Source organism: Pantoea sp. Sc1 (assembly GCF_000255315.1).
Lineage (GTDB): Bacteria > Pseudomonadota > Gammaproteobacteria > Enterobacterales > Enterobacteriaceae > Pantoea > Pantoea anthophila.
On the sequence record NZ_AJFP01000001.1, the window covers coordinates 3,560,057 to 3,675,399 of the forward strand.

Consider the following 115,343-nt stretch of genomic DNA (forward strand, 5'->3'; position numbering starts at 1 on the left):
CGGCAGGCCCAGCTTCGCCATCGCCTGTTTAATCAGCAACTGCGCCTGCTCCAGCGAGACGCCCTCATTGAGGTTGAATGCTACGGTACTGGTGGCGGACTGGCCCTGATGCGCCACCGACAGCGGCGCATTGCCGCCGCTGAAGCGGGCAAAAGCGGAGAGCGGCACGCGGTCACCGCTGTCGTTAATCACATAGAGTTGCTGCAGCGTCTCCGGATTGGCGGTGTCGCTATCCTGCAGCGACATCACCACGTGATACTGATTCAGGGTGTGGTAGAGCGTGGCGATCTGTCGCTGACTGAACGCATTGTTCAGCAGCGTATCGAGCATTTTCACATTGACGCCCAGCCGTGTGGCGCGGTCACGATCAATGGTCAGCTCCACCTCCTGACCGCCAGTCTGCGAGTCCGAGTCCACACTGTTGAGCTGGGGGATCGCCGCCAGCGCCGCCTGTACTTTCGGCGTCCAGACCCGCAGCAGATCAAGATCGTCCGCCTGCAGGCTGTACTGATAAGTCGCGTTAGCACTGCGTCCGCCAATGTGCAGATCCTGCGCCGCCATCAGGAACATCTGTGCCCCGGCGATGTGGCTGGTTTTGCGCGTCAGCCGGTTGGCCACTTCGCTGGCCGTGGCATCACGCTGGTCAAAGTCCTTCAGCCGCACAAAGAAGTTGGCGCTGTTACGGGAGCCAAACATCCCGCTGCCCATCGACGACATTACGCTCTCAACCGCCGGATCTTCCTGAATGATTTTGGTGAACATCAGCATTTTTGGCTTCATCGCCTGAAACGAAATGTTCTGATCGGCACGCAGCGCGCCCATCAGCAGCCCGGTGTCCTGATTCGGGAAAAAGCCCTTCTGCACAACGGTGAACAGGAAAACATTGAGCAGCACGGTCAGCAGCAGGCTGAGCATGGTCAGTTTCTGATGGCGCATCACCCAGGCCAGCCCGCGTCCGTAGGCGGCCAGCAGGCGGCTCAGCTGGTTCTCAATAAACTGATAAAGCGGATGCGGCCGCTGGCTGACGGGCGGCTTCGGTTTCAGCAGGCGTGCGCAGAGCATCGGCGTCAGGCTGAGCGAGACAAACAGCGAGATCAGCAGCGACACCGTGAGTGTGACAGCAAATTCGCGGAACAGTCGCCCGACAATGCTGCCCATCAGCAGAATCGGGATAAACACCGCGATCAGCGATACGGTCATCGACAGCACGGTAAAACTCACCTCCTGCGCCCCGCGCAGCGCCGCCCGCAGCGGACTCAGCCCGCGCTCAATGTGACGGGTGATGTTCTCCAGCACCACAATCGCATCATCCACCACGAAGCCGGTGGCGATAATCAGCGCCATCAGCGACAGGTTATCCAGGCTGTATCCCAGCAGGTACATCACCGCACAGGTGCCGATCAGCGACACTGGCAGCGCCAGTGCCGGAATGATCACCGCCTGCAGATTGCGCAGGAAAATAAACACCACCGCGATGACCAGCAACACCGCGATCAGCAGCGTCTCTTCGGTGTCATACAGCGAGGCGCGCACGCCCGGTGAGCGGTCAACGACCACCTTCAGCTGGCTGTCAGCGGGCAGGCTCTTTTCCAGCCGCGGCAGTTGCGCTTTTATTGCGTCGATGGTTTCGAGCATGTTGGCGCCCGCCTGACGTTTAATGCCGATCATCACCGCAGGCGTGGCATTAAGGAATCCCGCCTGATAGCGATCTTCCACCGAGTCATAGACCGTGGCGACGTCACGCAGCCGCACCGCTTTGCCCTGCTGCCAGGTGATGATCAGATCGCGGTAGCTGGCGGCCTTCTCCAGCTGGCCGTTGCTGTCCACCAGCCACGACTGGTCACTGCCCTGTAAGATCCCTTTGGGCAGATTGGTGGTGCTGTCGGCGACGGCGGCACGCACCGTCTCCAGCGAGATGCCGTAGTGGGTCAGCTTCAGCGGCTGCAGATCAATCCGCACCGCGGGTAAGGCGCTGCCCATCAGCGACACTTCGCCGACGCCCTGTACCTGCCCCATCGCCTGTTCGATTTTGCTCTCCGCCAGATCGTAAAGCTCGCCGGGCGTGCGGGTCGCAGAGGTCAGCGCCAGCATCACAATCGGCGCGTCTGAGGGGTTAGCTTTGCGATAAGTCGGCAGCGAGGCCATGGCGCTCGGCAGCAGGCTGCGCGCCGCGTTGATCGCCGCCTGCACGTCGCGCGCCGCGCCATTGATATCGCGGTCCAGCTCAAACTGCAGGATGATGCTGCTGGAGCCCTGCGAGCTGCTGGAGGTCATCTCGCTGATACCGGCAATCTGCCCGAGTGAACGCTCCAGCGGGGTCGCGACGGTGGCCGCCATGGTCTCCGGGCTGGCCCCCGCCAGGCTGGCGCTGACCATGATAGTCGGGAAATCGACCTGCGGCAGCGGTGCCACCGGCAGCAGCCGGTAACCCAGCGCACCGAGCAGCAGGATCGCCAGCGTCAGCAGCAGCGTCGCCACGGGACGAAAGATAAATAGCCGTGTCAGGTTCATTGCCCGCTCCGCGCCTGCTGCTGACGGCGTTTCACCCAGGCGTTGCCGCGCTGCGCCAGCCCGTCAAACCAGAGGTAGATGACCGGCGTAGAGAAAAGCGTCAGCACCTGACTGACAATCAGCCCGCCGACAATCACCAGCCCCAGCGGCTGTCGCAGCTCGGCACCCGAGCCGGAGGCGAGCATCAGCGGCAGCGCGCCGAGCAGCGCCGCCATCGTCGTCATCAGAATCGGGCGGAAGCGCAGCAGGCAGGCCTGATGAATCGCCTCACGCGCGCTGAGGTGCTGCTGATGTTCCGCCTCCAGCGCGAAATCGATCATCATAATGGCGTTCTTTTTCACGATGCCGATCAGCAGGATGACGCCAATCAGCGCAATCAGGCTGAACTCCGTGCCCGCCAGCAACAGTGTCAGCAGCGCGCCCACCGCCGCCGACGGCAGAGTAGAGAGAATCGTGACCGGATGGATAAAGCTTTCGTAGAGGATGCCGAGCACCACATACATGGTGATCAGCGCCGCCAGAATCAGCCACAGCGTGTTGCCGGTGGCGCTCTGGAATGCCGACGTTTCGCCCTGGTAACGCAGCGTGGTGCTCTCCGGCAGCTGCAGCTGCTGCCGCATGTCGGCGATTGCCCGCTGGCCATCCTCCAGCGAGTAGCCTGGATTCAGGTTGAAGGAGATCATCACCGCCGGGAACTGATTCAGCCGCATGTGCATCAGTGATCCGGTACGCTGATGAATTGTGGCGATAGCGGTGAGTTTTACCATGCCGCTGCCGGACGTGGTGCTCTCCGTGGCTGAGGATGAGGATGTGGTGGTTGATGACGTCGTGCTGCTGGATGACGACGTGGAACTGCTGCTGGTGGACGGCTGCAGATAAACATCATCAAACGACGCCGGCCCTTGCTGGAAGGCCGGCGCCACTTCCAGCACTACCCGATACTGATTCGACTGGGTAAAAATGGTCGAAACCAGACGCTGACCAAAGGCGTTATAGAGCGCCGTGTCCACGTCCGATGCGGTAATGCCGAAGCGCGCCGCTTTGTCCCGGTTCAGCTCCACGTAAGAGACGCGCCCCTGATCCTGCAGGTTACTTACCACGCCATTAAACTCGGGCCGCTGCTGCAATGCCGCCACCAGTTTCGGCGAGGCGCTGACCAGATTTTCACTGTCAGCGTCGTCCAGGGTGAACTGATACTGACTCGGCGAGACCTGGTCGTTGACGGTGAGATCCTGCGCGGGCTGCAGATAGAGCCGGATACCCGGCACGCTGGCGGTCGCCTGGTTCAGCTGGCTGATCACCTCGCTGGCGCTGAAATCGCGGGAGCCAAATGGCTTAAGGTTGATCTGCAACCGGCCGCTGTTGAGGCTGGTGTTGGTACCGTCGATACCGATGGTCGATGAGACACTCTCTACCGCCGGATTTTTCAGGATCAGTGCTGAGAGCGCCTGCTGCCGCTCAGCCATCGCGTTAAATGAGACATCCTGTGAGGCGACGGTGACGCCCTGAATCAGCCCGGTATCCTGGGTCGGGAAGAAACCCTTCGGCACCATCAGATAGAGCAGCGCCGTCAGCCCGAAGGTCGCCAGCGCCACCAGCAGCGTCAGTTTCTGGTGATTGAGCACCACGGTCAGCAGCCGGTCATAGCCGCGCACCAGCCGGTCGAACAGCGCGCCGCCCTTGCGGGCAAAGGTAGACTGCTGCTCTGGCGGAATGTGGCGCAGCAGATACGCGCACAGCATCGGGGTCAGCGTCAGCGACACCCCCATTGACACCAGGATGGCCACCGCCAGCGTAATCGCAAACTCCCGGAACAGCCGCCCAACCACATCGCCCATAAACAGCAGCGGGATCAGCACCGCAATCAGTGAAAAGGTCAGCGAGATGATGGTGAAGCCAATCTGCTGTGAGCCTTTCAGCGCCGCCTCCATCGGCGACTCGCCCTGCTCCAGCCTGCGCGAAATGTTCTCCACCACCACGATGGCGTCATCAATGACAAAACCGGTAGCAATGGTCAGCGCCATCAGCGACAGATTATTCAGGCTGAAGCCCGCCAGATACATCACGCCAAAGGTGCCGACCAGCGACAGCGGCACCGCCACGCTGGGGATCAGCGTGGCGGCCACGTTGCGCAGGAACAGGAAGGTCACCATCACCACCAGCGCAATCGACAGCATCAGCTCAAACTGTACGTCGCTGATTGAGGCGCGAATGGTCTGAGTGCGGTCGGAGAGAATCGTCATCTTCACCCCGTCCGGCAGCGCGGCCTGCAGTGCGGGGAGCTGTGCCTTGATGTTGTCCACCACCTGAATCACGTTCGCACCCGGCTGGCGCTGCACGCTGATGACAATCGCAGGCTGGTTGTTAGCCCATGCGGACTGGAAGCTGTTCTCTGGCCCCTGTTCGATATGGGCGATATCTTTCAGGCGCAGCGCCGCACCGTTCTCATAAGTGAGGATCAGGTTGCCGTACTCTTCGGCGGTACGCAGCTGATCGTTAGCGTCGATGGTGACCGAATGATATTTGCCATCAAAGCCGCCTTTAGAGCCATTGACGTTGCTGTTGCCGATCAGCGTATTCACCGCCTCCAGTGTCAGATGATGCGCCGCCAGCGCCTGCGGATTCATCTGCACCCGAATGGCGGGCTGATGACCGCCCGCCAGCGTCACCATTCCGACGCCGGAAATCTGCGACAGTTTCAGCGCCACCCGGGTATTCACCAGGTCCTGCACCTCGGTCAGCGGCAGCGTGCCGGAGCTGGCTGCCAGCGTCACCACCGCGCTGTCCGCCGGGTTAACCTTTTTGTAGGTCGGCGGATTGGGCAGATCGTCGGGCAGCAGGTTATTTGCCGCGTTGATGGCCGCCTGTACCTCCTGCTCGGCGACATCCAGCGACAGATCCAGGCTGAACTTCAGGGTAATGATCGACGAGCCGCTGGCGCTGGTGGAGCTCATCTGGCTCAGACCCGCCATCTGTCCTAACTGGCGCTCCAGCGGTGAGGTGACCGATGACGCCATCACATCCGGGCTGGCACCCGGATAGAGCGTAGTGACCTGAATAGTCGGATAGTCGACCTGCGGCAGCGCCGAGGTCGACAGGAATTTATAGGCAAAGATGCCCGCAATCAGCACGCCGACCATCAGCAGAATGGTGGCGACCGGACGCAGAATAAACAGGCGAGACGGGTTCATTTTGACACAGCACCGGCAGCAGGCGTCTCATCGGCCAGCGTGACCTTGCTGCCGCTGGTCAGACGATCGATCCCTTCAGTCACCAGCCGATCCCCCGGCGAGACACCGCTGAGGATCGCCTGCTGGTCGTCGCCGAACGCGGGGCCGGTGGTGACCGCTTTGCGCGTGACGGTGTGATCCTGATTGATCACAAAGACAAAGCTGCCGTCGCTGCTCAACTGCAGCGCCTGCGCCGGGATCACCGTCGCGCCTTTGAGCATCCGGGTCTGCAGCCTGATATTCACAAACTGGTTAGCAAACAGCGCTTCATCCTGGTTGGCAAACACCGCTTTCAGCGCCACGGTGCCGGTAGCCGTGTCGATCTGGTTGCTGATGAACTTTACTTCGCCGCTGGCGAGCTGGTGCTGGTTGTCCTGATCGAACAGCGTGGCGGGCAGGCTCTGCCCCTGATGCAGCACGCTGACCAGCGCCGGGAGGTTGCTTTGTGGCACGCTGAAGGTGACGGCGGCGGGCTGCATCTGAGTGATGGTCACCAGACCGGTGCTGCTGGAGCTCTGCACCATGTTGCCGGGATCGACCTGACGCAGACCGACGCGCCCGCTAATCGGGGCGGTAATCCGGGCATATTCAATGCTCAGCCTGGCGCTGGCGATCTGTGCCTGATCGGCGGCGACCGCGCCGCGATACTGTCCGACGGTGGCAATCTGACTGTCGAGATCCTGGCGCGCCAGCGCATCCTGTGCCGCCAGTTTGCGGTAGCGCGCGAGCGTCAGCTCGGCGCTTTTCAGCAGCGCCTGGTTTTCGCTGAGTTCACCCTGATACTGGTTAAGCGTTGCCTGAAAGCTGCGTGGGTCGATCTGGGCCAGCAGCTGTCCGGCGCTGACCTTCTGCCCTTCGGTAAAGAAAATCTGCTCAAGCTGGCCATCAACGCGGCTGGTGACCGTCACGCTGGCGCTGGGGATCACCGTGCCCAGCGCATCCAGCCACACGGGCACATCGGCCTTACTGGCAACCCCGCTGTGGACCAGGGTTGCACCTCCCCCCATCGTGCCGTGCGCACCCGGTTTATTCCCGGAACCCGATAAGAGCAGACGCCAGAGAATGCCAGCCACTATCGTGGCCACCAGCAACAAAAGCAGCCACTTAAGCCCGGAAGTACGCGCCGGGCGAGAAAAGTGAGTCATCGTTAAACTCTTCAGCTAAGCAAAAAAGAAATCCCGGAATGTGCGGAATGCGGCATGGAGAAACGGCAGTTAAGCGTGAACTGCCCGATTTCAGGGGAGCTATTATCCGTGAAAGGTGACGCGCCTTTCCATTGGCAAACTGTCAGGGTTTCGTTAAGAACGATGAGGATTAGCAGGCGTTTTTACGCTCTCCCTGGCCGCATGCAGGCAAAAAAAACCCACGCTTCTGCGTGGGTTGGTGTAATAACAGGGTCTCACCGCCGAAGCGGTGTTGTTTTCACACCCATCAATACCTCTGGGATCGCTATCGTCGCACTGATTTGCCCTGCGGTGACAGCGTGAAAACGCAACCGAATTCGGGGAAGTGCAACGAGGTGTGAAAATTAGCCACCCCGCGCTTACACTCTGATTTTTCTAGGATTTATCTGAAGCGCCGGTGACCGGCTTGCTGTAGATTGCGTCCGGCGCGATGTTCATGTGCTTCAGCACCGGCCCCATGATGTTGCCGAACACCGGAGCGGCCACTGAGCCACCGAAGTGATCGCCCGCCGTCGGATGGTTAATCATCACTACCAGCGCCACTTCAGGATGACTGGCGGGCGCGAGACCGGCGGTGTAGTTGACGTAGCCGCCATCATATTTGCCGCTGGTGCCCATCTTTTCCGCCGTACCGGTTTTGGTTGCCAGCCGGTAGCCCGGCACCGCCGCCTTCACCCCGGTGCCGCCCGGCAGCACGTCGCTCTCCAGCATATGGACCACCTCTTTGACCGTTTCCGGATTCGCGACCTGTTTGCCCAGAACCGGCGGCGTCACGCGGGTGATCGACAGCGGACGGTAGACACCATAGGAGCCGAGCGTGGCATATTCACGGGCAATCTGCAGCGGCGTGACGCGCAGACCATACCCGAACGAGAAGGTGGCGCGTTCGATATCGGCCCAGCGGGCGCGATGCAGCGGGAAGTAGCCCACACTTTCGCCGGTCAGGCCTAAGCCGGTCGGTTTACCCAGTCCGAACGCATGGTAGGTGTTGACCAGCGCTTCGGCGGGCATCGCCAGCGCCATATGCGAGACGCCGATGTCACTCGACTTCTGCAGGATGCCGGTCATGGTCAGGCGCGGCCAGTGGCCGACGTCGCGGATCAGGTGCCCGTTAACCCGATAAGGCGTGGTGTCGATCACCGAGTCGGGCCGCACCAGATGGCGCTCCAGCGCCTCCATGACCACTAACGGTTTGACGGTCGACCCCGGTTCGTAGCTGTCGTTGATAGCCGAGTTACGCATCTGCGCCGGCGTGGCCCCTTCATAGTTGTTGGGGTTGAACGACGGATAGGAGGCCATCGCCAGAATCTCGCCGGTGTCGATCTTCACCAGCACGGCGGCGCCGGAATCCGCCTTGTTGAGCAGCACGCCGTCGCGCAGTTTGCTGTAGAGGGTGTACTGATCGTATTTGTCGATGCTGAGCTGCACCGTTGGCGGCTGCGTTGGCGGCTGATAGTTAATCATCGAGATAATGTTGCCCGCCGCATCCTGGCGATAGACCTCTTTGCCCGGCTCGCCCTGCAGCACCTTATCAAAGCCTTTTTCCAGCCCGTTCAGACCGACGTTATCGGCCCCGACGATGCCGATGAGCGGCGCAGAGGCTTCGCTCATCGGATAGAAGCGGCTGTCATCATAGACTTCGCTGATCCCCTTCAGCTTCAGCTCTTTAATATCTTTGGCGATCCCCAGTTCGATTTTGCGCCCCAGGTAGAGAAAGCGGCGTTTCGGGTTGGCGGTGATCTGCGCGGCCAGCACTTCGGGACGGGTGTTGAGCGCCGCGGCAAGGTAGGCCCATTTGGCACTGGTAAAATCGGGGTTGCTCTCCAGCACGCGCTGCGGATCGGCGATCACATCACGCGACGGCACGCTGAGCGCCAGGGCTTCGCCGTTACGATCCAGCAGGGTGCCGCGACTGGTAGGCAGCGTGACGGTTCGCAGCGATCGCTGATCCGCTTCGTGCTCCAGCATCGGCTGATTCAGGAACTGCAGGTCCGCGACGCGCGCCAGCAGCACCACCAGACAGGTCATCACACCCAGGCAGATCAGCCGGAATCGGAAAGGGTTAAAGGGGGCTTTTATCTGGTCTTTTCCCAGTAGTTTTTTAATCCGGGGCATGGCGTTCCGCTGCGCAAAATAAAGAAAAGGGGCTAAGCCAGCAGTTATAAAGAAAGCGCGGTCCGGATAACAGGAAAACTGTGTATCAGTTCGTTATCGGACACCGGTTGGCGGCAAAAAAAAACCTGCGCATCTGCGCAGGTTGGTGTAATCAAGAAAATCTATTGATGTTCACCCATCAATACCTCTGGGACCCTGACTGTAGCAAGGGTGATTGATCGGCTGCCATCACTCAAACGCAACAGTTACCGGCAAAATGTAACCAGCCATGAGATCTTTACGCTATTCTGCAATCCTGATGTTTTTTGATTTCCACCAGGCAACTCATGGCGTTTGGCCCCTGGGTCAGCGACGAGGTGCCGATGTCGAGCGTAAGAACGTTAGGGTTCCCTGCGCGATCGTAAGGCTGCCACGCCTGGCCAAAGCCAGGATCAAACCAGGCTCCGGTGGCGATGATCACCACGCCCGGCGTGACCCCGTCGGTGATCCGCACACCCGCCAGCATCACCCCGCGAGCGTTGCTCACCTCGATCTCATCGCCCTCTGCCAGCCCGCGTGCCGCCGCATCCTGCGGATGCATGTAAAGCGTTTCGTGGCCGGCGGTTTTATTCCCCTGCACCGTATCGGTGGCGTCCAGCTGACTGTGCAGCCGGTCGGCAGGCTGAATGGAGATCATGTGCAGCGGATAGTCGCGGCTGACCGGCGATCCCAGCCACTCCTGCGGCTCACGCCACTCCGGATGCCCGGCGAAATCGTCCAGCTCATAATCCGCAATGGTCTGGCTGAACAGCTCGATTTTGCCGCTGGCCGTTTTAATCGGATTCGCCTGCGGATCGGCCCGGAAATCCTCCATAAACTGATAAGGCTTGCCGCCTTCGGGGATTTCCACAAATCCGCGCTGCCAGAACTCATCAAATTCCGGAAAATCGATCCCTTTACGCTGATGTGCCGTGGCGCACTGCTGATAGAGATGCGCAATCCACTGCATCTCGTTGCGCCCTTCGGTGAAGGTGTCGCGGTAGCCCAGGCGCTCCGCCAGGTCAGCAAAGATATCGAAGTCGTTACGCGCCTGATGCTGCGGTTTAATCGCCTGATGCATTGCCAGCACAAAGCGGTCGCGTGAAGAGCCGCCGATGTCGTTGCGCTCCAGCGTGGTGGTCGCGGGCAGGACGATATCCGCCATCCGGGCGGCAGGCGTCCAGACGATATCCTGCACCACCACCGTATCGGGCCGCTGCCAGCCCGCCACCAGCCGGTTCAGCTGCTGATGATGATGGAAAGGATTGCCGCCCGCCCAGTGCACCATGTGAATGTCGGGATAGTGCAGCGTCTCGCCCTGAAAACGGTAAGGCTGACCGGGATTGAGCAGCATATCGCTGATCCGGGCCACCGGAATCGACAGCCCGGCGGGGTTAGGACCGGTGCTCATCATCGGGGCAGGCCCCTCCTGACGCGGGTTACCGACGCTGTTCATCGAGCCGTGACCAAATGAGAAACCGGCCCCCGGCAGACCCGGCTGACCGAGCATCGACGACAGCGCAATCATCATCCAGTAAGGCTGCTCGCCGCGATGGGCGCGCTGAACCGAATAGGAGCAGGTCATAAAGCTGCGCTTGCCGATCAGCTGCTGCGCCAGCTGCACAATACGATCGGCCGGAATGCCGGTAATGCGGCTGGCCCAGCCGGCGGTTTTCGCCACGCCATCCGTCTCGCCCAGCAGATAGGCACGCAGCTGCGGCCAGCCGGTGCAGTGACTGGCGAGAAACGCCTCATCCACTGCGCCACGCTGGTTGATCTCATACCCCAGCGCCAGCATCAGTGCCACGTCGGTATTAGGGCGAATCGGAATCCACTCGGCGTTTACAAATTCCGGGCAGTCATCGCGCATCGGACTGATGTTAATCACCGGCGTGCCTCTGGCCGCCAGCTGCTGCAGCGCCGGTTTCAGGCTGTGCTGCCCCGCTCCGCCGGAGGCGACCTGAGCGTTTTTCAGCGCCAGTCCCCCGAACGCGACAAAAATCTCAGCATGTTCGACCACCTGCGGCCATTCGGTCACGCGGCCGGTCAGTGGCATGTAGGTGCCAATCACATAGGGCAGGAAGAACTGCGCGGCTCCCCAGCTGTAGTTGCCCTGCTGATCGACGCCGCCGCCGCCCTGAAAATAGAAGCGGCGCACCAGGGTGCGGGCGTGGTTAACGCGACCGGCCGATGACCAGCCGTAGGAACCGTTGAAAATGCCTGAGGCACCGTAGCGCTCACGGACGCGGCGATTCTCTTCCGCCACCAGGTCCAGCGCGGTCTCCCAGTCAACGGCAACAAAGTCTTCGCGGCCACGCAGCGTGCGGTCGCTGTTTTCGCGTGACTTCAGCCACGAGCGCCGCACCATCGGCTGACGGATGCGTTTGTCGGAATAGACCAGTTCTGGAATGGTGTGGATCATCGGTGACGGATCGGCATCGGCGAAGAAAGGTTCGCAGCCCGTCAGGCGATCGTTTTCAGTGACGGCGGTAAAGGCGCCCCAGTGCGCCAGGTGTGGCACTTTGGTTTTCATCGTTGTTTTTCACGGTAGCCAGGGGGGACAGGGAGCATAACATGGGGCGGCCTCTCAGCAGAAGATGTGCCTGCGGGTCCGATTTTGCCCCTTTTTGCGACGACGCTGGCATTCTGTCGGGTTGATGTGTCTGCCCTTTTCCGTAACACTGATGCGATGTGTAAACGTTTTCCCCCGGACAGGTCAACGCATGGCTACCATAAAGGATGTTGCGCGACTGGCTGGCGTTTCTGTCGCCACAGTCTCCCGTGTAATCAATAATTCTCCCAAAGCCAGCGACAGCTCCCGACAGGCCGTAGGCCAGGCGATGGAGCAGCTTCAGTATCACCCGAATGCCAACGCACGCGCGCTGGCGCAGCAATCGACCGAAACGCTGGGTCTGATTGTGGGCGACGTCTCCGACCCCTTTTTTGGCGCCATGGTGAAAGCCGTGGATGAGGTCGCAGGCGACACCGGTAACTTTCTGCTGATTGGTAACGGTTACCATAATGAGCAAAAAGAGCGGCAGGCAATTGAACAGCTGATGCGCCACCGCTGTGCGGCGCTGGTGGTTCACGCCAAGAAAATTCCCGATGCGGAGCTGGAAGTGCTGATGAAGCAGGTGCCCGGTATGGTGCTGCTGAACCGGCTGATAAAAGGTTTTGAAAAGCGCTGTATTGCGCTCGACGACCGCTACGGCGCCTGGCTGGCGACCCGCCATCTCATCCAGCTTGGCCACCAGAATATCGCTTTTATCTGTTCGACCCACACCATCTCTGATGCCGAAGATCGCCTGCAGGGCTACTACGATGCGCTGAAGGAGCATGGCCTGCCCTGCAGCGATCGGCTGGTCACCTGGGGCGAACCGGATGAGGTGGGCGGTGAGCAGGCGATGACGGAACTGTTAGGGCGCGGCAGGAACTTTACCGCCGTCGCCTGCTACAACGACTCCATGGCGGCAGGCGCGCTGGCGGTGCTGAGCGACAACGGCGTGCGCGTGCCGGAAGAGATGTCGCTGATTGGCTTCGATGATGTGCTGGTGTCGCGCTATGTGCGTCCGCGCCTCACTACCGTGCGCTATCCGATTGTCACCATGGCGCAGCAGGCGGCTCAGCTGGCGCTGGCGCTGGCCAACGACCAGCCGCTGCCGGAAGTCACCCATATGTTCAGCCCGACGCTGGTGCGCCGCCATTCGGTAAGCGGCCCCGCCTGACGTCACGGCGGCGGGTCCGGCGCATCCGCGCTCCCCGCCGCTCCCCCGCACCAGACGATAACCTGCCCTCTCTTTTTATACCCGCCAGCACGATCCACTATGTAGAGCCTTCTTTGTTTCAGGTCAAAACCGCGCGCATTAATTTCCGGAAATCACTACATGTAGGGAATAGAATTCTCAGAACCCCAATATGTGGTTCATGGAGAGAAAAATGGCGACGGTGGTAATCAAACGTGATGGGTGCCGGACAGGCTTCGATGCGCAGCGTATTGAGCATGCGGTGTTGGCGGCGGCACGGGCCGTAAAGGTCGATGACAGCGCCTGGTGCGCGCAGGTCGCTGAGCGCGTCGCGGCGCAGCTGGCCAATCGTCCGGAAGTGGATATCGGTGAGATTCAGTGCGCGGTCGAAGAGACGCTGATGGCGGGCCCCTGGCCGCAACTGGCTCGCGCCTATATTGAATACCGTCACGATCGCGATGTGGCCCGCGATCGGCAGAGCCAGTTGCATCACGCCATTCGCGGGCTGGTCGATCAGACCAACGCCGCGCTGCTGAATGAGAATGCCAACAAAGACAGCAAAGTGATCCCGACGCAGCGCGACCTGCTGGCCGGGATCGTGGCGAAGCACTATGCGCAGCAGCAGATCCTGCCGCGCGATGTGGTGCTGGCGCACGAGCGCGGCGAGATCCACTACCACGATCTCGACTACTCGCCCTTCTTTCCCATGTTCAACTGCATGCTGATCGATCTTAAAGGCATGCTGACCAACGGTTTCAAAATGGGCAATGCCGAGATCGAGCCGCCCAAATCGATCGCCACCGCCACCGCCGTGACGGCCCAGATCATCGCGCAGGTCGCCAGCCACATTTACGGCGGCACCACCATCAATCGCATCGATGAGGTGCTGGCGCCGTTTGTTAAGCAGAGCTATGCCCGGCATCTGGCGATCGCGGAACAGTGGCAGATCCCGCAGGCAGAAGCGTATGCGCGCCAGCGCACCGACAAAGAGTGCTATGACGCCTTTCAGTCGCTGGAGTATGAGGTGAATACCCTGCACACCGCCAACGGACAGACTCCGTTTGTCACCTTTGGTTTTGGTCTGGGAACGGACTGGGCAGCCCGCCTGATCCAGCAGTCGATTCTGCGCAACCGCCTGGCCGGACTCGGTAAAAACCGTAAAACCGCCGTCTTTCCCAAACTGGTGTTCACCATTCGCGAAGGCGTTAACCGGCGTGCAGGCGACGTTAACTATGACATCAAACAGCTGGCGCTGGAGTGTGCCAGCAAGCGGATGTATCCCGACATCCTCAACTACGATCAGGTGGTGAAAGTCACCGGCTCGTTTAAAACCCCGATGGGCTGCCGCAGTTTTCTTGGCGTCTACGAAGAGAACGGCGAACAGATCCATGAGGGCCGCAACAATATCGGGGTGATCAGCCTCAATCTGCCGCGCATCGCGCTGGAAGCGGGCGGCGATGAAGCGCGCTTCTGGCAACTGCTGGATGCGCGTCTGCTGCTGGCGAAGCGGGCGCTGATGACGCGGGTGGCGCGGCTGGAGAAAACCAAAGCGCGCGTGGCCCCCATCCTCTACATGGAAGGGGCCTGCGGTGTCCGGCTCAACGCCGATGATGAGGTGGGGCCGATTTTCCGCAATGGCCGCGCCTCCCTGTCGCTGGGCTATATCGGCCTGCATGAAACCCTGAATGCCCTCAGCGGCGGCCAGAAGCACCCCTATGATGACGCGGCGCTGCGCGCGAAAGGGGTGGAGATCATCGCCTATCTGCGCGCTGCCACCGATCGCTGGAAAGCCGAAACCCATTACGGCTTCAGCCTCTACAGCACGCCGAGTGAGAATCTCTGTGACCGCTTCTGCCGTCTGGACGCGGCGCAGTTTGGTCTGGTGGCGGGCGTGACGGACAAGGGCTACTACACCAACAGCTTCCATCTCGACGTTGAGAAGAAGGTGAATCCCTACGATAAAATCGACTTTGAAGCGCCCTATCCACCGCTGGCGAATGGCGGATTCATCTGTTACGGCGAATACCCGAACGTGCAGCACAACCTCAGGGCGCTGGAGGATGTCTGGGACTACAGCTACGACCGCGTGCCCTACTACGGCACCAACACCCCGATTGATGAGTGCTACGACTGCGGCTTCAACGGTGAGTTTACCTGTACCAGCCGCGGCTTTACCTGTCCGCAGTGCGGCAACCACGATCCGGCGCGCGTCTCCGTCACCCGGCGGGTCTGCGGTTATCTTGGCAGCCCGGATGCGCGGCCCTTTAACGCCGGAAAACAGCAGGAAGTTCAGCGCCGGGTGAAACATCTGGCAGAAGGACCGCTGGGATGATGCATATCCATCGCTACTACGATGTGGATATCGTTAATGGCCCCGGCACCCGCTGCACGCTGTTTGTCGCCGGTTGTGAACATCAGTGTCGTGGCTGCTACAACCAGAGTACCTGGCGAACCGACTCGGGCGTGCCTTTCACGCTGGCGATGGAGGAGCAGCTGCTGGCGGATTTGCAGGACACGCGCATTCCGCGTCAGGGATTGTCGCTGAGCGGCGGCGATCCGCTGCATCCGCACAACGTGCCGCACATTCGCCGTCTGGTGAGGCGGGTGCGCCAGAGCTGTCCCGGTAAAGATATCTGGCTCTGGACCGGTTACCGGATGCAGGAACTGAATGCCGCGCAGCGCGCCGTGCTGATCTATCTCGACGTGCTGATTGATGGCCGTTTTGTCGAAGAGGAGAAGGATGCCTCGCTGCCCTGGCGCGGCAGCCGCAATCAGATCCTCTGGCAGCTACGCTGAGTGACGCGGGATGTCGCCCGACTCAATGATAGTGACGCTTTCGCCCGCCGGCGTGAACGCCTGCTGATGCAGACAGCGGGCCACGTCACGTGCGCTCACCGCCCGCCAGTGACCCGGCAGCAGAGAAAAGAGCGGGGCCATCAGGCGTTCCCCCGGACGCGTCTGCGCCCGATCGCCCAGCAGTAACGAAGGCCGTACCAGCGTCAGGTGCGGCCAGCCCTGATGGCGCAATGCGTTTTCCATTTCGCCTTTCACGCGACTGTACAGGAAAGGTGAGTGACGGCTGGCACCATGGGCACTCACCACCAGCATCTGTTTTGCCCCCAGCCGCAGTCCGCTCAATCCGCTGTCCACCACCAGGGTGTAATCGACGTGAATAAACGCCGCTTTGCTGCCCGCCTGCCGGCGCGTGGTGCCCAGACAGCAGAACACCGTATCCAGCGAAGAGTGCAACGGCCCGAGTACATCGGTCAGGTCGGCCTCCACCGGGTTGACGACCTTACGCAGGACAGGCAGCGGACGACGGGTTGGCGCGATGATCTCATCGACGCGCGGATCCTCAATCAGTAAGCGCAGCAGATGCGACCCGACTAAGCCGGTGGCTCCGGTCAGTAATACGCGATTCATCTCAGATTCATCCTTATTTCACTGCTGACAGCTTAAAAGATAGCTGATCTTAACGGTCTGGCTTGCGTTCTCGCCCATAGCGACCAGGCTTAAATCCTGATCCGGAAAGCGCGCCTCGCGCTCCACTGCTTTAAGGAGGAAACAAAATGAGCAAGAAAGTTGCGGTTTTGATTACCGATGAATTTGAAGACTCAGAATTTACGTCACCTGCTGAGGTCTACAAACGCGCCGGGTTTGAGGTAGTGACCATTGAGAACCAGGCCGGAAATGTCGTAAAAGGCAAAAAAGGCGAAGCCGAAGTGACCATCGATCGCAGCATTGACGACGTCAGCCCGGCTGAGTTTGATGCGCTGCTGCTGCCAGGCGGTCACTCGCCGGATTCGCTGCGTGGCGATGACCGCTTTGTCGCCTTCACCAAAGAGTTCGTCGCCAGCGGTAAGCCTATCTTTGCTATCTGCCACGGCCCCCAGCTGCTGATCAGCGCCAACGGCGTGCGTGGTCGCAAGATGACCACCGTAAAAGCCGTTGCCATCGACCTGATCAACGCCGGTGCCGACTTCCATGATAAGGAAGTGGTGGTTGACGGCGATAAGCTGGTGACCAGCCGCACCCCGGCCGATTTACCCGCCTTCAATCGCGAATCTCTGCGTATCCTCGAAGCGCTGTAAATCCGTTGCGCCCTTTTCGCTGAAAAGGGCGTTTCAGCTTTCCCGCAGCCAGCTGATCTTCTTACCAAATCCCAGCGCATTGTCGGTCATCTTCACCTCATCAAGCTGAATCTCCCACAGCGGTGCTGAGACTTTGCGCGACACCGGAAACCGTTTCTGATAGGCGGCTCTGGCGGCATTCTCCGTTTCCTCCTCCAGCCGCACAATCCGGCCCCGATACTGCACCCCTTTTATCAGCAGCACGCTTCTGGGCTGGCCATTGACGGTGCCCGCGACCTGCGGATTCTTCAGCATCAACGCCCCGTGACGGGTGTCGGGCTCGGTCATAATCCAGAACACCATGCGCGCTTCATCGAAGACGTAGTAGCAGTTGGCGCACCAGAGTTGATCGTCGTCGGCAGAGCAGAGAGAAAGCACATGTTGCTTTCGGAGATAGCGAACCAGATGGGCGTGATCGGACAAGGTAAACTCCTGGCGATGCACCGGAGCGTGAAGCGCGCTACACTGCCCGGCACCTTTTTTTGGGAAATGATTGCGAATGAGTCAGCAGTGGCAACTCTACATCGTCCGTACGGCGAAAGGGAGCCTGTACACCGGCATCACCACGGATGTGATGCGCCGGTTTGATCAGCACCAGACCGGACGCGGCGCCCGCGCGTTGCGCGGCAAAGGTCCACTGGCGCTGGTGTTTCACTGTGATGCAGGTGACCGTGCCAGCGCCTCCAGACTGGAGTATCAGGTCAAGCAGCTGACCCGTCAGCAGAAACTCCAGTTAGTGGCAGGTCAGCCGGTCAGCCTGGAGAGCTGGCTGGGTATTACAGCAGGCGATTAAAGGGCTCGGCGAAGTCGATCTCTCCGTCTGCGCCCTCAAACGCCGTCTCTGCCAGGCGATAGACCTGGAACGTCGCCTCGCTGTCCGGCCAGCGGCTGTGCAGGCCGACGCGGGCTGCCGGTTCAAAGCCAAAGCGGCTGAAGAATGCCGGATCGCCCAGCACGACCACCGCGCTGTAACCGAACTCGTTGAGGGTATCCAGTCCTTCATAAATCAGTTTGCTGGCAATGCCCTGCCCGCGTAGCGTCTCATCCACCGCCAGCGGGGCCAGCGCCACCCAGCCACGATCTTCACCTTTAACGCTGACCGGACTGAATGCAGCATAACCCAGCACCTGTCCCTCATCGTCAGTGGCGACCACGCCTAAGGTTAACAGGCCATCTTCGCGCAGCGACTGCGTCAGTTCCGCCTCGGCGGGCGACGTGAAACAGCGTCTGAGCAGCGTGTCGATGCCTGCGGCATCCACGCCAATTTCGCTACGGATCAGCATAGGGCACCTGCGCGTGCCTGTCCGGCCTTCGCGTCCTGTTTCATCCCGGCGTCGACAAAGGCCGCCATCTGCTGAATTGCCGTGCGTAACGCGGTGGGCATAGCCTCGGGTTCAATAGCATCCATTACGTTCTTCACCTCAAGTCCCAGTTCAGTGTCCCCTTCAATCACCAGACGGCGTTGAAAGAAGAGCATGTCGGGATCTGCTTTACGTGCTGCCACCAGCAACAAATCATTGGCATTGCCCCGAAACCAGACATCCGCTTCGGACTGTTGCAATACCACCAGCCGGCCGTCCTGCAGCGTGGTAATCCATTGCAGATTGAGATCGGCAATCCCGATACCCAGCAGGCGACCTTCCAGAAAGTCTAACTCACCTTCAGCTAAAGCATGACGAAATTGCCAGTTTAAGAGTTGTTGCAGAAGCCGCTTTTTGACCGGGAATGGGGTAAGCGCTGCGGGTAAGCCTAAGATTTCCGGAGCCTTTTTCACAAAATGGGCATGAATCCGCTTTAACACTTTTGTCCCTCCCTTCAGAAAATTTTACGTATATTGCCATATCCGTTTCGACACACCTCATCCGGGATCAATAAAAATCGCGCTCCCGGCAGGAAAAAAAGCCGCGCCGGTGGGGAGGAACGAAAAATTCACTGCCCCAAATCAATACGCCTCCCGGCGCAGATGCCTAGACTCGACGCCCATCTGCATGTTGAGAGGAACACCTATGGAACTGCTCTGCCCGGCAGGCAACCTGCCCGCAGTGCGCACCGCCGTCGAGAATGGCGCGGATGCGGTCTATGTGGGGCTGAAAGATGACACCAACGCCCGCCACTTCGCGGGCCTGAACTTCACCGACAAAAAGCTGGCCGAAGCGGCTCGCTATCTGCATCAGCATCGCCGCAAACTGCATGTGGCAATCAATACCTTCGCCCATCCTGACGGCATGGGACGCTGGCAGCGGGCCATTGATGTGGCGGCGCAGAACGGGGCCGACGCGCTGATCCTCGCCGATATCGCCACGCTGGAGTATGCGGCGACGCACTATCCCCAGGTGGAGCGCCATCTCTCCGTGCAGGCGTCAGCCACCAATCTGGAGGCGATTCGCTTTTATCATCGCCATTTTAATCTGCAGCGTGTGGTGCTGCCGCGGGTGCTCTCTCTGCATCAGGTAAAGCAGCTGGCGCGCAGCACGCCGGTGCCGCTGGAGGTGTTCGCGTTTGGCAGCCTGTGCATTATGGCGGAAGGCCGCTGCTACCTCTCCTCGTGGCTGACCGGTGAGTCGCCTAACAGCGCCGGTGCCTGTTCTCCGGCGAAATTTGTGCGCTGGCAGCAGACGCCGCAGGGTATGGAATCCCGCCTGAACGAAGTGCTGATCGATCGCTACGCGGCGGATGAAAGCGCGGGTTACCCGACACTGTGCAAAGGACGGTATGAGGTCAGCGGCCAGCGTTATCACGTGCTGGAAGAGCCCACCAGCCTGAACACGCTGGAGCTGCTGCCGGAACTGCTGCGGGTCGGGGTCGCCTCGGTCAAGATCGAGGGTCGCCAGCGCAGTCCCGCCTATGTTGCTGATGTCGCGCGCGTCTGGCGTCAGGCGATCGACCGCTGTCAGGCCCGGCCGGAACAATTTGAGGTGGCGCCCCGGTGGATGCAGACGCTGGGCGATCTCTCTGAAGGCACGCAAACCACGCTGGGTGCTTATCACCGTGAATGGCAATAAGGAGTCATGATGCAATATGCCGTCGGGCCGGTGCTCTGGTACTGGCCAACCCCCACGCTGGAGGAGTTTTACCAGCAGGCTGCCCGCAGTAGCGCGGAGATTATTTACCTCGGCGAAGCGGTGTGCAGTAAACGCCGCGCGACGCCTTATGGCCGCTGGATAGAGATGGCCCGTGACGTCGCGGCCAGCGGCAAACAGGTCGTGCTGAGCACACTGGCGCTGCTGCAGTCCCCCTCTGAACTGAAAGAGCTGCAGCGTTATGTCGAAAACGGCGAGTTCCTGATTGAAGCGAATGATATCGGCACGGTTAACATGGCCGCTGAGCGCCGCCTGCCCTTTGTGGCAGGCCCGACGCTGAACGTCTACAACGCTGACACCCTGCAACTGCTGGTCAGGGAGGGAATGACGCGCTGGTGTATGCCGGTTGAGATGTCACGCGACTGGCTGCTGCAGCTGCTGGAACAGTGCGAAACGCGCGGTATCCGGCAGCAGTTTGAGGTGGAGGTGATGGGCTACGGTCATCTGCCGCTGGCGCTCTCGGCGCGCTGCTTTACCGCCCGCTCGGAAAACCGCGCGAAGGACGATTGCGAAACCTGCTGCATCAACTATCCGACAGGCCGCCGCGTCAGCTCGCAGGAGGGGCAGCCGGTGTTCGTGCTCAACGGCATTCAGACCATGAGCGGCTACTGTTACAACCTGGGGAACGATCTGGCGGGGATGCGGGAGTGGGTCGACTGCGTCCGGCTCTCTCCGCAGGACACCACCACGCTGGCAGAGATAGATCGTTTCCGGGCCAATGAGAATGGTCAGGCTCCGTTAATGGTCGCGAAAGGCTGCGATTGCAATGGTTACTGGCGCAAACTGGCGGGTATGACGCTGGCATCCTGAGTAAAAGCACATACCGGCTATATTCCTGCTGAGGTTAGCAGTTTTAATATAAGGAATGATGCGTAATACTAAATGATGCAGACTTTAATGCCTGCGCCATACAACGGGAGTAGTCATGTCTGATAAAAAACCTCTTCGCCTGTCCGTGCTGGATCTCGCGCCGATCCCTCAGGGTGCGACCGCGCGGGATGCGTTCCACAATTCGCTGGCGCTGGCGCGCCAGGCTGAAAAACTGGGCTACCAACGCTACTGGCTGGCTGAACATCACAACATGACGGGGATTGCCAGTGCTGCGACGTCGGTGCTGATCGGCTATCTGGCGTCCAATACCGAGACGCTGCAGCTGGGATCGGGCGGCATCATGCTGCCTAACCATGCGCCGCTGGTGATTGCCGAGCAGTTTGGCACACTGGCTTCTCTCTATCCCGGCCGTATCGATCTCGGCCTGGGTCGTGCGCCCGGCTCTGACCAGCGTACGATGATGGCGCTGCGTCGTCATCAGGCCAGCATGCACGCCGACACCTTTCCTGAAGATGTGGCTGAACTGATTAACTGGTTTGATGCAGAAGCGGATGCACAGCCGCCGGTGCAACCGGTGCCGGGCCTCGGCCTGAAGATCCCGGTCTGGCTGCTCGGCTCCAGCCTCTACAGTGCACAACTGTCAGCCCGGATGGGTCTGCCGTTTGCCTTTGCCTCACATTTTGCGCCGGATCAGCTGTTCCAGGCGCTGCACGTCTACCGCGAAAACTTCCAGCCCTCGGCGCGACTCGACAAGCCGTATGCCATGGTCTGCATCAACGTGGTCGCCGCTGACAGCGAGCGTGAGGCACGCTTCCTGTTTACCTCGCAGCAGCAGCAGTTTATCAACCTGCGCCGCGGCAAACCGGGCCCGTTACCGGCGCCGGTTGAGAACATGGATAACCTCTGGTCACCGTCAGAGCAGTATGGGGTTCAGCAGGCGCTCAGCATGTCGCTGGTCGGCGATGGAGATAAGGTGCGTCACGGGCTGGCGTCACTGATGCGTGAAACTCAGGCGGATGAGATCATGGTCAACGGCCAGATTTTTGACTCCGCAGCGCGCCTGCGCTCCTTCGCCATTGCGATGGAAGCCGCCAGCAGCCTGTAGTCAGTTCTGCGGTGGGGGCACAGTCTCTGCGCTCACCGCCAGCTGACGACTGTCCCTGGCCGGGGACTGCCCGTAGAGGCGGCGATACTCCCGGCTGAACTGTGACGCACTCTGATACCCTACCCGATAGCCTGCCGTCCCGGCATCCAGCTTTTCCACCATCATCAGCCGTCGCGCCTCATTCAGCCGCAGCTGTTTCTGATACTGCATCGGCGTCATTGCCGTGACCGCTTTGAAGTGATGATGCAGCGAAGAGATGCTCATGCCGACACTGCTGGCGAGCTGGTCAATCTTCAGCGGCTGATGAAAATTCTCCCGCAGCCAGCGGGCCGCCTGCGCCACCCGGTTACCCGGCCGCTCAGCCAGCGCCATATTCAGAATGCGCGATCCTTCCGGTCCGGTCAGCAGCCGGTAGAAAATCTCCTGCTCGATCAGCGGGGCGAGCGCCGGGATATCCTCAGGATGGTAAAGCAGCCGCACCAGCCGCGTTACCGCCTCCACCAGCCACGGCGACATCTTGTGCACGGTAATGCCGCGTTCGTTGCGGGCCGTGGCGGGTGACAACGTCGGGGGAAACTGGTCGAGATAGCGCATCAGCCGGGATTCATTGATGGCGATGCCAATCCCCAGGTTAGGTTTTTCCGGCGTGGCGACCGTGACGCAGGCGCGCACCGGCATATCCAGCGTCACCAGCAGCAGATCGCCCGGGCCATAATGCAGCACCTCATCACCGATGTGCAGCGCCTTGCTGCCCTGTGCGACCAGCGCGAAACTGGCCCATTGGGCAAAGTGCACGGGCTTCGTTGGTGCAGAGCTGCGCCCAAAGAACAGGTAGTCAATGGCACTCGCGTGCCGTCCATCCTCCGGCGCATGCCGCGCAATCAACCGGGCCAGCGCCTGCCACGTATCATTCTCTGTCACCGGGTCATCTCCCTTTATCATCTCAGCCGATATTACCTGAGCCGGTGCGCCATGCCTGTGTCACAGCGACACTTTTGCAGGATCGGGCAAAAAGCTTGCAGGATTGCGCTACCCGGATGGGTCAGCGGCGCGCATAGTCTGTCAACGCAATCATTACGGCGGAGATCAGGATAATGAAGGCACTACAGAATAAAATCGCGCTGGTAACGGGAGCATCAAAAGGCATTGGTGCTGCTATTGCCATCGCCTTTGCGGCGGCGGGCGCACGGGTAATCGTCAATTATCAACAGGACGAGGTGGGTGCGGCTGACGTGGTCAGCGACATTCTTGCCCTGGGCAGTGACGCGGTGGCGGTGCAGGCGGATATCTCTGTGCAGCAGGACGTGGAGCGGCTGTTTGCAACCACCGTTGCCTGTTTCGGCGCGCCAGACATCGTGGTGAATAACGCGGGCCGCTTTCATCACGGCGCCTTTGAGGCGCTGACCCAGGAGGAGATACAGCAGCAGATCAACGTTAACCTGCTTGGCACGCTGCGGGTCTGTCAGCAGGCGATTCATCACTTTCCTGCCCACGGCGGTACCCTTATCAACCTCAGCGCCCTGAGCAGCCAGAACAGCACGCCGGGTTCCGTGCTCTGGGCGGCGACCAAGGGCGCGGTGGATACGCTGACACAGGGGCTGGCGCGCGAACTGGGTGCCAGAAACATTCGGGTTAACGCCCTGGCACCGGGAATGATTCTGACAGAGGGATTGCTGGCGGCGAAGAGGATGAGCCCGCAGCTTAAAGCGCAACTGCTGGCCGCCACGCCGCTGGGGCGTTTTGGTCTGCCGGAAGATGTGGCACAGGTGGCGCTGTTTCTGGCCTCGGAGGAGTCCGCCTGGGTCAGCGGCGAGCGCGTCATCATCAGCGGCGGAGCCTGATCGACATAAAAAAAGGGAAGCCAGTGGCTTCCCTTTTTGTTACGACATGAGGTCGTTATGCGTCACGACGACGTGGTGCGGCTGCGCCATCTTCACGACGTGGACCACGGCCGCCTTCACGGTTAAAGCTGCGACCGCCTTCACGACCACCGTCACGGCGCTCAGAAGAGAAGCGACGACCACCTTCACGGTTGCCAGCGCCTGGGCCATTGCGACGATCGCCACCGGCCGGACGACGGTCACCACGACCTTCGTTTGGCTGAGCGTCACCCAGTAACTGCATATTCATCGGCTTGTTCAGAATACGTGTACGGGTGAAGTGCTGCAGCACATCGCCTGGCATGCCTTTCGGCAGCTCGATAGTCGAGTGGTTACCGAACAGCTTGATGTTACCGATGTAACGGCTGCTGATGTCGCCTTCGTTAGCGATCGCGCCAACGATGTGACGAACTTCAACACCATCATCGCGACCCACTTCGATGCGGTAGAGCTGCATCTCGCCAACGTCACGACGTTCGCGACGTGGACGGTCGCCATCACGGCTGTCACGTGGACCACGCGCTTCGCGGCTGTCACGACGGCCATCACGATCGTCACGATCGCGGTATTCACGACGTGGCGGACGTGGCGCTTCCGGTGGCAGAATCAGAGGACGTTCGCCCTGTGCCATCTTCAGCAGTGCCGCGGCCAGCGTTTCCAGATCCAGTTCGTCTTCTGGCTGCATTTTAGTCAGCAGAGCACGGTACTGATCCAGATCGCTGCTTTCCAGCTGCTGCTGAACTTTCGCGGCAAACTTCGCCAGACGACGCTGACCCAGCAGTTCTGCGTTTGGCAGTTCAACTTCCGGAATAGTCAGCTTCATCGTACGTTCGATGTTGCGCAGCAGACGACGCTCGCGGTTCTCAACGAACAGCAGCGCGCGGCCAGCACGACCGGCACGACCGGTACGGCCGATACGGTGAACGTAAGATTCTGCATCCATCGGGATGTCGTAGTTAACAACCAGGCTGATACGCTCAACGTCCAGGCCACGGGCCGCAACGTCAGTCGCAATCAGGATGTCGAGACGACCATCTTTCAGGCGCTCCAGCGTCTGCTCACGCAGTGCCTGGTTCATATCACCGTTCAGCGCGGCGCTGTTGTAGCCACTGCGCTCCAGCGCTTCTGCAACTTCCAGGGTCGCGTTTTTGGTACGTACGAAGATAATCGCCGCATCAAAATCTTCCGCTTCTAGGAAGCGAACCAGTGCGTCAGTTTTACGACCGTAAGCGGTCCAGTAGCTCTGGCTGATGTCAGGACGCGTGGTCAGGCTTGACTGAATACGCACTTCCTGTGGATCTTTCATGAAGCGTTTCGTGATACGACGAATTGCTTCTGGCATGGTGGCAGAGAACAGAGCGGTCTGATGACCTTCCGGGATCTGCGCCATGATGGTTTCAACGTCTTCGATGAAGCCCATACGCAGCATTTCGTCTGCTTCGTCCAGCACCAGGCCGCGCAGGTTAGAAAGGTCTAACGTGCCGCGTTTCAGGTGGTCCAGCAGACGGCCAGGCGTACCCACAACAACCTGTGGTCCCTGACGCAGTGCACGCAGCTGCACGTCATAACGCTGGCCGCCGTACAGGGCAACCACGTTCAGGCCACGCATGTGTTTAGAGAATTCGGTGACAGCTTCAGCAACCTGAACCGCCAGTTCGCGGGTCGGTGCCAGCACCAGGATCTGAGGTGCTTTGACAGAAGGGTCAATGTTGTTTAACAGCGGCAGAGAGAACGCCGCAGTTTTACCACTCCCGGTCTGCGCCATACCTAACACGTCACGGCCCGCCAGCAGGTGAGGAATACACTCAGCCTGGATTGGGGAAGGCTTTACGTAGCCCATGCCATTCAGTGATTCAAGGATGTCGGCGTTCAGGCCAAGGTCAGCAAAAGTGGTTTGAATATCAGTCATGTAGTACACGTGCCTCTTAGATTGCGGCGGCCAGTCTACATAACTCGTCGTGAAAACTTTCAGTCATTTTCATCAAAAAGTGTGAACCGGCTCAAATTAGAAGTTTTGACGAACAGAAAAGCCCTCATCCCTGAAGATGATGACTTTACAGGTGTTACGGGCAAATTTAGTTCGTCAGCTATTGCTGGTCAGATTCTGATAAATCGTCTTGTGCCTGGCCGAGTTGCGCCAGTTCCAACAATGCGTATCGGTGTTCAACAAAGTTATTGACGTTGTTGGCCACCGCCAGTTTGAACAACGCTTTCGCGTCGTCCTTCTCCCCCAGACTTAGGTAGTACTTACCTAAATAGAAGTTGGTTTCACTGAGATGTTCAGCGAGCGAGGTGTTATCCGTTGCGTCCGCCTTGAGACTTTCCATCAACGTTTTCTCGTTGATATCTCCAAGGTAGAACTCGACAATATTCCATCCCCATTGGTCTCTGACCGCTTTGTCATGACGCTGTTGAAGCGCGACTTTTGCCTTGTCGGCATCCATCTCACGTTCAGCCAGATAGAGCCACAGACTGCGGAAAGGATCGTTAGGATCGTCTTGATAAAACGCCAGCAGATCATCTTGCGCTAACTTGTATCGACCGCCGTAATAGAGGGCGATACCACGGTTTAAATGCGCATAGTTGTAAGTTGGATCAAGCTCAAGTACAGAATCGAACGCTTCATAGGCGGCATCAAAGTTGCCCGCCTGCGTTAAATATATGCCTAAGTAGTTAAACACTTCAGGCATATCTGGTCTTATAGACAGCGCTTGCGAAAAATCGTTCCGCGCTAATGCCCGCAGACCTAAACTATCATACAACACTCCGCGCTCATATAACAGCTGTGCGCGTTCATCATCGGTGAGAGCGCGACTGGCAAGTATTTGTTCCATGCGCGCCAGTATCACTTCCTGCTGCAGTGTGGGCTGTAACGGCACTGCAAGAACTTCGTTCTTACGCCAATTGGAGTTGCTGCATCCTGCCAGCGTTAAAGCTGTCGCAACAAAACACCAGCGCAGAAAAGGCTTCATTTCCCACTCCCGAATACAAACATTGGGATAACCATCCTGTCATCCGCCTGCTGTGCACAAGGATTCCCGCCCTCGCGATGACACAAACGCCCCTCTCTGCCAGGCAAAGAGGGGCAAATCAGCAATGACTTATTCAGCGGCAGGTGTGGTCACCGCTGCAGCTTCTTCAGCCTGCGGCTTAGATTCTGTCGCTTCTTTGATGCTCAGACGTACGCGGCCCTGGCGATCGACTTCCATCACCTTCACCGGCACTTCCTGACCCATCTGCAGATAGTCAGTCACTTTCTCAACGCGCTTATCGGCGATTTGCGAAATGTGAACCAGACCTTCTTTACCACCGCCGATGGCGACGAAGGCACCGAAGTCAACGATACGGGTCACTTTACCACTGTAAATGCGGCCCACTTCGATCTCTGCGGTAATCTCTTCGATACGACGGATCGCTTCTTTCGCTTTCAGACCATCGGTCGCAGCGATTTTCACGGTGCCGTCATCTTCGATTTCGATCGTTGTGCCGGTCTCTTCGGTCAGTGCACGGATCACTGAGCCGCCTTTACCAATCACATCTTTGATCTTGTCAGAGCTGATCTTGATGGTGTAAATGCGCGGTGCGAATTCAGAAATCTCAGTACGTGGCGTGCTGATAGCCTGTTCCATAACGCCCAGGATGTGCAGACGCGCACCCTTAGCCTGGTTCAGCGCTTCCTGCATGATTTCACGCGTGATGCCTTCGATTTTGATGTCCATCTGCAGCGCGGTGATACCTTCACGGCTACCGGCTACTTTGAAGTCCATGTCGCCCAGGTGATCTTCGTCGCCCAGGATGTCAGACAGAACCACAAACTTCTCATCTTCTTTCACCAGACCCATTGCAATACCTGCAACAGCGGCTTTGATTGGCACACCCGCATCCATCAGCGCCAGTGAGGCACCGCAGACAGAGGCCATTGAAGAGGAGCCGTTAGATTCGGTGATTTCAGACACCACACGCACGGTGTAAGGGAAATCTTCCGCTTTCGGCATAACCGCTAACACACCGCGTTTCGCCAGACGACCGTGACCAATTTCACGACGCTTCGGCGAACCGACCATGCCGGTTTCACCGACAGAGTACGGAGGGAAGTTGTAGTGGAACAGGAAGCTGTCAGTGCGCTCGCCCATCAGCTCATCCAGGTTCTGCGCATCGCGGGTGGTACCCAGCGTTGCTGTTACCAGCGCCTGCGTCTCACCACGGGTGAACAGGGATGAACCGTGAGTACGTGGCAGCACGCCAGTACGCACGTCCAGACCACGGATCATATCCTTTTCGCGGCCATCGATACGCGGCTCGCCGTTCAGAATACGGGTACGAACAACGTTCTTTTCCAGGCTATGGACGATGTCGCTGATTTCAGCGCTATCCAGCGTCTCATCTTCAGCCAGCAGCGCAGCAATGGTTTCGTCTTTGATGACGCCAACCTGCGAGTAACGCTCCTGCTTGTCGGTGATGCGGTAAGCATCGCTGATGCGCGCTTCTGCCAGTGCAGCAACGCGTGAAATCAGTGGGGTGTTGGCGGCTTCTGGCTGCCAGTCCCAGCGTGGTTTGCCCGCTTCAGCAACCAGCGCATTGATGTTTTCAATTACCACCTGCTGCTGATCGTGGCCAAAGACCACGGCGCCCAGCATCTGCTCTTCTGACAGGATCTCAGCTTCAGATTCCACCATCAGAACGGCATTCTGCGTACCGGCAACCACCAGGTCCAGACGAGACTGTTTCAGCTCATCTGCTGTCGGGTTCAGAACGTATTGATCGTTGATGTAACCAACACGCGCAGAACCGATTGGGCCATTGAACGGCAGACCCGAGAGTGACAGCGCGGCAGAAGCACCGATCATAGCAACGATGTCAGGATGAACCTGTGGGTTTACAGAAACCACGGTCGCAATGACCTGAACTTCGTTAACGAAACCTTCCGGGAACAGCGGACGAATCGGGCGGTCAATCAGACGCGCAATCAGCGTTTCGCCTTCGCTTGGGCGGCCTTCACGACGGAAGAAGCTGCCTGGGATACGACCAGCAGCGTAGGTACGCTCCTGGTAGTTCACGGTCAGTGGGAAGAAGTCCTGACCGGGTTTAGTTTTTTTCTGGCCGACGACAGTGACGAACACCGCGGTATCGTCCATGCTCACCATAACAGCAGCAGTCGCCTGGCGCGCCATCATGCCGGTTTCCAGCGTGACGGTATGTTGACCATATTGGAATTTGCGTACGATCGGATTCAGCAAAATCAAAGTCCTTAACTTCGGGGCAAGGCTATCTGTAGCCCGCCATTGATTACCAATCTCCAGCTGCATCCTCGCGACTAATGACAACCCTCGACCGCCCCTGCGGTAAAGCCTCTCATTAGCCGCGCGAAATTCTGCAAACTAAAGATCACACTAAGCAACAATACATCAGTTTGGCCCGGATTGCTGCCGATTGCTCAAAAAAAGGGGCCATAAAGGCCCCCTTTTCATGAAACTCGCACAAATCTGATCGTCTGCTGCACGCCGCGTTAATCGCTGCATGACGCCCTGACGACCCGATTTTTCAGACTTAGCGACGCAGACCGAGGCTTTCGATCAGGCTGCTGTAGCGCGCAACGTCTTTACGCTTCAGGTAGTCCAGCAGCTTACGACGCTGAGATACCATGCGCAGCAGACCGCGACGGCTGTGGTGGTCTTTTTTGTGCTCAGAGAAGTGACCCTGCAGATGGGTGATCTGCGCGGTCAGCAGGGCAACCTGAACTTCAGTTGAACCGCTGTCGTTAGCACCACGGCCATATTTAGCAACGATCTCTGCTTTAGCTTCTACGCTTAGAGACATAATAAACTCCGGTATAAAATGAATGTATGGGTGCCGATCTCTAATTCAGCATCCCGCTTTTAAAGCCGCGCTATTCTACTCTGCGCCCGATAGCAACGCAAATGCCCCATCAGCGAAAAGTGAGTGCGCGACTTAATCCTGATACTCCACTACTAAGCGACGTGGCGCCAGACGACCATCGTCGGCAATTTCAGCCATCCCGATGAACTTGCGGGCCTCACCTTCCGACACCCTGACCAGCCCCTGCGCGGGCGCCTGGCTGGCCTGTACCGGCTGACCCTGGCGGAAAAACGCAGCCACGGCAGGCGGGATATTTACTTCCGGGAAATCGGATGCAGGACTGTCCATCGGCAACAGCAGCGGATCGAGCTGCGTTTCCAGAGGAATGCCGGCTTCTGTCGCTTCCGCCAGCAGGCTGTTGAGCTGTTCCAGCGTCACCATCCTTTCATACGGATAACGGGCAACCTGAACGCGACGCAGCATGATGACATGCGCTCCGCAGCCCAGCTTCTCACCGAGATCGTCGATGATGCTGCGGATATAGGTGCCTTTCGAGCAGTGAATTTCCAGCTCCAGCTCGTTATCCTGCCAGCGAATAAACTGCAGTTCGTAGACCGTGATTGGACGTGGTTCACGCGCAATCTCAATGCCCTGACGCGCATATTCATACAGGGGACGTCCCTGATGCTTCAGCGCCGAAAACATTGAGGGAACCTGCAGGGTCTCACCGCGGAAGCTCTCCAGCGCGCTGTCGAGGTCGGCCTGACTGAAGGTGACCGGACGCGTCTGCACGAGGTTGCCATCGGCATCTGACGTGTCGGTCCGCTCACCCAGCCGGGCAATCACGCGGTAGCGCTTGTCGGAATCCAGCAGATACTGTGAAAACTTGGTCGCTTCACCCAGACAGATCGGCAGCATGCCGGTTGCCAGCGGATCAAGCGCGCCGGTATGGCCTGCGCGGTTAGCGTTAAAGATACGCTTCACCTTCTGCAGGACATCATTCGACGAGACGCCTTGCGGCTTATCCAGCAGCAACACGCCATGGACGTCGCGGCCGCGACGACGCGGACGACTCATTAGGCCTCCTCGTCATCGCCGGTGGCATCAGAGCCACGGCGCTCGGCATCGTTTTTCACGACGCTTGTGACGAGATTGGACATGCGCATCCCTTCAACCAGGGAGTTGTCGTAGAAGAACGTCAGCTCCGGCACGATACGCAGACGCATCGCTTTACCCAGCAGAATGCGGATGTAGCCTGACGCTTCTTTCAGCGCTTTCAGACCCTGTTTTACCGCGTCCTCATCCTGGTCATTCAGGAAAGTGACGAACACTTTTGCGTAGGCGAGATCGCGTGACACTTCAACGCCTGATACGGTGACCATCATGCCCAGACGCGGATCTTTGATCTCACGCTGCAGGATCATCGCAATCTCTTTTTGCAGCTCTTGTGATACGCGCTGCGGGCGACCAAATTCTTTCGCCATCATTATTTCTCCCAAATAATTCGGGAGGCCAGAGGCCTCCCAAATTGCAACACATCAGCAGTCGATTACTCGATGGTGCGTTTAATTTCGATGATTTCAAACACTTCGATCATATCGCCAACGCGAACGTCGTTGTAGTTCTTCACGCCGATACCGCACTCCATGCCGTTACGCACTTCGTTAACGTCATCTTTAAAGCGACGCAGGGATTCCAGCTCGCCTTCGTAAATCACCACGTTATCACGCAGGACACGGATTGGGTTGTGACGCTTGATGTTACCTTCCGTCACCATACAACCGGCAATCGCGCCAAACTTCGGTGATTTGAACACGTCGCGGACCGCAGCCAGACCAATGATCTGCTGTTTGTACTCTGGTGCCAGCATGCCGCTCATCGCCGCTTTTACTTCGTCAATCAGGTTATAGATGACGGAGTAGTAGCGCAGATCCAGGCTTTCTGCGTCAATGACGCGACGCGCAGAGGCATCGGCACGCACGTTGAAGCCCAGGATGATGGCGTTAGAAGCAGCCGCCAGGGTCGCATCGGTCTCGGTGATCCCGCCCACGCCTGAACCGACAATCTTCACCTTCACTTCGTCGGTAGAGAGTTTCTGCAGGGAGTCGGAGATCGCTTCCACAGAACCCTGAACGTCCGCTTTCAGAACGATGTTCAGTTCAGACACTTCGCCTTCGGTCATGTTGGCAAACATGTTCTCAAGCTTAGATTTCTGCTGGCGAGCCAGTTTAACTTCGCGGAATTTGCCCTGACGATAGAGCGCCACTTCGCGTGCTTTCTTCTCGTCACGTACCACGGTCGCTTCATCACCCGCAGCCGGCACGCCGGAGAGGCCCAGAATCTCAACCGGGATAGACGGACCCGCTTCCATGACTTCGCGACCCAGTTCATCGCGCATTGCACGAACACGGCCATATTCGAAGCCACACAGGACGATGTCGCCTTTGTTCAGCGTACCTTCACGAACCAGCACGGTTGCAACCGGACCACGACCTTTGTCGAGGAACGATTCGATAACCACGCCGCTCGCCATACCGGCACGGATAGCCGTCAGCTCCAGGACTTCCGCCTGCAGCAGGATAGCGTTAAGCAGGTCATCAATGCCGGTACCCGCTTTCGCAGAGACATTAACGAACATGTTTTCGCCGCCCCACTCTTCCGGAATGATTCCGTACTGGGTCAGTTCGTTTTTAACGCGATCCGGATCCGCTTCTGGCTTATCGCACTTGTTCACCGCAACCACAACCGGCACTTTGGCCGCTTTGGCGTGCTGGATAGCTTCGATGGTCTGAGGCATCACGCCATCGTCTGCGGCAACGACCAGGATAACGATATCGGTCGCCTGCGCACCACGTGCACGCATCGCGGTAAACGCGGCGTGGCCCGGGGTGTCCAGGAAGGTGATCATACCGTTGTCGGTTTCAACGTGGTAAGCACCGATGTGCTGCGTAATGCCGCCCGCTTCGCCAGAGGCGATTTTGGTCGAGCGGATATAGTCCAGCAGTGAGGTTTTACCGTGGTCAACGTGACCCATGATGGTAACCACCGGCGCGCGAGCTTCCTGCGCGGCATCGGTGTCACGATCGTCCATTACCGCCTCTTCCAGCTCGTTTTCACGACGCAGGGTCACTTTGTGGCCCATCTCTTCTGCGACGAGCTGTGCGGTTTCCTGGTCGATGACCTGGTTAATGGTCGCCATCGCGCCCATCTTCATCATCGCTTTAATGACCAGAGAACCTTTCACCGCCATTTTGTTCGCCAGTTCGGCTACGGTGATGGTTTCGCCAATCACAACATCGCGGTTCACGGCCTGAGCGGGTTTGTTGAAGCCCTGCTGCAGTGCGCTTGGTTTACGATGTTTGCCACCTTTACCGCCACGAACCTGTGCACGCGCTTCTTCGCGGTCAGTTTTCGCTTCGGAATGTTTGTTGCCTTTTTTCGCCGGACGCGTTGCTTTCGCCGTGGTACGCGCACGCGCACGGCCAGCTTCTACCTGACGGTCGTTTTCATCTTCCGCCTGACGGGCATGGGTTGAAGTGGTGACGTGATAGTCGCCTTTATCCTCTTCTTCCGGCTTTTCCCACTCGGCTGATTTCTCTTCAGCCAGACGGCGGGCTTCTTCGGCTACGAGGCGGGCCGCCTCTTCGAGCTTACGGCGAGCTTCTTCTTCCGCTTTACGCTTCAGTTCAGCTGCTTCAGCTTCGCGACGGGCTTTGTCAGACTGCGCAGCCCTGGTCACTTCGTCGGTAGGTTGATTTGTCACTTTGTCATTTTCCGCTGCTGCACGTTTGGCCTTCTCAGCGGCTTCGCGCCTGGCTTTATCTTCGGCTTCACGTTGCGCTTTCTGTTCAGCTTCGCGACGGGCTTTCTCTTCAGCCTCGCGTTGCGCCTGCTCTTCCGCTTCACGCTGCGCCTCGGCTTCAGCTTCTGCCTGAGCTTGCTCAGCCTCTGCATCACCCTTCACATAGGTACGCTTTTTGCGGACTTCAATTTGCACCGATTTACTTTTACCCCCGGTGCCTGGAATATTCAAGGTGCTGCGCGTTTTACGCTGCAGCGTCAGCTTAGCTGAACCGACCTGACCGTGTTCACGGTTCAGATGAGATAGTAAGGTTTCTTTCTCTTGCTGGGTCACGGCGTCATTTTCAGACTTAGGGATCCCCGCATCAGCAAATTGCTGTACCAGGCGATCGACCGGAGTCTGAATTTCTGCGGCCAGCGATTTTACGGTTACATCTGTCATGCTGTTCCTTCCTGTTATTACGCGTCATCGCCGAACCAGCAGATATTACGTGCGGCCATAATCAGCGCGCCGGCTTGTTCATCAGACAGGCCTTCAATATCCGTCAGATCGTCAACACCTTGCTCAGCGAGATCTTCCAGCGTGCAAACGCCTTTCGACGCCAGGCGGAACGCCAGCGCACGATCGAGACCTTCAAGGTTCAGCAGGTCCTCAGCAGGATCCTGATTACCAAGGCTCTCTTCTTTCGCCAGTGCCAGGGTGGTTAACGCATTTTTTGCTCGTTCACGCAGGGCTTCAATGGTCTCTTCGTCGAGGCCGTCGACTTCCAGCAGCTCGTTGATAGGCACATAGGCCAGCTCTTCCAGCGAGGAGAAGCCCTCTTCCACCAGTACGGTGGCGAACTCTTCGTCGATGTCGAGATGTTTCGTGAACATATCGATCGCTGCATGTGCTTCAGCCTGATGCTTAGCCTGCAGATCATCGACGGTCATCACGTTCAGCTCCCAGCCACTCAGCTGTGATGCCAGACGCACGTTTTGGCCGTTACGGCCGATCGCCTGAGCCAGATTGCCAGCTTCGACGGCGATATCCATGGTGTGGTTATCTTCATCAACCACGATTGATGCCACATCGGCCGGGGCCATGGCGTTGATAACAAACTGCGCCGGGTTATCGTCCCAGAGCACGATATCGATACGCTCGCCGCCCAGTTCGCTGGAAACAGCCTGAACACGCGCGCCGCGCATGCCCACACAGGCACCCACCGGATCGATACGTTTGTCGTTGGTTTTGACTGCAATTTTCGCACGCGAACCCGGATCGCGGGCAGCGGCTTTAATTTCAATCAGTTCTTCGCCAATTTCTGGCACCTCAATGCGGAACAGTTCGATCAGCATTTCCGGTTTGGAACGCGTTACGAACAGCTGCGCGCCACGCGCTTCCGGGCGAACGGAGTAGAGCACGCCACGGATACGGTCGCCTGGACGGAAGTTTTCACGCGGCAGCATGTCTTCGCGCAGAATGACCGCTTCAGCATTGTTGCCTAAGTCGAGGGAGATGTTGTCGCGGTTAACTTTCTTCACCACGCCCGTGATAATTTCGCCTTCCTGCTCACGGAACTGATCAACCACCATTGCGCGCTCAGCTTCGCGCACTTTCTGCACGATAACCTGCTTAGCGGTCTGGGTGGTGATACGGTCAAAGGTGACCGATTCAATCTGATCTTCGACATAATCGCCCAGATTGAATGCTTCATCTTCGAAGCGGGCCGCATCCAGCGTGATCTCGCGCGTCGGCTGAGTCACCTCTTCTACGATTTCCCAGCGGCGGAAAGTATCGAAGTCGCCACTGCGGCGATCAATGCTGACGCGTACCTCAATTTCCTGCTCGTACTTTTTCTTGGTCGCAGTCGCCAGCGCGCTCTCCAGCGCTTCGAAGATTTTCTCACGCGGCAGGGCTTTTTCGTTAGAAACGGCTTCTACAACAGCTAAGATCTCTTTGTTCATCCTGGTTAGCCTCAATCCGGACTTTTAAAAGTGGGGGACCAGGTTCGCTTTCTGAATATTACTCAGCGCGAACACTACATCGTTACCCTCAACATGCACCGTGATCATCTCGCCATCAACTGACTTGATGATTCCCTGCCATTTACGGCGGTTCTGAACGGCCATACGCAGCACCAGAGTCACTTCCTCACCCATAAAGCGGGTGTAGTGTTCTGCGGTAAACAGAGGACGATCGAGTCCCGGTGAAGAGACTTCAAGGTTGTAAGGAACGGTAATGGGATCTTCTACATCCATTACGGCGCTTACCTGGTGGCTGACATCGGCGCAATCATCGACATTGATGCCATCTTCACTATCAATATAGATGCGCAGAATAGATGTGCGACTACGAACGAATTCAATACCAACCAGTTCGTAACCCAGCGCTTCTACCGGAGCCGATACCAACTCTGTCAATTTTTGCTCTAATGTGGACAAGCCCACCCCCAAGACATAAAAAAAGGGCCTATAGCCCAGTATTACGATTCGCTAATAACAAAAAACCCCGAATATTCGGGGCTTTTAGTCACTGGACCCTGTCTGCCGCAATGCGGCCCGGACTCCATCCAAAGAATTTTCTTTCAAAAATCAGCCGTGAATGCGTCCGTCGATGCACACAGTATATTTGAAAAATAACTCAAAGGGAAAGTGGTTGCGGGGGCCGGATTTGAACCGACGACCTTCGGGTTATGAGCCCGACGAGCTACCAGGCTGCTCCACCCCGCGTCCGAAAACGTGGCGAATATTACGCCAGACCTGCATAAAATGCAAGTGATACTACGATTTGGTACCGAGGACGGGACTTGAACCCGTAAGCCCAATCGGGCACTACCACCTCAAGGTAGCGTGTCTACCAATTCCACCACCACGGCACTACACTGACCACAACGATGCGTTGTGTTGACGACCTTACTTAGGAATATCGCTGCCCGGTGTAACCGGTTGAGCTGGCTTTTCAGTCTGTTGAGAAGACTGCGCCGGCGCAGAAAGATTTTCCCACTCGCTTCCTTTCGAGGCTTTATTGCTGTTCAGATTACCCAGAACCAGGCTGATGATGAAGAACAGAGCCGCTAAGATGCCAGTTGTGCGCGTCAGGAAGTTACCTGAACCCGAAGAACCAAACACCGTACCGGATGCGCCTGCACCGAATGAGGCTCCCATATCAGCGCCTTTGCCTTGCTGCAGCATGATCATGCCTACGAGGGCGATCGCTACAATAAGGAAAACAACTAAAAGAGCTTCGTACATATTCAACCTGTTCCTTGCACGATAATCGTACAGTTAAAGCTTCAGCCAGTATTGATGGGGAGTCTCGTCATCACCCATCAGAAGCGGGTGTGAATACTAACCAAAGGCGCATAGCTCTGCAAGTGCAATTTTCACCACCTAAACTGATTGCAGAAAAAAGCGCCATCCCGGTGATTTTACAGGCAGTTCAGCCTGCTGCGAACTGCCTGCAGGCGTTTTAAACCGCCTTGACCTGGTCGGCGATCAGATTAGCCAGCTCTGTTACCTTCGCCTCATCTTCGCCCTCAACCATCACCCGAATCAACGGCTCAGTGCCTGACTTACGCAGTAACACGCGTCCGCGCCCCGCCAGGGCTTTTTCCGCCTCTGCCGTTGCGGCTTTGACCGCCTCGCTTTGCAGCGGATCGTGCTCACCGGCAAAGCGGACGTTAACCAGCACCTGTGGCAGCATCTTCATGCCGCTGCAGAGGTCGTGCAGGCTCATGTGATTACGTACCATCGCAGTAAGTACTTGCAAACTTGCAACGATACCGTCGCCGGTGGTGGTTTTATCCAGCAGGATAACGTGACCGGAGTTCTCCGCGCCGAGACGCCAGCCCTTCTCCTGCATCTTCTCCAGCACATAGCGGTCGCCCACTTTGGCGCGGGTAAACGGGATGCCGAGCTGCTTCAGCGCCAGCTCCAGGCCCATATTACTCATCAGGGTGCCGACCACGCCACCGCGCAACTGCCCCTGACGCAGGGCTTCACGCGCGATGATATAGAGGATCTGGTCACCGTCGACTTTGTCACCCAGATGGTCAATCATCATGATGCGATCGCCGTCGCCATCATAGGCCAGGCCGATATCCGCCTTCTCTGCCAGAACACGCTGCTGCAGCAGTTTGAGGTCGGTAGCCCCACACTCTTTGTTGATGTTCATGCCGTCCGGCTGAACACCGATGGCAATCACGGTCGCCCCCAGCTCACGCAGCACGTTCGGCGCGATGTGGTAGGTGGCCCCGTTGGCACAGTCGACCACAATTTTCAGGCCATTCAGGTTCAGTTCGCTGGGGAAAGTGCCCTTACAGAATTCGATGTAACGTCCCGCGGCATCGACGATGCGGCTGGCACGGCCTAACTGCGCAGACTCTACGCAGGTAATCGGCTTCTCCATCTCCAGCTCGATCGCTTCCTCGACATCATCCGGCAGCTTTGTCCCTTCGGAAGAGAAGAACTTAATGCCGTTGTCATCAAACGGGTTGTGCGAGGCAGAGATCACAATGCCCGCCTCAGCGCGGAAGGTGCGGGTCAGGTAGGCAATGGCCGGGGTCGGCATCGGGCCGGTAAAGGCCGCCGTCAGGCCCGCCGCGGCGAGCCCCGCTTCCAGCGCTGATTCCAGCATGTAGCCTGAGATACGCGTATCTTTTCCGATGATGATCTTCTTTGAACCGTGGCGCGCCAGCACTTTCCCGGCGGCCCAGCCCAGCTTCAGGACGAAATCGGGGGTAATAGGGGCTTCACCGACTTTGCCGCGAATGCCATCTGTACCGAAATATTTGCGATTACTCATGTTTATCCTTTTGCTCTTCGGGTCGCTTCGACCACGCGCATTGCTTCAGCCGTCTCTTTCACATCATGCACGCGAATAATCTGCGCGCCCTGCATGGCTGCAATCACCGCGCAACTCAGGCTGCCGGTTAAACGCTGTGACGGGCCGACATTTAACAGCTGGCCAATCATCGATTTACGGGACATTCCCACCAGCAGCGGCAGACCGAAGTGGTGAAAATCGCCCAGATGGGCCAGCAGTTCATAATTGTGGCTGAGATTCTTACCGAAACCGAAGCCCGGGTCGAGTATCAGCCGTTCTTTTTTGATACCCGCCGCTTCACAGCGCGCAATCTGCTGAGCGAAGTAAGTGTCCACTTCGCTTAAAATGTTGTCGTAAGCGGGAGCCTGCTGCATGGTGCGGGGTTCGCCCTGCATGTGCATCAGACAGACGGGCAGGTCGGTCGCCGCGGCCGCCTCCAGCGCGCCGGGTTCAGAGAGCGAACGCACGTCATTAATGATGTGAGCACCCACTCGCGCGGCTTCGCGGATAACCTCTGCTTTAGAGGTATCCACGGAAATCCAGACTTCGAACCGCTGGGCAATGGCATCAATGACGGGAATGACACGCTCCAGCTCCTCTTCCACACTCACCTCATCCGCGCCCGGACGGGTGGATTCCCCGCCGACATCGATAATGGTGGCACCTGCGTTGACCATCTCATTGGTATGGGTCAGTGCATCGACCAGCGCGTTATGTTTACCCCCGTCAGAAAAAGAGTCCGGCGTGACATTCAGAATGCCCATCACATGAGGAAAAGATAAATCGAGATGGGAATCACGGGCGAACAACTTCATGGCGGAAACTCCTTACGGGTCACTATCCGGATGTAAAAAACCCCGGACCAGCCGGGGTTTTGTCTGACGAGATAACGTCTTATTTATTGTACTGCTCTGACATGGTGTTGCCTGGGTTTGGCGTACGCGGTTCATCGACCGGACGCGGCGCCTTCGGCGTACCGTTGCTGTCTGAGTTGCTGCCGGGATCTTCCCAGCCCGCTGGCGGACGCACTTCGCGGCGCGCCATCAGGTCGTCGATCTGCGGTGCGTCGATGGTTTCATACTTCATCAGCGCGTCTTTCATTGCGTGAAGGATGTCCATGTTCTCACCCAGGATGCGACGGGCACGCTGGTAGTTGCTGTCGATCAGGTGCTTCACTTCCTGGTCGATGATACGGGCCGTTTCATCAGACATGTGTTTCGCTTTGGCAACAGAACGGCCAAGGAACACTTCACCCTCTTCTTCTGCATAGAGCAGCGGACCCAGTTTGTCCGAGAAGCCCCACTGCGTGACCATGTTGCGTGCCAGGTTGGTCGCGACTTTAATGTCGTTCGACGCACCGGTAGAAACATGTTCTGCACCGTAGATGATCTCTTCTGCCAGACGACCGCCGTAGAGGGTCGAGATCTGGCTTTCCAGTTTCTGACGGCTGGCGCTGATCGCGTCGCCTTCAGGCAGGAAGAAGGTCACACCCAGCGCACGGCCGCGTGGGATAATCGTCACTTTGTGCACCGGATCGTGCTCTGGTACCAGGCGACCGATGATCGCGTGGCCCGCTTCGTGATACGCCGTCGACTCTTTCTGCGATTCGGTCATGACCATAGAGCGACGTTCCGCACCCATCATGATCTTGTCTTTGGCTTTTTCGAACTCAACCATCGACACCACACGCTTGTTGGAACGGGCTGCAAACAGTGCGGCTTCGTTGACCAGGTTGGCAAGGTCAGCACCGGAGAAGCCAGGCGTACCACGTGCAATGATGGCGGCATCGATGTCGGTTGCCAGCGGCACACGACGCATATGCACTTTCAGAATCTGCTCACGACCACGGACATCAGGCAGACCCACCACAACCTGGCGGTCAAAACGACCTGGACGCAGCAGCGCCGGGTCCAGTACGTCAGGACGGTTCGTCGCGGCGATAACGATAATACCTTCGTTACCTTCGAAACCATCCATCTCCACCAGCATCTGGTTCAGCGTCTGTTCACGTTCATCATGACCCCCGCCTAAACCGGCACCACGCTGACGACCGACGGCGTCGATCTCATCGATAAAGATGATGCAGGGCGCGGCTTTCTTGGCCTGTTCGAACATGTCGCGCACACGGGATGCACCGACACCGACAAACATTTCCACAAAGTCAGAACCGGAGATAGTAAAGAATGGCACCTTCGCTTCACCGGCAATCGCTTTTGCCAGCAGGGTTTTACCGGTTCCCGGTGGCCCCACCATCAGCACACCTTTAGGAATTTTACCGCCCAGCTTCTGGAAACGGCTCGGCTCACGCAGGTACTCAACCAGCTCACCCACTTCTTCTTTCGCTTCATCACAACCGGCTACGTCAGCAAAAGTGGTTTTAATCTGGTCTTCCGTCAGCATGCGGGCTTTGCTTTTGCCGAAGGACATCGCGCCCTTCCCGCCGCCGCCCTGCATCTGACGCATAAAGAAGATCCACACACCGATCAGCAGCAGCATCGGGAACCACGAAATGAAGATGGAAGCCAGCAGGCTCGGCTCTTCCGGCGGTTCGCCAACCACTTTGACGTTTTTGGTCAAGAGGTTATCGAGCAACTTAGGATCGTTGACAGGAATGTAGGTGGTGTATTTATTGCTGTCTTTTTTAATAACGTTAATTTCACGCCCGTTAATACGTGCCTCGCGGACCTGATCCTGGTTCACTTCCGACAGGAAGGTTGAATAATCAACCCGACGGCCATTCGACTCGCTGGGCCCAAAGCTCTGGAATACTGACATCAGCACGACCGCGATGACTAACCAGAGAATCAGGTTTTTCGCCATGTCACTCAAGGGATTAACCTCATATTACAACGGTGTTAACAGATAGCGTAGGGTACTATAGATCCTGCATACATGGAATCGCAGCTCAGCTGCGGACAACTCCAGCAATTTGGTTATAGTTTGCGCCCAGTCGCCACAATGTACACTTCACGTGAACGTGACCGTGAAGCGTCCGGCTTACGAATTTTCACTTTCGTAAACAGGGAGCGAATTTCCCGCAGGTATTCATCGAAGCCATCTCCCTGAAACACTTTCACTACAAAACTTCCGCCGGGTGCCAGGATATCCCGACACATCTCCAGCGCCAGCTCGACCAAATACATCGACCGGGGAATATCTACGGCAGGTGTACCACTCATATTCGGCGCCATATCGGACATGACAACCTGAACTTTCTCTTCGCCAACGCGCTCAAGCAGCGCATTGATCACCGATTCTTCACGAAAATCGCCCTGAAGGAAATCGACACCGACTATCGGATCCATTGGCAGGATATCACAGGCAATGATGCGCCCTTTGTTCCCGATTTGCTGTACAACATACTGCGACCAGCCACCGGGTGCAGCACCCAGATCTACCACGGTCATACCGGGTTTGAAAAGCTTGTCACCCTGTTGTATTTCATCAAGTTTAAACCAGGCACGCGAACGCAACCCTTTTTTCTGCGCCTGAAGTACATATTTATCGCTAAAGTGTTCCTGAAGCCAGCGGCTCGAGCTGGCCGAACGCTTTTTACCCGTCATAATATTTCCAGTTAAATCGTCATCGTAGCGATAAACCTGCACGCGGTGGGTTGCGCCGATTTGGTGATATACCCGAGATGGCGGTAGAATGAACCGTTTTCAATCCCTGAGTAAGTAAAAAACTACGATGAATCTAAGTACCAAACAAAAACAGCACCTCAAGGGCCTCGCCCATCCGCTCAAGCCGGTCGTTATGCTGGGTGGCAATGGCCTGACTGAAGGCGTGCTGGCCGAAATCGAGCAGGCTCTGTCGCATCACGAACTGATCAAGGTGAAAATCGCCTCGGAAGATCGTGAAACGAAACAGCTGATCGTTGACGCAATCGTGCGTGAGACCGGTGCCAGCAACGTACAGGTGATCGGCAAAACGCTGGTGCTGTATCGCCCCTCTAAGGAGAGCAAAATTTCTCTGCCACGCTAAGTGGGCAAAGAAAGTGCCATGCTCCCACCTCAGATAAAAGGCCGCATTGCGGCCTTTTTCCTTTCTTTACATTGTGCTTTAGCGCTTTTCAAAGCGTAGCAACACTTTAAAGGTATTCCACCTTCAGGATCTCATACTCAACGTCGCCGCCTGGGGTTTTAATGATGGCGACATCATCCGCCTCTTTACCCACCAGGCCACGCGCCATTGGCGAATTGACAGAAATCAGATTTTGCTTAAAGTCCGCTTCGTCATCGCCGACGATGCGATAAGTCGCCTCTTCGTCGGTTTCGATATTCAGTACGGTTACCGTTGCGCCAAAGATTACGCGTCCGGTTTTAGGCATCTGCGTTACGTCGATAACCTGCGCATTAGAGAGTTTGGCTTCAATCTCCTGGATGCGGCCTTCGCAGAACCCCTGCTCTTCACGCGCAGCGTGATATTCCGCATTCTCTTTTAAATCGCCATGTTCGCGTGCTTCAGCGATAGAGGCGATAATGCGCGGGCGCTTCACGGTTTTCAGCTCGTTCAGCTCTTCGCGCAATCTTTCAGCGCCTCTCAACGTCATCGGAATCTGATTCATTTAAGCTCCTCGCCATCTTTCCTGTTTAACGGTGTCATCCTGACTGGTGACTGCAGAAAAAAGCGTTCTGCGGCGCATTAGCCCGTTTTTTGCAAATAAAAGAATCCTGACCCGGAGATGCTTCCAGGCCAGAAAAGAGTTTTGCAATTTGATACGTATTTTACCCCAGAGTTCCCTGCGGGTCATCGTTTACTTTGCACCGCCCAGCGACGTAGTATTGACGCCCTCACCTGCCAGTTACCGCGAGATTATGCGATTTTCACGACTTGTTACCGGATTAAGCTGCGCATTTATGCTGCAGGCACACGCAGCGCCAGTTGATGAATACATGCAGTACCTGCCAGACGGCGCCAATCTGGCGCTGATGGTGCAGAAAGTGGGCGCATCAACCCCGATCATCGATTACCACGGCAAACAGATGGCCCTGCCCGCCAGTACCATGAAAGTGGTGACGGCGCTCGCGGCGTTGCTGGAACTGGGCGGCGATTACCGTTTTCAGACCACCTTTGAGACGCGTGGCTCTATCGTGGATGGCACGCTGAACGGCGATTTAGTCGCCCGTTTCGCCGGCGATCCCACCTTAAGCCGCCAGGATCTGCGCAATATGGTGGCGGCGATAAAGAAGCAGGGCATTAACCATATCAAAGGCAACCTGGTGATTGATACCTCCGTGTTTGCCAGTCACGACATGGCTCCGGGCTGGCCGTGGAACGATATGACCCAGTGCTTCAGCGCCCCGCCAGGGGCCGCCATTGTGGATAAGAACTGCTTCTCGGTGTCGCTTTACAGCGCCAGTTCGCCGGGCGAAAACGCGTTTGTCCGCATCGCCTCCTACTATCCGGCACACATGTACAGTCAGGTTCGCACCCTGGGCCGCAACAGCGGCGAAGGGCAATATTGCGAACTGGATGTGGTACCGGGTGAACTGAACCGTTATACCCTGACCGGCTGTATGCGTCAGCGTGCAGAGCCGCTGCCGCTGGCCTTTGCCGTGCAGGATGGCGCGGCCTGGGCGGGCGAGATCCTCAAGGCGGAACTGCGCGCGTCAGAGATCGACTACAGTGGTCATCTGGTTCGTCAGACACAGGTCACCGAGCCGGGCACCGTGCTCGCCTCCACCCAGTCTGCGCCGCTGCATACCCTGCTGCACACCATGCTGAAGAAGTCAGACAACATGATTGCTGATACGGTGTTCCGCACCATCGGCCACCACTACTTCAATGTGCCTGGCACGTTCCGCGCCGGTCAGGACGCCGTGCGCCGCATCCTGAAAGCCAAAGCCAACATCGATATGGGCAACAGCATTCAGGTGGATGGTTCCGGTCTGTCACGCCATGACCTGATCTCGCCGCAGACCATGATGCAGGTTTTGCAATTCATTGCGAAGAATGACAATACGCTGGATTACATTTCAATGCTGCCGCTGGCGGGTTATGACGGCACGCTGCAGTATCGCGGCGGGCTGCATGAAGCGGGGCTGGATGGCAAAGTCTCGGCGAAAACCGGTTCTCTGCAGGGAGTCTATAACCTGGCGGGCTTTATCACCACCTCCAGCGGTGCGCGGGTTGCCTTTGTGCAGTTCCTCTCCGGCTATGCGGTTCCGCCAGAGGATCAGCGTACCCGCCGTATTCCGCTGGTGCGTTTTGAGAGCCGGCTCTACCGCGATATCAATCAGAACAACTGATCCGCGCGTAACAAAAAACGCAGCGGGTCATCGACCTACTGCGTTTTAATCGTCTTCTCCGGACGGCGTTGCGACAGCCTCTCCCCCGTTCAGTCACGGCGGCCAGCCTTCTCCCGACCCGGTTATCACTGCATCAATCAGAAGCGGGTGTTCACACTCATGTACCAGGTGCGGCCCGACTCATTGAAGGTGTTGGCCCCTGCCCCGTAGAGGTAAGCGCCGGTTCGCGTATTACCCGTAGTCTGTGCATTGCCCTGACGGAAGTGACGCTTGTCGAACAGGTTATCGACGCCTGCGGTAACGCTGACAGAGGCGTTAATGTCATAGGTGCCACTCATGCCGAGCACCGAATAGGGGCTGACCTGATCGGTTGCACTGCCGGTGACGGCGTTACCTTTATAGTCATACTTCTTCGGCACCTGCTTGCCATACCAGGTCAGGGTGGTCTGCAGGGAGAGATCCGCCATCGCCTGCCAGCTGAGCGTAGAGTTTAGCGTATATTCCGGAATCACTGACAGGCGGTCCCCGGTCTCTTTGTTCTTACTCTGCAGCATGTAAGTGAAGTTGTTGTTCCACGTCACGCTGTCGGAGAAGGGAACGTTGATCGTGCCTTCCACGCCTTCGACCAGGGCTTTCGGCACGTTTTCCCATTTGTAGATGTCCGTTTTGCCGTTAGAGGCGGTGCCGGTCGGCACCCTGCCCGCGTCGATCTTGTTGCGGTAGTCGTTACGGAACCAGGTCAGTCCGGCCTGATAGCCGTCACGCTTCCACTCCAGCCCAATCTCCTTGTTGATGCTGTTTTCTGCTTTCAGATCATCATTCCCCATCAGGTAGCAGGCTCCGGTACTGGCGGCGCAGCCCTGGCCGTTGCTGTAGAGCAGATAGTTGGGGTTGGTCTGATAGAGGCTCGGCGCTTTATAAGCACGGGCGATACCCATTTTCAGGGTCAGCTCATCGCCCAGCCCCTGAGACAGGTTGAGCGACGGACTCCAGTTATCGCCCACGATCGAGTGATGATCAAAACGCACTCCCGGCGTCAGCATGGTGCTGTCGGTCAGCTCAATGTTGTCTTCGGCAAACAGCGAGAAAATCTCCGCCTGAGAATAGGGAGAGCGGCCGGTTGTGGCGATCCCCGGAATGGAACCGTAGCTGGCAGCCTGCGTGGTTGACGACGGATCTTTCATCCGCTGCTGATTCCACTCGGTGCCAAAGGTCGCCGTCTGATTCACCAGCCACTCAAACGGCACGCTGATCTCACTGTGCAGCAGCAGATCATCCAGCTGGATGGTGTTGAAATGGCTGTCGGAGAAGATGCCCTCCGTCCCGCCCGCCAGCCCCTCGTTCAGCCGGGAGTTGCGGGTATTCTCATACTGTGCATACGTATTGGTACTGACGCCATTGTCCCAGGCACCGGTCCACCTGACAGAGACATTCTGCCGATAGAGCCGGTTAGTCTCATCACCATATTTACTTTTCACCAGATCACTGGTGTTGGTGTTCTGCGTATCCCCGGCGTAGAGGTTGCCCTGACGGCTGAAACCGGCTCCCACTTCCAGCGCCTGCATCGGCGCAAAAGCCCAGCGCAGCAGACCATGAATGTCTTTGTTGACTGCGCCTTCCCGGCCCGCCGGATACGATCCGGCGTAGCTTCCGGTACGGGCGGCGGCGTGCCCTTCATTGATGTCATACGCATCTGCCTGCGTTTTTGCCAGCCCGCCATAGAGGCGGAAGCTGACATCATCCCCCAGCGGCCCCTCAAGGCTGAAGTTAGTGCGTCGGGAGGCCCCCTCATCCTTATGCTCCGGCACGTTGTAGTAGGCGCTCCACGAGCCGTGCCACTGATGATCCATCTCTTTTCGGGTAATGATGTTGACCACGCCGCCCGCCGCCCCGTTACCGTAACGGGCCGCTGCCGGGCCGCGGATCACCTCGATGTGATCGATGATCTCTGGCGGCACCCAGTTGCTGTCGCCGCGCGTGTCACGCTCGCCACGCCAGCCCAGCCGGACGGCATTACGGCTGGTCACCGGCAGACCATCAATCAGGATCAGGGTATTTTCCGGGCCCATGCCGCGGATGTCGATCTGACGATTGTTGCCGCGCTGACCGCTGGTGGAGTTACCGGTCAGATTGACGCCCGGCATGGTGCGGATGATTTCGGCGACATCGCGCGCCGGCGGGTGCTTTTTGATTTCGTCGGCGGTAATGGTCGAGACACCCGGCGCCTGCAGCGTCTGCTCGGCGGCGGTCACCATCATGGTGCTGTCGTTAAGGCTGTCTGACGCGGTGTTGTTAAGCGCCGGATCGCTGCTGCTGGCCGCCACGGCACCGGCAGAGATGAGAGAGGCGGTGAAACCCAGTTCAATCATAATGGCCAGTGAAAGCCGCGATAACTTTTTCATTTTTCAGTTCCTGGACGACCAGCAGGGATGCCACTGCCAGTGCGCCGGTAAAAAGGTAATGTCCCTAATCCCCTTCCTGCCCGGCTGATTTCAGCACCGCGAGACACCCCGCTGAAAGCCGGTGCGGCAGAGAAAATGCACACACGCCCTGACGAGCGGAAACACCCTATTGCAAATGCAAATAATTATCAATACTATTATTTATATCATTTATGTCACAGATTTCGTCTGTTCGAACGATGGCGCGTATGACCTGGTTAAACGAAGAAACCGGCAGTGAACGCTGGTGGCAACAGCAGCAGCAGCGGGGGATTCCGCTGATTGAACCGGGTGACGCGGGCACCTGTCAGGTCACCTTTTTCTGGCGCGATCCGCAGGGCGACACACAGAGATCGGACACCCGCCGCGTCTGGATCAACATTACCGGCGTGACCGATCATCATCATGCCGCCGCCCCTGTTTCACTCTCTCCGTTGCCCCACACCGATGTCTGGTGGTGGCAAACCACCCTGCCCGCTGACTGGCGTGGCAGCTACTTTCTCATCCCGGATGCGCAGGCCGAGCCGTTTACCGGCCAGAGCAATGTGCAGGCGTTACGGCAATGGTGGGGGCAGAAATTTCCGCAGGCGCAAAACGATCCGCTCAATCCGCTGCGAGGCTGGGCGGGCGGACGCGGCATGTCACACTCGCCGCTGCACCTGCCTCATGCGCCCGATCAGCAGGTCTGGCGGGCGGTCGATGAAGGCCGCGCAGCCGCAGTACCGCTGCAACACTTTCTGTGGCGCAGCAAACGGCTGGGAAACCAGCGTCAGATCTGGATCTGTGTAACCGGCGAGGCCGATGCTGGCGCGCGTCCGCTGGCACTGCTGCTGGATGGACAGTTCTGGGCGCACAGCATGCCGGTTGCCGGTCCGCTTCAGCAGCTCACCGCGGCAGGCGAACTGCCCCCGGCGGTCTATGTCATGATCGACATCATCGATCGTGAACACCGTACGCGCGAGCTGACCTGCAACCCTGACTTCTGGCTGGCCGTTCAGCATGAGCTGCTGCCGCAGGTTGCGCACCAGGCGCCCTGTCGTATCGACAGCGACCGCACGCTGGTGATCGGCCAGAGTTTTGGCGGCCTCGCTGCCGCTTACGCCACGCTGACCTGGCCCGACACCTTTGCCGGTGCCGTCAGCCTTTCCGGCTCTTTCTGGTGGCCCGGGCGCGACGATCCCAGCGGCTGGCTGCCGCAGCAGTTACAGCAGGGTCTGCTGCAGGCACCGCCACGGCGCTTTTATCTGGAAGCGGGTCGGCGCGAGCGGCTGATTCTGGCCGCAAATCAGCAGTTTCAGCGCGATCTGACCGATGCCGGACATCAGGTCAGCTATCACCCGGTGGAAGGCGGTCACGATGCACTCTGCTGGCGCGGCGGGCTGCTGACCGGCCTGAAAACCCTGTGGCCATCATCCTCATTCGCTTAACATCCGCCGCCTGCCCGCCACTACAGGGTGCCACGGGCAGAATCGGGGCGTCAGCGCGCTCCGCGATGGTGGTCAGGAGACTGATATGCAACAACCACACCCTTTTGACGACCCGCAGCAGGCGTGTCTGGTACTGAAGAACGATCGGCAGCAATACAGCTTATGGCCCACCTTTTGTGCGATCCCGGCCGGGTGGCAGCCGGTATGGGGCCCCGCGCCACAGGCACACTGCCTGACCTGGCTGAATGAACACTGGCACGATATCCGCCCCGTCACCGCAGAAGCCAGCCGGAGCGATCATGTCTGAATTCTCCCTGATACCACAGAAAACGCTGCCGCTGGTAGCTGCCCAGCCCGGTATCTGGATCGCTGACCAGCTCTCGCCCTATAGCAATGCCTACGCCGTAGCGCATTTTGTGGAACTGCGGGGCGCACTGGACAGTGCGCTGCTCTCCCGCGCTATCGTGGCGGGCATGCAGGAGGCGGACACCCTGAACATGGCCTTTGGCGAGCGGGACGGCGAGCCGCTGCAGTGGCCTGTCGCGCAGCATTTCCGCTTACCCGAGGTGATCGATCTGCGCGGCGCCGTCGATCCGCACGCCGCCGCGCGGGCGCGGATGCAGGAGGATTTGTCGGGCGATCTGCGGGTGCTGAGCGGTGCGCCGCTCTGCCATCACAGCCTGCTGCGACTGGGTGAGGAGCAGTGGTACTGGTATCAGCGCTACCATCATCTGGTCGTGGATGGTTTCAGCTTTACCGCCCTGACCCGCCGTATCGCCGAACTCTACAGCGCCTGGCAGCGCGGCGACACGCCGCCGCCGACGCCGTTTGTGCCGTTCAGCGAGGTGGTTGAGGAGTATCAGCGCTATCAGCAATCGGCAGCCTGGCAGCGCGACCGCCACTTCTGGCTGGAGAAAGGCGCAGCGTTACCTGCCCCCGCCTCCCTCTCCCCGCTGCCGCTGGCCGGTCAGAGCGCCAGCACGGATCTGCGGCGTCACAGCATCACGGTGGATCGAAGCGCCTTTCAGAAGCTGCTTGAGCACACCGGCCAGCAGAACCTCAGCGCGGCAGATACGGCCGTGGCGCTGGTGGCGCTGTGGCTGGCGCGTCTGACCGGTCAGAACGATTTTGCCGCCGGTTTCATCTTTATGCGCCGCATCGGCTCGGCGGCGCTCTGCGCCACCGGTCCGGTGATCAACGTGCTGCCCCTTGCAGTGCATTACGACCCGGCCCAGCCGCTGGCAGCTCTGGCGGCCCGGCTGGCGGGTGAAGTCAGAAAAATGCGTCGTCATCAGCGCTATGACGCAGAGCAGGTGCAGCGCGATCTGGGTCGTCACGGCGACAGCGATCCGCTTTATGGGCCGGTGATTAACCTGAAGATGTTCGACTACCAGCTCGATTTCGCCGGTACAGCGGGCATCACCCATCAGCTGGCGTCCGGCCCGGTTCGCGATCTGGAGATGGCTATCTATCTGAACGATCAGGGCGATCTGACGCTGGCGCTGCTGGCAAACGCGCAGCGCTACAGTGACGCCCTGGTGCAGCAGCATGCCCGCCGTTTTGATCGGCTGCTCTCCCAGCTTGCCAGCCAGCCCGCGCGTGCCTGTGGCGAGCTGGATATGCTGATGCCGGACGAGCACCGGCAGCTGGCGGCGATCAATCAGACCGCCGTGACGCTTCCCCCGGCCACGCTGAGCAGCCTGCTGCTGCTGCAGGCTGAACGAACGCCGCAGGCACCGGCGCTGGCCGATGCGTCGCATCAGCTCAGCTATCAGCAGATGCAGCAGCAGGTCGCCGCGCTGGGGCAGCAGCTGATCGCCCGGGGTGTGGCGCGCGGGGATATTGTCGCCGTGGCGCTGCCGCGCTCCGTGTTTTTATCGCTGGCGCTGCAGGCGATCGTCAGCGTGGGGGCCACCTGGCTGCCGCTCGACACCGGGTATCCCGACGACCGATTAAAAATGATGCTGGCAGACGCCACGCCGAAAGCGCTGATCACTCGCCGTGAACTGGCTGACCGGCTGGCGGCGCTCTCGCCGGTCACACCGCTGTTTTACGACACGCTGTTAACCCCCGCTGAGGCGATGCCGTCGCAGGTGCCCTCCCCGCAGGATGGCGCGTACCTCATCTACACCTCCGGCTCAACCGGGCGGCCAAAGGGCGTGCTGGTCAGTCACGCCGCGATCGTCAACCGCCTGTTATGGATGCAGGATCGCTATCCGCTGGGTCAGGAGGATGTGGTGTTACAGAAGACGCCGGGCAGCTTTGATGTCTCCGTCTGGGAGTTCTTCTGGCCCCTGATCGCCGGTGCGCAGCTGGTGATGGCGCCGACCGATGCGCACCGCGACCCGGAGGCGCTGAGGCAGCTGTTTGCCCGCTACCGCGTGACCACCACCCACTTTGTTCCGTCGATGCTGGCCGCCTTTGTCGCTGCGCTGCAGGACGAGGCGGCGGCAGCCTGCTGCGCCACCCTGCGTCGGGTCTTCTGCAGCGGTGAAGCACTGCCCGCCGCGCTGTCGCGTCAGTGGCAGACGCTGACCGGGGTGCCGCTGCATAACCTCTATGGCCCGACCGAAGCGGCGGTGGATGTCAGCTACTATCCGGCCTCCGGCGCAGAGCTGGCCGCCGTTGAAGGCGCCAGCGTACCGATTGGCTTCCCGGTCTGGAACACCGGCCTGCGGATCCTGGATGCCCGTCTGCAGCCGGTGCCGCCGGGCATTGCCGGCGATCTCTGGCTGACCGGCGTCCAGCTGGCGCACGGCTATCTGGATCGTCCCGACCTCACGGCCAGCCGCTTTGTGGCCGATCCCTGGGGTGACGGCACCCGGATGTACCGCACCGGCGACGTGGCACGCTGGCTGCCGGATGGCGCAGTGGAGTATCTGGGCCGCAGTGACGATCAGCTTAAAATTCGCGGACAGCGCATTGAGCTGAATGAGATCGATCTGGCGATGGCCGCCCTGCCGGGCATTGAGCAGGCGGTGACGCACGCGGCCGTGCTGGGCGGCGGCGGCGATCAGCAGGGTGATGCCCGACAGCTGGTCGGTTATGTCGTCGCCGATGAGACGATTGACGCGGACGCCCTGCGCCAGCGGCTGGCCACCCGGCTGCCCGCACACATGGTGCCGGTGGCGATTGTTCAGCTGGCGAGCCTGCCGCTCAGCAGCAACGGCAAGCTCGATCGAAAAGCCCTGCCGCTGCCACAGACCCAGGCCAGGATAGCCGGGCGCGCGCCCTGCCCCGGACTGGAAAGCACGCTGGCTCAGGCGTTTGCTTCGCTGCTGGAGCGCGAGTCGGTCAGCGCACAGGATGACTTTTTCTTGCTGGGAGGGCATTCGCTGCTGGCGATGCGTCTGGCGGCGCAGCTGCGCCGGACGCTGGATCAGCCGGTGTCGGTGGGGCAGATTATGGTGGCCCCTACGGTGGAACAGCTGGCGGCTCTGCTCAGCGGCCCCTCTGCCGGGGCGACCCGCGCCGGGTTTGAGACGGTATTGCCGCTGCGGCGCAGCACAGGCCCGACGCTGTTCTGTTTCCATCCCGCCTCCGGTTTTGCCTGGCAGTTCAGCGCATTAACGCGTTATCTGGACCCGCGCTGGTCCCTGCTGGGCATTCAGTCACCCGACCTCACCAGCCCGCTCAGCCAGGCGCAGCATCTTGATGCGGTGTGTGATGCTCATCTGGCGACGGTGCGACAGCAGCAGCCTCAGGGGCCTTACTATTTCCTGGGCTACTCGCTGGGCGGCACGCTGGCACAGGGGATTGCCGCGCGGCTGGAAGCGGAAGGCGAAACCGTTGCCTTCCTCGGGCTGCTCGACACCTGGCCGCCGGAAACGCAAAACTGGGATGCACGGCGCGGCGAGAACGTGCTGGATCCGGCGGTGCTGGAGGAGGTTAACCGCGAGCGCGAGCAGTTTATCGCGACGCAGCGTCAGCAGGCGGGTGAAGGTATGGAGGCGCTGTTCACCACCATTGAGCGCAATTACGCCCGTTCCGTGCGGCTGCTGGCCACGGCGCGCAGTGCCCGTTTCAGCGGACAGGCGACGCTGTTTCTGGCGCAACAGACGCAGCAGCCCGGTCAGGATGCACGTCGCGCCTGGGCACCTTACCTCGGCGGGCTGACGATCTGCCCGCTGGACTGTGCCCACGTAGAGATCGTCTCACCCCGCCTGTTTGAACAGATTGGTCCCCGCCTGCAGCAGATGCTGGCGTCGCTGAATCCGTAGCCGCCTTCTCCGGCGGAGAGGGTGCCGGTCAGCCTCTTCCGCACGGCACAATCATCGGGGTGCCGGCTACCGGATCGCGGATGATGACGCAGCGCAGGCCGTAGATCGCTTCAATCAGCGCTGGCGTCACAATCTCCGCCGGTTTCCCTTCAGCGATGATTTTTCCGTCACGCATCGCAATCAGGTGGCTGGCGTAACGGCACGCCTGATTAAGATCGTGCAGCACCACCACCAGCGTGCGGCCATGCTGCTGATTGAGATCCTGCATCAGCTCCAGCAGCTCAATCTGATGTGTAATATCCAGCCAGGTGGTGGGTTCGTCGAGCAGCAGTAACGGAGTTTCCTGCGCCAGCACCATCGCGATCCAGACCCGCTGCCGCTGACCGCCAGAGAGCGTATCTACCGGCTGGGCGGCCAGATCGGCCACCCCGGTGGCCTGCATCGCCTGTTGCACCGCCGCCTCATCTTCCTGTCGCCAGCGTCCGAACAGCGTCTGGTGCGGATAACGTCCGCGTGCCACCAGTTCACTGACGCTGATGCCCGCGGGCGCACTGGAACTTTGCGGCAGCAGCCCCAGCCGCCGCGCCACCTCTTTGGTGGCATACCGGGCGATCGTCTGACCATCCAGCAGCACCTCGCCCTGCAGCGGCGTCACCAGCCGGCTCAGGGTGCGCAGCAGCGTCGATTTCCCGCAGGCGTTAGGCCCGATAATGACGGTCAGTTCACCGTCGGGGATCGCGACCGAGAGATGCTCCGCCACGATCTTTTTGTCGTAACCCAGCGTCAGCGCCTTACCCTGCAAACGTATTTTCTCTCTCACTGGCGTCGCGCCTCCCGTATCAGCAGAGCAATCAGATAGAGTCCGCCCAGGCTGACGGTAATGACACCGACCGGCAGCTGATAAGGCAGGAAAAGGTGCTGTGCGGCGTAGTCTGCGGCGATTAACAGCAGCGCACCGCACAGCGCAGCCAGCGGCAGTGCGCCTTTGACTCCCCCGCAAAGACGCCGTGCAATCTGCGGCGCCAGCAGCGCAATAAAAGAGAGAGGCCCGGCCAGCGCGGTTGAGGCCGCGGTCAGGATCACGCCTGTCAGCATCAGCATGACGCGGCTGCGTTCCACCGGAACCCCTAAGGCGCAGGCGGTGTCATCACCCATCTCCAGCAGACGCATGCGCCGGGCCAGCATTCCCGTTGCCAGCAGCGCCAGCAGTAGCACAACCGTCACGGGAAGCGTCTTCGCCCAGGTGATGCCGTTAAGTGAACCGGCGCTCCAGAGCCCGGCGCTCAGTGCCGCCTCCAGGGAGGCGCTGATAATCAGCCAGCTGTTGAGCGCCATCAGCAGCGCCCGCACGCTGATGCCGACGATAATCAGACGAAAGGTCTCCACGCCGTTGCGCCAGCTGAACAGCCAGACCACCGCCGCCGTAAGCAGCCCGCCTGCCAGTGCCGCCAGCGTCAGGCCCGCCATGTTTTGCTGAAACAGCACCAGCGCGACCAGCACCCCGCTGTATGCTCCGGTGTTGAAACCGAGAATATCCGGGCTGCCCAGCGGGTTACGCAGCAGTGACTGAAAAATCGCGCCACTGACGCCCAGCGCGGCCCCCAGCAGCAGCGCCATCGTGACGCGCGGCAGACGCCACTCCAGCACAATCAGCTGAACATTGCGCGCCGCCTCCCCGCTGAAGAGCGTCCACAACTGCTGCACAGAGAGGGAGGGGGTGCCGCGTGTCAGCCCCATAAACGCCAGGATGCCGCAGGCCACCAGCAGTAAAAGCGCATTGATTATGATGCGTTTCATCACAGCCCTCTTCCCGGCCGGCGGCGAACCAGCACAATCAGCATCGGCGCACCGAGAATGGCGGTCACAATCGACACGCGCAGCTCGCCCGGCACCAGCAGCCGTCCCAGAATGTCGGCGGCCAGCAGCAGGCAGGGGGTCATCACAAGGGTTCCCGGCAGCAGCCAGCGATGGTCGCTGCCCAGCAGCCAGCGTGCCAGGTGTGGCGTCATTAAGCCGACAAAGGCGATGGGGCCGACAGCGGCCGTCGCCGCGCCGCTCAGCAGCGCAATCGCCAGCAGGCCCGTCAGCTGCGTTCGCACCACGCGGGTGCCCAGTGCGGTCGCCATATCACCGCCCATGCTCAGGCTGTTCAGTGAACGTGCCAGCAGCAGTGCCAGCACGCTGCCGACAGCGACGGCCGGCAAGGTAGCGCGCAGAATGGCGAAACTGCGGATATCCAGCGAGCCGCTATGCCAGAAACGCAGGTGATCGTAGATATCAGGGTTGAGCAGCGACAGCCCGGACGTTAATCCCTCCAGCACCGCACCCAGCGCTACCCCCGCCAGGGTCAGGCGCACCGGACTGACCCGACCGCCGCCCACGGCGCCGGTCAGCGCCACCAGCAGAGAGGCCAGCAGTGCACCGGCAAAGGCGAAGCCCAGCCAGTCAGCCGGGGAGTCTGCGCCGGCCAGGGCGATTCCCAGTACGACCGCAAAACCCGCACCGGCGTTAACCCCCAGAATGCCGGGATCGGCCAGAGGATTTCGCGTCAGGCTCTGCATCAGCGCCCCCGCCAGCCCCAGGCTGCATCCGGCCAGCACACCCGCCAGGGTGCGCGGCAGCCGGGCGTCACGCACGATGACACAATCGACGCGGGTGCAGTCGGTGAACAGGGCCTGAGTGACCTCATGGAGGGGAATGGATTTGGCGCCCAGCATCAGACTGAGCGCGAAAAGTAGCAACAGCAGCATCCCTGAACCTGCTATTGCGCGACATTGACGCATAACGTTTAAGCCTTCATCAGAAGAGTCACAGAGAAACCCATGCGATTAAGCGACCGATAAGCCTCATCATTTCTGCAGGTTATCCCGTCTCTCAGACGCCACGACCGTTAACAAACAGCGTCTCCAGCCGCGTCAGCAGATTGCTGGCGCTGTAGTAGTCAAGGCGGAAGCTATCCAGCCCCAGTGCATAGACCGCCCTGCTTTTTACTGCCGGGGTCTGCGCCAGGAAAGGGTTGCTCATCACCTGTGCAGTGGTGTTATCGTCGGCGGCAAACAGCAGGTAAGTCTGACCATTCAGGCCCGCCGCCAGATTTTCACCTGACAGCTGAAGAATATCTTTGCGCGTTCCCATACTGTGCCCGGCGTGAAGGCTGGCGGGCGGCGTCGCCAGCGTGAAGCCCAGCTGCTGCAGTAACCTGGCCTGCGCTGACGCTGCCGTCCACAGGTTCACGGCCCGCCCGTCGCCGTTCCAGACCATCGCGGAAACCGGCTGCGGCGGCAGCGTCAGCTTCGCCTTCAGCGCCTTTTCGCGTGCCTCAAAAGCGTTTATCCGTGCGGCCGCTTCCGCCTCATGCCCCGTCGCCTTGCCCAGCAGCGTCACCAGCTGCTGCCAGCTTTTATCGTCATAATTGACCACCAGCACCGGCGCAATTGCCGCAAGCTGATCGACCAGCCTGATGGCTGAATCGTTGCCGGTGGCGCTGACCACAATCAGATCCGGCGCTTCGGCAGCAATCGCTTCTGCACGGGGTTCGCCAATGTAGAGACGCTTCACGCCGCGCTGTTTCGCCACCGCGCCCCACTGCCGGAAATAGCCCTGCTCATCCGCCAGGCGACTGCCGGGGGCGGTGGCCCCGCTGGCGACCACCGGCGCATTAATGGCCAGCAGCGATCCGGTCAGGGTCACGCTGGTTGAGACGATTCGGATCGGTGCCTGCGTCAGGGTAAGATCGCCACTGGCCCCGGTAATGGTGCGCGGCCAGCCCGTCCCGGCCACCGCGCTGACACTGAGCAGGCTGCTCAGAAAAAACAGCACGATCGCTCTGCTAACCCTCTGTTTATTCATACGTTCTTTTCCACACTCGTTCAGATAAGGTCGGCGGCTGTTTATGCTGATCTGACCCGGAGCAGCAGCCGAAGCGCCGCATATGGATTGACAGATCCAGCCAATCCACGTAGCTTAACGCCTAATAATACAAATGATAATCATTATTAGTTATCTTATCATTTCCGGGTGAAAAGTATGGCCGAATCACGCGCATTTGAACATCCCCTGTTGCACGATTTTGCGGCACTCTGCCAGGGTTTCCTGTTTACCTCTCCCTGGCAAAGCCTCACCACACAGGGCTGCTTTACGACGCTGACCACGCCAGTCAGCCAGGGTGAACAGCTGACAGGGGATTTTCAGCAGCAGCTTCAGCACCACTTTACCTCGGCCAGAAAGCAGGGCATTGCGCACCCCATCGTGGCAGGCGCCATCCCCTTTGACGTGACGCAGCCCGCCGCACTGTTTATCCCGGAGTCCTGGCAGCGCTTTAACCGTGACGATCTGATCGCCCGGGCCTCACTGGCAGACGCCGATCTGCCTGTGATTCGCCGCCGTACGGCGTTGCCGGATCAGGCGCGCTTTACCGACATGGTGGCGCAGGCAGTTGCCGCCACGCGCCGGGGCGACCTGGAGAAAGTGGTGCTGTCGCGGCTGATGGAGATCGTGGCTGAACAGCCGGTTGATACGGCTGCTCTGATGCAGCGCATCGTGGTGCAGAATCCCGGCAGCTTTCACTTTCATCTGCCCCTGCCCGGCGGCGGCGCGCTGGTGGGAGCCAGCCCGGAACTACTGATTCGAAAAGAGGGCCGCCTGTTCAGCTCCTGTCCCCTGGCCGGCTCGGCCGCACGCAGCCGCGATCCGCAACGCGATCGGGCCTCCGGCGACAGCCTGATGCAGTCGGCGAAGGATCGTCATGAACATCAGCTGGTGACAGATGCGATGCGCGCCACCCTGCAGCCGCGCAGCCGTTTGCTGTCGATGCCTGAAACACCCTCTCTGCTGACCACGGCCACCCTCTGGCATCTCGCCACGCAGATCCGTGGCGAAGTGCTGGACGAGCGCGAAAATGCACTCTCCCTCGCCTGCCTGCTGCATCCGACGCCGGCGCTCAGCGGCTTTCCGCATCAGCGTGCGCAGGCCCTGATCCAGCGCCTTGAGCCGTTTGAGCGTCAGCTGTTTGGCGGCATCGTCGGCTGGTGTGACGATCGGGGCAATGGTGAATGGGTCGTCACCATTCGCTGCGGCACGGTGAAGGGGTCGCGGGTACGGCTGTTTGCCGGTGCGGGCATCGTGACGGACTCACAACCTGAAGCAGAGTGGCGTGAAACCGGCGTCAAACTCGACACCCTGCTTCGCGCTTTTGGATTGCAATAAAGGAACCTGCATGACGATCTCCTACAGCCGCTGGCCCGACGACCTGGCCGCCCGTTACCGTGAAAAAGGCTACTGGCTCGACCTGCCGATGACCGACATACTGGATCGCCACCGCGACAACGATAGCGTAGCGGTGATTGAGGATGACAGGCGATTGACCTACCGCCAGCTGGCGGCACTGAGTGACAACCTGGCGGCGGCGTTACAGCGGCGTGGCCTGAAACGGGGTGATACGGCGCTGGTGCAGCTGGGCAACGTGGCAGAATTTTACCTCACGCTGTTTGCCCTGTTTAAACTCGGTGTTGCGCCGGTGAATGCCCTGTTCAGCCATCAGCGCACCGAACTGACCGCCTACGCCAGCCAGATTTCGCCCCGCCTGGTGATTGCTGACCGCACGCATCCGCTGTTTGCCGATGACGCTTTTACTGCGCAGCTCCGCCGCGATCACCCTTCACTGCAACAGGTGATCCTGCGCCATGCCTCACCGCCGGAACAGAGCCTTGAAGCGCTGCTGGCCGAACCGGCCGGTGCGTTTATGGCCACGCCGACCGCGGGCGACGAGGTAGCCTTTTTCCAGCTCTCTGGCGGCAGTACCGGCACGCCAAAACTGATTCCGCGCACCCATAACGACTACTACTACAGCATCCGTGAAAGTGACGCGATCTGTGGCGTCACTGCCGACACCCGCTATCTCATCGCCCTGCCCGCCGCCCATAACTTCCCGCTGAGTTCGCCGGGCGCGCTGGGCGTCTTTTACGCGGGGGGACAGGTTATTTTGGCCGCCGATCCCAGCGCGACAGCCTGCTTTCCCCTGATTGAGAAACATCAGGTGACCGATACCGGCCTGGTTCCGCCTGCCGCCAGCCTCTGGCTGCTGGCACTTCAGGAATCGAACAGCAAGGCGGCACTGGCCTCCCTGCAGCGCATGCAGGTGGGGGGCGCTAAGCTGGGCGAAACGCTGGCTGCACGCATACAGCATGAGATCGGCTGCACCCTGCAGCAGGTCTTTGGCATGGCCGAAGGACTGGTGAACTACACCCGACTGGATGATGATCCGCAGACCATCCTCACCACACAGGGACGCCCGCTCTCCCCGGATGATGAGGTCTGGGTTGCCGACGAGCAGGGTCATCCTCTGCCCGTGGGGGCCACCGGTCGTCTGATGACGCGCGGCCCCTACACCTTTCGCGGCTACTACAACAGTCCGCAACACAACGCCGCCAGTTTCGACGAACGGGGCTTTTACTGTTCAGGTGACCTGGTTGAGATCACCCCTGACGGCAACCTTATCGTGCAGGGTCGGGAGAAAGATCAGATCAACCGGGGTGGCGAGAAGATCGCCGCGGAAGAGATCGAAAACCTGCTGCTGCAACACGCCGATGTGATCCACGCGGCACTGGTCTCCATGAGCGATCCGCTGCTGGGTGAAAAAAGCTGCGCGTTTATCGTCACCCGTCAGCCGGTAAAACCGGCGGCGCTGCGGCGCCACCTGCGTGAACTGGGCGTCGCAGAATTTAAGCTTCCCGACCGCATTACCTGCGTAGATGCCCTGCCACTGACCCCGGTCGGCAAGGTCGATAAAAAACGTCTGCGCCAGCATCTTGCCGATCAACACGCGTAAGCCCGATCCGTCCGGAGAATTTTTATGACTATTCCACAACTGACCTCCTATCCACTGCCCGCCGCCACCGAGTTGCCGAATAACCGGGTTAAATGGGCGCTGGAGCCGGGCCGGGCCGCCCTGCTCATCCACGATATGCAGCGCTATTTTCTCAGCTTCTGGGGAGAGAACAGCCCGCTGATTGAGCAGGTCGTCGGCAATATTGCCCGCCTGCGTCGCTACTGCAAAGCGCAGGGTATTCCGGTGTTTTACACCGCCCAGCCGATGGCGCAGAGCGATGCGGATCGCGCCCTGCTCAACGATATGTGGGGACCGGGCCTGAATAAACATCCCGACCAGCAGAGGATCGTGGCGGCGCTGGCCCCCGACGAGGACGACCAGGTGCTGACCAAGTGGCGCTACAGCGCCTTTCATCGTTCCCCGCTGGAGGCGATCCTGAAGGAGATGGGCCGCGATCAGCTGATTATTACGGGCGTCTATGCCCATATCGGCTGCCTGACCACCGCCACGGATGCCTTTATGCGTGATATTCAGCCGTTTATGGTGGCCGATGCGCTGGCTGATTTCAGCCGCGAGGAGCATATGATGGCGCTGACTTACACCGCCGGCCGCAGCGGAAAAGTGGTGATGACGGCTGATATGATGCCGGTCCCTCTCAGCAAAGCGGATCTGCGCGCGCTCGTCCTGCCGCTGCTGGAGGATGATGAGGTGCCGGAAGATGATGAAAACCTCATCGATTATGGTCTGGATTCGGTGCGCGTCATGGCGCTGGCGGCACGCTGGCGTCAGGTTCACCGGGATATCGACTTTGTCACGCTGGCGAAAAATCCGAGCATCGATGGCTGGTGGGCGCTGCTGTCGCGGGAGCTCACTCAATGAGCCACACCTTCGACTTCAGCGGTCGCGTTGTCTGGGTAACCGGAGCCGGTCAGGGCATTGGTTATCAGAGTGCGCTGGCCTTTCATCGGGCAGGCGCGCGGGTGGAAGCCTTTGACCTGCAGTTTGCGCGGCAGGATTATCCGTTTCGCTGTCATCGCCTGGATGTGGCCGATCCGGATCAGGTAGAAACGATCTGTCAGCACGTGCTGGCAACGCAACCGCGCATTGATGTGCTGGTCAACGCGGCGGGCATTTTGCGCGTCGGCGCCACCGATGCGCTCTCCTTCGCTGACTGGCAGGCGTGCCTGAACGTCAACGCGGGCGGCGCCTTTAACCTGTTTCAGCAGACGCTGCCGCGCTTTCGCCAGCAGCGCGCCGGGGCCATCGTCACCGTGGCGTCTAATGCGGCGCACGCGCCGCGAATTGGCATGTCGGCCTACGGCGCATCGAAAGCGGCACTGCGCAGCCTCTGTCTGACCGTGGGGCTGGAAATGGCCCCTTTTGGCGTTCGCTGTAACATCGTTTCACCCGGATCCACCGACACCGCGATGCAGCGCAGCCTGTGGCAGACCCCCGGCGGCGAGCAGGAAATGATCGCCGGTTTTCCGGATCAGTTTAAGCTGGGGATCCCGCTGGGCAAGATCGCGCAGCCGCAGGAAATTGCGGCCACCGTGCTGTTTCTCGCATCAGACCTGGCCAGCCATATGACCCTGCAGGATATCGTGGTCGACGGCGGCGCAACCCTGGGAGCCTGAAAATGTCTGCGATCTGGAAACGATCCTTCGACCTTCCCGCCCTGAATGCACTGGGCGAGCAGTCGCTGGTCGCCCATCTCGGGATCGTCTTTACCGTGATAGGCGAGGATTACCTGGAAGCGACGATGCCGGTGGATGCGCGCACGCACCAGCCATTTGGCCTGCTGCATGGCGGGGCCTCCGTGGTACTGGCGGAGTCGATGGGCTCTATGGCCGGGTATATGGCGGTGGAAGAAGGCAGCAGCGTGGTGGGTGTCGAAGTCAATGCCAGCCATCTGCGTGCGGTGTCAGCCGGGACAGTGCGGGGGATCTGTCGCCCCCTGCATCTGGGCAGACGCAGTCAGAGCTGGCAGATCGAGATCCGTAACGGCCGGGATCAGTTGTGCTGCAGTGCGCGACTCAGCGTAGCGGTGATGAGAAGCTGAAAAAATAAAGCCCCCCTTTCGGTCGGAAAGAGGGGCTTTGCCGGTCAGCCTGTGGCCGCGTCGTGGTTAGCGCTGATAGATAATTTCGACGCCTTCGTCGTCTTCATCATCCCAGTCGTCATCCCACTCTTCATCTTCCACTTCTGTCGCATTTTCAAGGGTTTCTTTGTGGTAATCGTCCCACATGAACTCCACTTTCTCCGGCTGCTTCTCTTCAAGCTCGGCTTCTTTCGGGTTGGCGTTGATGAAGCTCATCACATCCCAGCAGAGTTCGTTGACGCCGGTACGGCTGGCGGCAGAGATCAGGTAATACTTATCTTCCCAGCCCAGCGCCTCAGCGACCGCTTTGGCACGTGCCTGCGCTTCTTCTTCACCAATCAGGTCCACTTTGTTGAAGACCAGCCAGCGCGGTTTGTTGAACAGCTTCTCGCTGTACTTTTCCAGTTCGCCAAGAATGATGCGGGCGTTTTCAACCGGATCGCTTTCATCGATCGGATCGATGTCGATCAGGTGCAGCAACACGCGGCAGCGCTCCAGGTGCTTCAGGAAGCGGATCCCGAGACCGGCACCCTCAGCGGCGCCTTCAATCAGGCCCGGAATATCGGCCACGACAAAGCTCTGCTCGCTGTCCATACGTACCACGCCCAGGCTTGGCACCAGGGTGGTAAACGGATAGTCCGCCACTTTTGGCTTGGCGGCCGACACGGCGCGAATAAAGGTGGATTTACCGGCATTCGGTAAGCCCAGCATGCCGACGTCCGCCAGCAGCATCAGCTCAAGCTGCAGGTCGCGCTTTTCACCCGGGGTTCCCATGGTTTTCTGGCGCGGGCTGCGGTTCACTGACGATTTAAAACGGGTGTTGCCCAGGCCATGCCAGCCGCCTTTGCCGACCATCAGTTTCTGGCCGTGACGCGTCATGTCGCCTAAGGTCTCGCCGGTTCCCTGGTCGATAACCCGGGTGCCGACCGGGACTTTGATTTCGATATCTTTACCGCGTTTACCGGTACAGTCGCGGCTCTGGCCATTCTGCCCGCGTTCAGCACGGAACGATTTTTCGAAACGATAATCGATAAGGGTATTGAGGTTTTCATCGGCGATCAGATAAACGTCACCGCCGTCACCGCCATCACCCCCGTCAGGGCCGCCCTTCGGGATATATTTTTCGCGGCGGAAGCTGACGCATCCATTACCGCCATCACCCGCGACGACCAGAATTGTCGCTTCATCAACAAACTTCATTTTCAATCTCCGTCACACAATCGCCTGCAGCACTCTGCAGACGGGTCCGCCAGGGTCTTCTGCGCTGACCAGCGGCGGATAAATCAGGACTGGCTGTCGCCAGTGTGTACATAAAGTGTACAGCAAACTTCAGTGAGGCGTCGCTTTTACCGCGACAGAGCGCAGAATGTAAAAAGCCCCGCAGGAGCTGCGGGGCCTTTAATTCGTGCGTTCAGACGTTAAACGTCTGCGTCACGACAACCTTACTCAGCAACGATGCTGATGTATTTACGGTTGTTCGGACCTTTAACTTCGAATTTTACTTTGCCGTCTGCGGTAGCGAACAGGGTGTGGTCACGACCACAACCTACGTTGCTGCCTGCGTGGAATTTGGTGCCACGCTGACGAACGATGATGCTACCTGCCAGAACAGATTCACCACCAAAACGCTTAACACCCAGACGTTTTGCATTGGAGTCACGACCATTTCGAGTCGAACCACCAGCCTTTTTATGTGCCATTTGTCAGATCTCCTCTTACGCCGTGATACCAGTGATTTTCACATCAGTGAACCACTGGCGATGGCCAGCCTGCTTACGGTAGTGCTTACGACGACGAAACTTAACGATCTTAATTTTCTCGCCACGACCGTGAGCAACAACTTCTGCCTTGATCATACCGCCTGAAACCAGTGGCGCGCCGATTTTCACGTCTTCGCCATTAGCAATCATCAGAACCTGGTCAAACTCGATGGTTTCACCGGTTGCGATGTCCAGCTTTTCCAGGCGAACGGTCTGACCTTCGCTTACTCGGTGTTGTTTACCACCACTTTGGAAAACCGCGTACATATAAAACTCCGCTTCTGCGCTTGCCTTTTAGTTCATCAGGCGGCGCGCTAAATATTCACAATAGGGCGCGAATTCTACGCAAAACTCCAGAAGAAGACAAGAGCACTTTGCACACTCTTGCAGAAAAAAAACACAGGCTGAATGCAACCGTTTCTCAGGCTGAAAATTCAAGTACAATCAGTAACAGATTACCTGAACGCTGGCTGGGTAAAAGCACTTACCATGGCATAGATAACGAGTCATAGCTGAAAAGACGAATGAACTTAGAACAGATCAACGAATTAACCGCACAGGATATGGCTGCCGTTAACCAGACCATCCTCGACCAGCTGAATTCAGATGTCTCGCTCATCAACCAGTTGGGCTACTACATCATCAGTGGTGGGGGTAAGCGTATCCGTCCCATGATTGCCGTGCTCTCCGCACGCGCCATGGGCTACAAGGGCGACCTGCACGTGACCAATGCGGCGCTGATCGAATTTATCCACACCGCCACGCTGCTGCATGACGATGTCGTGGATGAATCCGATATGCGTCGTGGCAAAGCGACCGCGAACGCGGCGTTTGGCAATGCGGCAAGCGTGCTGGTCGGGGATTTTATTTACACCCGCGCCTTCCAGATGATGACCAGCATGGGGTCGCTGCGTATCCTGGCGCTGATGTCAGAAGCGGTCAACGTGATCGCTGAGGGCGAAGTCCTGCAGCTGATGAACGTGAACGATCCTGACATCACCGAAGAGAGCTACATGCGCGTGATTTACAGCAAGACCGCGCGCCTGTTTGAAGCCGCGTCGCAGGCTTCTGCGATCCTGGCTGACGCCACGCCGGAAGAGGAGAAAGCGCTGCAGGATTATGGACGCTATCTGGGTACGGCTTTCCAGTTAATCGACGATTTGCTGGATTACAGTGCGGACGGAGAGACGCTGGGTAAAAACACCGGCGACGACCTGAGCGAAGGGAAACCGACGCTGCCGCTGCTGCATGCAATGCAGAACGGCTCACCTGAGCAGGCGAAGATGATCCGCGAAGCCATTGAGCAGGGTAATGGCCGCCATCTGCTGGAACCGGTACTGGAAGCGATGCACCAGTGTGGTTCGCTGGAGTGGACCCGCACCCGCGCCGAACAGGAAGCGGACAAGGCGATTGCCGCTCTGCGCATTCTGCCTGAATCACCCTGGCGCAGTGCGCTGGAGTCGCTGGCGCATATGTCAGTTCAGCGCGATTTCTGATTCCCTACGGAGCCTCCCCGGCTCCGTTTCTCCTCCCCGCTCTCACTTCTTTATGTTCGCTCATTGCTGTTGCATGCCTTTTGCGGGCTGTCACACAGACCCGACGCTGACGCCAAATATTACTGGAAATTAATGGAAACTATTTGCTATAAAAAACGCTTACTTTCCAGATAACAGTAAAAAGGTAAGCCAACGTCCCGGTGGACGACACAAAGACAAGGAGAACGGGTTATGCAAAAAAGGATGGAAGACTGGCACCCGGCTGACATTATCGCAGCCCTGCACAAACGCGGTACGACGCTGGCCGCACTGTCACGCTCGGCCGGCCTCAGCTCATCAACACTCGCGAATGCGCTGACGCGCCCGTGGCCAAAAGGCGAATGGCTGATCGCCGAGGCGATCGAGGTGCATCCCAGCGAGATCTGGCCCAGCCGCTACTACGATCCTGACACGCACCGCCTGCTGGATCGCAAAAAACGTATCCGGATCCCCGCCGATCTTTCCGGCACGCCCTGAGATCGACAGGCGAAAAAAAACCAGCCCCGCAAAGGGCTGGTTCTTTCAGCGCATACCTGAGATTACTCTTCGCTGACGCGCTCGATATTCGCACCCATCGCTTTCAGCTTATCTTCGATATGCTCATAGCCACGATCGATGTGATAAATGCGATCGACGAATGTCGTGCCTTCTGCGATACAGCCAGCCAGAACCAGGCTGGCAGAAGCACGCAAATCGGTCGCCATCACCTGCGCACCGGACAGGGTTTCCACCCCGTGACAGATCGCGGTGTTGCTCTCGATCTCCGCATGGCCGCCCATACGAATCAGTTCCGGGATGTGCATGAAACGGTTTTCGAAAATGGTTTCGGTAATCACGCCGGTGCCTTCCGCCACCATATTCAGCAGGGTGAACTGCGCCTGCATATCGGTCGGGAAACCCGGGTGTGGCGCGGTGCGCACATTAACCGCTTTAGGGCGTTTGCCGTGCATATCGAGACTGATCCAGTCTTCGCCGGTTTCGATATCGGCACCGGCGTCACGCAGCTTAGAGAGAACCGCATCCATCGTATCGGGCTGAGCCTTGTGGCACATCACTTTGCCGCCTGAAATGGCGGCTGCCACCAGGAAGGTGCCGGCTTCGATACGGTCCGGCAGAACGCGGTAAACACCGCCGCCCAGACGCTCGACGCCTTCGATGGTGATCTTGTCGGTGCCTGCGCCGCTGATGCGGGCACCCAGCGTGTTAAGGAAGTTGGCGGTATCGACAATTTCCGGCTCCCGCGCCGCATTCTCAATCACGGTGGTGCCGGTCGCCAGGGTTGCCGCACTCATGATAGTGACGGTTGCGCCGACGCTGATCTTGTCCATGACAATCAGCGCGCCTTTCAGGCGGCCGTTGACAGATGCCTTGACGTAGCCCTCTTCCAGCTTAATCTCGGCACCCAGCTGTTCCAGGCCGGTGATATGCAGGTCAACCGGACGCGCACCAATCGCGCAGCCGCCCGGCAGCGAAACCTGACCCTGACCAAAACGCGCCACCAGCGGGCCCAGCGCCCAGATGGAGGCACGCATGGTTTTCACCAGATCGTAAGGCGCACAAAATACATCGACCGCGCTGGCATCGACATGCACAGAACCGTTGCGCTCCACCTTCGCACCCAGCTGGCTCAGCAGCTTCATGGTGGTATCAATGTCGCGCAGCTTTGGCACATTCTGGATCTCTACCGGCTCTTCAGCCAGCAGGGCAGCAAACAGAATAGGTAGCGCGGCGTTCTTCGCCCCGGAAATGGTTACTTCACCACTTAAGCGGGTGGGGCCTTGCACACGAAATTTGTCCATTAACACGGCTCTCAATTAACTAGCTAAAGATGGGACTCGCTTACCACGAGTGCACCACGCTGAGGGATCAGAAACCGTTGAGTTTACGGTCGCGCGCCCATTCAGCGGGAGTATAGGTTTTGATAGAGACAGCATGAATGCGGTTGTCCGCGATGTATTCCATCAGCGGCGCGTAGACAGCCTGCTGTTTTTTCACGCGGCTCAGCTCGCCAAACAGTTCGCCTACGGCGATCACCTGAAAATGGCTGCCATCGTTGCTCATCACATGCACTTCGTCTAAAGGCAGCGCTGCCATCAGCACGGCCTGAATTTCACTGTTTTCCATTGTGCTTAACTTCACTTAATAATAATAAGGCTGACATAGTAGAGGAAAGCGGCTGACTCTTAAATACGCAAAAGCCCCTGTTGAAAACAGGGGCTTAGCATAACAAGCGGAAATCAGGAGCTTTTATCCGCAGAAACAATAATCTGTTGCAGATTGTAAAGCGTAATCAGCGACTGCAGTTTGTCGCTGATACCGGCAAAGCGCGGGGTGCTCCCCTGCGCCCGTGCGATTTCCCGCAGGTGCACCAGCAGAGCGAGGCCGGAAGAGTCAACCCGGTTCAGCGCCGCGACGTCGATCGTCTCGACGCCGCGAATCAGCGTTTCACGCTGCTGCCAGAGGCCCATCAGGGTGTCGCGATCCAGCTCGCCTTTCAGTAATAGCGTGCTGGCTTCGCGCTCCCAGCGTAACGATTCGTGCATTATTGTTGTTTATCCAGCGTGATTGGCTGTGACGCAGACGATTTGAGCTGCGCCGTCAGACCATCGATACCTTTGGTCCGTAACAGATCGCTCCACTCATTCTGTTTGGTGGTGATCATGCTGACGCCTTCGGCAATCATGTCATAAGCCTGCCAGTTGCCAGTCTGGCTGTTTTTACGCCACTGAAAGTCGAGGCGAACCGGCGGACGGCCATTAGGATCGATGATAGTGACGCGAATCGCCACAATTTTGGCGTCGCCCAGCGGCTGCTCAGGCTGGATCTGGTAGCTCTGGCCGTTGTAGAGGGCCAGTGCCTGGCCATAAGCCTGAGCCAGATAGTCGCCAAAAGCGCTGAAATAGGCCTCGCGCTGAGCCGGTGTTGAGTCACGATAGTAGCGACCCAGCACTAATGCGCCCGCATATTTGATCTGCACGTAAGGCAGCAGTTCCTGACGCACAATCTGACGCAGGTAGTTGGGGTCCTGCTTGATTTTCGGCTGCTCATTTTTAAGACGGCTGAAGGTCTTTTGCGCCGCTTCGTTCATCAGCTTGTAGGGATTGCTCTGGTCGGCTGCCGTTGCCGTCAGCGGAACCGCAACCACCAGCATGGCAATCATCAGTAAACGTTTAAACATGGTATGCCCTCTTCTTTAAGGTTGAGCCGGTTCCGCAGGCGCGGCACTGCTGCCATCCTGCGCATCCTTGCCCTCATTTTTTTGTTTGTTATCGCCGCTCTTGTAAAGGAACTGACCGATCAGATCTTCAAGCACCATCGCCGATTTGGTGTCGCGCAGCGTATCGCCATCTTTCAGCATCGCCGAACCGAGCTCAGGGTCGTCAAAGCCTAAGTTAAGCGCCAGGAACTGCTCACCCAGCAGACCCTGGGTGCGAATTGCCAGCGAACTGGTATCTGAAATTTTATTCGCGTACTGATCGCTGATCTCCATCGTGACGCGCGGCAGCAGGGTCTTCGGTTCAAGCTCGATATCCGTCACCCGGCCAATCACTACGCCGCCGATTTTGACCGGCGAACTGGCTTTGAGGCCGCCAATGTTGTCAAAGGTCGCGTAGAGTTTCCACGTCGGCTCCGTGCCCATCGACTTCAGGTCGGCGACGCGCAGACAGAGGAACAGCGCGGCGATCAGCGCCATAATCATAAAAATGCCAACCCAGATTTCGCTTTTTTTGCTTTGCATTGCATCAATTCCCAAACATCAGTGCTGTCAGCACAAAATCCAACCCGAGTACCGCCAGAGAGGCGTGTACGACGGTACGCGTTGTCGCGCGACTGATCCCTTCGGAAGTGGGAATCGCGTCATAGCCATTAAAAAGAGCAATCCAGGTCACCGTCACGGCAAAGACGGCACTTTTGATCAGGCAGTTCACCACGTCGGTGCGGAAATCGACCGCGTTCTGCATCGCCGACCAGAAGAAGCCGGGATCGATCCCCTTCCAGCTCACCCCCACCAGCGCACCGCCCGCGATCCCGACCGCCGTGAAGATGAGTGCCAGCAGCGGCATGCTGATGAAGCCCGCCCAGAAACGGGGCGACACCACCCGGCGTAACGGATCGACCGCCATCATCTCCATACTGGAGAGCTGCTCGGTGGCTTTCATCAGGCCGATTTCCGCCGTCAGCGCCGAGCCCGCCCGGCCGGCAAACAGCAGTGCGGTCACCACCGGTCCCAGCTCTCGAAGCAGCGACAGGGCCACCAGCATACCCAGACTGGTTTCGGCGCCATAGGTGGTCAGCACCAGATAGCCCTGCAGCCCGAGAACCATGCCAATGAAGAGACCCGATACCACAATAATCAGGAGCGACAGCACGCCAACGCTGTAGAGCTGTTTGATCAGTAGCGGCGTGTGTCTGCGAAACGCCGGTTTTCCTACCAGCGCGTGAAACAGCATTAATCCTGCGCGTCCAAAACTGGCGCACGTTTCAATTCCCTGACGACCAAACGACGCCAGCGCCTTCAAGACCATCTGTTTAGTTACTCCGTGAGCCGGTTAAATCAGCGAGATAATCGCCGGCAGGAAAACGGAATGGAACCGGACCATCCGCATCGCCATCAATAAACTGGCGCACGCGCGGGTCGTTATTCTCTCGCAGTTCCGGCGCGGTGCCGTGTGCGATAATTTTTTGTCCGGCCACAATATAGGCATAGTCCGCAATGCTCAGTACTTCCGGTACGTCATGCGAGACCACGATGCAGGTCAGGCCCAGCGCATGGTTCAGTTCATCAATGAGTTTGACCAGCACGCCCATGGTAATCGGATCCTGACCGACGAAAGGCTCATCAAACATGATGAGTTCCGGCTCCAGCGCAATAGCGCGCGCCAGGGCCACACGTCGCGCCATCCCGCCTGAGAGCTCTGCGGGCTTCAGCTGGGCCGCGCCCCGCAGGCCCACCGCCTCCAGCTTCATCAGCACGGTGCTGTGCAGCAGCGGCTCAGGCAGTCGCGTATGTTCACGCAGCGGCCACGCAACGTTTTCATAAACCGTTAAGTCTGTAAACAGCGCACCCGACTGGAACAGCATGCTCATCTTTTTACGCGCTTCATACAGTCTGGCGCGCGATAATGACGGAATGTTTTCGCCACGGAAAAAAATCTCGCCGCGGGTCGGCTGAAGTTGCCCCCCAATCAAGCGTAGCAGAGTGGTTTTTCCGATCCCCGATGGCCCCATAATCGCGGTCACTTTGCCTTTCGGCACGGTCAGCGAGATGTCATCAAAGATGGTGCGATCTCCGCGCGAAAAACTCACGCCACGAACCTCAACCAGATTCGTTTGCTGCTGGGTCATTATTACCTCTTGTAAGGATCGGGCGTAAACATGGGGTACGATGGTAGCCTGTTCGGTCCTGATTCACGATAGCTTTACAGAAACTTACCGCTAAGATTTGGCGAAAATGGTCATTAAATTTACTTTTGCCCCTGAGGCGGTCAAAATCAGCGCCTGTCTCGCCAAACAGAATTTTAAACCGGCCGGGAACGCATTGCCGGCCTGAGTTTTTACGCAAGGATTTTTCATGTTCGTAGCTTCTGCACTGTTGATTATCGGTTTGCTTTTACTGGCTTATGGTGCCGATCGTCTGGTGTTTAGCGCCTCAATATTATGCCGCTCTCTGGGTATTCCGCCGCTGATTATCGGCATGACCGTGGTCAGCATCGGCACCTCGCTGCCGGAGATGATCCTCTCCTTTTCGGCAGCGCAGCATGGCCAGATGGATCTCGCTGTGGGCACCGCCCTCGGCTCGAATATTACGAACATTTTACTGATTCTGGGTGCCGCTGCGCTTATGCACCCGCTGAGTGTGCATTCTAATCTGATTCGCCGCGAACTGCCGCTGATGTTGCTGGTCACCCTGCTCAGCGGTTTTATGCTGTTTGACAATCAGCTTAGTCGACTGGATGGAATTGGCCTGATCGCGATTGCCGCAATTTATCTTCTGGTGGTGATTCGCATCGCGCGCAAGGCCGAACGGGACAATAACGACACTCTGACCCGCGAGCAGCTGGCCGAGCTGCCCCGTGAAGAGAGCGGCAACACGGTGGCCTTTCTCTGGCTCGCCGTTGCGCTGATCATCCTGCCGATGTCGACACGCATGGTGATCGACAACGCCACGGCCTTTGCCGACTACTTTGGCGTCAGTGAGCTGGTGATGGGCCTGACGCTGATTGCCGTGGGCACCAGCCTGCCTGAGCTGGCAACGGTCATCGCCGGTGCACTGAAAGGCGAAGATGATATCGCGATCGGTAATCTGGTCGGCGCCAACATTTATAATATTGCCATCGTGCTTGGCCTGCCGGCGCTGATCCATCCCGGCAGCATTGACTATCACGCTTTCGCCCGTGATTACTGGGTGATGCTCGGCGTGAGTGCGCTCTTTGCCCTGCTCTGCCTGCTACGGCGTCGCCGCGTTGGCCGGACGGCAGGCCTGATTTTACTCTGTGGTTTCTTCGTCTGGGTGACGCTGCTGTGGATGCAGCCGGCGTTCATGGACGGCTAACAAGGACAGACTCACTATGTCACATCAGCAACCAACAGCATTCGACTTCCAGCAGGTGGGAAAAACCGTCCTGCGCATTGAGCGTGAAGGGCTGGAACAGCTCGATCAATATATCAATGAGGACTTTGCCCGCGCCTGCGCCCTGATCTATGCCTGCCAGGGTAAGGTGGTAGTAATGGGCATGGGGAAGTCAGGTCACGTCGGCAAGAAAATGGCGGCGACCTTTGCCAGCACCGGCACGCCTGCCTTTTTTGTGCATCCGGGCGAAGCCAGCCACGGCGATCTGGGCATGGTGAGCAAAAATGATGTCGTCATCGCCATCTCTAACAGCGGGGAGTCGAACGAGATTCTCGCCCTGATTCCGGTGCTGAAGCGCCAGCACATTACGCTGATCTGCATGACCGGACGGCCTGACAGCGCGATGGGACGGGCTGCCGACGTGCATCTCTGCGTCCACGTTCCTCAGGAAGCCTGCCCGCTGGGCCTGGCCCCGACCAGCAGTACCACCGCCACGCTGGTGATGGGTGATGCTCTGGCGGTTTCGCTGCTGGAAGCGCGGGGATTTACAGCCGAGGATTTCGCCCTCTCCCACCCCGGCGGTGCGCTGGGCCGGAAACTGCTGCTGCATGTGGCCGATATCATGCACAGTGGCGATGCGCTGCCGCATGTCACCCGTGACGCCTCACTGCGCGATGCGCTGCTGGAGATTACCCGCAAAAACCTCGGTCTGACGGTGATCGTCGACGACCTGATGAAAATCGAAGGGATTTTTACTGATGGTGACCTGCGCCGCATCTTTGATATGGGCATCGATTTTCAGCGTGCCACCATCGGGGAAGTAATGACGCCAGGGGGCATCCGCGTCCGGCCAAACATGCTGGCGGTGGATGCCCTGAACCTGATGCAGACCAAAAACATTACGTCGATTCTGGTGGCCGATGACGACCATCTGCTCGGTGTGGTACATATGCATGACATGCTGCGCGCTGGCGTAGTCTGAACAGGAAGAGAAAATGCAACAGGCAACTCCCCCGATTGACACCTGCTACGGCCCGGTCAGTGCTGAGGTTATGGCGCGCGCCAGTCGCATTCGTCTGCTGATCTGCGACGTGGACGGCGTGATGTCCGACGGGGTGATCTACATGGGAAATAACGGCGAAGAGCTTAAGGCGTTCAACGTGCGGGATGGCTATGGCGTGCGCTGCCTGCTGACCTCAGATGTGGAAGTGGCTATTATTACCGGCCGCAATGCCCGTCTGATGGAAGATCGCTGCAAAACGCTCGGCATCCGTCATCTTTATCAGGGACAATCGGATAAGCTTTTGGCCTATCGCGAACTTCTGGATAAACTGTCCCTTTCCGACGACCAGGTCGCCTATATCGGCGATGACCTGATCGACTGGCCGGTCATGGCGAAGGTGGGATTGAGCGTGGCGGTGGCGGATGCACATCCTATCCTGTTGCCGCGCGCAGACTATGTTACCCGTATCGCCGGTGGACGCGGTGCGGTTCGTGAAGTCTGCGATCTGATCTTAATGGCGCAGAACAAATTTGAGGATGCCAAAGGGCAATCAGTATGAGTAAAAGCAGGCGTTGGATAACGCTGATTCTGACCTTGATTGCACTGGTTTTGATCGGCTGGAATCTTACCAATAAGGATGACGATGGGATGCCCGTCGGGACAGACAGTCAGTCTCCGACCTACACCAGTGCGGATTCGCACACGGTGGTTTATAACCCGCAGGGCGCGCTGTCCTATAAACTGGTCTCAGACAAAGTGACCTATTTCTCGGATGACGAACTGAGCTGGTTCGAGCATCCGGTGATGACCACCTATGATGAGAACAAAATCCCGACCTGGACGTTACGCGCGGATAAGGCAAAGCTCACCAAAGATCGTATGCTTTATCTTTATGGCCATGTTGAGCTCAACACGCTGACGCAGGATTCTCAGCTGGAGCGGATCAAAACAGATAACGCGCAGATCAATCTGGTGACCCAGGATGTTACCTCGGATGACCAGGTGACATTGTATGGCCGCAGCTTTAACTCCACCGGCATGAAAATGCGCGGCAATTTACGGACAAAAAACGCCGAGTTAATCGAGAAGGTCAAAACCTCTTATGAAATTCAAAATGAACAAAAATAGCCTGAAGCTTTTACTGGCCAGCGTGCTGCTGGCGACCAGCGTTCCGGCGCTGGCCCTGACCGGTGACTCGGACAAACCCGTTAATATTGACTCGCAGAATCAGGCGCTGGATTTACAGGGCAATGTCGCGACCTTTACCGGTAACGTCATTGTGACGCAGGGCACCATCAAAATTACGGCAGATAAAGTCGTGGTCACCCGTCCGGGCGGCGACAGTAAGAAAACTATCGTCGACGCCTACGGTAATCCTGCCACCTTCTATCAGATGCAGGACAGCGGCAAACCGGTTCAGGGCCATGCCGCAAAACTGCATTACGAACTGGCCAACGATTTCGTTGAACTGACCGGCAATGCGTTTATTGAGCAGCAGGACAGCAACATCAAAGGCGATCGCATCACCTACCTGGTGAAAGAGCAGAAGATGCAGGCTTTCAGCCAGGGCCAGAACAAGCGCGTCACCACCGTACTGGTGCCGTCGCAACTTCAGGATAAAGCGTCGTCCAACAGCGAGAAGAAGAGTAACTGATAGCTATGGCCACATTAATCGCAGAAAACCTGGCGAAGGCCTATAAAGGCCGTCGCGTGGTAGAAGATGTCAGTCTGCAGGTGAAATCCGGCGAGATTGTCGGCCTGCTGGGCCCGAACGGTGCCGGTAAAACCACCACGTTCTACATGGTGGTCGGCATCGTGCCGCGTGACGCGGGCCGTATCGTGATTGACGATGAAGATATCAGCATCCTGCCGCTGCATGCGCGTGCGCGTCGGGGTATCGGCTATCTGCCGCAGGAGGCGTCCATTTTCCGTCGCCTCAGCGTTTACGATAACCTGATGGCGGTGCTGCAGATCCGTGACGATCTGACCGAAGAGCAACGCCAGGATCGCGCCCGCGAGCTGATGGAAGAGTTCCACATTGAGCACCTGCGCGACAGCATGGGCCAGGCCCTCTCCGGCGGCGAACGCCGCCGTGTTGAGATCGCGCGTGCGCTGGCCGCCAATCCGAAGTTCATTCTGCTGGATGAGCCTTTTGCCGGTGTTGACCCTATCTCCGTTATCGACATTAAGAAGATCATTGAGCATCTGCGTGACAGCGGCCTCGGCGTGCTGATTACCGACCATAACGTGCGTGAAACGTTAGCGGTCTGTGAGCGGGCCTATATCGTCAGCCAGGGCCACCTGATCGCGCACGGCACACCTAATGAAATTCTTGCGGATGAGCAGGTTAAGCGGGTTTATTTGGGTGAAGAGTTCAGACTCTGATAAGGTGTCGTTAAGACCGCTATTTACCTGGGAACTATCATCCTGTCTATGAAGCAAGGCTTACAACTCAGGTTCAGCCAACAGCTGGCAATGACTCCCCAACTGCAGCAGGCGATTCGTCTGCTGCAGCTCTCTACGCTTGAACTCCAGCAGGAGCTACAGCTGGCGCTGGAAAGTAATCCCCTGCTTGAGCAGACGGACCCGCACGACGAGATCGACTCCCGGGACGCTGCAGAAGCGGAGGCGCTGGATACCCGCGAAGCGCTTGAGCAAAAAGAGATGCCCGATGAACTGCCGCTGGATGCCACCTGGGATGAGATCTACACCGCTGGCACACCTTCCGGCACCGGAACGGACTATCAGGATGATGAGCTACCGGTCTACCAGGGTGAGACGACGCAGTCCCTGCAGGATTATCTGATGTGGCAGGTCGGCCTGACGCCGTTCAGTGATACCGATCGCGCGATTGCTACCTCTATCGTCGATGCTATCGATGACACCGGATATCTCACCGTTTCGCTTGAGGAGATCCTCGACAGCATCGGCAATGACGAGCTGGAGGTGGATGAAGTTGAAGCGGTGCTGAAACGCATACAGCGCTTTGACCCGATTGGCGTGGGTGCGCGCGATCTGCGCGACTGCCTGCTGGTTCAGCTGTCACAATATGCGCCCGACACGCCCATGCTGACCGAAGCACGTCTGATTGTCAGTGAGCATCTCGACCTGCTGGCCAACCACGACTTCCGTAGCCTGATGCGGGTAACGCGCCTCAAAGAAGAGGTGCTGAAAGAGGCGATGCTGCTGATTCAGTCGCTGGACCCGCGTCCCGGCCAGTCGATCAACACCGGCGAACCGGAATATGTAATTCCCGATGTGCTGGTGCGCAAGGTCGGCAGCCGCTGGACGGTTGAACTCAACGCCGACAGCCTGCCCCGCCTGAAGATCAATCAGCACTATGCGGCGATGGGCGGCACCACGCGTAACGACAGCGACACGCAGTTTATTCGCAGCAACCTGCAGGAAGCACGCTGGCTGATTAAGAGTCTGGAAAGCCGCAATGATACACTGCTGAAAGTGACGCGCTGTATCGTTGAGCAGCAGCAGGCGTTTTTCGAGCAGGGGGAAGAGTTTATGCGCCCGATGGTCCTGGCTGATATCGCTCAGGCTGTTGAGATGCACGAATCGACTATCTCCCGCGTGACCACGCAGAAGTATCTGCACAGTCCGCGCGGTATTTTTGAACTGAAGTACTTTTTCTCCAGCCACGTCAACACGGAAGGGGGCGGCGAAGCCTCCTCTACCGCGATTCGTGCGCTGGTGAAAAAATTAATTTCGGCGGAAAATCCAGCCAAACCCTTGAGCGACAGTAAACTGACCTCCATGTTGTCCGATCAGGGGATCATGGTGGCACGGCGTACCGTCGCAAAATATCGTGAGTCTTTATCCATCCCGCCATCGAACCAGCGTAAACAGCTGGTTTGACAGAAATGAGAAGGAAGACCTATGCAGCTGAACCTGACCGGGCAACACGTTGAAATTACGCCACCACTGCGTGAATTCGTCAGTGCTAAATTTGCCAAACTGGAACACTATTTTGAGCACATCAATCAGGTCTATATTGTCCTGAAAGTTGAGAAAGTCATGCAGGTGGCTGACGCAACACTCCACGTTAACGGTGGCGAGCTGCACGCCACGTCGGAAGCGGAAGATATGTACGCGGCGATTGACGGGCTGATCGACAAGCTCGCCCGTCAGCTGACTAAACATAAAGATAAACTGAAAAAACACTAACCTTCATGCTGGCTACGCGCGCCTGGCGCACTGAGCCGACAGGATGGGGCGGATAATCCGCCCCGTTTTGTCATCTGGCAGGCGTCATTTTCCGTCACGTCAGAAGACGCCGGCGGTGAATGGCCTGGTGAACCCGCAAGTGAAACGATAATGAACAACGATCTTACACTGGAATTGAGCACGGTGCTTTCGCCTGACTGCACACGCAGTGGCGTACACTGCCAGAGCAAAAAACGTGCGCTGGAAATCATCAGCGAACTGGCCGCTAAGCAGCTCAACCTGCCGCACCAGACGCTTTTCGAAGCGATCCTGACGCGTGAGCGTATGGGCAGTACCGGTATCGGCAACGGGATAGCGATCCCGCACGGCAAGCTGGAAGAGGATACACTGCGCGCGGTCGGGGTCTTTATCAGCCTCGAACAGCCGATTGCGTTTGATGCCGTTGATAACCAGCCGGTCGATCTGCTGTTTGCCTTACTGGTTCCGGCTGACCAGTGCAAAACACACCTGCACACCCTTTCACTGGTGGCAAAGCGTCTGGCCGATAAAACGGTCTGCCGCCGGCTGCGCGCTGCGCAGAGTGATGAAGAGCTTTATGCCATTATTACGGAAAACCAGACAGAGCTGTAACGCGTCTTTACCGGCCGGGTGCCGGTTTTAAAACGGGAGAGAAGGTCATGGTGCTGATGATCGTTAGCGGTCGTTCAGGCTCGGGGAAGTCAGTGGCACTCCGTGCGCTGGAGGATATGGGGTTCTACTGTGTTGATAACCTGCCGGTGGTGCTGCTGCCGGAGTTAGCGAACTCACTGGCAGAGCGGAATATTTCGGCGGCGGTCAGCATCGACGTGCGCAATATGCCTGAATCCCCCGAAATTTTTGAAACCGCACTGAATAATCTGCCCGACTCCTTTTCACCTCAGCTGCTGTTTCTCGACGCCGACCGCAACACGCTGATTCGCCGCTACAGCGATACGCGTCGTCTGCACCCCCTCTCCAGCAAAAATCTGTCGCTGGAGAGCGCCATTGATGAAGAGAGCGATCTGCTGGAGCCGCTGCGTTCGCGCGCCGATCTGATCATTGATACGTCAGAGATGTCGGTGCATGAGCTGGCCGAGATGCTGCGCACCCGCCTGCTGGGCAAGCGTGAACGTGAGCTGACCATGGTATTTGAATCCTTTGGTTTCAAACATGGCATCCCTATCGACGCGGACTACGTGTTTGACGTGCGCTTTCTGCCCAATCCCCACTGGGATCCGAAACTGCGCCCGATGACCGGCCTCGATCGTCCGGTCGCCGCCTTCCTCGACCGCCACACGGAAGTGCATAATTTTATCTACCAGACACGCAGCTATCTTGAACTCTGGCTGCCGATGCTGGAGACCAACAACCGTAGCTATCTTACCGTGGCGATTGGCTGTACCGGCGGTAAACACCGCTCAGTCTATATCGCCGAGCAGCTGGCGGACTATTTCCGCTCGCGCGGTAAGAATGTACAGTCACGCCATCGCACGCTGGAAAAGCGCAAATCATGACCGTCAGACAAACTGTAGAAATCAAAAATAAGCTGGGCATGCATGCCCGTCCGGCGATGAAGTTGTTTGAGCTGGTGCAGAGCTTCGATGCCGAAGTGTTACTGCGCAACGAGGCAGGCACCGAAGCCGAAGCCAGCAGCGTAATCGCCCTGCTGATGCTCGACTCGGCAAAAGGGGGACACATTGAGATTGAAGCCAGCGGGCCGGAAGAGGTCCCGGCGCTGGCTGCGGTCATTGAGTTGTTTGAAGCGGGCTTTGACGAAGAGTAAGGTCAGTTAAGCTGATTACGCTGTAAAAAGCCCTCTCCGCCCAGCTGACGCATCTGGCGCAGTATCCACTGCTGCCGCGACCTGACATAGCCTGAAGGCGCGGCGGCACGGTAACGAATCGGATTCGGCAGCACCGCCGCCAGCAAAGCAGCATCGGCCGCAGTGAGCCGGCTGGCAGGTTTGTGGAAGTAGTGCTGTGACGCGGCCTCCACACCAAAGATGCCCGGCCCGAACTCCGCGATATTGAGATAGACGGTCAGAATACGCCGCTTCGTCCAGACAGTCTCAATCCCCACCGTCAGACCCGCTTCCAGCCCCTTACGGATCCAGCTGCGACCATCCCAGAGAAAGAGATTCTTCGCGGTCTGTTGTGACAGCGTGGACGCTCCGCGCATCCGGCTGTCATTGTTATCCAGCACCGATTCAATCGCCGCCACATCAAAGCCCCAGTGCGTGGGAAACTTTTGATCTTCAGAAGCGATAACGGCCAGCCCCATCCACGGCGAGATCTCATCATGTCCGACCCAGTCTGAGTGCGCCACATAACTGAAATCACCGCGCAACCACGCCCCCACCTGTCGCTCCACCATCACTGCAGAGAAGGGCACCGGTAAAAACGAAAAGAGTAAAATGCCGGCCAGCCACACGCCCAGCCAGACCAGCAGGAGACGGCCGGCAATCCGTCTGATACGCCGTCCGGCGCTTCCTTTATGCTTGTTCATGCAATCTTCCCATACCTGTTTCAGACGTTAATCAATTACTCATGTAATCACTGCCAGAAAAATCGCCTTTTTGCGATTTTCGGTGAAAATGAACGGTGCGTTTCCAGACTTCATGCACCTATTTTGCATCAACATGCGGCAACAGATCGAAATAGTTCAAGGACTTCCGAAAAAAGGAATCGGTTCCATTCATTGCCACTGCTTAGCATCTTTCCAGATAAACACTTAATAATAGGTAATAACCGCCGGTTTAAATCATTCATCACCCTTAACTGTTATTTTTTTCTGTTGTCGCAATGGTTCAACTCTTAACCAGAACTATTCTTATAACGTCTAAATAAACAGCAGCGGCCAGCGTAAATCCTGTCATAAATGACCCGGTTTTCGATCCCTGCCCCGCAACCCGGCAGACGCAGAAAAGTACAAAGGTTGAGATTCATTTCTGCCATTCCGAATCGTTTTGGATGATTCGGTTCATTTCAGGCTGCTGGCTTGCAATATCAGCGCGTTACACTGACTGTCAGGGCAAATGAACCTGCCGGTTCGCTTTTACGCTGTCCGGTCTTCGCGACACGGCGCAGCCGCGTTAAAAGTACACGAAAACCGGCAAATCTGGTTAAAATAGCAGCAACGCAACGCGGAAATTGATTCCTTGCTTGACTGTGTTGCCAAATTAATGTTTTCTGTGTTTAAACGCTGCTCAACATCACACATTTTAATGAATCTTGTCACATGAGAAGATGAATTTGCTAAGGTGATGACAGTGTTAACCAATACCCTGCGGCTGCATTAATTATTCAAATCATAGCGGCCGCAACATTTTCCCTGGTGTTGGCGCAGTATTCGCGCACCCCGGCCTCGGCTGGGGTCATTTTTTTCTGCCGTTTCACTTCTCCTGTCCGGCAACCCAGTCGCGCAGAACCTGCACATCGTGTCGCCACTCATGTTTCAGCTCTTCAATCCATTCAACCACGTTGTCCCACCACGCCGGCAGCTCCGGACTCTGGATCTGTTTCGCCAGCATCTGTAAACGCTGCAGCCCGACGGACCCGGCCGCGCCTTTGATTTTGTGCCCCTCTTCCGCAATTCCTTTCTGATCGCGCGCCATCAGATTCGATTCCAGTACCGTAAGATAGTCGGGCATCATCTTCTCAAACATCGTCAGGCTCTGCGTAATCAGCCCCGGGCCCACCAGCTCGATATACTGTTCGAGCATGGCGACATCCAGCAGCATCCGGGTTTTGTCATCGCTGACGGCGGCCGTTTCATCCTCCGTTTCTGCCTGATAGTCCCAGTACTTTTTGATCATTGCGGTCAGGGCAGGCACGGCCAGCGGTTTACTGAGCACATCATCCATCCCGGCGTCGAAATACTCTTTTTTATCTTTCAGCACGTTGGCCGTGAGCGCCACCAGCGGAGGCAGATGTGCGCCCTGATACTGCTGGCGAATCGCACGGGAGACATCCAGCCCGGTCATATCGGGCAGCTGAATATCCAGCAGCACCAGATCGAACTCCAGCGGGTCAAACATCGCCAGAGCTTCGCTGCCGGTCATGGCGACCTCCACGCTGCATCCCAGCTTCTCCAGAACGGAGCGCGCCACAATCACATTCAGTTCGATATCCTCAACCAGCAGCACATGCAGCGCAGGCAGAGGCAGGCTGTCGTCGACGCCTTCGTCAATCACTTCTTCTGCGATGCGTGGTGCTTTAATTTCGACGGTGAAGCATGAGCCCTGGCCGGGCGCACTCTGTACGCGGATATCTCCCCCCATCGCCTGGGCCAGTCGACGTGAAACCGCCAGCCCGATGCCGGTTCCGGTCGCCGGTTTCCCGCCATGCTGATCTTTAACCTGATAGTACATCGCAAAAATCTTGTCCTGCTCCTCCTGGCGGATACCCATGCCGGAGTCCTGCACCTCAAAGCGCAGTGTTTCATCCTGCTCATACGCGACGCGCACCACGATCTCGCCCTGCTGGGTGAACTTCACGGCGTTACCAATCAGGTTCCAGAGAATCTGACGCAGACGCGTTCCGTCGGTGGAGATCACGTGAGGCAGCGGCAGTTGCGGCGCGAGCACAAACTTCAGCCCTTTTGGCTGCGCCAGCAGGCCGGAGAGATTCTCTAAATCGGCGAGGAAACCGGTGAAGTCGAGCGGCTGATTATCCAGCTGAACTTTACGACGCTCGATTTTGTCCACCTCAATCACATCGTTGAAGATGTTGCCCAGCGTAATGGCCGAGACGTGGATGGTTTTCAGGTATTTCAGCTGTTCCTGATTCAGATCGGTATCCAGCAGGATGCGGCTCAGGCCGACAATGCCATTAAGCGGCGTACGCAGCTCGTGGCTGATGGTGGAGATAAAGGTGGTCTTTTCCCGGCTGGCGTTCTCTAACGCGTCCTGATAGCGCTTACGCTCGGTGATATCGCGGCCAAAGCCCATCAGCCCGCTGCGTTTGCCGACACGATCGTAATAGGGCACCTTGCGGATCTCAAAACAGGCTTTGCGCCCGTCAGGATATTGCAGCCACTGCTCATAGGTCAGGGAGACGTTATGGCGGAACACTTTTTCGTCCGTTTCCAGCACCTTGGTTGCGGCTTCATCATCGTAGATATCGCGTGGCGTCAGGCCAATCAGCTGCTTTTCGCTTTTGCCGGTCAGCAGCTCCATGGCGCGGTTGCAGCCGGAGAACTGCTTGTCGATATTGCGATAGAACACCAGGTCAGGTGACGCATCCAGGAAGGAGCGCAGGAAGGATGATTGCTGCTCAAGCTCAATCTGAGCCTGTTCGCGGCGGGTGACCTCTTCGCGCAGCTTGTCCATCACCTGTTCGCGCGCCAGCTCCGCTTTTTTACGATCGCTGATCTCCTGATTCAGCTGGGTGATGGTTTCCTTCATCTGCTGATTAAGTTCCAGGTCGCGGGTGCGCATCTCTTCCAGCTTATCCACCAGCCTTGCCAGCCGCTGCCGCGACTCCTCAAGCTGATCGACCACCACCGACAGAAAATAGACGGCCCAGGGCGTAATCAGCAGGCCAAAGAAGACCGAGCGCACCACATCGATACTCTCGACGTGCCCCCGCAATACCATCGTGACCGCCATCTGGACAATCATCGCCAGCACCACCAGCGCAGAGGCCAGCAGCAGCGAGAACCTGACCAGGCCAAGTTTGACCATTAAATCGACGTAGTACTGCGCCAGCAGACGAATCTGTTTCATAACGACTCCCTGGAAAAGAAACAGCCCCATGATAGCGCAGTTAGCCTGCGGACGTCGCAGCACGTCACGCGAAGATGAGGGATTGAATGCGCTTTTATGGTGCATCCGCCCTGCCGTTCGGCGACGTTTGGCACAAACCGGTTAAATCCCTTGACTGATTGTGCCAAATGAATAATCTGTAAGGCCGCCTGTGAATCGCAGATTTCACCCGACGGCCTTTTTTCAATATCCTGGCAGCGTCCTGTTGCGCAGGCTTTCTCCTTTATATGAATACTCATTCAACTTTAATGCTGTTTTAAGCATTCACTGCCTGATTAATTTTTCTTATAACCAACCGCTGTTTCATTCAAATAGGCCGACATAAGAAAAACAGATACATGCTATGTATCAGGGGTGCCGGACAGCATTTAATGCTGCCAGACACCCTGTCACCAGCATGGTGCAGAGATATGACGCCTGCACTACAGTGAGTCAGTTCACATTTATCGGCCGATCACCAGGTGGCAGAGTGAGACATTTTAAACCATAAAAATCAATATTTTCATATATTTATATGAGAAAAGCGCCTGATAAGCCCGCCTGACCGCCCTATTTGACCTGATTACGCTTTCCCGATAAGTTGGAAATCCGCTGAAAGCTTTCCTGACGGGCCATTGTCTCGGCATATCTATGCAACAAGAAGACTCCCGCGTGGTTTAAGTCATCTCCTTTACGAGACCGGAAATCGAAGAGCAGCTCAATAAAGGACGTTTTACGGATGTCTGGAGAGAAATGCTCAGGGCTATGACGCGCGCTCGACAGAGCATGGCGATGAAAATGAAGCTGCGCCTCAGTTGCGCCCAGACCCTGAAACAGTGCAGGTAATGTCAAAGCAGTTTAAGGAGACCCTCAATGTCCACTAAAAAACCTCAATCCTATGGCTTGTATGATCCGACAGCAGGCAGTGACAGCTGTGGTGTAGGTTTCATAACGCGTAAGGACGGCGAGCAGACCCATGAGATTCTGCAGATGGCGCACAGCGCCCTGTGCACAGTGCCGCACCGCGGCGGTATGTCAGCAGAAGGTGTCGGCGATGGCGCAGGCGTCAACGTTGACCTTTCACTGCATTTCTTCCGCAAGATTACCGGCCAGCCACTGGAAGCGGGTCGCTTTGGCGTCGGCAACTTCTTTGTGCCGAAAGATGCTGAGCTGCGCGCGAATGCCGAACGTCTGGTGGATGAGACCCTCAGCAGTTTCGGCCTGCCGGTGATCATGAAGCGCGACATGCCGCTCGACAGCAGCGTGACGCGTCCGGCTGCCATTCAGTTTCAGTTACCGATTCTGCAGTGGATCTTCACTGCGCCTCAGGACGTGGCCGACCAGAACGACTTCGAACAACGTATCTACCGCGCCCTGTTAACTATCGAAGCACGCGCCTTTACCGAAAGCGAATTTGGCGGGCTCTATCCGCTGTCGCTGTCGTCGCGCACGCAGGTATTTAAAGCGCGCCTGAACTCCAATGAAGTGATTCCTTACTTCAAAGATCTGACCGATCCCGATCATCAGGTGCGCGGGCTCTTTTTCCACACCCGTTTCTCGACCAACACCGATCCGCATACCACTATGGCGCAACCGTTCCGCCTGATGGCGCACAACGGCGAGCTGAACACGGATCGTAAAAACCGCATCGCCGAATCGGCCCTGGCACTGGCGCGCGGCAAAAAGATCGTGCGGCCTAAAGGGCAGTCCGACAGTTCGCGTCTGGATCAGAGTATCCACAGCCGTCTGATGGAAGATAATCTCGATCTGATCACCGCCGTGGTTTCCATGATGCCGCCCGCCTGGGAAAACGACAGCTCGCTGTCAACCGAGGTGCGCGACATGCTGGAGTATTTCTCTCTGTATGAAGAGAAGAACGACGGCCCTGCCGCCCTAATCTTTGGCAATGGCGAAGTCATTGGCGCACGCCTTGACCGTCTGGGCCTGCGCCCGCTGCGCTCGGTCGAAACCGCAGACTATATCGGTGCGATGTCCGAAGCGGGCCAGATCGCCTTTCCTCCTGAAAGCGTCCTGCGTCGTGGCCGTATCGAAGCGGGCGGCATGCTCTACTTCGATCACCGTGAAAAACGCAGCTACACCACGCTGCAGGCGCTGGAAAAACTGGCCGCAGAGAAAGATTACTCCGCCCTGCTGCGTGAAGCGCGCGTCGGCCTGGACGATCTGCCGGAAATCCCGGCTGAGCAACAGGGTTCACCGCTGCGCTATCGCGGCGATCTGAAAACCTATCAGCGCTTTGTCGCCTACTACTACAACCAGGAAAGCTTCAAGTTCATGATGGACCCGATGCTTAACACCGGCGCAGAGAAGATCTCCGCAATGGGTTACGGCAACGCCATCAACGGCTTATCCGATCATGAAGGCGGCATGGCGCACTACTTCTCTCAGCGCTTTGCTCAGGTTACCAACCCGCCGCTGGACTCTATCCGCGAAGTGGATGGCATGACGCTGCGTGTGGCGCTGGGGGCGAAACCGCACCTGGGCCGCAGCAAAGGCCGTCAGATTGTGGTGCCGACACCGATTCTCAGCCATCTCGATATGCTGCGTTTGCGTGAGCAGACCGTTGCCCCCTACGCCCGCTTCGAGATGCTCTATGAGCCGGTCATCGGCAAAGATCTGCTGAGCACGACCGCCAACGCGAACGCCCTGGAAAAAGCGATTGATGACCTGGCGCAGCAGGTGGTGGATTTTGCCCGGACGCAGGGCGGCATCGCCGTTCTGACCGACCGCCACATCTCCTCGAAGCACGCCGCGATCCCGATGCTGCTGGTGGTTTCCGCCATCAACCAGCGTCTGGTGCAGGAAGGTCTGCGCCTTGATGTGTCACTGGTAGTGGAAAGCGGTCAGAGCATCTCCTCGCACCACATTGCCGCGACGCTGGGCTTCGGCGCATCAGCAATCTACCCGCTGGGCGTACAGATGCGCGCAGAGGAGAAATTTGGCGAGGGTGAAGAAGGCAATAAAGCCTTTAAGCGCTATGCCAAAGCCGCGGAAAAAGCCCTGATGAAAACCATGGGCAAAGTGGGCCTCTGTACCGTGGAAAGCTACAGCAGCGGCGAGTTCTTTGAGCCTAACTTCCTCAACACCGATGACCCGGTGCTGAAAAAGTACTTCCCGAATATCAAAACGCCGGTGGGTGGCGCAGGCTTCGCGGCTATCGCGCAGATGGCCGTTGACTGGCACCAGAGTGCCCTGAAGATTCAGGGTGAATCGGACGTACCGTTGCTGGGTCTGTTTAAAGAGCGCGCAGAGGGTGCCGGTCACTCCTACGGCACGATTGCCGTACGCACCTTTATCGATATGACCGAAGAGCCGATTCGCTTCGCTGATAAAGCGCGTGAAGAGGATAACTTTATCCGGCTGATGACGCTGGCAAAACTGGATAACGCTTTTGGCATCAAGCCAGAAACCTTTAAAGACAGCAGCTTCGAGCGTATTCCGGATGAGGTGATCAACAACTTCGCGATCACGGCCGACTATCGTCAGTTCTCCAGCCTGATGTATGAGGAGCGTAAGCGTCGCCCGGCGGCCCTGCGTGACATCCTGACATTCCCGGCCGATCTGACCCATATCGACAGCGAAGCGGAGTTCCGCCGCAAACTGGGACGCTACTCACTGACCAACAACGGCTTTGCCATTCGTGGTCTGGTGTGTGAAGCGGTGGATGGCAGCCTGAATCACTTTATGCTGCGTCTGACCGATGCGATCGAAGGCCTGAAGCCAGAGAACGAGCGCCTGCAGAATCTCTCTAACGCCCTGAAGTTCCGCTTCGGCGATGATATCGAGAGCAGCGAGGTGGTGACCGGCGGTCTGAAAATAACCGCTTACGGTAAAGCGGCAGACTACCTGTCACGTATTTTCACCACTCTGCCCTCCCTGCCACTGAGCGACGTGCAGCCAGCGTGCGAAATCACCCGCACCTTTGCCTCCGGTGCGATGAGTCACGGTGCGCTGGTCGCCCCCGCGCATGAAGCGGTGGCGCACGGCACCAACATGGTCGGCGGCATGAGTAACTGCGGTGAAGGCGGCGAGCACTACTCCCGTCACGGCACCATCCGTGCCTCACGCATCAAGCAGCTGGCGTCCGGCCGTTTTGGCGTCTGGGCCGCCTATCTGGCGGACCCGATGCTGGAAGAGCTGGAAATCAAGATTGGTCAGGGTGCGAAGCCTGGCGAAGGCGGACAGCTACCGGCGGCGAAAGTCACGGTTGAGATTGCGGCAGCGCGTGGCGGTACGCCAGGCGTCGAGCTGGTCTCGCCGCCGCCGCATCACGACACCTACTCCATCGAAGATCTGGCGCAGCTGATCCACGACTGTAAAGCCGCGCGGGTGCGCGTGATCGTCAAACTTGTCTCCTCAGAAGGGATCGGCACCATCGCGGTCGGCGTGGCCAAAGCGGGCGCAGACGTCATTAACGTGGCGGGTAACACCGGCGGTACCGGCGCTGCGTCGGTCACCAGCCTGAAATACACCGGACGCGTGGCGGAAATCGGCATCGCTGAAGTTCATCAGGCGCTCTGCGCCAACGGCCTGCGTGAGAAAGTGCAGCTGCGCTGCTCGGGCGCGCAGCAGACCGGCAGCGACGTGGTGAAATCCGCGCTGCTGGGCGGCGACAGCTTCGAATTCGGTACCACTGCGCTGATGATGCTGAAGTGCGTGATGGCGAAAAACTGTAACGTCAAATGCCCGGCGGGCCTGACGACCAACGCCGAAGCCTTTGATGGCGATCCGCGTCAGCTGGCGCAGTATTTCCTCAACGTCGCCCATGAAGTGCGTGAGATCCTGGCGCGTATGGGTCTGCGTTCCCTGCGTGAAGCGCGCGGCCGGGCCGACCTGCTGCACCTGATGGATCACCCGCTGGAAGTGGGCAAGCTCGACTTACGCGCCATGCTCACCGTGGTGCCGGAGCTGAAGATCGAGAAACCGGTCTATCTGGAGAAAGATTTTGAGCTGGATGATGGCTGGGTTGAGCAGCTGAAATCAGCGTTGGTCGATCAGGGCAATAGCGACGTCGCACTGGGCAACGGCATCGTGCTGAACAACCGCAACAAAAGTGTGGGGGGCCAGCTGGCGATCGACATTGAACGCATGCTGAACCATCAGCTGAGTGCGGCGCAGCTGCAGGCGATGCCTGCGGTTCTGAGCGATGACCGCGGTCGCCATTATCTGGCACCTGCGACCGTAAAAATTTCAACCACCGGTTCAGCCGGTCAGTCATTTGGCGCCTTCTGCAACGATGGCATGCAGCTGACCCACTACGGCACCTGTAACGACGGCGTCGGCAAGGGACAGTGTGGCGGTGAGCTGTTTATCATGTCGCCGGGCGGCGGCGCGCAGGATGGCGATGGTAACGTGCTGATCGGTAACTTTGCGCTGTTTGGCGCGACCGGTGGACGCCTGTTCGTGCAGGGCCAGGCCGGTGACCGCTTCGCGGTGCGTAACTCCGGTGCCACAGCCGTGGTCGAAGGCGTAGGAGATTTCTGCTGCGAATATATGACCAATGGTGCCATCCTCAACCTGGGCACCTTCGGTAAAGGCTTTGGTAACGGCATGAGCGGCGGCTTCGCCTATCAGTATGACCCGTATGGAACACTCGCCAGCCATGCAGCCGGTGATTCAGTACGCTTCGGTTCGATTGCCGATCAGGATGAGATGGCGCAGGTGCATAAGCAGGCCGTGCTGACCATGCTGAACTGGCATCTGGAGGCCACAAACTCACCGCGTGCCGCCTGGCTGCTGGAGAACTGGGAAACGGAGTGTCACCACTTTGTTTACGTGATGCCGCGCTCGCTGCTGCTCTATCAGGATGGCGGAGAGATCCTGAAAGCCAGAAGCCGTAAAGATCTGCTCGAAGAGCTGTCGACCGCGCTGGCCGGCCATCAGGTTGCGAAGTTCAAAGCGGCCTGGCGTCAGGGCAAGACGATTGCTGACGGTGCGGTACCCGCCTACGGCGCGACCGATACGCTGGAGATGTTTGTTCTGCTTAACAACTACACCGTTCTGAGCTTTGCTCAGCAGCTGGCCCTGAGTAAATTACCGAAAGGGACACCGGTTGAAGATCCGGCGGTAGAAAAAGCCGTGCGTAATCTGCTGATGACGGAGGACTTTTCGCTGATCAGCAAACTGCAGCGCCATGCCCGTTCCGCCATCGAAGCGTATAACGATGACGAACTGGCCAGTCTGATTGGTTCCAAACGCATGTCAGATTACAAAGCGGCGCTGACGCAGCGCAACATCCGCTCCATGGACAGCCTGGCCACCTATGGCTGGATCATGTATCAGGATGCCTGTAACCGGGAAGTGCTGGGCCATCTGCCTGATTTTGAAGAGCTGTTTGCACGTGCGGCCTTGCCTGAAATCGCCGCGGCGGTGGGCAAACTCTCCTGACAGTCACACTGTTCAGGCTGAACTGAATGTTATTCATTGATCATTGCCCGGAGTCGTCGTTGTACCGGACAGATGCAGAACCGCTCTCCCCAGCCGCACACCGCGGTGTGGGAAAGCGGAACTGCTTAAACCGGCCAGCGTTACTGATGACGGGGAAGAACGGGATTGAGTAAAAGTATCCATGAAAATTCCTTATATTCCAGAAGATGCACCTTTTAATGGCGATCAGAAATACTGGCTGGCTGGCTTTCTCGCGGGTCTTCACTCCCGTCTGCTGGTATTAGAAGACAAGCAGCAACCCGCTGCGGGCACAGGCGCAGCCGCGACCACGCAACTGCACATTCTCTACGGCTCACAGACCGGCAATGCTGAAGCGCTGGCGCAGACCGCCGCGAAATCGGCGCGTGCTAAAGGGCTGGTGCCGGTGGTTCAGGCGCTGGGCGATGTCGACCTCGACGTCTTTGCCACCATGCGCCATGTGCTGATCGTCACCTCAACCTACGGCGAAGGCGAGATGCCGGATAACGCGCAGCTCTTCTGGGATGCGATCTCTGCCAGTACCGCACCGCGCCTTGAGCAGATGCATTTTGCCGTGCTGGCAATCGGTGATACCGGCTATGACGGCTTCTGTCAGGCGGGCAAGTTCATTGATATGCGCCTTGAGCAGCTGGGAGCAAAACGCGTGGTGGATCGCATCGACTGCGATATCGACTATGAAGAGCCATCCAGCGAGTGGCTGAACAGCTCCATGCCTCAGTTTGCGGCCAGCGCAGGCAGCAGCGGCACAGTGCTGGAGAGCGCGCCTGAAGCACCGGTCATCCCGGGCAGCAACAAATCGAACCCTTACGCCGCGGCGCTAATCACCAACAAGCGCCTCTCTGGCGAACAGTCTGCCAAAGATATCCGACATTTTGAGTTTGACCTGACCGACAGCGGCCTGAAGTATGAAGCGGGTGATGCGCTCGGCGTCATTCCGGTCAACGAGCCATCGCTGGTCAGCCTGCTGCTGACCCAGCTTAATGCCGACTACGAGACGCCGGTGCCCGGCTTCGACCGCAGCCTCGGCGACCTGCTGACCTACCAGTTTGAGATCTCTGAACCGTCGCGCAAGCTCATCGAATGGGTCGGGCAGAACACCACCAACCAGGAGCTGCGTCATGTGTTACAGCACGACGACAAAGATGCGCTGGGTGTCTGGCTGTGGGGCAAAGATAGCCTTGACCTGCTGCAGCTTGACCTGACGCGCACGCTGGCGGTGCCTGAGTTTGTTGCCCTGCTGCGTCCGCTGCAGCATCGCGCTTACTCAATTTCATCCAGCTCTAAAGCCCATCCGAATCAGGTGCACCTGACCGTTGCCTCGGTGCGTTATCACAGCGGCGGCCGTAACCGTGGTGGCGTCTGCTCAACCTACCTGGCTGAGCGCGTACGTCGTGGCGAAAAACCAGCCATCTTTATTTCGCCGAACAAAGCGTTCCGCGTCCCAGCCAATAACAGCGCTCCGCTGATCATGGTGGGACCTGGCACCGGCATCGCGCCCTTCCGGGCTTTCCTGCAGGAGCGCCAGGCAACCGGCGCGCAGGGCAAAAACTGGCTGTTCTTCGGCGATCAGCATCAGGAACATGACTTTATCTATCAGGATGAACTGCTCGCCTGGCGGGATAATGGCTTGCTGACGCGGCTTGACCTGGCGTTCTCCCGCGATCAGGAGAAGAAGATCTACGTGCAGAGCCGGATGCTTGAGCAGGGTGCAGAACTCTATGCCTGGCTGCAGGAAGGCGCTTACTTCTATGTCTGCGGTGATGCATCACGCATGGCGAAGGATGTGGATAATGCGCTGTATGAAGTGGTTCGCCAGTTCGGTGGCCTCTCCAGCGAGCGCGCAGCGGACTATGTCGACCAGCTGAAGAAAGAGAAGCGTTACCTGCGCGACGTCTATTGATAGCGAAGGTGTGATAAAAAATCCGGTTTGCGCAGGCAGCCGGATTTTTTTATGGTTGACAGGCAAAAAAATACCCGCCGGAGAGGCGGGTATCTGTTTTAAGAATGCTGCGGTTATTTCACGACGCGCAGTGAAGGTCGTCCGCCCCGCGGCGGTGGATCGTCATCAGGCGGTGTCTCATCATCGCTGGCATCGTCGGGACGATCGCCATCAATCACAGACATCATGGTCTCTTCCTGACCTTCTGACGCCTCCTGAATATCCAGCTCGTAAGCCGGTTCCGGTTCAAACATCGTTCCGGCACCGTTTTCCCGGGCATAGATTGCCAGAATTGCCGCCATCGGCACGTTAACCTGACGAGGAACACCCCCAAAGCGGGCGTTAAACGACACCTGGTCATTCGCCAGATCGAGGTTACCGACAGCACGGGGCGCGATGTTCAGGACAATCTGACCATCACGCGCGTACTCCAGCGGGACCTGTACACCTGGCTGATTGATGTCGACCACCAGATGCGGCGTCAGCTGGTTGTCGAGCAACCAGTCATAGAAGGCGCGCAGCAGATAGGGACGACGTGCAGTAAGTTGCGACATTTCCATACGTTAAGCCCGTGCTTGCAGGCGCATTTCACGTTCAGCTTCAGTTAATGAAGCGAGGAAAGAGTCACGCTCAAATACGCGGTTCATGTAACCTTTCAGCTCTTTTGAACCAGAGCCGATCAAATCGATGCCCATTGAAGGCAGACGCCATAACAGCGGTGCCAGGTAGCAATCCACCAGGCTGAACTCTTCGCTCATGAAGTAAGGCGTGCGGCCAAACAGCGGCGCGATCGCCAGCAGCTCTTCACGCAGCTGTTTGCGTGCGGCTTCGGCTTCCTGACCACTGCTGTTCTCAACCTTCCTCATCAGGCTGTACCAGTCCTGCTCGATGCGGTGCATCATCAGGCGGCTGTCACCACGGGCAACCGGATAAACCGGCATCAGTGGCGGATGCGGGAAGCGCTCATCTAAATATTCCATGATGATGCGGGATTCATACAGCGTCAGCTCACGATCTACCAGTGTCGGTACCGTGCGATACGGATTGAGGTCAATCAGATCCTGCGGCAGGTTATCCATTTCGACCTGCTCGATCTCTACGCTGACACCCTTCTCCGCCAGAACGATACGTACCTGATGGCTGAAAATGTCAGTAGGACCAGAAAACAGCGTCATTACCGAACGTTTGTTGGCAGCGACAGCCATGAAAACCTCCAAGTTTGTTCACAAAAAGATACTGCGAATAGCCAACCACACGGCGACTCACTTGCTTGTCGAACTCGCACGCAACCTGGTCAGCTGCGCCGTAAAACTGACGCCCCGACAGCGGGAAGGCGCATAACGCACCGGCCTGCGGGCGCAAAGTGACACAGAGTTTACCAGATTTTAGGCTGCTTGTGGGCGTGGAATGAATCTTTGCAGGTAAATTGAGCGCGGGCTTACGGTTTTCACCGTTATCAGACGGGAAGGCAGAAAATAAAAAACCCGCCGAAGCGGGTTTTTTGAGCCAATTGCCGCAGCCGGAGCTGCAAACAATTAACGCTTGGAGAACTGAGGACGACGACGTGCTTTACGCAGGCCGACTTTCTTACGTTCAACCTGACGCGCGTCACGCGTTACGAAGCCAGCTTTACGCAGCTCGCCACGCAGTGATTCGTCGTATTCCATCAGAGCGCGGGTGATACCGTGACGGATCGCACCAGCCTGACCAGAAATACCGCCACCTTTAACAGTGACGTACAGATCGAATTTACCAACCAGATCCAGCAGTTCCAGCGGCTGACGAACGACCATGCGGGCAGTTTCGCGACCGAAGTACTGTTCCAGAGAACGTTGGTTAATTACGATGTTACCGCTACCCGGCTTAATGAATACGCGAGCGGTAGAGCTTTTGCGGCGACCAGTGCCGTAGTTTTGAGTTTCAGCCATTGCCTTTAATCCCGATTAAATGTCAAGAACTTGCGGTTGCTGTGCCGCATGGGTGTGCTCGTTGCCTGCGTAAACTTTCAGCTTACGGTACATAGCACGACCCAGCGGGCCCTTCGGCAGCATGCCTTTAACCGCGATCTCAATCACACGCTCAGGACGGCGAGCAATCATCTCTTCAAAGGTCGCCTGTTTGATACCACCGATGTGGCCGGTGTGGTGATAGTAGATCTTGTCAGTACGCTTGTTGCCGGTAACAGCAATTTTTTCTGCGTTCAGAACGATGATGTAATCACCCGTATCAACGTGCGGAGTGTATTCCGCTTTATGCTTACCACGCAGACGGCGCGCCAGTTCAGTCGCCAGGCGACCCAAAGTTTTGCCCGTTGCGTCAACTACAAACCAGTCACGTTGGACGGTTTCTGGTTTAGCTGTAAAAGTTTTCATCGAAAAGCTTACCCAAATTAAGTTACACGTTGGTGAAATCCCAAACGCTTAAGTAAACGAATGAGGCTCACACGACCATTTTGACCAGCAAGCCACCCCTTCGGATAGAGTTACTGGAACACAGAGGATTTGGGAAAAAAATCCTTTGCTGTAACGTGGGGTCGCAAGATTATAGAGAAGTCGATTGCAAAAATCGAACCCTATTTCGGTATTTATCCTGATTATTCTCACGGCAGATGCGGCAGGCGCAGATACTCTTCGCTCTGCATCTCCTGAAGCCGCGATAAACAGCGCTGGTATTCAAACTTCAGCCGCGTCCCCTGATAGATCTCGGTCAGCGAGGTTTCTGCGGCCACGACCAGCTTCACGTGACGCTCATAAAATTCGTCAACCAGGGCCAGGAAACGGCGCGCCTGATCTTCGGTTTTGTAGATCATTACCGGCACGTCATAGAGCAGCACGCTGTGAAAACGGCGGGAAAGCGCGATGTAGTCATGCTGGCTGCGCCCTTCCCCGCAAAGCGTCGTGAAGTTGATGGCCAGCACGCCGTCGCTGACGCCCAGCGTCGGCATCTGGCGATGGTTGATCTCCAGCACCGGCGCCTCCTCCGGCTGGCTGCCCGACAGCGCCTTAAACATGCGCGCCATCTCCGTGTGGGTGGCCTCGTTGAGCGGATAGTTCCACAGATGCGCCGAGGTCAGTGTCCGCAGCCGGTAGTCGATGCCGGCATCCACATTCATCACATCACAGTGCCGTTTTATCTGCTCAATAGCCGGCAGAAAACGCGCGCGCTGCAGGCCATTGCGGTAGAGGTCATCCGGCGGAATGTTCGAGGTTGCCACCAGGGCGATGCCGCGCTCAAACAGCGCTTCCATCAGCGTGCCCAGCAGCATCGCGTCGGTGATATCGGAGACAAAAAATTCATCGAAACAGAGGATGTCAGTTTCCGCTTTGAATTTGTCCGCGATAATCAGCAGCGGGTCGCTCTGCCCCTGCAGTTGCGTCAGTTCTTCATGCACCCGCAGCATGAAACGGTGGAAGTGCAGGCGCAGTTTGCGTTCGCCAGGAATAGACTGAAAAAAGAGATCCATGACCCAGGTTTTGCCGCGCCCGACGCCGCCCCACATGTAGAGTCCGCGAACAGGCTGGGGCGTCGCATTTTTCTCTTTACCGATCAATTTCGACAGGCGACCCAGCAGGCCGGATGAGGCGGGCGCGGCAGCCTGTTGCCGGGCAACCAGCGCCTGCTGCAGGGCGTCTAAACGGGTAATCGCTTCACGTTGTACGTCATCGGGCCTGAATTCGCCCTGCGACAGCGCCTGCTCATAACGTGCAAGCGGAGATGAGGTTTGCATTGTTGTTTCAAAGTCCCTGAATAGTGTCTGATTCATACCACGGTTGCTGAAAAAAAGGCCGTTCTACACTAAGCCATGCTGCTCCGGAGTTCCACATCCATAAGATTAACGGGTATAGTGACTATTATTGAAATGGTGCAACGCCCTACGGAACAATGGAAAAAACACGGGAGTCATTATGACCTGGGAATACGGGCTAATTGGTTTAGTGGTAGGTATTATTGTCGGCGCAGTCGCCATGCGTTTCGGCAACAAAAAGCTGCGTGAGCAGCGCAGCATGCAGTATGAACTGGAAAAATCGAAGGCCGAGCTGGCCGATTACCGCGAAGAGCTGACGAACCACTTCGCACAGAGCGCCGAGCTGCTGGACAACATGGCGCGTGACTATCGTCAGCTTTATCAGCACATGGCGAAAGGCTCTAACGATCTGCTGCCGAATCTGCCGGGTCAGCAGAATCCTTTTGCCTATCAGCTGACTGAAGCAGAAGCTGACAACGATCAGGTGCCGGTGCAGATGCCGCGCGACTACTCTGAAGGCGCATCCGGTTTACTGCGTGGCGAGCGCCCTGCCCGCGACTAATCTTTTTGGGGCGCAGCCTGTCTGCGCCCACTGTTTTTTGCGAACCCTGACCACAAACGACTGTCACACTCATTAAATCCTCCCACTTTGCAGCGAGAGCGTTGTAGCAATGAAAAAACAAGCACGCCTGTTTAGCGCATTAGCCTTGAGTATCGGGATGAGCCTTGCCGCCGCGCCAGACGCGATGGCAACGCTGCCGGCACAAATTGCGGGCCAGCCGCTGCCGAGCCTGGCACCGATGCTGGAAAAAGTGTTGCCTGCCGTGGTCAGCGTTCACGTGGAAGGCACCGATTCCGGCGAACAGGCTCAGGATATCCCTGAGCCTCTGAAACGTTTTTTCGGTCAGATGCCTGGCGGGAATAATCAGCCACAGCCGTTTGAAGGGTTGGGCTCGGGCGTGATCATTGATGCCGCGAAAGGCTACGTGCTGACCAACAATCATGTGGTGAACGGTGCCGACAAAATCAATGTGCAGCTTGGCGACGGCAGTGAGTATGAAGCCAAACTGATCGGTCATGATGAACAGACCGATATCGCCCTGATTCAGATCCAGGGCGCGAAAAATCTCACGCAGATTAAAGTGGCGGACTCCGACCAGCTGAAAGTGGGTGATTTTGCGGTCGCAATCGGGAACCCGTTTGGTCTGGGCCAGACGGCGACCTCCGGTATCATCTCTGCGCTGGGCCGCAGCGGCCTTAACCTGGAGGGGCTGGAAAACTTTATTCAGACCGATGCCGCGATTAACCGCGGTAACTCCGGCGGTGCGCTGGTCAACCTGAACGGCGAGCTGATTGGGATCAACACCGCCATTCTGGCCTCCAGCGGCGGCAATATCGGCATCGGCTTTGCTATCCCGAGCGATATGGCGATGAACCTCGCGCAGCAGCTGATCAAATTTGGCGAAGTGAAGCGCGGTCAGCTGGGTATTAAAGGCACCGAAATGACGGCCGACATGGCGAAGGCATTCAATGTCGACGTGCAGCGTGGCGCCTTCGTTTCGGAAGTGTTACCGCAGTCTGCCGCACAGAAGGCGGGCATCAAGTCCGGCGACATCATTACCTCTATCAACGACAAGCCGATTACCAGCTTCGCTGAGTTGCGGGTAAAAGTGGGCACGACCCCACCAGGCGAACAGGTTAAGCTTGGCCTGCTGCGCGAAGGCAAACCGGTGACGGTCACCGTTACGCTGGAGCAGAGCGCTCAGACCACCGCCAGCGCCCAGCTGATGTCTCCGGCCCTGCAGGGTGCCACCCTGAGTGATGGACAGACCAAAACCGGCGACAAAGGCGTGAAGGTCGACACCATCGAAAAAGGGACACCGGCTGAACAGGTTGGCCTGCAGAAAGATGATGTGATCATCGGCGTAAACCGCAACCGGGTTCAGACCCTGGCTGAGATGCGCAAGATACTGGAAGGCAAACCGCCGGTTCTGGCACTGAACGTGGTGCGCGGCGATGAAAGTATCTATCTGTTGTTGAGATAAACCTCGCATTATGGCGGACACAAGCGCGTGTGTGTCCGCCGCTCTCATGTTATTCTGCCCAGCGATCTCCTCTGGCGTGATTTAACACCATGTTTCTTAAACTTTTGCGTGCCGTAGTGCTGGGCCTGATTGTGGCGGGTATTCTGCTCGCAGCACTGCCTGCACTGCGTATGGGCAGCGACGCCCTCTATAACCACGACGATATCAACAACGAAACGCCCTTCAGCTTCAATCAGGGGGTGCGCCGCGCCGTGCCTGCCGTTGTAAACGTTTATAACCGGAGCGCCCACGGCAACAACAACCGTGGCATTACCACCCTGGGCTCGGGGGTGATCATGAATGCCAAAGGCTACATCCTGACCAACAAGCACGTCATCAATAATGCCGATCAGATTATCGTGGCATTGCAGGATGGCCGCTTCTTTGAGGCCACGCTGGTCGGTTCCGACGGCATGACCGATCTGGCCGTGCTGAAGATCACCGCCTCCGGCCTGCCTGTCATCCCGATCAATCCCAATCGCCAGGCGCATATCGGTGATGTCGTGATGGCGATAGGCAACCCCTATAACCTGGGGCAGACGGTGACGCAGGGCATTATCAGCGCTACGGGTCGGGTTGGACTGAGTTCATCAGGCCGCCAGAACTTCCTGCAGACCGATGCGTCAATCAATCAGGGTAACTCCGGTGGTGCGCTGATTAACTCGCTTGGCGAGCTGATGGGTATCAACACCCTGACCTTTGATAAAAGTAACGATGGCGAAACGCCGGAAGGCATTGGTTTCGCCATCCCCACCGTTTTAGCCTCGAAGATCATGGATAAACTGATTCGTGATGGTCGGGTGATCCGCGGCTATATCGGTATTACCGGTCGTGAGCTGCCGCCGCTGCATGGACAGGGCAGCAATCTGGATCGGGTTCAGGGCATTATCGTCAGCGTGGTGACGCCGGATGGACCGGCGGACAAGGCCGGGATTCAGGCCAACGATGTACTGCTCAGCGTAAACGGTAAGCCAGCCATCTCGGCGCAGGAGACCATGGATCAGGTGGCAGAGATTCGTCCCGGTTCCGTGATTGATGTGCAGGTGCTGCGCAACGATCAGAAACTGACGCTGCCGGTCACCATTCAGGAATTCCCTGATAACAGTGGTTAACTGAAACGGGTGCCCGGTCAGGGGTGGCCCGGCTGATCGCAAAGAAGGCCGCCATCCCTGGCGGTCGGCCTCGCCATCCTGGCTCGGACGCTTTGCTCTTCATCCGGGCCACCCCTTCCCCTCTGCTCCGTCATCGTCTGTGAGTCACGGATTAGCAGCGATCAACCGGAAAGGCGATCACCTCACTCAGTGACTCTGCTTTTAACGCCAGCATAATCAGCCGATCGATACCCAGCGCGACCCCGGAACAGGCGGGCATACCGTGCGCCAGTGCATCCAGCAGATAAGTATCAATAGGATGGACCGGCAGACCGCGCGCCGCACGGCGACGGTTATCCTGCTCAAACCGCTGACGCTGCTCGCGGCTGTCGGTCAGCTCACGGAAACCGTTCGCCAGCTCAATGCCTTTGTAATAGACCTCAAAACGTTCAGCTACGCGGTGATCTTCGGTGCTGATCTCCGCCAGTGCCGCCTGACTAGCCGGGAAATGATAAACGAAGCAGGGTTTGTCCTGGCCAATCTTCGGCTCCACGCCCAGCATAAACAGCAGCATCAGCAGCGTATCGCGATCCTCTTCTGCACGCGCCAGCTCGCCTTCGCCCAGCTTCTCTGCCGCTTCACGCAACTGCGCTTTATCTGCCGACAGCGGATCCAGATCCAGGTGACGGATAAAGGCCTGCTGATAGGAGAGCGACTCTGCGCTGTCACACTCCAGCACCTGCTGCAGCAGATCGTCCACCTCATTCATCAGACGGTACATGTCGTAGTGCGGCCGGTACCACTCCAGCATGGTGAATTCCGGATTATGATGACGTCCCGCCTCTTCATTGCGGAAACTGCGCCCCATCTGATAGATCGGACCACTGCCCGCTGCCAGCAGGCGTTTCATATGATATTCCGGGCTGGTCATCAGCCAGAGATCGCGCCCCTGCGACGCACCAGGCCCGACAAAACGCGTCTGGAAAGGCACCAGATGGATATCGGTAATAGTAGCCTGGCTCATCGCCGGCGTATCCACTTCCAGTACGCCACGATCGGCAAAGAAACGACGCACTTCCGCTAAAATCGCGGCGCGTTTTAACAAATTGGCGATGGATGCGCTTGGTTGCCAGCTTGCCGTTTCGCTCATGGTGATGACTCCTGATACAAATAAGGGGTGGAAGTCTACCTGCAATGCCTGCGGCAAACAATCTCATGCCGGCGATGCCAAAAACAGCGCTTCGGCTTCTATACTTAAGCAGTTAAATCACAAAGGAATCCCGCTATGTCTCTATGGAAAACCCTTGTCGCCAGCCTCAGCGCTTTTCTCTCCGTTGCCTGTAGCACCACGCCACCTAAAAACGTCACGGTTGTTGAGAACTTTGACAGCCAGCGCTATCTCGGTCAGTGGTATGAGATTGCCCGCCTCAATCATCCGTTTGAACGCGGTCTGGAGCAGGTCACGGCTAACTACAGCCCGCGTGAAGATGGCGGCCTGAAAGTGATCAATCGTGGCTATAACATGAAAAAACAGCGCTGGCAGGAGAGCGTCGGTAAGGCCTACTTCACCGGTGAGCCGCAGCGCGCCGCCCTGAAAGTCTCGTTCTTTGGCCCCTTCTACGGCGGCTACAACGTTATCGCCCTGGATCCCGACTACCGCTATGCTCTGGTGTGTGGCCCGAATCGCCACTACCTGTGGATACTGTCGCGCACACCGCAGCTGGAGCCGGGCGTCAAAGAGAAACTGGTTGATCAGGCGCGCCGTGATGGCTTCCCGGTTGATGAGTTAATCTGGGTGAAACAGAAATAGTGCAGAGGGAATAAGCCGGTACAAAACCGTTTTCGTACCGGCTGTAATAACAGGTTACTTCGTGCTGTTCTGAATCGCCTGGCCACCCGCTTCGACGTCTTCACCCACGCCACGCGTAGTGTTGCAAGCCGTCAGCAGTGAAGAGAGCACCAGTACAGAGAAGATCGCGGCAATACTTTTCTTTAACATGACAATGTCCTTTTTGATGGATGTAAAGTACAGCGCTTTAAGCATAGCCGGATTTCCGGCGGATGCTGCCGCAGAACTTTAAAAAGGAGAAGCCGTTAAGGTCATTTTGCCGCACGCGAAATGGCACCACCTAAGTGGGAGACATCTTCGCCAAAACCGTGGAATGTGTTGCAGGCACTTAATGCAGAGGAGACCAGCAACGCGAATGCGATTAATTTTGCCAGCTTTTTCATTTTTTTCTCTCAGACAAGAAAAAGGCGCATCCGGAGATGCGCCTGCGAATCTTACTTCACGCGTGACACGTATTCGCCAGAGCGGGTGTCAACTTTCACCACTTCGCCTTCCTGAACGAACAGTGGCACTTTTACAACCGCGCCGGTAGAGAGCTTGGCAGGTTTACCGCCGGTACCGGCAGTGTCACCTTTCAGGCCTGGATCGGTTTCCACGATTTCAGCTTCGATAAAGTTCGGCGGCTGAACAGCGATAGGACGACCGTTCCACAGCGTAACGATACATTCTGCGTTGTCCTGCAGCCATTTCGCTGCTTCGCCCACAGTCTTCTCTTCAACCGGGAACTGCTCAAAGCTTTCCTGGTGCATGAAGTGGTAGAACTCACCGTCGTTGTACAGGTAGCTCAGGTTGGTATCCATTACGTCTGCGCCTTCGGCGGAGTCGGTGGATTTGAAAGTTTTCTCAACGCGAGAACCCGTCAGCAGGCGACGCATTTTAACGCGTGCGAATGCCTGACCTTTACCCGGTTTAACGAACTCACTGGATTCGATGGCATACGGCTCGCCTTCGAACATGATTTTAAGACCGGGACGGAAATCGTTGCTAGAATAAGTCGCCATGAAGGCCCTCTACGAAAATTGATACTGGTACTAAGCCAAAAAAATGGCACACATTGTAACCCTAAAAATACCTTCCAGAGAAGATTGGTTGCAGCAACTTGCTGATGTTGTCACTGAACCTGATGAATTACTGCGTATTTTAGCCCTGGAACAGCATCCTGAGCTGGCCGCTGGCGCGGATGCGCGGCGGCTTTTCGCTCTGCGCGTTCCGCATGCCTTCATCAGCCGGATGAAAAAAGGCGATGCGCACGACCCGTTGCTGCTTCAGGTTCTGACGCAGCGTCAGGAATTCATCGATACGCCTGGTTATAGCACCGATCCGCTCGATGAACAAAGTAACGCGGTGCCCGGACTGCTGCATAAATACCGCAACCGGGCATTATTGCTGGTCAAAGGCGGCTGTGCGGTCAACTGCCGCTACTGCTTCCGCCGTCACTTCCCCTATCAGGATAATCCCGGTAATAAGCGAAGCTGGCAGGCGGCGCTGGACTATATCGCCGATCATCCGGAACTGGATGAGATTATCTTCTCCGGCGGCGATCCATTAATGGCGAAAGATCATGAACTCGCGTGGCTGATTGCCGCGCTGGAAAAGATCCCGCACCTGAAGCGGTTGCGCATCCACAGTCGTTTACCGGTGGTGATTCCGGCACGCATTACCGATCAGCTCTGTGAGATGCTTCGCGCGACCCGCCTGCAGGTGGTGATGGTGACGCACATCAACCATGCGCAGGAGATTGATGATGCGCTGCGTGAGGCGATGAGCAGCCTGAAGCGGGCCGGTGTCACCCTGCTGAATCAGAGTGTGCTGCTGCGGGGCGTGAACGATAATGCGCAGACGCTGGCCACCCTGAGCAATGCCCTGTTTGATGCGGGCATTCTGCCCTACTATCTGCACGTGCTGGATAAGGTGCAGGGTGCCGCACATTTCTTTGTGTCTGACGATGAGGCGCGCCAGCTGGTGCGGGCATTACTGTCACAGGTTTCCGGCTATCTGGTGCCGAAACTGGCGCGGGAAATTGGCGGAGAGCCGAGTAAAACGCCGCTGGATTTACAGCTGCGTCAGGAATAAAAACGGCCAGCACAAGGCTGGCCGCTGAGATTCGCTGTACTACCTATGCCACATTATGGGCACTTGTAGACCTGACCGGTCATTTTGCTGTCCAGAGGCGCGAACGCAGACAGCAGATTCTGTGTCGGGCTGGTGGCACCATAAATCACATTGCCGCCCATCTCCGCGGCGCGATTGCGCAGATCATTAGCTGCACCGCGCAGTGCGCTGGTTTCACCGCCTGCACCGCTCAGCCAGTTGCTCTGTGAGCCGGTAAGGTTGCCCAGAAGCTGGCAGGAACTGGCAGGCTGCTGATCGGTAAACGTCACGCGCTCGCCTGCCGAAGAGAGTTGCGTGGAGCTGCTGCAGCCCGCCAGCAATAACACGCCAGCCGTCAGTCCGGGCAAGAGGTTAATCCGCATTGTAATCCCCATTTATTATCATCAGAGTCGGGTGGCAGCGTAGCAGAAAAAAAGCACTTTTTTCTGCACATTCATTGCCTTAATCCCGTTATATCCCCTCAATATTTCATGTTACATCTCGGCGACTCTGCCTGCCTGAAGAATGAACTGAACATCAGTGAATTCAGCCGGACAACTGCAGACAGCGTGCAGACAACGGGAAATATCAGGAGGAAAGACGTACGATTGCGCCACTACTTATACTATTTTCCTGCCCAAAAGAAAAACCCCCGGCCGTTTCCGGTCGGGGGTTCTTTTGTGACTCAGGCAGTCAACGGCAATTACATCATGCCGCCCATACCGCCCATGCCACCCATACCGCCAGCGCCAGCGCCTAAATCAGGTGCGTCGCCTTTTGGCAGGTCAGTAACCATGCACTCGGTAGTGATCATCAGACCCGCAACAGAGGCCGCGTACTGCAGCGCAGAACGGGTCACTTTAGTTGGGTCCAGGATACCGAAGTCGATCATGTTGCCGTACTCTTCAGTCTGCGCGTTGTAACCGTAGTTACCGTCGCCCGCTTTCACGTTGTTCGCCACAACAGAAGGCTCTTCACCGGCGTTAGAGACGATCTGACGCAGTGGTGCTTCCATCGCGCGCAGCGCAACTTTGATACCGACGTTCTGGTCTTCGTTCTGACCACGCAGCTCTGACAGCTGTGCTGCAACGCGAACCAGCGCCACACCACCACCTGCAACCACGCCTTCTTCGACAGCAGCACGGGTTGCGTGCAGTGCATCTTCAACGCGCGCTTTCTTCTCTTTCATTTCAACTTCAGTGGCTGCGCCCACTTTCAGAACGGCTACGCCGCCTGCCAGTTTCGCGACGCGCTCCTGCAGTTTTTCTTTGTCGTAGTCAGAGGTCGCTTCTTCGATCTGCTGACGAATCTGGGTAACACGGCCCTGAATGGTGGTCTCTTCACCCACACCGTCGATGATGGTGGTGGTGTCTTTGTTGATCACAACACGTTTTGCCTGACCCAGATCTTCCAGCGCAGCTTTTTCCAGCTCCATACCGATCTCTTCAGAGATGACGGTACCGCCGGTCAGGATAGCGATATCCTGCAGCATGGCTTTACGACGGTCGCCGAAGCCTGGTGCTTTAACCGCAGCCACTTTCACGATGCCGCGCATGGTGTTGACCACCAGCGTTGCCAGAGCTTCGCCTTCAACATCTTCCGCGATGATCAGCAGAGGTTTACCGGCTTTCGCAACGGCTTCCAGCACGGGCAGCATTTCACGGATGTTAGAGATTTTCTTGTCAGCCAGCAGGATGAACGGCGATTCCAGTTCAACCGCACCAGTTTCTGGCTTGTTGATGAAGTACGGTGACAGGTAGCCGCGATCAAACTGCATACCTTCAACCACATCCAGCTCGTCCTGCAGGCCGGTGCCTTCTTCAACGGTGATCACGCCTTCTTTACCCACTTTCTCCATCGCCTGAGCAATCAGCTGGCCCACGGTTTCATCGGAGTTAGCAGAGATAGTACCTACCTGCGCAATCGCTTTAGAGTCTGAGCAAGGTACAGACAGCGCTTTCAGTTTCTCAACGGCAGACACAACGGCCTGGTCGATACCGCGCTTCAGGTCCATCGGGTTCATACCCGCGGCGACGGCTTTCAGACCTTCGGTGATGATAGCCTGCGCCAGTACGGTCGCGGTGGTGGTGCCGTCGCCTGCAGCGTCGTTCGCTTTAGAGGCCACTTCTTTCACCATCTGCGCGCCCATGTTCTCGAACTTGTCTTCCAGTTCGATTTCACGCGCAACGGACACGCCATCTTTAGTGATGGTCGGTGCACCAAAAGATTTATCCAGAACCACGTTACGGCCTTTCGGGCCCAGGGTAACTTTTACTGCATCTGCCAGTACGTTCACGCCACGCAGCATTTTTACGCGAGCGTCATTACCGAATTTTACGTCTTTAGCTGCCATTTCAATTGTCCCTTAAATTCGTTTCGTTCAGTGAGTTACGCGAAAAAATTACGCTTCGACAATCGCCAGAATGTCGCTTTCAGAGATGATCAGCACTTCTTCGTTGTCGATCTTTTCGGTTTTAGCGCCGTAACCTTCGTTGAAGATCACCACGTCGCCAACCTTCACGTCCAGCGGCTTAACGTCGCCACTCTCAAGGATGCGGCCATTGCCGACAGCCAGAACTTCACCACGGGTAGATTTACCGGCTGCAGAACCGGTCAGCACGATGCCGCCAGCTGATTTAGCTTCAACTTCTTTACGCTTGACGATGACGCGATCGTGCAATGGACGAATTTTCATGTGATAGCTCTCCTTTGAGAAGTCCAATCATTCAGTTTTGGGGTTGAACACCGGGCTGCATGGCTTCCGGCCTCGTGACCTGTGAGATAGGGCCATCCCCACCCGCTTTCAAGGGGGCGAACAACAAATTTTTTCTATGGAAGCCATAAGTGATGTTTTTTTAAACAGACGACGGCACAAATAAAAAACGCAACCCGGAGGTTGCGCTTTCAGTGGTGACAATGGCGGTTAACGATCCTGGTGATCGTCGTGATGCTCAAGGCGATCGCTGTTTTTACGCTCAAACTCGCCGTCCATCGTGTAGCCGCTGTCCGGTCCGGCTCCCGGCCCGCGCCAGACGCGCAGATGGGGCATCAGCTTCAGCGTCAGATGCTTCTGAACCGGGGGCAGCAGCAGCAGCAGGCCCAGCAGATCGGTAAAGAAGCCCGGCAGCAGCAGCAGGAAACCGGCGATGATCAGCGAGACGCTTTTGATCATCTCCGTGGCCGGGCTTTCGTTACGCGCCAGCTTCTCCTGCATCAGCATGAAGTTTTTCATGCCCTGATTTTTTACCAGCGAGACCCCGATGCAGGAGGTGAACACCACCAGCAGCATGGTCATCAGCACGCCCATGACGTGCGCGACCTGGATGAACAGTGAAATCTCAATCCAGGCCAGAACAAAAAAGACTAATAACGGTATCCAGCGCACCGTACTCTCCTGTAAGTAGAGGCTGAACGGCAGCGTGCCGGTCAGCAGAAAGCGTTCATCCTGAGGAGGATAAGAAAAGAGATGGGCACCCGCGCCGCCCTTTTCAACCGATCCTGTCAAATTTATCCTGCGGGGTTAATTTTGTAACCAACTTCACATATCGTTAACCCGGCAGCAGCATTAGCGATCTGCATGCGTGCTTTTCCCGGGCATCAGAATATGATCGCACACGCCTCTATGAAGACGGATAATATGTCGGCACGGGCACACCACGACAAAATAAACACATCCTTTGTGATGGTTAGCGGCAACAACAAGAAGGTTATCATGGCGAACAACATTCGTATCGAAGAAGACCTGTTAGGTATGCGCGAAGTTCCGGCGGATGCCTATTATGGCGTTCATACTCTGCGTGCGATTGAAAATTTTTATATCAGCAACAGCAAAATCAGCGACATACCTGAATTTGTCCGCGGTATGGTGATGGTAAAAAAAGCAGCAGCGATGGCTAACAAAGAGCTGCAGACCATCCCGCGTAACATTGCCGATACCATCATTCAGGCCTGCGATGAAGTGCTGAACAAGGGCCGCTGTATGGATCAGTTCCCCGTGGATGTCTATCAGGGCGGCGCCGGGACCTCGGTCAACATGAACACCAATGAGGTGCTGGCAAACATCGGTCTTGAGCTGATGGGCCACCAGAAAGGGGAATACCAGTATCTCAACCCCAACGACCATGTAAACAAGTGCCAGTCCACCAACGACGCCTACCCGACCGGTTTCCGTATCGCGGTTTACAGTTCGCTGCTGAAACTGCTTGATGGCATCAGCCAGTTGTCTGAAGGCTTCCAGCGCAAAGCCGATGAATTCCAGACCATCCTGAAAATGGGCCGAACCCAGTTGCAGGATGCGGTGCCGATGACCCTGGGGCAGGAGTTTCACGCCTTCAGCGTGCTGCTGAACGAAGAGACCAAAAGCATTCTGCGCACCGCCGAACTGCTGCTGGAAGTCAACCTTGGCGCGACCGCCATCGGTACCCGTCTCAACACGCCGGATGGCTATCAGCATCTGGCCGTGCAGCGTCTGGCGGAAGTCAGCAACCTGCCGGTCATTCCGGCGGAAGATCTGATTGAAGCGACCTCCGACTGCGGCGCCTATGTGATGGTTCACTCGTCGCTGAAACGCCTGGCGGTGAAGCTCTCTAAAATCTGTAACGACCTGCGCCTGCTCTCCTCGGGTCCGCGCGCCGGCCTGAATGAAATCAACCTGCCTGAGCTGCAGGCGGGCTCCTCCATCATGCCGGCCAAAGTGAACCCGGTGGTGCCGGAAGTGGTTAACCAGGTCTGCTTCAAGGTGATTGGCAACGACACCACCGTGACCATGGCTTCCGAAGCGGGTCAGCTGCAGCTTAACGTCATGGAGCCGGTGATCGGCCAGGCGCTGTTCGAGTCGATCAGCATCCTGACCAACGCCTGCTACAACCTGCTGGAGAAGTGCGTCAACGGCATCACCGCTAACCGCGCGGTGTGCGAAGCCTACGTCTTCAACTCAATTGGCATCGTGACCTACCTCAACCCCTACATCGGCCACCACAACGGCGACATCGTCGGCAAAATCTGTGCCGAAACCGGGAAAAGTGTGCGTGAGGTGGTGCTGGAGCGCGGCCTGCTGACGGAGAGTGAGCTGGACGATATCTTCTCGGTGCAGAACCTGATGTATCCGGTTTATAAAGCAAAACGCTACACCGATGAAAACGAGCAGTAGGGTTTAACCCACGCGGGTTAACCAAAGGCACACCGCGATCAACATGGTGTGCCTTTTTTTTGGTACACAGCATTCCCGGAGTTCACCGGTTAACTTTGCAGGAGTGATTCATGTTTGTGGTTGAGCTGCTTGTCGTCCTGATGGCGATCTGGCTGGGCGCACGTCTTGGCGGCATTGGTATCGGATTCGCCGGCGGGATGGGGGTACTGATCCTGACGCTGGGCTTTGGCATGGCACCCGGCGCTATCCCGTTCGACGTGATAGAGATCATCATGGCGGTGATCGCCGCCATCGCGGCGATGCAGGTGGCGGGCGGCATGGACTATCTGGTGAGCCTGGCGGAACGCCTGCTGCGCCGACATCCGCGCCACGTCACGCTGCTGGCCCCGCTGGTAACCTACCTGATGACGCTGCTGGCAGGCACCGGTCACACCGCTTTCTCGACGCTGCCGGTGATCGCGGAAGTGGCCAAAGAGCAGGGCGTGCGCCCTTCCCGTCCGCTGTCGATTGCGGTGGTGGCGTCGCAGATCGCGATTACCGCCTCTCCCATCTCCGCCGCCGTGGTCTTTTTTGCCACGCTGCTGGAACCGCGCGGCGTCAGCTACATCACGCTGCTGGCGATTGCGATCCCCGCCACGATGGTGGGCCTCTTTCTGGCCGCGCTGGTCACTAACTTCCTCGGCAAAGAGCTTAAAGATGATGAGGTTTATCAGGCGCGTCTCGCCAAAGGGGAAGTTACCCTGCGGGGTGCCAGCGTCTACCAGCCGAAGCCGGGGGCGAAACGCTCGGTGCTGCTTTTTCTGACGGGTATTATTGCCGTGGTGCTCTATGCCACCGCCACCAGCGCCAGCGTCGGGCTGATCGCCGATCCGCCGCTGCCACGTAACGAAGCGATTGTGGTGTTTATGCTGACCATCGCGACGCTGATCAGCCTGACCTGCAAACTCGACACCAGCGAAATCCTCAGCGCCAGCACCTTTAAGTCCGGCATGAGTGCCTGTATCTGTGTGATGGGTGTCGCCTGGCTGGGCGACACCTTTGTCAAAGCGCATCTGGCAGAGATTCAGACGCTGGCGGGCGACACGCTGAAAACCTATCCATGGATGCTGGCGCTGGTGCTCTTCTTTGCCTCCATGCTGCTCTACTCACAGGCGGCGACCACCAAGGCACTGATGCCGGCCGCCCTGCTGCTGGGCGTCACCCCGCTCACCGCGATTGCTTCCTTTGCGGCGGTATCGGCACTGTTTGTGCTGCCCACCTACCCCACACTGCTGGCCGCCGTTGAGATGGACGATACCGGCTCCACCCGGATTGGTAAGTTTGTGTTCAACCACGCCTTTATCATTCCCGGCGTTATCGCTATCGCGCTGTCGGTGCTTTCCGGCTTCATCTTTGGCGGACTGCTCTTGTAGTGCCGCCATCGTGTTATGAAGGGAGCGTGCTATCATCGGCGCTCTTTTCATCACACAGGAGTCACAGGATGAATGCCGTCGTTATCCTCTGTACTGCCCCCGATCAGGCCACGGCGCAACAGCTTGCGACCCTGGCGCTGGAAGCCAGGCTGGCGGCCTGCGTTACCCTGCTGCCCGGCGCGACCTCCTGCTATCTCTGGCAGGGCCGGATTGAGCAGAGCAGTGAAGTGCAGATGCTGCTGAAGTGCGACAGCGATCATCAGCAGGCACTGTGCGATCTGCTCAAAGCCGCGCACCCTTACGACGTGCCCGAACTGCTGGCACTGCCGGTTCAACATGGAGACAGTGAATACTTGTCATGGCTGCACGCATCTCTCGCTTAATAACGCTTCTGCTGACGCTGTTTGTCTGTCTGCAGGCGCACGCTTCCCTCTTTTCCAGTCCGGCGACCGGCCGCTTTGTGCCCGTCGACCAGGCCTTTACGTTTGATTTCGACCAGCAGGGCGCGCAGCTCAACCTGCACTGGAAAGTGAAGTCAGGCTATTACCTCTATCGCCAGCAGATTCACATCACGCCACAGAATGCGACCCTCGCGCCCCTGACGCTGCCTGCCGGAGAGCCGCATGAAGATGAATTTTTCGGCAAGAGTGAGATCTATCCGCAGGATCTGACGCTGCCGGTGACGCTGCAACAGGCAGGCCCCGGTGCCACGCTCAGCGTGACTTATCAGGGCTGTGCGGCTGCCGGCTTCTGCTACCCGCCGGAGACGCGATCCGTGCCACTGAATGCGGTAGCCGCAGACAGCCCGCCAGCGCCCGCCAGCCCTAAGCCTGAGGTTCAGCCCGCCTCCGCCAGCCCGCTGCCCTTTTCGCCACTGTGGGCGTTGCTGATCGGCATCGGCGTCGCCTTTACGCCCTGCGTGCTGCCGATGTACCCGCTGATCGCCGGCATTATCCTGGGCGGCCAGCGCCATTATTCGCTGGGACGCCTGTTTGCCCTGGCGATGGTCTACGTGCAGGGGATGGCGCTGACCTACACGCTGCTGGGCGTGGTGGTCGCCGCAGCCGGTCTGCGTTTCCAGGCCGCCCTGCAGCATCCCTGGGTGCTCATCACGCTCTCGCTGCTGTTTATCGTGCTGGCTCTCTCCATGTTTGGCCTGTTTACGCTGCAACTGCCCGCCAGTCTGCAAACCCGCCTGACCCTGTGGAGTAATCGCCAGCGGGGCGGATCGCTGCCCGGCGTCTTCCTGATGGGAGCGCTGGCGGGATTGATCTGCTCGCCCTGCACTACGGCTCCGCTCAGCGCCATTCTGCTCTACATCGCGCAGAGCGGAAATCTGTGGGCCGGTGCCGGCACGCTGTGGCTCTATGCCGTCGGGATGGGGCTGCCACTGATCGCCGTGACCCTATTTGGTAACCGCCTGCTGCCGAAAAGCGGCCCGTGGATGCAGACCGTCAAGGAGGGCTTCGGGTTTGTCATCCTGGCGCTGCCGGTGTTCCTGCTGGAGCGCATCGTGGGCGAGGCGTGGGGATGGCGGCTCTGGAGTCTGCTTGGCGTGGCGTTCTTTGGCTGGGCGTTCAGCCTCAGCCTGCGTGCCAGCAGCGGAAAGTGGCGCGTCGTGCAGATTGTCATGCTGGCCGCTGCGCTGATCAGTGCGCGACCCTTGCAGGACTGGGCCTTTGGCGACCCGGCCACGCAGCAGGCGGTAACCCCTCTGCCGTTCCAGACCCTTCAGACGCCGCAGCAGCTCGACAGTGCGCTGCAGCAGGCCCGCGGTCGCATCACGATGGTCGATCTCTATGCTGACTGGTGCGTCGCCTGTAAAGAGTTTGAAAAATATACCTTCAGTGACCGCGCCGTGCGCGATAGCCTGCGTCAGGTGCAGCTAATGCAGGCCAACGTCACCGACAACAACGCCCGCGACAACGCGCTGTTACAGCATCTTCAGGTGCTGGGCTTACCCACAATTCTGTTCTTTGATGCGCAGGGCCGCGAAATCCCCGGTTCGCGTATCACCGGGTTTCTGGATGCCGCTGACTTCCACGCGCATTTGCAGAAACTTACCCCGTAAACAACACTGGAGTCAGGTCTTTGCCCGGTAAAACAGCCGGGCCTGCATACCAGAGGAGAGTCACTTGCAGCGTGAACAGATACTCGAGCATGCATTGAATGTGCTTGAACAGAACGGCCTCGCCGCCACCCTCTCATTGGAAAATTTGGCGGGTTCCGGATTACCTTCAGAGCAGCTCCGGCTGTTCTGGCCCGACCGCGACGCCCTGCTCTACGATGCGCTGCGCTATCACGGGCAGCAGATTGAAACCTGGCGTCGCCAGATCCTGCTGGATGGGTCGCTGTCGGCAGATCAGAAGCTGATGGCACGCTATGAAGTCCTGAGTGAACAGGTCAGCAAAGGGCGTTTTCCGGGCTGCCTGTTTATCGCCGCCTGCAGCTTCTACCCGCAGCCCGATCAGCCCATTCACCAGCTGGCCGAGCAGCAGAAACGCGGCTCCTGGCAGTTTACCCATGAGATTCTGGTGGAACAGGGTCTGGATAACCCCAGCATGGTCGCCGACCAGATGGAGCTGATTCTTGAAGGCTGCCTGAGCAAGCTGCTGGTGAAGCGCAACGTGCAGGATGTCGCCACCGCTCAGCGCCTGGCGGAAGATGTTTACAACATCGCGCTGTGCCGCAAAAACGGGGCGCTGGCCTGAGGTTTTACCCCTTTTGACTGAAAAGCAGGCAATCAGTCACGTTTTCCGGGGTTTTTTAGTGAAAGCCGTTGACGGCCTGCGGCCTTTACGGTTTAATGCGCCCCGTTGCCCGAATAGCTCAGTCGGTAGAGCAGGGGATTGAAAATCCCCGTGTCCCTGGTTCGATTCCGGGTTCGGGCACCATATTTAAAGAACCCGCCTCTGGCGGGTTTTTGCTTTTATGCAGTAGCGCAACGGCACGGCCATTAACCGGCACGCATCCAGTCGCAGAGATGACCCAGCATCGCCATGCAGCGTTCAAGCTGCGCCACCGCGACAAATTCATCCGCTTTATGTCCCTGCGCCATACTGCCCGGCCCGCAAATCAGCGTGGCGATCCCCACCTCATTAAATAACCCCCCTTCCGTGCCAAAGGCCACGGTAGAGAAGGCCTCGCTGCCGCTCCAGTCAGCCAGCCAGCGGGCGAAGTCGCTCTGTGGATCGGTTAACAGACCGGGATAGGCTCCCAGCGGCTCAAAAGCAATATCGCTCTCGGGTGCCTTCTCCCGCATAGCGGGCAGCAGCTGATGACGCGCAAAGGCCGCAATATCCTCCAGCACCGCCCCGGCATCGGCCGTGGGCAGCGTGCGCAGCTCAAAATCGAACTGACAATCCTGCGGCACAATATTCAGCGCCGCCCCCCCCTGAATCGTGCCGACCTGCAGCGTGCTGAACGGCGGATCGAACCGCGCATCCTGCGTCTGCTGCAGCGCCGTACCGACGCGGGTGATGTGGTTAATCAGCTTCGCCGCCTGCTCAATAGCGTTGACGCCGGATGGCGCATAGGCAGAATGGCAGGCGTGGCCTCGCACCTGACAGCGCATCGCCACCTTCCCCTTATGACCATAAACCGGCTGCATATTCGTCGGTTCGCCGATAATGCAGAGCGCCGGTCTCTCCGGCGACGCCCGCAGGTGCGCCACCAGCGAACGCACGCCCAGGCAGCCCACCTCTTCGTCATAGGAAAACGCCAGATGGAGCGGCATACGCAGCGGCTGCGCCAGGAAGCGATCCAGCGAAGCAAGCACGCAGGCGATGAACCCTTTCATGTCGGCGCTGCCGCGGCCATAGCAGCGTCCGTCGCGCTCCGTCAGTGCAAAGGGGGGAATCGTCCAGCGCTGACCCTCGACCGGCACCACGTCGGTGTGCCCCGACAGCAGCACGCCGCCGTCGCCCGCCGGTCCCAGTCGTGCATACAGGTTAGCTTTCGTTCCGCTCTCGTTATAAAAAAGCTCAGCAGTAATGCCGCGCTGTGCCAGGGCGTCACGGATAAAAGCGATCAGCGCCAGGTTCGATTCGCGGCTGGTGGTATCGAAGGCGAGCAGGGCCGAGAGCGTCTCGCGCAGCGCACTATTCATCGCCTGGCACGCCGTAGGCCGGAGCCTCGCGCGGGTCGAGGGCGCGCGTCACGTAGGCCTCCATCTGCGGTTCGTAGGCGAGCCACAGGCGTGACAGTTCGCCGACCGGATCCTCATCGGCCCAGTCCACCCGCAGATCCACCAGTGGCCAGGTGTAGTCATCCACCACCTTCACGGCGGCAGAGTGTACCGGCCCCGCCTCGCCGCCTCGCGCAATCCCCGCCTGCAGCGCGGCGATCAGCCGGCTGGTCAGCTCACCGGAGGAGGCGTGAAAGGCCGCAATCATCGCGTCGATCACCGCGCCGTCGGCCAGCATATTGCCCGCCGCCACGCAGTTTTCTCCCTGCGCGACCTTCCAGACGCCCAGGGTTTCGCTGCCGCTGAAGTGGGCCACCTCACCGCCGGAATCGATTACCGTGACCTGACGATAGTCACTGAAGCGATCCTCCGCCAGGGCCAGCCTCAGCGCCTCCTGCGCTGAAGCACCCGCTTCCAGCTGCGCCAGAATCTGCTGTCCCAGTGCGGGCAGCGTAATATTCTGGCTGGAGACCGCCCCCGTCCCCGCCTGCAGCCAGGGGCAGCGTGCCCCGACCGCAATGCTGGAGGAGCTGATGGCAACGCCCAGCTGCCCGCTCTCTTCGCAACGCGCACTTATTGAAAGGGTCATTGCGCCTCCTGGCCGTGCCAGTTATCCGGGATCACCGCAATCACGTCGATCTCCATCAGCCACTGCGGCTGCGCCAGCGCCGAAACCACCAGCCCGGTCGAGATCGGGAAAACGCCCTTCAGCCATTTACCGACTTCCAGATAGACCGGCTCGCGGAAGCGCGGATCGGTGATATAGGTGGTGGTTTTCACAATATGCGACAGGTCGCTGCCCGCCTCTTCCAGCAGCTGCTTCACGTTCTTCATCGCCTGTGCCGCCTGCACGCCAGGCTCCCCCAGCCCGACCAGATTACCGTCGAAGTCGGTGCCGACCTGGCCGCGCACATAAACGGTGTTGCCTGCACGCACGGCCTGACAGAGATCGTTGTCGAGCGCCTGGTTGGGATAGGTCTCTTTGGTGTTGAACATGCGGATACGGGTATGGGTTGGCATCATTGCTCTCCTGCTCGGTTTATAAGGACGACGCGGTCGGGTAGTGCTGGTACTGGCGCTGAATCGCAATCTGGTCAGCGATATATTTTGCGTCGTGCCACACGCCCCAGATAAAGGTAGAGCCGCGGCGGGAGAGCCAGGGCAGGCCGAGAAAGTAGACGCCCGGCTCGGTGGATACGCCACGATGGTGCTGCGGTTTCCCTTTCTCATCGAAAGCGTCGACCGCCAGCCAGCTGTAATCCGCCACATAGCCGGTCGCCCAGATGAGGCTGGTCACGCCCGCGCGGGCAAGGTCGAGTTCGCTGAGCGGATGAGTCACACAGTGGGGATCGGGCATAAAGTGACGCGCCTCCGGCTCTTCCGGCAGATCGAGTCCGTTGCGGGCAATCCAGGCATCCGCCGCATCCAGCAGCGCCAGATAGCTGGCGTCGCCGCGCGCGATGTTCTGCGCAAGGTCGGGCTGAAAGCGCACCGTGTCGCCGTCGAACGCCTGCGTCATGCCCACCAGATTCACTCCCTGGTGCGCCAGGGCGCGGAAATCCACCGTATGGCCGCCGCGCGCCCCGCTTACCGCGATAGTGACGTGCTCTTTGCCCGGCTGGCTGGCCGCCGCATCCCACATGCCCAGTACACCGAGCCACCAGCAGAAGTCGCGCTGACGATAGGCGCGCGGCGGACGATCGTGCGGACCCACGGAGAGATAGACGGTTTTTCCGGCGCGCTGCAGCTCATCGGCGATCTGCACGCCGGAAGAGCCCGCCCCGATGACCAGCACGCCCCCCTCCGGCAGCTGCTGCGGATTGCGATAGTCCGCCGAGTGAAGCTGTGTCAGACGGTCGCTCTCCGGCGCGACTGGCGGAATGACCGGCTTCTGAAAGGGACCGGTGGCCGCGACGATGCGCTGCGCTTCAATGACGCCCTCCGAGGTGCGCACGGTAAAGCCTGCGCGCCCGCTGTTGCGTGCCACGTGCAGCACCTCGACGCCGGTGCGGATCGGCGCGTGAAACTTCTCTGCATAGGCGACGAAGTAGTCCGCCACCTTCTCTTTGGCGACGAAGCTGTCGGGTTCGCATCCCGGAAAGGCCATACCGGGAAAACGATCGTGCCAGGCGGGACCGTTGGCCACCAGCGAATCCCAGCGTCCGCTGCGCCAGGCCTCGGCGATGCGGTTTTTCTCCAGCACCAGATGCGGAACGTCGAGGCGGCTCAGGTGTTCGCTCATGGCGACACCCGCCTGCCCGGCGCCAATCACCAGGGTATCAATTTCTGTTTTCATCTCTGTCATTTCCGCGTCCTTCAACCAGCCGCCGGCTGATATATTCACCATAGGAGAGGTTTCCAAGACTATTTGAGCCGACAGAGCGGGTAAAATATTATAAAGCTAACACCTGCATAGGAATTTATTAGGCTGCGCGTCAGGCGCATTATTAACGCGCCGCAACCGGAAAAAGTTCGGCGCGACGACAATACTCCATAAATAATTGCGCCGGTCGGGTTGGCTCATTATTTTGCAGGTAAGCCATAATGAGCGTCGAGTCCGCCATCTCATCTTCTATCTCAAGATGAATTAATTGCTGCCCGTCATAGGTCATATCAGAACAGGGGCGCGTCACCAGCACGGAAAAACCTAATCCCTGACCCACCATGCAGCGCACCATCTCAATCGACGGCGAGCTGTAGGCGACGTCGGGATGGTAGCCCTTCTCTTTAAAGATGCGGATAAAGTAATTTTTGCTCGGAATTGCATCCAGCAGGATCATCGGCTCGCGACTCAGCTGCTGCAGCGTCACCGTCGCCTGACTCGCCAGCGAATGCGCGGCGGGCAGCAGCGCATAGGGGCGATGCGGCGCGTTCAGCGGCTCTTTTTTGATGGAGTGGTCAAGATCGAGATCGTAGAGAAACGCCAGATCGAAACGGCCGCGGTGCAGCCCATGCATCAGCTCATGCTGCTCGCCGTCATAGAGTTCAATGGTGATATCGGGATAGATTTTTTTAAACCCGGCAATGAGTCT

General features: G+C 58.0%; 105 protein-coding genes and 3 tRNA genes (2 of these 108 running past the window's edge). 45 read left to right on the forward strand and 63 right to left on the reverse strand.

Features of this window, described 5'->3' with window-relative positions; genetic code table 11:
• From S7A_RS16535 to S7A_RS16555, 5 genes are all read right to left on the reverse strand, one after another.
• Positions 1-2,511, reverse strand: partial view of an efflux RND transporter permease subunit gene (locus S7A_RS16535; RefSeq protein WP_009092379.1) — the 5' portion only. The gene continues 591 nt to the left of window position 1, outside the view; 2,511 of the gene's 3,102 nt are visible here — the first part of the coding sequence; the start codon lies at positions 2,509-2,511; the stop codon falls past the left edge of the window.
• Positions 2,508-5,702: an efflux RND transporter permease subunit gene (locus S7A_RS16540; RefSeq protein WP_009092380.1), complete on the reverse strand. Its 3,195-nt coding sequence runs from the start codon at positions 5,700-5,702 to the stop codon at positions 2,508-2,510. The genes S7A_RS16535 and S7A_RS16540 overlap by 4 nt, the downstream gene beginning before the upstream one ends.
• A complete protein-coding gene (locus tag S7A_RS16545) occupies positions 5,699-6,886 on the reverse strand; it encodes an efflux RND transporter periplasmic adaptor subunit (protein ID WP_033736423.1) in 1,188 nt (395 codons plus the stop codon). Before S7A_RS16545 ends, S7A_RS16540 begins: the two co-directional genes overlap by 4 nt.
• 414 nt (positions 6,887-7,300) lie before the next feature.
• Positions 7,301-9,040: a penicillin-binding transpeptidase domain-containing protein gene (locus tag S7A_RS16550; protein ID WP_009092384.1), complete on the reverse strand. Its 1,740-nt coding sequence runs from the start codon at positions 9,038-9,040 to the stop codon at positions 7,301-7,303.
• Between the two features lie 277 nt (positions 9,041-9,317).
• Positions 9,318-11,591, reverse strand: coding sequence for a molybdopterin guanine dinucleotide-containing S/N-oxide reductase (locus S7A_RS16555; RefSeq protein WP_009092385.1), 2,274 nt, complete (start codon positions 11,589-11,591; stop codon positions 9,318-9,320).
• Positions 11,592-11,781: 190 nt separating this feature from the next.
• On the opposite strand from S7A_RS16555, the gene galR reads away from it, so the two are divergent.
• From galR to nrdG, 3 genes are all read left to right on the forward strand, one after another.
• Positions 11,782-12,783 (forward strand): HTH-type transcriptional regulator GalR, encoded by a 1,002-nt coding sequence (gene galR, locus S7A_RS16560; RefSeq protein WP_009092386.1) that lies wholly within the window; start codon positions 11,782-11,784, stop codon positions 12,781-12,783.
• 211 nt (positions 12,784-12,994) lie between these two features.
• Positions 12,995-15,133: an anaerobic ribonucleoside-triphosphate reductase gene (nrdD, locus tag S7A_RS16565; protein WP_009092387.1), complete on the forward strand. Its 2,139-nt coding sequence runs from the start codon at positions 12,995-12,997 to the stop codon at positions 15,131-15,133.
• Entirely contained in the window at positions 15,130-15,597 is a 468-nt protein-coding gene (gene nrdG / locus S7A_RS16570; RefSeq protein ID WP_033736424.1) for an anaerobic ribonucleoside-triphosphate reductase-activating protein, read from the forward strand. The genes nrdD and nrdG overlap by 4 nt, the downstream gene beginning before the upstream one ends.
• Here nrdG and S7A_RS16575 read toward each other — a convergent pair.
• On the reverse strand, positions 15,589-16,224 hold the full coding sequence (locus tag S7A_RS16575; protein ID WP_009092389.1) for an NAD(P)H-binding protein: 636 nt from the start codon (positions 16,222-16,224) through the stop codon (positions 15,589-15,591). The genes nrdG and S7A_RS16575 overlap by 9 nt on opposite strands.
• Positions 16,225-16,370: 146 nt before the next feature.
• Between S7A_RS16575 and S7A_RS16580 the strand changes: the two genes are divergently transcribed.
• Positions 16,371-16,892 (forward strand): type 1 glutamine amidotransferase domain-containing protein, encoded by a 522-nt coding sequence (locus S7A_RS16580; protein ID WP_009092391.1) that lies wholly within the window; start codon positions 16,371-16,373, stop codon positions 16,890-16,892.
• A 33-nt stretch (positions 16,893-16,925) separates the two neighbouring features.
• Here S7A_RS16580 and S7A_RS16585 read toward each other — a convergent pair whose 3' ends face one another.
• Positions 16,926-17,354 carry a YhbP family protein gene (locus S7A_RS16585; RefSeq protein WP_009092392.1) on the reverse strand — a complete coding sequence of 143 codons (429 nt, stop codon included), beginning with the start codon at positions 17,352-17,354 and terminating at the stop codon, positions 16,926-16,928.
• Positions 17,355-17,430: 76 nt separating this feature from the next.
• Between S7A_RS16585 and S7A_RS16590 the strand changes: the two genes are divergently transcribed.
• Entirely contained in the window at positions 17,431-17,724 is a 294-nt protein-coding gene (locus tag S7A_RS16590; protein WP_009092393.1) for a GIY-YIG nuclease family protein, read from the forward strand.
• On the opposite strand, the gene S7A_RS16595 is transcribed toward S7A_RS16590, so the two are convergent.
• Positions 17,708-18,214, reverse strand: a complete 507-nt coding sequence (locus S7A_RS16595) for a GNAT family N-acetyltransferase (protein ID WP_009092394.1) — start codon at positions 18,212-18,214, stop codon at positions 17,708-17,710. The two genes, S7A_RS16590 and S7A_RS16595, sit on opposite strands and share 17 nt — an antisense overlap.
• Positions 18,208-18,732: an SCP2 domain-containing protein gene (locus S7A_RS16600; protein WP_009092395.1), complete on the reverse strand. Its 525-nt coding sequence runs from the start codon at positions 18,730-18,732 to the stop codon at positions 18,208-18,210. The genes S7A_RS16595 and S7A_RS16600 overlap by 7 nt, the downstream gene beginning before the upstream one ends.
• Before the next feature lie 205 nt (positions 18,733-18,937).
• Between S7A_RS16600 and S7A_RS16605 the strand changes: the two genes are divergently transcribed.
• The 3 genes from S7A_RS16605 (at position 18,938) to S7A_RS16615 (ending at position 21,947) form a co-directional block, all read left to right on the forward strand.
• Positions 18,938-19,933 (forward strand): peptidase U32 family protein, encoded by a 996-nt coding sequence (locus S7A_RS16605; protein ID WP_009092396.1) that lies wholly within the window; start codon positions 18,938-18,940, stop codon positions 19,931-19,933.
• A 9-nt stretch (positions 19,934-19,942) separates the two neighbouring features.
• A complete protein-coding gene (locus tag S7A_RS16610; protein WP_009092397.1) occupies positions 19,943-20,821 on the forward strand; it encodes a U32 family peptidase in 879 nt (292 codons plus the stop codon).
• A 115-nt stretch (positions 20,822-20,936) separates the two neighbouring features.
• Positions 20,937-21,947 carry a luciferase-like monooxygenase gene (locus S7A_RS16615; protein WP_009092398.1) on the forward strand — a complete coding sequence of 337 codons (1,011 nt, stop codon included), beginning with the start codon at positions 20,937-20,939 and terminating at the stop codon, positions 21,945-21,947.
• On the opposite strand, the gene S7A_RS16620 is transcribed toward S7A_RS16615, so the two are convergent.
• A complete protein-coding gene (locus S7A_RS16620; protein ID WP_033736636.1) occupies positions 21,948-22,868 on the reverse strand; it encodes an AraC family transcriptional regulator in 921 nt (306 codons plus the stop codon).
• Positions 22,869-23,041: 173 nt separating this feature from the next.
• Here S7A_RS16620 and S7A_RS16625 point away from each other — a divergent pair, with 173 nt between their 5' ends.
• Complete coding sequence (locus S7A_RS16625; RefSeq protein ID WP_009092400.1) at positions 23,042-23,788, forward strand: SDR family NAD(P)-dependent oxidoreductase; 747 nt, start codon at positions 23,042-23,044, stop codon at positions 23,786-23,788.
• Between the two features lie 55 nt (positions 23,789-23,843).
• On the opposite strand, the gene S7A_RS16630 is transcribed toward S7A_RS16625, so the two are convergent.
• The 17 genes from S7A_RS16630 to rlmE form a co-directional block, all read right to left on the reverse strand.
• Positions 23,844-25,736 (reverse strand): DEAD/DEAH family ATP-dependent RNA helicase, encoded by a 1,893-nt coding sequence (locus S7A_RS16630; RefSeq protein ID WP_009092402.1) that lies wholly within the window; start codon positions 25,734-25,736, stop codon positions 23,844-23,846.
• Positions 25,737-25,752: 16 nt separating this feature from the next.
• Positions 25,753-25,809, reverse strand: coding sequence for a protein YrbN (gene yrbN / locus S7A_RS21835; RefSeq protein WP_098053093.1), 57 nt, complete (start codon positions 25,807-25,809; stop codon positions 25,753-25,755).
• A 105-nt stretch (positions 25,810-25,914) separates the two neighbouring features.
• A complete protein-coding gene (gene nlpI, locus S7A_RS16635; RefSeq protein WP_009092404.1) occupies positions 25,915-26,799 on the reverse strand; it encodes a lipoprotein NlpI in 885 nt (294 codons plus the stop codon).
• Positions 26,800-26,928: 129 nt separating this feature from the next.
• The gene (pnp, locus tag S7A_RS16640; RefSeq protein ID WP_009092405.1) at positions 26,929-29,064 is read right to left on the reverse strand and encodes a polyribonucleotide nucleotidyltransferase; all 2,136 of its coding nucleotides are present in this window, start codon (positions 29,062-29,064) and stop codon (positions 26,929-26,931) included.
• Between the two features lie 310 nt (positions 29,065-29,374).
• The gene (rpsO, locus tag S7A_RS16645; protein ID WP_003851063.1) at positions 29,375-29,644 is read right to left on the reverse strand and encodes a 30S ribosomal protein S15; all 270 of its coding nucleotides are present in this window, start codon (positions 29,642-29,644) and stop codon (positions 29,375-29,377) included.
• A gap of 132 nt (positions 29,645-29,776) precedes the next feature.
• Positions 29,777-30,721: a tRNA pseudouridine(55) synthase TruB gene (gene truB, locus S7A_RS16650; RefSeq protein ID WP_009092406.1), complete on the reverse strand. Its 945-nt coding sequence runs from the start codon at positions 30,719-30,721 to the stop codon at positions 29,777-29,779.
• Positions 30,721-31,128 (reverse strand): 30S ribosome-binding factor RbfA, encoded by a 408-nt coding sequence (gene rbfA / locus S7A_RS16655; protein WP_009092407.1) that lies wholly within the window; start codon positions 31,126-31,128, stop codon positions 30,721-30,723. The genes truB and rbfA overlap by 1 nt, the downstream gene beginning before the upstream one ends.
• 65 nt (positions 31,129-31,193) lie before the next feature.
• Positions 31,194-33,887, reverse strand: coding sequence for a translation initiation factor IF-2 (infB, locus tag S7A_RS16660; RefSeq protein WP_009092409.1), 2,694 nt, complete (start codon positions 33,885-33,887; stop codon positions 31,194-31,196).
• 17 nt (positions 33,888-33,904) lie between these two features.
• Positions 33,905-35,392: a transcription termination factor NusA gene (gene nusA, locus S7A_RS16665; RefSeq protein ID WP_009092410.1), complete on the reverse strand. Its 1,488-nt coding sequence runs from the start codon at positions 35,390-35,392 to the stop codon at positions 33,905-33,907.
• A gap of 24 nt (positions 35,393-35,416) precedes the next feature.
• Complete coding sequence (gene rimP, locus S7A_RS16670) at positions 35,417-35,869, reverse strand: ribosome maturation factor RimP (protein ID WP_009092411.1); 453 nt, start codon at positions 35,867-35,869, stop codon at positions 35,417-35,419.
• Positions 35,870-36,080: 211 nt separating this feature from the next.
• A tRNA-Met gene (locus tag S7A_RS16675) sits at positions 36,081-36,157 on the reverse strand.
• Between the two features lie 59 nt (positions 36,158-36,216).
• Positions 36,217-36,303: transfer RNA gene (locus tag S7A_RS16680), tRNA-Leu, on the reverse strand.
• Between the two features lie 37 nt (positions 36,304-36,340).
• On the reverse strand, positions 36,341-36,679 hold the full coding sequence (gene secG / locus S7A_RS16685; RefSeq protein WP_009092412.1) for a preprotein translocase subunit SecG: 339 nt from the start codon (positions 36,677-36,679) through the stop codon (positions 36,341-36,343).
• A 217-nt stretch (positions 36,680-36,896) separates the two neighbouring features.
• Positions 36,897-38,231, reverse strand: a complete 1,335-nt coding sequence (gene glmM, locus S7A_RS16690; protein ID WP_009092414.1) for a phosphoglucosamine mutase — start codon at positions 38,229-38,231, stop codon at positions 36,897-36,899.
• A 2-nt stretch (positions 38,232-38,233) separates the two neighbouring features.
• Positions 38,234-39,067 carry a dihydropteroate synthase gene (gene folP / locus S7A_RS16695; protein WP_009092417.1) on the reverse strand — a complete coding sequence of 278 codons (834 nt, stop codon included), beginning with the start codon at positions 39,065-39,067 and terminating at the stop codon, positions 38,234-38,236.
• A 79-nt stretch (positions 39,068-39,146) separates the two neighbouring features.
• A complete protein-coding gene (gene ftsH, locus S7A_RS16700) occupies positions 39,147-41,072 on the reverse strand; it encodes an ATP-dependent zinc metalloprotease FtsH (protein ID WP_009092418.1) in 1,926 nt (641 codons plus the stop codon).
• 113 nt (positions 41,073-41,185) lie between these two features.
• The gene (gene rlmE / locus S7A_RS16705; protein WP_009092419.1) at positions 41,186-41,815 is read right to left on the reverse strand and encodes a 23S rRNA (uridine(2552)-2'-O)-methyltransferase RlmE; all 630 of its coding nucleotides are present in this window, start codon (positions 41,813-41,815) and stop codon (positions 41,186-41,188) included.
• A gap of 127 nt (positions 41,816-41,942) precedes the next feature.
• Here rlmE and yhbY point away from each other — a divergent pair, with 127 nt between their 5' ends.
• Positions 41,943-42,236, forward strand: coding sequence for a ribosome assembly RNA-binding protein YhbY (gene yhbY, locus S7A_RS16710; protein WP_009092420.1), 294 nt, complete (start codon positions 41,943-41,945; stop codon positions 42,234-42,236).
• A gap of 106 nt (positions 42,237-42,342) precedes the next feature.
• Here the strand turns inward: yhbY and greA are convergent, their stop codons facing one another.
• The gene (greA, locus tag S7A_RS16715; protein ID WP_009092422.1) at positions 42,343-42,819 is read right to left on the reverse strand and encodes a transcription elongation factor GreA; all 477 of its coding nucleotides are present in this window, start codon (positions 42,817-42,819) and stop codon (positions 42,343-42,345) included.
• A 250-nt stretch (positions 42,820-43,069) separates the two neighbouring features.
• On the opposite strand from greA, the gene dacB reads away from it, so the two are divergent.
• Positions 43,070-44,503 carry a serine-type D-Ala-D-Ala carboxypeptidase gene (gene dacB / locus S7A_RS16720; RefSeq protein ID WP_009092423.1) on the forward strand — a complete coding sequence of 478 codons (1,434 nt, stop codon included), beginning with the start codon at positions 43,070-43,072 and terminating at the stop codon, positions 44,501-44,503.
• Between the two features lie 137 nt (positions 44,504-44,640).
• On the opposite strand, the gene S7A_RS16725 is transcribed toward dacB, so the two are convergent.
• Positions 44,641-46,905, reverse strand: coding sequence for a TonB-dependent siderophore receptor (locus S7A_RS16725; RefSeq protein WP_009092425.1), 2,265 nt, complete (start codon positions 46,903-46,905; stop codon positions 44,641-44,643).
• Between the two features lie 239 nt (positions 46,906-47,144).
• Here S7A_RS16725 and fes point away from each other — a divergent pair, with 239 nt between their 5' ends.
• The 3 genes from fes to S7A_RS16740 all read left to right on the forward strand — a co-directional run bounded on the left by fes (position 47,145) and on the right by S7A_RS16740 (position 52,591).
• Positions 47,145-48,371, forward strand: a complete 1,227-nt coding sequence (fes, locus tag S7A_RS16730) for an enterochelin esterase (protein WP_009092431.1) — start codon at positions 47,145-47,147, stop codon at positions 48,369-48,371.
• Between the two features lie 85 nt (positions 48,372-48,456).
• Entirely contained in the window at positions 48,457-48,678 is a 222-nt protein-coding gene (locus tag S7A_RS16735) for an MbtH family protein (RefSeq protein ID WP_009092432.1), read from the forward strand.
• Positions 48,671-52,591, forward strand: a complete 3,921-nt coding sequence (locus S7A_RS16740; protein ID WP_009092433.1) for an enterobactin synthase subunit F — start codon at positions 48,671-48,673, stop codon at positions 52,589-52,591. The genes S7A_RS16735 and S7A_RS16740 overlap by 8 nt, the downstream gene beginning before the upstream one ends.
• Before the next feature lie 28 nt (positions 52,592-52,619).
• Here the strand turns inward: S7A_RS16740 and S7A_RS16745 are convergent, their stop codons facing one another.
• The 4 genes from S7A_RS16745 to fepB form a co-directional block, all read right to left on the reverse strand.
• Complete coding sequence (locus tag S7A_RS16745) at positions 52,620-53,411, reverse strand: ATP-binding cassette domain-containing protein (RefSeq protein WP_033736428.1); 792 nt, start codon at positions 53,409-53,411, stop codon at positions 52,620-52,622.
• Positions 53,408-54,388 (reverse strand): iron-enterobactin ABC transporter permease, encoded by a 981-nt coding sequence (gene fepG, locus S7A_RS16750; protein WP_009092437.1) that lies wholly within the window; start codon positions 54,386-54,388, stop codon positions 53,408-53,410. Before fepG ends, S7A_RS16745 begins: the two co-directional genes overlap by 4 nt.
• Positions 54,388-55,374, reverse strand: coding sequence for a Fe(3+)-siderophore ABC transporter permease (gene fepD / locus S7A_RS16755; RefSeq protein WP_083837637.1), 987 nt, complete (start codon positions 55,372-55,374; stop codon positions 54,388-54,390). The genes fepG and fepD overlap by 1 nt, the downstream gene beginning before the upstream one ends.
• A 91-nt stretch (positions 55,375-55,465) precedes the next feature.
• A complete protein-coding gene (gene fepB / locus S7A_RS16760) occupies positions 55,466-56,440 on the reverse strand; it encodes a Fe2+-enterobactin ABC transporter substrate-binding protein (protein WP_009092439.1) in 975 nt (324 codons plus the stop codon).
• 177 nt (positions 56,441-56,617) lie between these two features.
• On the opposite strand from fepB, the gene S7A_RS16765 reads away from it, so the two are divergent.
• The 5 genes from S7A_RS16765 to S7A_RS16785 are packed head-to-tail and all read left to right on the forward strand — an operon-like array spanning position 56,618 to position 61,476.
• The gene (locus S7A_RS16765; protein ID WP_009092440.1) at positions 56,618-57,796 is read left to right on the forward strand and encodes an isochorismate synthase; all 1,179 of its coding nucleotides are present in this window, start codon (positions 56,618-56,620) and stop codon (positions 57,794-57,796) included.
• A 10-nt stretch (positions 57,797-57,806) separates the two neighbouring features.
• A complete protein-coding gene (locus S7A_RS16770) occupies positions 57,807-59,417 on the forward strand; it encodes a (2,3-dihydroxybenzoyl)adenylate synthase (protein ID WP_009092441.1) in 1,611 nt (536 codons plus the stop codon).
• A 24-nt stretch (positions 59,418-59,441) separates the two neighbouring features.
• On the forward strand, positions 59,442-60,296 hold the full coding sequence (locus S7A_RS16775) for an isochorismatase family protein (RefSeq protein ID WP_009092444.1): 855 nt from the start codon (positions 59,442-59,444) through the stop codon (positions 60,294-60,296).
• Positions 60,293-61,051, forward strand: a complete 759-nt coding sequence (dhbA, locus tag S7A_RS16780; protein ID WP_009092445.1) for a 2,3-dihydro-2,3-dihydroxybenzoate dehydrogenase — start codon at positions 60,293-60,295, stop codon at positions 61,049-61,051. Before S7A_RS16775 ends, dhbA begins: the two co-directional genes overlap by 4 nt.
• A 2-nt stretch (positions 61,052-61,053) precedes the next feature.
• Entirely contained in the window at positions 61,054-61,476 is a 423-nt protein-coding gene (locus S7A_RS16785) for a hotdog fold thioesterase (protein WP_009092446.1), read from the forward strand.
• 66 nt (positions 61,477-61,542) lie between these two features.
• Here the strand turns inward: S7A_RS16785 and cgtA are convergent, their stop codons facing one another.
• The 3 genes from cgtA to rplU form a co-directional block, all read right to left on the reverse strand.
• Positions 61,543-62,715, reverse strand: a complete 1,173-nt coding sequence (gene cgtA, locus S7A_RS16790) for an Obg family GTPase CgtA (protein WP_009092447.1) — start codon at positions 62,713-62,715, stop codon at positions 61,543-61,545.
• Between the two features lie 242 nt (positions 62,716-62,957).
• A complete protein-coding gene (rpmA, locus tag S7A_RS16795) occupies positions 62,958-63,215 on the reverse strand; it encodes a 50S ribosomal protein L27 (protein WP_009092448.1) in 258 nt (85 codons plus the stop codon).
• 15 nt (positions 63,216-63,230) lie between these two features.
• Positions 63,231-63,542, reverse strand: a complete 312-nt coding sequence (gene rplU, locus S7A_RS16800) for a 50S ribosomal protein L21 (RefSeq protein WP_008925416.1) — start codon at positions 63,540-63,542, stop codon at positions 63,231-63,233.
• A gap of 257 nt (positions 63,543-63,799) precedes the next feature.
• Here rplU and ispB point away from each other — a divergent pair, with 257 nt between their 5' ends.
• Together ispB and S7A_RS16810 are read left to right on the forward strand one after the other, a co-directional pair.
• Positions 63,800-64,771 (forward strand): octaprenyl diphosphate synthase, encoded by a 972-nt coding sequence (ispB, locus tag S7A_RS16805; RefSeq protein ID WP_009092450.1) that lies wholly within the window; start codon positions 63,800-63,802, stop codon positions 64,769-64,771.
• A gap of 231 nt (positions 64,772-65,002) precedes the next feature.
• Positions 65,003-65,287 (forward strand): helix-turn-helix transcriptional regulator, encoded by a 285-nt coding sequence (locus tag S7A_RS16810; RefSeq protein WP_033736431.1) that lies wholly within the window; start codon positions 65,003-65,005, stop codon positions 65,285-65,287.
• 62 nt (positions 65,288-65,349) lie between these two features.
• On the opposite strand, the gene murA is transcribed toward S7A_RS16810, so the two are convergent.
• From murA to mlaF, 7 genes are all read right to left on the reverse strand, one after another.
• Positions 65,350-66,609 carry a UDP-N-acetylglucosamine 1-carboxyvinyltransferase gene (gene murA, locus S7A_RS16815; protein ID WP_009092454.1) on the reverse strand — a complete coding sequence of 420 codons (1,260 nt, stop codon included), beginning with the start codon at positions 66,607-66,609 and terminating at the stop codon, positions 65,350-65,352.
• 67 nt (positions 66,610-66,676) lie between these two features.
• Complete coding sequence (gene ibaG, locus S7A_RS16820) at positions 66,677-66,934, reverse strand: BolA family iron metabolism protein IbaG (RefSeq protein ID WP_009092456.1); 258 nt, start codon at positions 66,932-66,934, stop codon at positions 66,677-66,679.
• Positions 66,935-67,047: 113 nt separating this feature from the next.
• Positions 67,048-67,353, reverse strand: coding sequence for a lipid asymmetry maintenance protein MlaB (gene mlaB / locus S7A_RS16825; protein WP_009092457.1), 306 nt, complete (start codon positions 67,351-67,353; stop codon positions 67,048-67,050).
• Complete coding sequence (mlaC, locus tag S7A_RS16830; RefSeq protein WP_009092458.1) at positions 67,353-67,988, reverse strand: phospholipid-binding protein MlaC; 636 nt, start codon at positions 67,986-67,988, stop codon at positions 67,353-67,355. Before mlaC ends, mlaB begins: the two co-directional genes overlap by 1 nt.
• 15 nt (positions 67,989-68,003) lie before the next feature.
• On the reverse strand, positions 68,004-68,549 hold the full coding sequence (gene mlaD / locus S7A_RS16835; RefSeq protein WP_009092459.1) for an outer membrane lipid asymmetry maintenance protein MlaD: 546 nt from the start codon (positions 68,547-68,549) through the stop codon (positions 68,004-68,006).
• 4 nt (positions 68,550-68,553) lie between these two features.
• Positions 68,554-69,336, reverse strand: coding sequence for a lipid asymmetry maintenance ABC transporter permease subunit MlaE (mlaE, locus tag S7A_RS16840; RefSeq protein WP_009092460.1), 783 nt, complete (start codon positions 69,334-69,336; stop codon positions 68,554-68,556).
• 4 nt (positions 69,337-69,340) lie between these two features.
• Positions 69,341-70,156: a phospholipid ABC transporter ATP-binding protein MlaF gene (gene mlaF / locus S7A_RS16845; protein ID WP_009092461.1), complete on the reverse strand. Its 816-nt coding sequence runs from the start codon at positions 70,154-70,156 to the stop codon at positions 69,341-69,343.
• Between the two features lie 226 nt (positions 70,157-70,382).
• On the opposite strand from mlaF, the gene S7A_RS16850 reads away from it, so the two are divergent.
• From S7A_RS16850 to npr, 11 genes are all read left to right on the forward strand, one after another.
• Positions 70,383-71,363, forward strand: a complete 981-nt coding sequence (locus tag S7A_RS16850) for a calcium/sodium antiporter (RefSeq protein ID WP_009092462.1) — start codon at positions 70,383-70,385, stop codon at positions 71,361-71,363.
• A gap of 16 nt (positions 71,364-71,379) precedes the next feature.
• A complete protein-coding gene (kdsD, locus tag S7A_RS16855; protein ID WP_009092463.1) occupies positions 71,380-72,363 on the forward strand; it encodes an arabinose-5-phosphate isomerase KdsD in 984 nt (327 codons plus the stop codon).
• Positions 72,364-72,376: 13 nt separating this feature from the next.
• Positions 72,377-72,943 (forward strand): 3-deoxy-manno-octulosonate-8-phosphatase KdsC, encoded by a 567-nt coding sequence (kdsC, locus tag S7A_RS16860; RefSeq protein ID WP_009092464.1) that lies wholly within the window; start codon positions 72,377-72,379, stop codon positions 72,941-72,943.
• A complete protein-coding gene (lptC, locus tag S7A_RS16865) occupies positions 72,940-73,512 on the forward strand; it encodes an LPS export ABC transporter periplasmic protein LptC (RefSeq protein ID WP_009092465.1) in 573 nt (190 codons plus the stop codon). Before kdsC ends, lptC begins: the two co-directional genes overlap by 4 nt.
• Entirely contained in the window at positions 73,487-74,038 is a 552-nt protein-coding gene (gene lptA / locus S7A_RS16870; protein ID WP_033736432.1) for a lipopolysaccharide ABC transporter substrate-binding protein LptA, read from the forward strand. The genes lptC and lptA overlap by 26 nt, the downstream gene beginning before the upstream one ends.
• A 5-nt stretch (positions 74,039-74,043) precedes the next feature.
• Complete coding sequence (gene lptB, locus S7A_RS16875) at positions 74,044-74,769, forward strand: LPS export ABC transporter ATP-binding protein (RefSeq protein WP_009092467.1); 726 nt, start codon at positions 74,044-74,046, stop codon at positions 74,767-74,769.
• Positions 74,770-74,817: 48 nt separating this feature from the next.
• Entirely contained in the window at positions 74,818-76,251 is a 1,434-nt protein-coding gene (gene rpoN / locus S7A_RS16880; RefSeq protein WP_009092468.1) for an RNA polymerase factor sigma-54, read from the forward strand.
• A gap of 21 nt (positions 76,252-76,272) precedes the next feature.
• Positions 76,273-76,560, forward strand: coding sequence for a ribosome hibernation promoting factor (hpf, locus tag S7A_RS16885; protein ID WP_009092471.1), 288 nt, complete (start codon positions 76,273-76,275; stop codon positions 76,558-76,560).
• 150 nt (positions 76,561-76,710) lie between these two features.
• Entirely contained in the window at positions 76,711-77,190 is a 480-nt protein-coding gene (ptsN, locus tag S7A_RS16890) for a PTS IIA-like nitrogen regulatory protein PtsN (RefSeq protein WP_009092473.1), read from the forward strand.
• Between the two features lie 47 nt (positions 77,191-77,237).
• A complete protein-coding gene (rapZ, locus tag S7A_RS16895) occupies positions 77,238-78,092 on the forward strand; it encodes an RNase adapter RapZ (protein WP_003851114.1) in 855 nt (284 codons plus the stop codon).
• On the forward strand, positions 78,089-78,361 hold the full coding sequence (gene npr, locus S7A_RS16900; protein ID WP_009092474.1) for a PTS phosphocarrier protein NPr: 273 nt from the start codon (positions 78,089-78,091) through the stop codon (positions 78,359-78,361). The genes rapZ and npr overlap by 4 nt, the downstream gene beginning before the upstream one ends.
• Before the next feature lie 2 nt (positions 78,362-78,363).
• On the opposite strand, the gene mtgA is transcribed toward npr, so the two are convergent.
• Entirely contained in the window at positions 78,364-79,083 is a 720-nt protein-coding gene (gene mtgA, locus S7A_RS16905) for a monofunctional biosynthetic peptidoglycan transglycosylase (protein ID WP_009092475.1), read from the reverse strand.
• A gap of 886 nt (positions 79,084-79,969) precedes the next feature.
• Entirely contained in the window at positions 79,970-82,303 is a 2,334-nt protein-coding gene (gene arcB / locus S7A_RS16910) for an aerobic respiration two-component sensor histidine kinase ArcB (protein ID WP_009092476.1), read from the reverse strand.
• An 891-nt stretch (positions 82,304-83,194) separates the two neighbouring features.
• On the opposite strand from arcB, the gene S7A_RS16915 reads away from it, so the two are divergent.
• Both S7A_RS16915 and S7A_RS16920 read left to right on the forward strand, forming a co-directional pair.
• Positions 83,195-88,726: a glutamate synthase-related protein gene (locus S7A_RS16915; protein ID WP_009092477.1), complete on the forward strand. Its 5,532-nt coding sequence runs from the start codon at positions 83,195-83,197 to the stop codon at positions 88,724-88,726.
• A gap of 181 nt (positions 88,727-88,907) precedes the next feature.
• Positions 88,908-90,665 (forward strand): sulfite reductase subunit alpha, encoded by a 1,758-nt coding sequence (locus S7A_RS16920; RefSeq protein ID WP_009092478.1) that lies wholly within the window; start codon positions 88,908-88,910, stop codon positions 90,663-90,665.
• A 113-nt stretch (positions 90,666-90,778) separates the two neighbouring features.
• Here the strand turns inward: S7A_RS16920 and sspB are convergent, their stop codons facing one another.
• The 5 genes from sspB to zapE all read right to left on the reverse strand — a co-directional run bounded on the left by sspB (position 90,779) and on the right by zapE (position 94,431).
• Positions 90,779-91,264: a ClpXP protease specificity-enhancing factor gene (gene sspB / locus S7A_RS16925; protein WP_009092479.1), complete on the reverse strand. Its 486-nt coding sequence runs from the start codon at positions 91,262-91,264 to the stop codon at positions 90,779-90,781.
• Positions 91,265-91,267: 3 nt separating this feature from the next.
• On the reverse strand, positions 91,268-91,909 hold the full coding sequence (gene sspA / locus S7A_RS16930; RefSeq protein ID WP_009092481.1) for a stringent starvation protein SspA: 642 nt from the start codon (positions 91,907-91,909) through the stop codon (positions 91,268-91,270).
• Positions 91,910-92,239: 330 nt separating this feature from the next.
• A complete protein-coding gene (rpsI, locus tag S7A_RS16935; protein WP_008925401.1) occupies positions 92,240-92,632 on the reverse strand; it encodes a 30S ribosomal protein S9 in 393 nt (130 codons plus the stop codon).
• A gap of 15 nt (positions 92,633-92,647) precedes the next feature.
• Positions 92,648-93,076, reverse strand: coding sequence for a 50S ribosomal protein L13 (rplM, locus tag S7A_RS16940; RefSeq protein WP_009092483.1), 429 nt, complete (start codon positions 93,074-93,076; stop codon positions 92,648-92,650).
• A gap of 227 nt (positions 93,077-93,303) precedes the next feature.
• A complete protein-coding gene (gene zapE / locus S7A_RS16945) occupies positions 93,304-94,431 on the reverse strand; it encodes a cell division protein ZapE (RefSeq protein WP_009092484.1) in 1,128 nt (375 codons plus the stop codon).
• 178 nt (positions 94,432-94,609) lie between these two features.
• On the opposite strand from zapE, the gene zapG reads away from it, so the two are divergent.
• From zapG to degS, 3 genes are all read left to right on the forward strand, one after another.
• Entirely contained in the window at positions 94,610-95,011 is a 402-nt protein-coding gene (gene zapG, locus S7A_RS16950; protein ID WP_009092485.1) for a Z-ring associated protein ZapG, read from the forward strand.
• A gap of 109 nt (positions 95,012-95,120) precedes the next feature.
• On the forward strand, positions 95,121-96,494 hold the full coding sequence (gene degQ, locus S7A_RS16955; RefSeq protein ID WP_009092486.1) for a serine endoprotease DegQ: 1,374 nt from the start codon (positions 95,121-95,123) through the stop codon (positions 96,492-96,494).
• Positions 96,495-96,583: 89 nt separating this feature from the next.
• Positions 96,584-97,645, forward strand: coding sequence for an outer membrane-stress sensor serine endopeptidase DegS (gene degS, locus S7A_RS16960; RefSeq protein ID WP_009092487.1), 1,062 nt, complete (start codon positions 96,584-96,586; stop codon positions 97,643-97,645).
• Between the two features lie 151 nt (positions 97,646-97,796).
• On the opposite strand, the gene epmA is transcribed toward degS, so the two are convergent.
• Positions 97,797-98,774 (reverse strand): elongation factor P--(R)-beta-lysine ligase, encoded by a 978-nt coding sequence (epmA, locus tag S7A_RS16965; RefSeq protein WP_009092488.1) that lies wholly within the window; start codon positions 98,772-98,774, stop codon positions 97,797-97,799.
• 135 nt (positions 98,775-98,909) lie between these two features.
• Between epmA and S7A_RS16970 the strand changes: the two genes are divergently transcribed.
• Positions 98,910-99,434, forward strand: a complete 525-nt coding sequence (locus S7A_RS16970; protein ID WP_009092490.1) for a lipocalin family protein — start codon at positions 98,910-98,912, stop codon at positions 99,432-99,434.
• A gap of 54 nt (positions 99,435-99,488) precedes the next feature.
• On the opposite strand, the gene S7A_RS16975 is transcribed toward S7A_RS16970, so the two are convergent.
• The 3 genes from S7A_RS16975 to efp all read right to left on the reverse strand — a co-directional run bounded on the left by S7A_RS16975 (position 99,489) and on the right by efp (position 100,474).
• On the reverse strand, positions 99,489-99,623 hold the full coding sequence (locus tag S7A_RS16975) for an entericidin A/B family lipoprotein (protein WP_003848302.1): 135 nt from the start codon (positions 99,621-99,623) through the stop codon (positions 99,489-99,491).
• 101 nt (positions 99,624-99,724) lie between these two features.
• Entirely contained in the window at positions 99,725-99,856 is a 132-nt protein-coding gene (locus tag S7A_RS20980; protein WP_009092493.1) for an entericidin A/B family lipoprotein, read from the reverse strand.
• A gap of 51 nt (positions 99,857-99,907) precedes the next feature.
• The gene (gene efp / locus S7A_RS16980; protein ID WP_009092495.1) at positions 99,908-100,474 is read right to left on the reverse strand and encodes an elongation factor P; all 567 of its coding nucleotides are present in this window, start codon (positions 100,472-100,474) and stop codon (positions 99,908-99,910) included.
• 43 nt (positions 100,475-100,517) lie between these two features.
• Here efp and epmB point away from each other — a divergent pair, with 43 nt between their 5' ends.
• Complete coding sequence (epmB, locus tag S7A_RS16985; protein WP_009092497.1) at positions 100,518-101,546, forward strand: EF-P beta-lysylation protein EpmB; 1,029 nt, start codon at positions 100,518-100,520, stop codon at positions 101,544-101,546.
• Positions 101,547-101,599: 53 nt separating this feature from the next.
• Here the strand turns inward: epmB and S7A_RS16990 are convergent, their stop codons facing one another.
• The 4 genes from S7A_RS16990 to S7A_RS17005 form a co-directional block, all read right to left on the reverse strand.
• Positions 101,600-101,947: a DUF4156 domain-containing protein gene (locus S7A_RS16990; RefSeq protein ID WP_009092500.1), complete on the reverse strand. Its 348-nt coding sequence runs from the start codon at positions 101,945-101,947 to the stop codon at positions 101,600-101,602.
• Between the two features lie 320 nt (positions 101,948-102,267).
• Entirely contained in the window at positions 102,268-103,917 is a 1,650-nt protein-coding gene (gene groL / locus S7A_RS16995; RefSeq protein WP_009092501.1) for a chaperonin GroEL, read from the reverse strand.
• Positions 103,918-103,965: 48 nt separating this feature from the next.
• Positions 103,966-104,259, reverse strand: coding sequence for a co-chaperone GroES (locus S7A_RS17000; RefSeq protein ID WP_009092502.1), 294 nt, complete (start codon positions 104,257-104,259; stop codon positions 103,966-103,968).
• 228 nt (positions 104,260-104,487) lie between these two features.
• Entirely contained in the window at positions 104,488-104,949 is a 462-nt protein-coding gene (locus S7A_RS17005) for an FxsA family protein (protein WP_009092503.1), read from the reverse strand.
• A gap of 327 nt (positions 104,950-105,276) precedes the next feature.
• On the opposite strand from S7A_RS17005, the gene aspA reads away from it, so the two are divergent.
• From aspA to S7A_RS17035, 6 genes are all read left to right on the forward strand, one after another.
• Positions 105,277-106,713 (forward strand): aspartate ammonia-lyase, encoded by a 1,437-nt coding sequence (gene aspA / locus S7A_RS17010; protein WP_009092504.1) that lies wholly within the window; start codon positions 105,277-105,279, stop codon positions 106,711-106,713.
• Between the two features lie 110 nt (positions 106,714-106,823).
• Positions 106,824-108,125, forward strand: coding sequence for an anaerobic C4-dicarboxylate transporter (locus tag S7A_RS17015; protein ID WP_009092505.1), 1,302 nt, complete (start codon positions 106,824-106,826; stop codon positions 108,123-108,125).
• Between the two features lie 68 nt (positions 108,126-108,193).
• Positions 108,194-108,508, forward strand: coding sequence for a divalent cation tolerance protein CutA (cutA, locus tag S7A_RS17020; protein WP_009092506.1), 315 nt, complete (start codon positions 108,194-108,196; stop codon positions 108,506-108,508).
• Entirely contained in the window at positions 108,484-110,196 is a 1,713-nt protein-coding gene (locus S7A_RS17025; protein ID WP_009092507.1) for a protein-disulfide reductase DsbD, read from the forward strand. The genes cutA and S7A_RS17025 overlap by 25 nt, the downstream gene beginning before the upstream one ends.
• A gap of 64 nt (positions 110,197-110,260) precedes the next feature.
• A complete protein-coding gene (locus tag S7A_RS17030; protein WP_009092508.1) occupies positions 110,261-110,836 on the forward strand; it encodes a transcriptional regulator in 576 nt (191 codons plus the stop codon).
• Positions 110,837-110,943: 107 nt separating this feature from the next.
• Positions 110,944-111,019 (forward strand) — tRNA-Phe (locus tag S7A_RS17035).
• A gap of 62 nt (positions 111,020-111,081) precedes the next feature.
• Here S7A_RS17035 and argE read toward each other — a convergent pair.
• The 5 genes from argE to S7A_RS17060 all read right to left on the reverse strand — a co-directional run.
• Positions 111,082-112,233 (reverse strand): acetylornithine deacetylase, encoded by a 1,152-nt coding sequence (gene argE / locus S7A_RS17040; RefSeq protein WP_009092509.1) that lies wholly within the window; start codon positions 112,231-112,233, stop codon positions 111,082-111,084.
• Positions 112,226-112,900 (reverse strand): DUF1028 domain-containing protein, encoded by a 675-nt coding sequence (locus S7A_RS17045; RefSeq protein ID WP_009092510.1) that lies wholly within the window; start codon positions 112,898-112,900, stop codon positions 112,226-112,228. Before S7A_RS17045 ends, argE begins: the two co-directional genes overlap by 8 nt.
• Positions 112,897-113,331 carry a RidA family protein gene (locus tag S7A_RS17050; RefSeq protein ID WP_009092511.1) on the reverse strand — a complete coding sequence of 145 codons (435 nt, stop codon included), beginning with the start codon at positions 113,329-113,331 and terminating at the stop codon, positions 112,897-112,899. Before S7A_RS17050 ends, S7A_RS17045 begins: the two co-directional genes overlap by 4 nt.
• 19 nt (positions 113,332-113,350) lie before the next feature.
• Complete coding sequence (locus S7A_RS17055) at positions 113,351-114,616, reverse strand: NAD(P)/FAD-dependent oxidoreductase (protein ID WP_009092512.1); 1,266 nt, start codon at positions 114,614-114,616, stop codon at positions 113,351-113,353.
• Between the two features lie 142 nt (positions 114,617-114,758).
• Positions 114,759-115,343 carry the 3' portion of a LysR substrate-binding domain-containing protein gene (locus S7A_RS17060; RefSeq protein ID WP_009092513.1) on the reverse strand. The gene runs 333 nt beyond the window's last position, so 585 of the gene's 918 nt are visible here — the last part of the coding sequence; its start codon lies off the right edge, out of view — the gene reads right to left on this strand; it ends in the stop codon at positions 114,759-114,761.

Excerpts from the sequence above, each read along its gene's own strand:
- kdsC (WP_009092464.1), top strand. The coding sequence starts at position 72,377 with ATGCAACAGGCAACTCCCCCGATTGACACCTGCTACGGCCCGGTCAGT.
- ptsN (WP_009092473.1), top strand. The coding sequence starts at position 76,711 with ATGAACAACGATCTTACACTGGAATTGAGCACGGTGCTTTCGCCTGAC.
- greA (WP_009092422.1), bottom strand. The coding sequence starts at position 42,819 with ATGAATCAGATTCCGATGACGTTGAGAGGCGCTGAAAGATTGCGCGAA.
- S7A_RS16540 (WP_009092380.1), bottom strand. The coding sequence starts at position 5,702 with ATGAACCCGTCTCGCCTGTTTATTCTGCGTCCGGTCGCCACCATTCTG.
- cutA (WP_009092506.1), top strand. The coding sequence starts at position 108,194 with ATGAATGCCGTCGTTATCCTCTGTACTGCCCCCGATCAGGCCACGGCG.
- S7A_RS16775 (WP_009092444.1), top strand. The coding sequence starts at position 59,442 with ATGACTATTCCACAACTGACCTCCTATCCACTGCCCGCCGCCACCGAG.
- S7A_RS16850 (WP_009092462.1), top strand. The coding sequence starts at position 70,383 with ATGTTCGTAGCTTCTGCACTGTTGATTATCGGTTTGCTTTTACTGGCT.
- argE (WP_009092509.1), bottom strand. The coding sequence starts at position 112,233 with ATGAATAGTGCGCTGCGCGAGACGCTCTCGGCCCTGCTCGCCTTCGAT.
- S7A_RS16615 (WP_009092398.1), top strand. The coding sequence starts at position 20,937 with ATGTCTGATAAAAAACCTCTTCGCCTGTCCGTGCTGGATCTCGCGCCG.
- arcB (WP_009092476.1), bottom strand. The coding sequence starts at position 82,303 with ATGAAACAGATTCGTCTGCTGGCGCAGTACTACGTCGATTTAATGGTC.
- nrdG (WP_033736424.1), top strand. The coding sequence starts at position 15,130 with ATGATGCATATCCATCGCTACTACGATGTGGATATCGTTAATGGCCCC.
- mlaC (WP_009092458.1), bottom strand. The coding sequence starts at position 67,988 with ATGTTTAAACGTTTACTGATGATTGCCATGCTGGTGGTTGCGGTTCCG.
- epmA (WP_009092488.1), bottom strand. The coding sequence starts at position 98,774 with ATGAGCGAAACGGCAAGCTGGCAACCAAGCGCATCCATCGCCAATTTG.
- S7A_RS16545 (WP_033736423.1), bottom strand. The coding sequence starts at position 6,886 with ATGACTCACTTTTCTCGCCCGGCGCGTACTTCCGGGCTTAAGTGGCTG.
- S7A_RS16725 (WP_009092425.1), bottom strand. The coding sequence starts at position 46,905 with ATGAAAAAGTTATCGCGGCTTTCACTGGCCATTATGATTGAACTGGGT.
- groL (WP_009092501.1), bottom strand. The coding sequence starts at position 103,917 with ATGGCAGCTAAAGACGTAAAATTCGGTAATGACGCTCGCGTAAAAATG.
- fepG (WP_009092437.1), bottom strand. The coding sequence starts at position 54,388 with ATGAAACGCATCATAATCAATGCGCTTTTACTGCTGGTGGCCTGCGGC.
- mlaD (WP_009092459.1), bottom strand. The coding sequence starts at position 68,549 with ATGCAAAGCAAAAAAAGCGAAATCTGGGTTGGCATTTTTATGATTATG.
- mlaE (WP_009092460.1), bottom strand. The coding sequence starts at position 69,336 with ATGGTCTTGAAGGCGCTGGCGTCGTTTGGTCGTCAGGGAATTGAAACG.
- cgtA (WP_009092447.1), bottom strand. The coding sequence starts at position 62,715 with ATGAAGTTTGTTGATGAAGCGACAATTCTGGTCGTCGCGGGTGATGGC.
- zapG (WP_009092485.1), top strand. The coding sequence starts at position 94,610 with ATGACCTGGGAATACGGGCTAATTGGTTTAGTGGTAGGTATTATTGTC.
- fepD (WP_083837637.1), bottom strand. The coding sequence starts at position 55,374 with ATGCGTCAATGTCGCGCAATAGCAGGTTCAGGGATGCTGCTGTTGCTA.
- rpsI (WP_008925401.1), bottom strand. The coding sequence starts at position 92,632 with ATGGCTGAAACTCAAAACTACGGCACTGGTCGCCGCAAAAGCTCTACC.
- S7A_RS16915 (WP_009092477.1), top strand. The coding sequence starts at position 83,195 with ATGTCCACTAAAAAACCTCAATCCTATGGCTTGTATGATCCGACAGCA.
- rplU (WP_008925416.1), bottom strand. The coding sequence starts at position 63,542 with ATGTACGCGGTTTTCCAAAGTGGTGGTAAACAACACCGAGTAAGCGAA.
- secG (WP_009092412.1), bottom strand. The coding sequence starts at position 36,679 with ATGTACGAAGCTCTTTTAGTTGTTTTCCTTATTGTAGCGATCGCCCTC.
- folP (WP_009092417.1), bottom strand. The coding sequence starts at position 39,067 with ATGAAGTTGTTCGCCCGTGATTCCCATCTCGATTTATCTTTTCCTCAT.
- S7A_RS17050 (WP_009092511.1), bottom strand. The coding sequence starts at position 113,331 with ATGCCAACCCATACCCGTATCCGCATGTTCAACACCAAAGAGACCTAT.
- S7A_RS16590 (WP_009092393.1), top strand. The coding sequence starts at position 17,431 with ATGAGTCAGCAGTGGCAACTCTACATCGTCCGTACGGCGAAAGGGAGC.
- murA (WP_009092454.1), bottom strand. The coding sequence starts at position 66,609 with ATGGACAAATTTCGTGTGCAAGGCCCCACCCGCTTAAGTGGTGAAGTA.
- S7A_RS16605 (WP_009092396.1), top strand. The coding sequence starts at position 18,938 with ATGGAACTGCTCTGCCCGGCAGGCAACCTGCCCGCAGTGCGCACCGCC.
- yhbY (WP_009092420.1), top strand. The coding sequence starts at position 41,943 with ATGAATCTAAGTACCAAACAAAAACAGCACCTCAAGGGCCTCGCCCAT.
- fepB (WP_009092439.1), bottom strand. The coding sequence starts at position 56,440 with ATGAATAAACAGAGGGTTAGCAGAGCGATCGTGCTGTTTTTTCTGAGC.
- ispB (WP_009092450.1), top strand. The coding sequence starts at position 63,800 with ATGAACTTAGAACAGATCAACGAATTAACCGCACAGGATATGGCTGCC.
- S7A_RS16975 (WP_003848302.1), bottom strand. The coding sequence starts at position 99,623 with ATGTTAAAGAAAAGTATTGCCGCGATCTTCTCTGTACTGGTGCTCTCT.
- nusA (WP_009092410.1), bottom strand. The coding sequence starts at position 35,392 with ATGAACAAAGAGATCTTAGCTGTTGTAGAAGCCGTTTCTAACGAAAAA.
- rlmE (WP_009092419.1), bottom strand. The coding sequence starts at position 41,815 with ATGACGGGTAAAAAGCGTTCGGCCAGCTCGAGCCGCTGGCTTCAGGAA.
- S7A_RS16735 (WP_009092432.1), top strand. The coding sequence starts at position 48,457 with ATGCAACAACCACACCCTTTTGACGACCCGCAGCAGGCGTGTCTGGTA.
- S7A_RS16970 (WP_009092490.1), top strand. The coding sequence starts at position 98,910 with ATGTCTCTATGGAAAACCCTTGTCGCCAGCCTCAGCGCTTTTCTCTCC.
- nlpI (WP_009092404.1), bottom strand. The coding sequence starts at position 26,799 with ATGAAGCCTTTTCTGCGCTGGTGTTTTGTTGCGACAGCTTTAACGCTG.
- aspA (WP_009092504.1), top strand. The coding sequence starts at position 105,277 with ATGGCGAACAACATTCGTATCGAAGAAGACCTGTTAGGTATGCGCGAA.
- sspB (WP_009092479.1), bottom strand. The coding sequence starts at position 91,264 with ATGGAAATGTCGCAACTTACTGCACGTCGTCCCTATCTGCTGCGCGCC.
- S7A_RS16630 (WP_009092402.1), bottom strand. The coding sequence starts at position 25,736 with ATGACTGATATTCAAACCACTTTTGCTGACCTTGGCCTGAACGCCGAC.
- S7A_RS16550 (WP_009092384.1), bottom strand. The coding sequence starts at position 9,040 with ATGCCCCGGATTAAAAAACTACTGGGAAAAGACCAGATAAAAGCCCCC.
- rpsO (WP_003851063.1), bottom strand. The coding sequence starts at position 29,644 with ATGTCTCTAAGCGTAGAAGCTAAAGCAGAGATCGTTGCTAAATATGGC.
- hpf (WP_009092471.1), top strand. The coding sequence starts at position 76,273 with ATGCAGCTGAACCTGACCGGGCAACACGTTGAAATTACGCCACCACTG.
- sspA (WP_009092481.1), bottom strand. The coding sequence starts at position 91,909 with ATGGCTGTCGCTGCCAACAAACGTTCGGTAATGACGCTGTTTTCTGGT.
- dhbA (WP_009092445.1), top strand. The coding sequence starts at position 60,293 with ATGAGCCACACCTTCGACTTCAGCGGTCGCGTTGTCTGGGTAACCGGA.
- ftsH (WP_009092418.1), bottom strand. The coding sequence starts at position 41,072 with ATGGCGAAAAACCTGATTCTCTGGTTAGTCATCGCGGTCGTGCTGATG.
- fes (WP_009092431.1), top strand. The coding sequence starts at position 47,145 with ATGGCGCGTATGACCTGGTTAAACGAAGAAACCGGCAGTGAACGCTGG.
- S7A_RS16810 (WP_033736431.1), top strand. The coding sequence starts at position 65,003 with ATGCAAAAAAGGATGGAAGACTGGCACCCGGCTGACATTATCGCAGCC.
- S7A_RS16920 (WP_009092478.1), top strand. The coding sequence starts at position 88,908 with ATGAAAATTCCTTATATTCCAGAAGATGCACCTTTTAATGGCGATCAG.
- rapZ (WP_003851114.1), top strand. The coding sequence starts at position 77,238 with ATGGTGCTGATGATCGTTAGCGGTCGTTCAGGCTCGGGGAAGTCAGTG.
- ibaG (WP_009092456.1), bottom strand. The coding sequence starts at position 66,934 with ATGGAAAACAGTGAAATTCAGGCCGTGCTGATGGCAGCGCTGCCTTTA.
- degQ (WP_009092486.1), top strand. The coding sequence starts at position 95,121 with ATGAAAAAACAAGCACGCCTGTTTAGCGCATTAGCCTTGAGTATCGGG.
- S7A_RS16765 (WP_009092440.1), top strand. The coding sequence starts at position 56,618 with ATGGCCGAATCACGCGCATTTGAACATCCCCTGTTGCACGATTTTGCG.
- S7A_RS17015 (WP_009092505.1), top strand. The coding sequence starts at position 106,824 with ATGTTTGTGGTTGAGCTGCTTGTCGTCCTGATGGCGATCTGGCTGGGC.
- S7A_RS17055 (WP_009092512.1), bottom strand. The coding sequence starts at position 114,616 with ATGACAGAGATGAAAACAGAAATTGATACCCTGGTGATTGGCGCCGGG.
- S7A_RS16625 (WP_009092400.1), top strand. The coding sequence starts at position 23,042 with ATGAAGGCACTACAGAATAAAATCGCGCTGGTAACGGGAGCATCAAAA.
- lptA (WP_033736432.1), top strand. The coding sequence starts at position 73,487 with ATGAAATTCAAAATGAACAAAAATAGCCTGAAGCTTTTACTGGCCAGC.
- nrdD (WP_009092387.1), top strand. The coding sequence starts at position 12,995 with ATGGCGACGGTGGTAATCAAACGTGATGGGTGCCGGACAGGCTTCGAT.
- degS (WP_009092487.1), top strand. The coding sequence starts at position 96,584 with ATGTTTCTTAAACTTTTGCGTGCCGTAGTGCTGGGCCTGATTGTGGCG.
- dacB (WP_009092423.1), top strand. The coding sequence starts at position 43,070 with ATGCGATTTTCACGACTTGTTACCGGATTAAGCTGCGCATTTATGCTG.
- lptB (WP_009092467.1), top strand. The coding sequence starts at position 74,044 with ATGGCCACATTAATCGCAGAAAACCTGGCGAAGGCCTATAAAGGCCGT.
- rbfA (WP_009092407.1), bottom strand. The coding sequence starts at position 31,128 with ATGGCGAAAGAATTTGGTCGCCCGCAGCGCGTATCACAAGAGCTGCAA.
- npr (WP_009092474.1), top strand. The coding sequence starts at position 78,089 with ATGACCGTCAGACAAACTGTAGAAATCAAAAATAAGCTGGGCATGCAT.
- S7A_RS16575 (WP_009092389.1), bottom strand. The coding sequence starts at position 16,224 with ATGAATCGCGTATTACTGACCGGAGCCACCGGCTTAGTCGGGTCGCAT.
- mlaF (WP_009092461.1), bottom strand. The coding sequence starts at position 70,156 with ATGACCCAGCAGCAAACGAATCTGGTTGAGGTTCGTGGCGTGAGTTTT.
- S7A_RS16595 (WP_009092394.1), bottom strand. The coding sequence starts at position 18,214 with ATGCTGATCCGTAGCGAAATTGGCGTGGATGCCGCAGGCATCGACACG.
- zapE (WP_009092484.1), bottom strand. The coding sequence starts at position 94,431 with ATGCAAACCTCATCTCCGCTTGCACGTTATGAGCAGGCGCTGTCGCAG.
- rpoN (WP_009092468.1), top strand. The coding sequence starts at position 74,818 with ATGAAGCAAGGCTTACAACTCAGGTTCAGCCAACAGCTGGCAATGACT.
- rpmA (WP_009092448.1), bottom strand. The coding sequence starts at position 63,215 with ATGGCACATAAAAAGGCTGGTGGTTCGACTCGAAATGGTCGTGACTCC.
- S7A_RS16785 (WP_009092446.1), top strand. The coding sequence starts at position 61,054 with ATGTCTGCGATCTGGAAACGATCCTTCGACCTTCCCGCCCTGAATGCA.
- truB (WP_009092406.1), bottom strand. The coding sequence starts at position 30,721 with ATGAGTCGTCCGCGTCGTCGCGGCCGCGACGTCCATGGCGTGTTGCTG.
- infB (WP_009092409.1), bottom strand. The coding sequence starts at position 33,887 with ATGACAGATGTAACCGTAAAATCGCTGGCCGCAGAAATTCAGACTCCG.
- S7A_RS16610 (WP_009092397.1), top strand. The coding sequence starts at position 19,943 with ATGCAATATGCCGTCGGGCCGGTGCTCTGGTACTGGCCAACCCCCACG.
- S7A_RS20980 (WP_009092493.1), bottom strand. The coding sequence starts at position 99,856 with ATGAAAAAGCTGGCAAAATTAATCGCATTCGCGTTGCTGGTCTCCTCT.
- S7A_RS16770 (WP_009092441.1), top strand. The coding sequence starts at position 57,807 with ATGACGATCTCCTACAGCCGCTGGCCCGACGACCTGGCCGCCCGTTAC.
- S7A_RS16990 (WP_009092500.1), bottom strand. The coding sequence starts at position 101,947 with ATGCGGATTAACCTCTTGCCCGGACTGACGGCTGGCGTGTTATTGCTG.
- S7A_RS16555 (WP_009092385.1), bottom strand. The coding sequence starts at position 11,591 with ATGAAAACCAAAGTGCCACACCTGGCGCACTGGGGCGCCTTTACCGCC.
- galR (WP_009092386.1), top strand. The coding sequence starts at position 11,782 with ATGGCTACCATAAAGGATGTTGCGCGACTGGCTGGCGTTTCTGTCGCC.
- S7A_RS17025 (WP_009092507.1), top strand. The coding sequence starts at position 108,484 with ATGGCTGCACGCATCTCTCGCTTAATAACGCTTCTGCTGACGCTGTTT.
- S7A_RS16740 (WP_009092433.1), top strand. The coding sequence starts at position 48,671 with ATGTCTGAATTCTCCCTGATACCACAGAAAACGCTGCCGCTGGTAGCT.
- kdsD (WP_009092463.1), top strand. The coding sequence starts at position 71,380 with ATGTCACATCAGCAACCAACAGCATTCGACTTCCAGCAGGTGGGAAAA.
- efp (WP_009092495.1), bottom strand. The coding sequence starts at position 100,474 with ATGGCGACTTATTCTAGCAACGATTTCCGTCCCGGTCTTAAAATCATG.
- S7A_RS17000 (WP_009092502.1), bottom strand. The coding sequence starts at position 104,259 with ATGAAAATTCGTCCATTGCACGATCGCGTCATCGTCAAGCGTAAAGAA.
- mlaB (WP_009092457.1), bottom strand. The coding sequence starts at position 67,353 with ATGCACGAATCGTTACGCTGGGAGCGCGAAGCCAGCACGCTATTACTG.
- rplM (WP_009092483.1), bottom strand. The coding sequence starts at position 93,076 with ATGAAAACTTTTACAGCTAAACCAGAAACCGTCCAACGTGACTGGTTT.
- mtgA (WP_009092475.1), bottom strand. The coding sequence starts at position 79,083 with ATGAACAAGCATAAAGGAAGCGCCGGACGGCGTATCAGACGGATTGCC.
- S7A_RS17045 (WP_009092510.1), bottom strand. The coding sequence starts at position 112,900 with ATGACCCTTTCAATAAGTGCGCGTTGCGAAGAGAGCGGGCAGCTGGGC.
- S7A_RS16580 (WP_009092391.1), top strand. The coding sequence starts at position 16,371 with ATGAGCAAGAAAGTTGCGGTTTTGATTACCGATGAATTTGAAGACTCA.
- glmM (WP_009092414.1), bottom strand. The coding sequence starts at position 38,231 with ATGAGTAATCGCAAATATTTCGGTACAGATGGCATTCGCGGCAAAGTC.
- lptC (WP_009092465.1), top strand. The coding sequence starts at position 72,940 with ATGAGTAAAAGCAGGCGTTGGATAACGCTGATTCTGACCTTGATTGCA.
- epmB (WP_009092497.1), top strand. The coding sequence starts at position 100,518 with ATGGCACACATTGTAACCCTAAAAATACCTTCCAGAGAAGATTGGTTG.